The sequence below is a fragment of the Streptomyces marinisediminis genome, from assembly GCF_026262575.1.
GTDB lineage: Bacteria > Actinomycetota > Actinomycetes > Streptomycetales > Streptomycetaceae > Streptomyces > Streptomyces marinisediminis.
In genome coordinates this window covers 1-113,259 of sequence record NZ_JAPKFL010000013.1, presented here as the reverse complement: position 1 = coordinate 113,259, position 113,259 = coordinate 1, and the positions used below count along the sequence as shown (strand labels likewise).

The 113,259-nt window shown below is 73.1% G+C and carries 101 protein-coding genes, 5 tRNA genes and 3 pseudogenes (1 of these 109 only partly in view); 74 read left to right on the top strand and 35 right to left on the bottom strand.

Features of this window, described 5'->3' with window-relative positions; genetic code table 11:
* The 3 genes from cysS to OSB71_RS12965 form a co-directional block, all read left to right on the top strand.
* Window positions 1–947: the 3' portion of a cysteine--tRNA ligase gene (cysS, locus tag OSB71_RS12975; protein WP_265947748.1), read on the top strand. The gene continues 454 nt to the left of window position 1, outside the view; 947 of the gene's 1,401 nt are visible here — the last part of the coding sequence; the start codon falls outside the window, past its left edge; its stop codon occupies window positions 945–947.
* A gap of 55 nt (window positions 948–1,002) precedes the next feature.
* On the top strand, window positions 1,003–1,968 hold the full coding sequence (rlmB, locus tag OSB71_RS12970) for a 23S rRNA (guanosine(2251)-2'-O)-methyltransferase RlmB (RefSeq protein WP_265947747.1): 966 nt from the start codon (window positions 1,003–1,005) through the stop codon (window positions 1,966–1,968).
* A 295-nt stretch (window positions 1,969–2,263) separates the two neighbouring features.
* Window positions 2,264–3,946, top strand: a complete 1,683-nt coding sequence (locus OSB71_RS12965) for a PT domain-containing protein (RefSeq protein ID WP_265947746.1) — start codon at window positions 2,264–2,266, stop codon at window positions 3,944–3,946.
* A gap of 294 nt (window positions 3,947–4,240) precedes the next feature.
* Here OSB71_RS12965 and OSB71_RS12960 read toward each other — a convergent pair whose 3' ends face one another.
* The 3 genes from OSB71_RS12960 to OSB71_RS12950 form a co-directional block, all read right to left on the bottom strand.
* Window positions 4,241–4,999, bottom strand: coding sequence for a nucleotidyltransferase family protein (locus OSB71_RS12960; RefSeq protein ID WP_265947745.1), 759 nt, complete (start codon window positions 4,997–4,999; stop codon window positions 4,241–4,243).
* A gap of 53 nt (window positions 5,000–5,052) precedes the next feature.
* Window positions 5,053–5,478, bottom strand: coding sequence for a hypothetical protein (locus tag OSB71_RS12955; protein WP_265947744.1), 426 nt, complete (start codon window positions 5,476–5,478; stop codon window positions 5,053–5,055).
* A 274-nt stretch (window positions 5,479–5,752) separates the two neighbouring features.
* Complete coding sequence (locus OSB71_RS12950; protein ID WP_265947742.1) at window positions 5,753–6,871, bottom strand: ABC transporter ATP-binding protein; 1,119 nt, start codon at window positions 6,869–6,871, stop codon at window positions 5,753–5,755.
* Between the two features lie 196 nt (window positions 6,872–7,067).
* Between OSB71_RS12950 and OSB71_RS12945 the strand changes: the two genes are divergently transcribed.
* Window positions 7,068–7,142, top strand: a tRNA-Thr gene (locus OSB71_RS12945).
* 497 nt (window positions 7,143–7,639) lie between these two features.
* Here OSB71_RS12945 and OSB71_RS12940 read toward each other — a convergent pair.
* The 3 genes and pseudogenes from OSB71_RS12940 to OSB71_RS12935 form a co-directional block, all read right to left on the bottom strand.
* Window positions 7,640–8,053, bottom strand: coding sequence for an NUDIX hydrolase (locus OSB71_RS12940; RefSeq protein ID WP_265947740.1), 414 nt, complete (start codon window positions 8,051–8,053; stop codon window positions 7,640–7,642).
* Window positions 8,050–8,130 (bottom strand): annotated as a pseudogene (locus OSB71_RS24645) (NUDIX hydrolase); the annotation flags it as partial. The gene OSB71_RS12940 and the pseudogene OSB71_RS24645, both read right to left, overlap by 4 nt.
* Window positions 8,131–8,132: 2 nt before the next feature.
* Window positions 8,133–8,649 (bottom strand): annotated as a pseudogene (locus tag OSB71_RS12935) (transposase); the annotation flags it as partial.
* 112 nt (window positions 8,650–8,761) lie between these two features.
* Here OSB71_RS12935 and tyrS point away from each other — a divergent pair.
* Window positions 8,762–10,030, top strand: coding sequence for a tyrosine--tRNA ligase (gene tyrS, locus OSB71_RS12930; RefSeq protein WP_265947738.1), 1,269 nt, complete (start codon window positions 8,762–8,764; stop codon window positions 10,028–10,030).
* Between the two features lie 168 nt (window positions 10,031–10,198).
* On the opposite strand, the gene OSB71_RS12925 is transcribed toward tyrS, so the two are convergent.
* From OSB71_RS12925 to OSB71_RS12905, 5 genes are read right to left on the bottom strand one after another with little or no spacing between them, the layout of a single operon-like run.
* Window positions 10,199–11,368, bottom strand: coding sequence for a glycosyltransferase (locus OSB71_RS12925; RefSeq protein ID WP_265947736.1), 1,170 nt, complete (start codon window positions 11,366–11,368; stop codon window positions 10,199–10,201).
* 4 nt (window positions 11,369–11,372) lie between these two features.
* Window positions 11,373–12,326, bottom strand: a complete 954-nt coding sequence (locus OSB71_RS12920; RefSeq protein ID WP_265947734.1) for a phosphotransferase family protein — start codon at window positions 12,324–12,326, stop codon at window positions 11,373–11,375.
* On the bottom strand, window positions 12,323–13,384 hold the full coding sequence (locus OSB71_RS12915; protein ID WP_265947732.1) for a glycosyltransferase family 9 protein: 1,062 nt from the start codon (window positions 13,382–13,384) through the stop codon (window positions 12,323–12,325). Before OSB71_RS12915 ends, OSB71_RS12920 begins: the two co-directional genes overlap by 4 nt.
* Window positions 13,381–15,093: a pyridoxal phosphate-dependent decarboxylase family protein gene (locus tag OSB71_RS12910; protein WP_265947730.1), complete on the bottom strand. Its 1,713-nt coding sequence runs from the start codon at window positions 15,091–15,093 to the stop codon at window positions 13,381–13,383. The genes OSB71_RS12915 and OSB71_RS12910 overlap by 4 nt, the downstream gene beginning before the upstream one ends.
* The gene (locus OSB71_RS12905; RefSeq protein WP_265947728.1) at window positions 15,090–15,689 is read right to left on the bottom strand and encodes a DUF4254 domain-containing protein; all 600 of its coding nucleotides are present in this window, start codon (window positions 15,687–15,689) and stop codon (window positions 15,090–15,092) included. Before OSB71_RS12905 ends, OSB71_RS12910 begins: the two co-directional genes overlap by 4 nt.
* 1,823 nt (window positions 15,690–17,512) lie before the next feature.
* Here OSB71_RS12905 and OSB71_RS12895 point away from each other — a divergent pair.
* Window positions 17,513–18,460, top strand: coding sequence for a sialidase family protein (locus tag OSB71_RS12895; RefSeq protein ID WP_265947726.1), 948 nt, complete (start codon window positions 17,513–17,515; stop codon window positions 18,458–18,460).
* 143 nt (window positions 18,461–18,603) lie between these two features.
* Complete coding sequence (locus OSB71_RS12890; RefSeq protein WP_265947725.1) at window positions 18,604–19,104, top strand: YflT domain-containing protein; 501 nt, start codon at window positions 18,604–18,606, stop codon at window positions 19,102–19,104.
* A 148-nt stretch (window positions 19,105–19,252) separates the two neighbouring features.
* Here OSB71_RS12890 and OSB71_RS12885 read toward each other — a convergent pair whose 3' ends face one another.
* A complete protein-coding gene (locus OSB71_RS12885) occupies window positions 19,253–19,456 on the bottom strand; it encodes a cold-shock protein (RefSeq protein ID WP_265947723.1) in 204 nt (67 codons plus the stop codon).
* 237 nt (window positions 19,457–19,693) lie between these two features.
* On the opposite strand from OSB71_RS12885, the gene OSB71_RS12880 reads away from it, so the two are divergent.
* The 5 genes from OSB71_RS12880 to OSB71_RS12860 all read left to right on the top strand — a co-directional run bounded on the left by OSB71_RS12880 (window position 19,694) and on the right by OSB71_RS12860 (window position 24,737).
* Window positions 19,694–20,557 carry a menaquinone biosynthetic enzyme MqnA/MqnD family protein gene (locus OSB71_RS12880; protein ID WP_265947721.1) on the top strand — a complete coding sequence of 288 codons (864 nt, stop codon included), beginning with the start codon at window positions 19,694–19,696 and terminating at the stop codon, window positions 20,555–20,557.
* 304 nt (window positions 20,558–20,861) lie between these two features.
* Complete coding sequence (gene mqnC / locus OSB71_RS12875) at window positions 20,862–22,058, top strand: cyclic dehypoxanthinyl futalosine synthase (RefSeq protein ID WP_265947719.1); 1,197 nt, start codon at window positions 20,862–20,864, stop codon at window positions 22,056–22,058.
* A 13-nt stretch (window positions 22,059–22,071) separates the two neighbouring features.
* A complete protein-coding gene (locus OSB71_RS12870; RefSeq protein ID WP_265947717.1) occupies window positions 22,072–22,581 on the top strand; it encodes an imidazolonepropionase-like domain-containing protein in 510 nt (169 codons plus the stop codon).
* A 116-nt stretch (window positions 22,582–22,697) separates the two neighbouring features.
* Window positions 22,698–23,405, top strand: coding sequence for a demethylmenaquinone methyltransferase (locus tag OSB71_RS12865; protein ID WP_265947715.1), 708 nt, complete (start codon window positions 22,698–22,700; stop codon window positions 23,403–23,405).
* A gap of 36 nt (window positions 23,406–23,441) precedes the next feature.
* Window positions 23,442–24,737: a geranylgeranyl reductase family protein gene (locus OSB71_RS12860; RefSeq protein ID WP_265947713.1), complete on the top strand. Its 1,296-nt coding sequence runs from the start codon at window positions 23,442–23,444 to the stop codon at window positions 24,735–24,737.
* A 110-nt stretch (window positions 24,738–24,847) separates the two neighbouring features.
* On the opposite strand, the gene OSB71_RS12855 is transcribed toward OSB71_RS12860, so the two are convergent.
* Window positions 24,848–25,708 carry a C40 family peptidase gene (locus OSB71_RS12855; protein WP_265947711.1) on the bottom strand — a complete coding sequence of 287 codons (861 nt, stop codon included), beginning with the start codon at window positions 25,706–25,708 and terminating at the stop codon, window positions 24,848–24,850.
* A gap of 414 nt (window positions 25,709–26,122) precedes the next feature.
* On the opposite strand from OSB71_RS12855, the gene OSB71_RS12850 reads away from it, so the two are divergent.
* Complete coding sequence (locus OSB71_RS12850) at window positions 26,123–27,208, top strand: helix-turn-helix domain-containing protein (RefSeq protein ID WP_265947709.1); 1,086 nt, start codon at window positions 26,123–26,125, stop codon at window positions 27,206–27,208.
* Window positions 27,209–27,221: 13 nt separating this feature from the next.
* Here the strand turns inward: OSB71_RS12850 and OSB71_RS12845 are convergent, their stop codons facing one another.
* The gene (locus OSB71_RS12845; RefSeq protein WP_265947706.1) at window positions 27,222–27,806 is read right to left on the bottom strand and encodes a peptidoglycan-binding domain-containing protein; all 585 of its coding nucleotides are present in this window, start codon (window positions 27,804–27,806) and stop codon (window positions 27,222–27,224) included.
* A 132-nt stretch (window positions 27,807–27,938) separates the two neighbouring features.
* Between OSB71_RS12845 and OSB71_RS12840 the strand changes: the two genes are divergently transcribed.
* A complete protein-coding gene (locus OSB71_RS12840) occupies window positions 27,939–28,940 on the top strand; it encodes a DUF2690 domain-containing protein (protein ID WP_265947704.1) in 1,002 nt (333 codons plus the stop codon).
* Between the two features lie 7 nt (window positions 28,941–28,947).
* On the top strand, window positions 28,948–29,640 hold the full coding sequence (locus tag OSB71_RS12835; protein ID WP_265947702.1) for a class I SAM-dependent methyltransferase: 693 nt from the start codon (window positions 28,948–28,950) through the stop codon (window positions 29,638–29,640).
* An 86-nt stretch (window positions 29,641–29,726) separates the two neighbouring features.
* Here OSB71_RS12835 and OSB71_RS12830 read toward each other — a convergent pair whose 3' ends face one another.
* The 4 genes from OSB71_RS12830 to OSB71_RS12815 all read right to left on the bottom strand — a co-directional run bounded on the left by OSB71_RS12830 (window position 29,727) and on the right by OSB71_RS12815 (window position 31,921).
* Window positions 29,727–30,188: a hypothetical protein gene (locus OSB71_RS12830; protein WP_265947700.1), complete on the bottom strand. Its 462-nt coding sequence runs from the start codon at window positions 30,186–30,188 to the stop codon at window positions 29,727–29,729.
* A gap of 20 nt (window positions 30,189–30,208) precedes the next feature.
* Window positions 30,209–30,646, bottom strand: coding sequence for a peptidoglycan-binding domain-containing protein (locus OSB71_RS12825; protein WP_265947697.1), 438 nt, complete (start codon window positions 30,644–30,646; stop codon window positions 30,209–30,211).
* A gap of 119 nt (window positions 30,647–30,765) precedes the next feature.
* The gene (locus OSB71_RS12820) at window positions 30,766–31,128 is read right to left on the bottom strand and encodes a hypothetical protein (RefSeq protein WP_265947695.1); all 363 of its coding nucleotides are present in this window, start codon (window positions 31,126–31,128) and stop codon (window positions 30,766–30,768) included.
* Between the two features lie 319 nt (window positions 31,129–31,447).
* Entirely contained in the window at window positions 31,448–31,921 is a 474-nt protein-coding gene (locus OSB71_RS12815) for a VOC family protein (RefSeq protein WP_265947693.1), read from the bottom strand.
* Between the two features lie 936 nt (window positions 31,922–32,857).
* On the opposite strand from OSB71_RS12815, the gene OSB71_RS12810 reads away from it, so the two are divergent.
* The 14 genes and pseudogenes from OSB71_RS12810 to nuoN all read left to right on the top strand — a co-directional run bounded on the left by OSB71_RS12810 (window position 32,858) and on the right by nuoN (window position 49,208).
* On the top strand, window positions 32,858–33,217 hold the full coding sequence (locus OSB71_RS12810) for an NADH-quinone oxidoreductase subunit A (protein WP_265947691.1): 360 nt from the start codon (window positions 32,858–32,860) through the stop codon (window positions 33,215–33,217).
* 59 nt (window positions 33,218–33,276) lie between these two features.
* On the top strand, window positions 33,277–33,831 hold the full coding sequence (locus tag OSB71_RS12805) for a NuoB/complex I 20 kDa subunit family protein (RefSeq protein ID WP_265947689.1): 555 nt from the start codon (window positions 33,277–33,279) through the stop codon (window positions 33,829–33,831).
* Complete coding sequence (locus OSB71_RS12800; RefSeq protein WP_265947687.1) at window positions 33,828–34,559, top strand: NADH-quinone oxidoreductase subunit C; 732 nt, start codon at window positions 33,828–33,830, stop codon at window positions 34,557–34,559. Before OSB71_RS12805 ends, OSB71_RS12800 begins: the two co-directional genes overlap by 4 nt.
* Window positions 34,559–35,905, top strand: a complete 1,347-nt coding sequence (locus tag OSB71_RS12795; protein WP_265947685.1) for an NADH-quinone oxidoreductase subunit D — start codon at window positions 34,559–34,561, stop codon at window positions 35,903–35,905. The genes OSB71_RS12800 and OSB71_RS12795 overlap by 1 nt, the downstream gene beginning before the upstream one ends.
* Window positions 35,906–35,922: 17 nt before the next feature.
* Window positions 35,923–36,735: pseudogene (gene nuoE / locus OSB71_RS12790) on the top strand (NADH-quinone oxidoreductase subunit NuoE); the annotation flags it as partial.
* A 107-nt stretch (window positions 36,736–36,842) separates the two neighbouring features.
* Entirely contained in the window at window positions 36,843–38,201 is a 1,359-nt protein-coding gene (gene nuoF / locus OSB71_RS12785; RefSeq protein WP_265947683.1) for an NADH-quinone oxidoreductase subunit NuoF, read from the top strand.
* Window positions 38,198–40,750 carry an NADH-quinone oxidoreductase subunit G gene (locus OSB71_RS12780; RefSeq protein ID WP_265947681.1) on the top strand — a complete coding sequence of 851 codons (2,553 nt, stop codon included), beginning with the start codon at window positions 38,198–38,200 and terminating at the stop codon, window positions 40,748–40,750. The genes nuoF and OSB71_RS12780 overlap by 4 nt, the downstream gene beginning before the upstream one ends.
* Window positions 40,747–42,162, top strand: coding sequence for an NADH-quinone oxidoreductase subunit NuoH (gene nuoH / locus OSB71_RS12775; RefSeq protein WP_265947679.1), 1,416 nt, complete (start codon window positions 40,747–40,749; stop codon window positions 42,160–42,162). Before OSB71_RS12780 ends, nuoH begins: the two co-directional genes overlap by 4 nt.
* Window positions 42,155–42,814 (top strand): NADH-quinone oxidoreductase subunit NuoI, encoded by a 660-nt coding sequence (gene nuoI, locus OSB71_RS12770; protein WP_265947677.1) that lies wholly within the window; start codon window positions 42,155–42,157, stop codon window positions 42,812–42,814. The genes nuoH and nuoI overlap by 8 nt, the downstream gene beginning before the upstream one ends.
* The gene (locus OSB71_RS12765) at window positions 42,811–43,656 is read left to right on the top strand and encodes an NADH-quinone oxidoreductase subunit J (protein ID WP_265947675.1); all 846 of its coding nucleotides are present in this window, start codon (window positions 42,811–42,813) and stop codon (window positions 43,654–43,656) included. Before nuoI ends, OSB71_RS12765 begins: the two co-directional genes overlap by 4 nt.
* Entirely contained in the window at window positions 43,653–43,952 is a 300-nt protein-coding gene (gene nuoK / locus OSB71_RS12760) for an NADH-quinone oxidoreductase subunit NuoK (RefSeq protein WP_265947673.1), read from the top strand. The genes OSB71_RS12765 and nuoK (OSB71_RS12760) overlap by 4 nt, the downstream gene beginning before the upstream one ends.
* A 13-nt stretch (window positions 43,953–43,965) precedes the next feature.
* Window positions 43,966–45,960 (top strand): NADH-quinone oxidoreductase subunit L, encoded by a 1,995-nt coding sequence (nuoL, locus tag OSB71_RS12755; RefSeq protein ID WP_265947671.1) that lies wholly within the window; start codon window positions 43,966–43,968, stop codon window positions 45,958–45,960.
* A 3-nt stretch (window positions 45,961–45,963) separates the two neighbouring features.
* Window positions 45,964–47,574, top strand: a complete 1,611-nt coding sequence (locus OSB71_RS12750; RefSeq protein WP_265947669.1) for an NADH-quinone oxidoreductase subunit M — start codon at window positions 45,964–45,966, stop codon at window positions 47,572–47,574.
* Entirely contained in the window at window positions 47,571–49,208 is a 1,638-nt protein-coding gene (gene nuoN, locus OSB71_RS12745; protein WP_265947667.1) for an NADH-quinone oxidoreductase subunit NuoN, read from the top strand. Before OSB71_RS12750 ends, nuoN begins: the two co-directional genes overlap by 4 nt.
* 121 nt (window positions 49,209–49,329) lie before the next feature.
* On the opposite strand, the gene OSB71_RS12740 is transcribed toward nuoN, so the two are convergent.
* The 3 genes from OSB71_RS12740 to fahA form a co-directional block, all read right to left on the bottom strand.
* Window positions 49,330–49,809, bottom strand: coding sequence for a hypothetical protein (locus OSB71_RS12740; protein ID WP_265947666.1), 480 nt, complete (start codon window positions 49,807–49,809; stop codon window positions 49,330–49,332).
* Between the two features lie 62 nt (window positions 49,810–49,871).
* Window positions 49,872–50,558: a hypothetical protein gene (locus tag OSB71_RS12735; RefSeq protein ID WP_265947664.1), complete on the bottom strand. Its 687-nt coding sequence runs from the start codon at window positions 50,556–50,558 to the stop codon at window positions 49,872–49,874.
* A gap of 59 nt (window positions 50,559–50,617) precedes the next feature.
* Window positions 50,618–51,805, bottom strand: a complete 1,188-nt coding sequence (gene fahA / locus OSB71_RS12730; RefSeq protein ID WP_265947662.1) for a fumarylacetoacetase — start codon at window positions 51,803–51,805, stop codon at window positions 50,618–50,620.
* 213 nt (window positions 51,806–52,018) lie between these two features.
* Between fahA and OSB71_RS12725 the strand changes: the two genes are divergently transcribed.
* On the top strand, window positions 52,019–53,029 hold the full coding sequence (locus tag OSB71_RS12725) for a polyprenyl synthetase family protein (protein WP_265947660.1): 1,011 nt from the start codon (window positions 52,019–52,021) through the stop codon (window positions 53,027–53,029).
* A gap of 97 nt (window positions 53,030–53,126) precedes the next feature.
* Here OSB71_RS12725 and OSB71_RS12720 read toward each other — a convergent pair whose 3' ends face one another.
* Complete coding sequence (locus tag OSB71_RS12720) at window positions 53,127–54,173, bottom strand: questin oxidase family protein (protein WP_265947658.1); 1,047 nt, start codon at window positions 54,171–54,173, stop codon at window positions 53,127–53,129.
* 266 nt (window positions 54,174–54,439) lie between these two features.
* Here OSB71_RS12720 and OSB71_RS12715 point away from each other — a divergent pair, with 266 nt between their 5' ends.
* Genes OSB71_RS12715 through OSB71_RS12705 form a run of 3 tightly spaced genes read left to right on the top strand, consistent with a single transcriptional unit; the run spans window position 54,440 to window position 57,652 of the window.
* Window positions 54,440–55,729: a LolA family protein gene (locus tag OSB71_RS12715; protein WP_265947656.1), complete on the top strand. Its 1,290-nt coding sequence runs from the start codon at window positions 54,440–54,442 to the stop codon at window positions 55,727–55,729.
* 38 nt (window positions 55,730–55,767) lie between these two features.
* A complete protein-coding gene (locus OSB71_RS12710; RefSeq protein WP_265947654.1) occupies window positions 55,768–56,754 on the top strand; it encodes an ABC transporter ATP-binding protein in 987 nt (328 codons plus the stop codon).
* Complete coding sequence (locus tag OSB71_RS12705) at window positions 56,741–57,652, top strand: ABC transporter permease (RefSeq protein WP_265947652.1); 912 nt, start codon at window positions 56,741–56,743, stop codon at window positions 57,650–57,652. Before OSB71_RS12710 ends, OSB71_RS12705 begins: the two co-directional genes overlap by 14 nt.
* A gap of 50 nt (window positions 57,653–57,702) precedes the next feature.
* Here OSB71_RS12705 and rarD read toward each other — a convergent pair whose 3' ends face one another.
* The 5 genes from rarD to OSB71_RS12680 form a co-directional block, all read right to left on the bottom strand.
* Window positions 57,703–58,689 (bottom strand): EamA family transporter RarD, encoded by a 987-nt coding sequence (rarD, locus tag OSB71_RS12700; protein WP_265947650.1) that lies wholly within the window; start codon window positions 58,687–58,689, stop codon window positions 57,703–57,705.
* A 254-nt stretch (window positions 58,690–58,943) separates the two neighbouring features.
* Window positions 58,944–60,041: a 2-oxoacid:ferredoxin oxidoreductase subunit beta gene (locus tag OSB71_RS12695; protein ID WP_265947648.1), complete on the bottom strand. Its 1,098-nt coding sequence runs from the start codon at window positions 60,039–60,041 to the stop codon at window positions 58,944–58,946.
* Complete coding sequence (locus OSB71_RS12690) at window positions 60,034–61,959, bottom strand: 2-oxoacid:acceptor oxidoreductase subunit alpha (protein ID WP_265947646.1); 1,926 nt, start codon at window positions 61,957–61,959, stop codon at window positions 60,034–60,036. The genes OSB71_RS12695 and OSB71_RS12690 overlap by 8 nt, the downstream gene beginning before the upstream one ends.
* A 196-nt stretch (window positions 61,960–62,155) precedes the next feature.
* Window positions 62,156–62,827 carry a response regulator transcription factor gene (locus OSB71_RS12685; RefSeq protein WP_265947644.1) on the bottom strand — a complete coding sequence of 224 codons (672 nt, stop codon included), beginning with the start codon at window positions 62,825–62,827 and terminating at the stop codon, window positions 62,156–62,158.
* A 256-nt stretch (window positions 62,828–63,083) separates the two neighbouring features.
* A complete protein-coding gene (locus OSB71_RS12680) occupies window positions 63,084–64,244 on the bottom strand; it encodes a sensor histidine kinase (protein WP_265947642.1) in 1,161 nt (386 codons plus the stop codon).
* A gap of 196 nt (window positions 64,245–64,440) precedes the next feature.
* Here OSB71_RS12680 and OSB71_RS12675 point away from each other — a divergent pair, with 196 nt between their 5' ends.
* The 14 genes from OSB71_RS12675 to OSB71_RS12610 all read left to right on the top strand — a co-directional run bounded on the left by OSB71_RS12675 (window position 64,441) and on the right by OSB71_RS12610 (window position 77,130).
* Complete coding sequence (locus OSB71_RS12675) at window positions 64,441–64,974, top strand: hypothetical protein (RefSeq protein ID WP_265947640.1); 534 nt, start codon at window positions 64,441–64,443, stop codon at window positions 64,972–64,974.
* Between the two features lie 284 nt (window positions 64,975–65,258).
* Window positions 65,259–65,624, top strand: coding sequence for an NADH-quinone oxidoreductase subunit A (locus OSB71_RS12670; protein WP_265947638.1), 366 nt, complete (start codon window positions 65,259–65,261; stop codon window positions 65,622–65,624).
* The gene (locus tag OSB71_RS12665) at window positions 65,615–66,190 is read left to right on the top strand and encodes an NADH-quinone oxidoreductase subunit B (protein WP_265947636.1); all 576 of its coding nucleotides are present in this window, start codon (window positions 65,615–65,617) and stop codon (window positions 66,188–66,190) included. The genes OSB71_RS12670 and OSB71_RS12665 overlap by 10 nt, the downstream gene beginning before the upstream one ends.
* Entirely contained in the window at window positions 66,187–67,449 is a 1,263-nt protein-coding gene (locus tag OSB71_RS12660; RefSeq protein WP_265947634.1) for an NADH-quinone oxidoreductase subunit C, read from the top strand. Before OSB71_RS12665 ends, OSB71_RS12660 begins: the two co-directional genes overlap by 4 nt.
* Window positions 67,449–68,408 (top strand): complex I subunit 1/NuoH family protein, encoded by a 960-nt coding sequence (locus OSB71_RS12655; RefSeq protein WP_265947632.1) that lies wholly within the window; start codon window positions 67,449–67,451, stop codon window positions 68,406–68,408. Before OSB71_RS12660 ends, OSB71_RS12655 begins: the two co-directional genes overlap by 1 nt.
* Entirely contained in the window at window positions 68,408–69,037 is a 630-nt protein-coding gene (locus OSB71_RS12650; protein WP_265947630.1) for a NuoI/complex I 23 kDa subunit family protein, read from the top strand. Before OSB71_RS12655 ends, OSB71_RS12650 begins: the two co-directional genes overlap by 1 nt.
* Window positions 69,034–69,705, top strand: coding sequence for an NADH-quinone oxidoreductase subunit J family protein (locus OSB71_RS12645; protein WP_265947628.1), 672 nt, complete (start codon window positions 69,034–69,036; stop codon window positions 69,703–69,705). The genes OSB71_RS12650 and OSB71_RS12645 overlap by 4 nt, the downstream gene beginning before the upstream one ends.
* Window positions 69,705–70,115, top strand: a complete 411-nt coding sequence (gene nuoK, locus OSB71_RS12640) for an NADH-quinone oxidoreductase subunit NuoK (protein ID WP_265947626.1) — start codon at window positions 69,705–69,707, stop codon at window positions 70,113–70,115. The genes OSB71_RS12645 and nuoK (OSB71_RS12640) overlap by 1 nt, the downstream gene beginning before the upstream one ends.
* Window positions 70,112–72,274 carry an NADH-quinone oxidoreductase subunit 5 family protein gene (locus tag OSB71_RS12635; RefSeq protein ID WP_265947624.1) on the top strand — a complete coding sequence of 721 codons (2,163 nt, stop codon included), beginning with the start codon at window positions 70,112–70,114 and terminating at the stop codon, window positions 72,272–72,274. Before nuoK (OSB71_RS12640) ends, OSB71_RS12635 begins: the two co-directional genes overlap by 4 nt.
* 3 nt (window positions 72,275–72,277) lie before the next feature.
* A complete protein-coding gene (locus OSB71_RS12630; RefSeq protein ID WP_265947622.1) occupies window positions 72,278–73,852 on the top strand; it encodes a complex I subunit 4 family protein in 1,575 nt (524 codons plus the stop codon).
* On the top strand, window positions 73,849–75,357 hold the full coding sequence (locus OSB71_RS12625) for an NADH-quinone oxidoreductase subunit N (RefSeq protein WP_265947620.1): 1,509 nt from the start codon (window positions 73,849–73,851) through the stop codon (window positions 75,355–75,357). Before OSB71_RS12630 ends, OSB71_RS12625 begins: the two co-directional genes overlap by 4 nt.
* 123 nt (window positions 75,358–75,480) lie before the next feature.
* Complete coding sequence (htpX, locus tag OSB71_RS12620; RefSeq protein WP_265947618.1) at window positions 75,481–76,344, top strand: zinc metalloprotease HtpX; 864 nt, start codon at window positions 75,481–75,483, stop codon at window positions 76,342–76,344.
* Window positions 76,341–76,733 carry a YccF domain-containing protein gene (locus OSB71_RS12615; RefSeq protein ID WP_265947616.1) on the top strand — a complete coding sequence of 131 codons (393 nt, stop codon included), beginning with the start codon at window positions 76,341–76,343 and terminating at the stop codon, window positions 76,731–76,733. The genes htpX and OSB71_RS12615 overlap by 4 nt, the downstream gene beginning before the upstream one ends.
* 4 nt (window positions 76,734–76,737) lie before the next feature.
* Entirely contained in the window at window positions 76,738–77,130 is a 393-nt protein-coding gene (locus tag OSB71_RS12610; RefSeq protein WP_265947614.1) for a VOC family protein, read from the top strand.
* A gap of 546 nt (window positions 77,131–77,676) precedes the next feature.
* Here the strand turns inward: OSB71_RS12610 and OSB71_RS12605 are convergent.
* The gene (locus OSB71_RS12605) at window positions 77,677–78,165 is read right to left on the bottom strand and encodes a YajQ family cyclic di-GMP-binding protein (RefSeq protein WP_265947612.1); all 489 of its coding nucleotides are present in this window, start codon (window positions 78,163–78,165) and stop codon (window positions 77,677–77,679) included.
* Between the two features lie 186 nt (window positions 78,166–78,351).
* Between OSB71_RS12605 and OSB71_RS12600 the strand changes: the two genes are divergently transcribed.
* Window positions 78,352–78,433: transfer RNA gene (locus OSB71_RS12600), tRNA-Tyr, on the top strand.
* 115 nt (window positions 78,434–78,548) lie between these two features.
* Here OSB71_RS12600 and OSB71_RS12595 read toward each other — a convergent pair.
* Window positions 78,549–79,208 (bottom strand): NAD(P)H-binding protein, encoded by a 660-nt coding sequence (locus tag OSB71_RS12595; RefSeq protein WP_265947610.1) that lies wholly within the window; start codon window positions 79,206–79,208, stop codon window positions 78,549–78,551.
* Between the two features lie 28 nt (window positions 79,209–79,236).
* On the bottom strand, window positions 79,237–80,475 hold the full coding sequence (locus OSB71_RS12590; protein WP_265947608.1) for an amidohydrolase family protein: 1,239 nt from the start codon (window positions 80,473–80,475) through the stop codon (window positions 79,237–79,239).
* Window positions 80,476–80,690: 215 nt separating this feature from the next.
* Between OSB71_RS12590 and OSB71_RS12585 the strand changes: the two genes are divergently transcribed.
* From OSB71_RS12585 to OSB71_RS12560, 6 genes are all read left to right on the top strand, one after another.
* Window positions 80,691–80,763 (top strand) — tRNA-Thr (locus OSB71_RS12585).
* 48 nt (window positions 80,764–80,811) lie between these two features.
* Window positions 80,812–80,887 (top strand) — tRNA-Met (locus OSB71_RS12580).
* Window positions 80,888–80,975: 88 nt separating this feature from the next.
* Window positions 80,976–81,140 (top strand): 50S ribosomal protein L33, encoded by a 165-nt coding sequence (gene rpmG, locus OSB71_RS12575; RefSeq protein WP_018834916.1) that lies wholly within the window; start codon window positions 80,976–80,978, stop codon window positions 81,138–81,140.
* Window positions 81,141–81,256: 116 nt separating this feature from the next.
* Window positions 81,257–81,712: a MaoC family dehydratase N-terminal domain-containing protein gene (locus OSB71_RS12570; RefSeq protein WP_265947604.1), complete on the top strand. Its 456-nt coding sequence runs from the start codon at window positions 81,257–81,259 to the stop codon at window positions 81,710–81,712.
* A gap of 1 nt (window position 81,713) precedes the next feature.
* On the top strand, window positions 81,714–82,148 hold the full coding sequence (locus OSB71_RS12565; protein ID WP_265947602.1) for a MaoC family dehydratase: 435 nt from the start codon (window positions 81,714–81,716) through the stop codon (window positions 82,146–82,148).
* 32 nt (window positions 82,149–82,180) lie between these two features.
* Entirely contained in the window at window positions 82,181–83,236 is a 1,056-nt protein-coding gene (locus OSB71_RS12560; RefSeq protein WP_265947600.1) for a UDP-N-acetylmuramate dehydrogenase, read from the top strand.
* Between the two features lie 77 nt (window positions 83,237–83,313).
* On the opposite strand, the gene OSB71_RS12555 is transcribed toward OSB71_RS12560, so the two are convergent.
* Entirely contained in the window at window positions 83,314–84,333 is a 1,020-nt protein-coding gene (locus OSB71_RS12555; RefSeq protein WP_265947597.1) for an adenosine deaminase, read from the bottom strand.
* 133 nt (window positions 84,334–84,466) lie between these two features.
* On the bottom strand, window positions 84,467–85,714 hold the full coding sequence (locus tag OSB71_RS12550) for a pyridoxal phosphate-dependent aminotransferase (protein ID WP_265947595.1): 1,248 nt from the start codon (window positions 85,712–85,714) through the stop codon (window positions 84,467–84,469).
* A gap of 225 nt (window positions 85,715–85,939) precedes the next feature.
* Here OSB71_RS12550 and OSB71_RS12545 point away from each other — a divergent pair.
* The 14 genes from OSB71_RS12545 to tuf all read left to right on the top strand — a co-directional run bounded on the left by OSB71_RS12545 (window position 85,940) and on the right by tuf (window position 104,459).
* A tRNA-Trp gene (locus OSB71_RS12545) sits at window positions 85,940–86,012 on the top strand.
* A gap of 113 nt (window positions 86,013–86,125) precedes the next feature.
* A complete protein-coding gene (gene secE, locus OSB71_RS12540; protein ID WP_265947593.1) occupies window positions 86,126–86,407 on the top strand; it encodes a preprotein translocase subunit SecE in 282 nt (93 codons plus the stop codon).
* Window positions 86,408–86,473: 66 nt separating this feature from the next.
* Window positions 86,474–87,385: a transcription termination/antitermination protein NusG gene (nusG, locus tag OSB71_RS12535; RefSeq protein WP_265947591.1), complete on the top strand. Its 912-nt coding sequence runs from the start codon at window positions 86,474–86,476 to the stop codon at window positions 87,383–87,385.
* A 203-nt stretch (window positions 87,386–87,588) separates the two neighbouring features.
* Window positions 87,589–88,023, top strand: a complete 435-nt coding sequence (rplK, locus tag OSB71_RS12530; protein ID WP_219091031.1) for a 50S ribosomal protein L11 — start codon at window positions 87,589–87,591, stop codon at window positions 88,021–88,023.
* A gap of 85 nt (window positions 88,024–88,108) precedes the next feature.
* Window positions 88,109–88,831, top strand: a complete 723-nt coding sequence (rplA, locus tag OSB71_RS12525) for a 50S ribosomal protein L1 (protein WP_265947589.1) — start codon at window positions 88,109–88,111, stop codon at window positions 88,829–88,831.
* 977 nt (window positions 88,832–89,808) lie between these two features.
* A complete protein-coding gene (gene rplJ / locus OSB71_RS12520; RefSeq protein ID WP_265947586.1) occupies window positions 89,809–90,363 on the top strand; it encodes a 50S ribosomal protein L10 in 555 nt (184 codons plus the stop codon).
* Window positions 90,364–90,446: 83 nt separating this feature from the next.
* On the top strand, window positions 90,447–90,836 hold the full coding sequence (gene rplL, locus OSB71_RS12515; RefSeq protein ID WP_265947585.1) for a 50S ribosomal protein L7/L12: 390 nt from the start codon (window positions 90,447–90,449) through the stop codon (window positions 90,834–90,836).
* A gap of 621 nt (window positions 90,837–91,457) precedes the next feature.
* Window positions 91,458–94,940, top strand: coding sequence for a DNA-directed RNA polymerase subunit beta (gene rpoB, locus OSB71_RS12510; protein WP_265947583.1), 3,483 nt, complete (start codon window positions 91,458–91,460; stop codon window positions 94,938–94,940).
* A 97-nt stretch (window positions 94,941–95,037) separates the two neighbouring features.
* On the top strand, window positions 95,038–98,937 hold the full coding sequence (locus tag OSB71_RS12505) for a DNA-directed RNA polymerase subunit beta' (protein WP_265947841.1): 3,900 nt from the start codon (window positions 95,038–95,040) through the stop codon (window positions 98,935–98,937).
* Window positions 98,938–99,126: 189 nt separating this feature from the next.
* Complete coding sequence (locus OSB71_RS12500) at window positions 99,127–99,675, top strand: DUF1707 and DUF4190 domain-containing protein (RefSeq protein ID WP_265947581.1); 549 nt, start codon at window positions 99,127–99,129, stop codon at window positions 99,673–99,675.
* Between the two features lie 354 nt (window positions 99,676–100,029).
* Window positions 100,030–100,401, top strand: a complete 372-nt coding sequence (gene rpsL / locus OSB71_RS12495) for a 30S ribosomal protein S12 (protein ID WP_003948652.1) — start codon at window positions 100,030–100,032, stop codon at window positions 100,399–100,401.
* 2 nt (window positions 100,402–100,403) lie between these two features.
* On the top strand, window positions 100,404–100,874 hold the full coding sequence (rpsG, locus tag OSB71_RS12490; RefSeq protein WP_265947579.1) for a 30S ribosomal protein S7: 471 nt from the start codon (window positions 100,404–100,406) through the stop codon (window positions 100,872–100,874).
* A gap of 39 nt (window positions 100,875–100,913) precedes the next feature.
* Window positions 100,914–103,037, top strand: coding sequence for an elongation factor G (fusA, locus tag OSB71_RS12485; RefSeq protein WP_265947577.1), 2,124 nt, complete (start codon window positions 100,914–100,916; stop codon window positions 103,035–103,037).
* Between the two features lie 228 nt (window positions 103,038–103,265).
* Window positions 103,266–104,459, top strand: coding sequence for an elongation factor Tu (gene tuf, locus OSB71_RS12480; RefSeq protein WP_265947575.1), 1,194 nt, complete (start codon window positions 103,266–103,268; stop codon window positions 104,457–104,459).
* A 123-nt stretch (window positions 104,460–104,582) separates the two neighbouring features.
* Here the strand turns inward: tuf and OSB71_RS12475 are convergent, their stop codons facing one another.
* The 3 genes from OSB71_RS12475 to OSB71_RS12465 all read right to left on the bottom strand — a co-directional run bounded on the left by OSB71_RS12475 (window position 104,583) and on the right by OSB71_RS12465 (window position 107,204).
* Complete coding sequence (locus OSB71_RS12475; RefSeq protein WP_265947573.1) at window positions 104,583–104,969, bottom strand: DUF2267 domain-containing protein; 387 nt, start codon at window positions 104,967–104,969, stop codon at window positions 104,583–104,585.
* Between the two features lie 16 nt (window positions 104,970–104,985).
* On the bottom strand, window positions 104,986–105,480 hold the full coding sequence (locus OSB71_RS12470; protein WP_265947571.1) for a hypothetical protein: 495 nt from the start codon (window positions 105,478–105,480) through the stop codon (window positions 104,986–104,988).
* Window positions 105,481–105,677: 197 nt separating this feature from the next.
* The gene (locus tag OSB71_RS12465; protein WP_416237251.1) at window positions 105,678–107,204 is read right to left on the bottom strand and encodes an alpha/beta hydrolase family protein; all 1,527 of its coding nucleotides are present in this window, start codon (window positions 107,202–107,204) and stop codon (window positions 105,678–105,680) included.
* Between the two features lie 590 nt (window positions 107,205–107,794).
* On the opposite strand from OSB71_RS12465, the gene OSB71_RS12460 reads away from it, so the two are divergent.
* From OSB71_RS12460 to OSB71_RS12435, 6 genes are all read left to right on the top strand, one after another.
* Window positions 107,795–108,916 carry a hypothetical protein gene (locus OSB71_RS12460; RefSeq protein WP_265947567.1) on the top strand — a complete coding sequence of 374 codons (1,122 nt, stop codon included), beginning with the start codon at window positions 107,795–107,797 and terminating at the stop codon, window positions 108,914–108,916.
* A gap of 33 nt (window positions 108,917–108,949) precedes the next feature.
* The gene (locus OSB71_RS12455; protein WP_265947565.1) at window positions 108,950–109,579 is read left to right on the top strand and encodes a LysR substrate-binding domain-containing protein; all 630 of its coding nucleotides are present in this window, start codon (window positions 108,950–108,952) and stop codon (window positions 109,577–109,579) included.
* Window positions 109,580–109,654: 75 nt separating this feature from the next.
* A complete protein-coding gene (locus OSB71_RS12450; protein WP_265947563.1) occupies window positions 109,655–110,029 on the top strand; it encodes a VOC family protein in 375 nt (124 codons plus the stop codon).
* A gap of 151 nt (window positions 110,030–110,180) precedes the next feature.
* Window positions 110,181–110,627, top strand: coding sequence for a hypothetical protein (locus OSB71_RS12445; protein ID WP_265947561.1), 447 nt, complete (start codon window positions 110,181–110,183; stop codon window positions 110,625–110,627).
* Window positions 110,628–110,639: 12 nt separating this feature from the next.
* Window positions 110,640–112,808 carry a hypothetical protein gene (locus OSB71_RS12440; RefSeq protein WP_265947559.1) on the top strand — a complete coding sequence of 723 codons (2,169 nt, stop codon included), beginning with the start codon at window positions 110,640–110,642 and terminating at the stop codon, window positions 112,806–112,808.
* Between the two features lie 206 nt (window positions 112,809–113,014).
* The coding region (locus OSB71_RS12435; RefSeq protein ID WP_265947557.1) for a hypothetical protein at window positions 113,015–113,259 on the top strand (245 nt) is incomplete at its 3' end.

Below are 113,259 nucleotides of genomic sequence, written 5' to 3'. Positions count from 1 at the left end.
ACCTGGCGCTCTCCGGCCAGGACCTGGACCACCTGCGGCAGCCCTCCGGCGAGGGCGAGACCGGCAAGCGCGACCCGCGCGACTTCGCGCTGTGGAAGTCCGCCAAGCCCGGCGAGCCGAGTTGGCCCAGCCCCTGGGGCCCGGGCCGCCCCGGCTGGCACCTGGAGTGCTCGGCCATGGCGCACAAGTACCTCGGCCGGGCGTTCGACATCCACGGCGGCGGCGTCGACCTCGTCTTCCCGCACCACGAGAACGAGATCGCCCAGTCCGCCGCCTACGGCGACGACTTCGCGACCTACTGGCTGCACAACGCCTGGGTGACGATGAGCGGCGAGAAGATGTCCAAGTCGCTGGGCAACTCGGTGCTGGTCTCGGAGATGGTCAAGCGCTGGCGGCCCGTCGTCCTGCGCTACTACCTCGGCACCCCGCACTACCGCTCCACGATCGAGTACAGCGAGGAGGCGCTGCGCGAGGCGGAGACCGCCTTCGCGCGCATCGAGGGCTTCGTGCACCGCGCCGCCGAGCGCACCGGCGCGGTGGAGCCGTCGGCCGAGGTGCCGGCCGAGTTCGCCGCCGCGATGGACGAGGACTTCGGCGTGCCGCAGGCCATGGCGGTGGTGCACACCACCGTACGGCGCGGCAACGCGGCGCTGACGGCCGACGACCGGGAGGCGACGGCCACCGCCCTCGCCGACCTGCGCGCCATGCTCGGCGTCCTCGGGCTCGACCCGCTCGACCCCCGGTGGGCCGGCGCGGGCCACGACAGCGGTACGGAGCTGCACGGCGCCGTCGACGCCCTCGTGCGGCTCGTCCTGGAGCAGCGGCAGGCGGCCCGTGCCCGCAAGGACTACGCCACCGCCGACGCCATCCGCGACGACCTCAAGCGCGCGGGCCTGGTGATCGAGGACACCCCGCAGGGCCCGCGCTGGGAACTCGGTTCCCCCTGACGCGCCCCCGCGTCCCCACCGACCTCACGCATCACTCGAAAGAAGGACCCTCCCCATGGCCGGGAACAGCCAGCGGCGCAACCGCCGCACGTCCAACAAGAAGGGCGCGCAGGTCGGCAGCGGCGGCCAGCGGCGCCGGAGCCTGGAGGGCAGGGGCCCCACCCCGCCCGCCGAGATGCGCAAGGGCCACGCCAAGCAGCGCGCCGCGCAGGCGCGCGCCCGCCGCGCCACCGGACGGCCCGCGCCGCGCCGGGGCGGGCCGAAGGGCACCGCGGAGCTGGTCGTGGGCCGCAACCCGGTCTTCGAGGCGCTGCGCGACGGCGTGCCCGCGACGACGCTGTACGTCCAGCAGTTCATCGACAGCGACGACCGGGTGCGCGACGCCCTCCGGCTCGCCGCCGACCGCGGCGGCATCCATCTGCTGGAGGCGCCCAGGCCGGAGCTGGACCGCATCACCGGCGGCCTCAACCACCAGGGCCTGGTCCTCCAGGTGCCGCCGTACGACTACGCCCACCCCGACGACCTGACCGCGGCCGCGTTCGACGCCGCCGAGGACCCGCTGATCGTCGCCCTCGACGGGGTGACCGACCCGCGCAACCTCGGCGCGGTCGTCCGCTCCGTGAGCGCCTTCGGCGGGCACGGCGTCGTCGTCCCCGAACGCCGGGCCGCCGGGATGACCGCCGGGGCGTGGAAGACCTCCGCCGGCACCGCCGCGCGCACCCCCGTCGCCCGCGCGACCAACCTGACGCGGGCGCTGCAGGGCTACCAGAAGGCCGGGCTCATGGTCGTCGGCCTCACCGCCGACGGCGAGGCCGAGGTGAACGACCTGGAGCTGCTGGAGGGGCCGGTCGTCGTCGTCATCGGCAGCGAGGGCAAGGGCCTGTCGCGGCTGGTGAGCGAGGCGTGCGACCTGCGCGTGCGCATCCCGATGCCGGGCGGCGCCGAGTCGCTCAACGCCGGTGTCGCGGCGGGGATCACGCTCTACGAGGCCGCCCGCCGCCGCGCGGGCACCGGGCGCTAGCCGCACCGCCCGCGAGCGCGGCCGCCGTGCTCGCGGGCTCCCGGGCGGGGTGGGGGGCAGGCTCCCACCGCGCACGGAGGTCCGCGTGCGACGGCCCGCGCCGCGGTCCCGCCGCCCGTGGGGCCCGTCGCCGTGGGGTCCGGTCGCCTTGGGGTCCGGTCGCCTTGGGGTCCGGTCGCCGTGGGGTCCGGTCGCCGTCCGGCCGGTCGAGCGCGCGCTCGGGCGGTCCCGTTGACGTGGCGCGGACAGATCGCCGGGGTCAAGGCAGTGTCTTAAGCGTCCGTCACTCGGTTAGATGAGTGTGGACACCAGAACTCCCCGCACGCCCACCGGGGGAAGCCCGGGCGGCTTCTTCGACGACGAGCCGATCCTCAGCTCCGTCAAGGTGCCGAGCGACCCGGCCCAGGTCATCGTCAACAACGTGAGCTTCCGGGTAAAGCTCGCCACGTCGACGCCGCAGGGCGCCGCCCCGGGCGGCGCCGCGTCGGCCGACACCGCTCCCGTCCCGGCCGTCCCCACCGCCCGGCCCGTCCCGGCCGCGGCCTCCCCCGCCTCCGTCGCCGCCCTGCCCGCCCCCGCGGCCCCCGCCGGGGCCGCCACCGCCGTCAGGCGGCGCGCGCCGGTGGTGTGGAGCGGGCGCAGCGTCCCCGGCGACGCCGCCGCCGACCTGCTCCGGGCCGTCCGCCCCGGCGGCCTCGGCACCGTCCCGGCGCAGGGAGAACGCTCCGCGGACGGGGGCGTCCTGGCCACCCGGGTCATGCCGCGCGTCGCGGCCGAGCTGACCGCGCCGCTGCCCGTCGTCGGCCCGCGCTCCTCCCGGCACGACGACGGCCCGGCCGGCGGTGGCGGACGGGGCGACGACCGGCACGGGGACGGCCACGACGGCCGGTACGGGGACGAGCGGTACGACGACGAGCGGCGCGCCGCCCGCGAGGAGCGGGACGCCGGGGACCGGGCACGGCACGCCTACTACCCCGGCCGCCGCATGAACCTGGGCGTCGTGCTGCTGCCGCTGCGCGTCTTCCTCGGCTTCATCTCCGTCTACGCCGGCATGGGGAAGCTGACGGACCCGGTCTACTTCGACGGCGGCGAGCGCGGCTCCATGGTGAGCTGGCTCAGCTCGCTCCAACCGTGGACGATCGCCTCCCCGCTGCACGACCTGGCCCTCGCCCACCCCGTGGGCGCCGGGCTCACGGTGGCCTTCCTCCAGGTCCTCGTCGGCGTGCTCACCGTCTTCGGGCTGTGGCAGCGGCTCGCCGCGTCCCTGGGCGCGCTGCTGTCGGCCGCCCTGCTGGTCACGGTGAGCTGGCGCACGGTCGCGGTGTACGACGCGCCGGACATCATCTACCTCGCCGCCTGGTCACCGCTGATCATCGCGGGCGCGCCCGTCTACTCGCTGGACGCCCGGCTGGCCGGGGAGGCCTGGCGCCGCCTCGGTCCGCGCGCCGCGCTGGCCGACCTGCGCCGCCGCGTGCTGCGCCGGGGCGCCGTCCTGGCCGCCGTCATCGCCGGGCTCACCCTGCTCGTCGGCTCCCTGCTGGGCAGCGCCGTCCGCTCCGCGCAGGTCACCACCGTCCCGGAACCGGGCAGCCCGCTGCGCAACCACCTGCCCGGCTCCCCGCTGCCGCAGGACCCGTCCCGGCCCAGCGCGCGGGCGACGACCGGGCCCACGGCCGGGCCCACCGCGGGGCCCACCGCCCAGCCCAGCGCCAGCGCCAGCGAGCAGGCCGCCGAACCGACGGCGGGCACCGGCCGGGAGCCGGAGACGGGGCAGAACCAGACCGTTCCGGCCCCGCAGCAGCCCCCGGTACCGGAGGCCCCGCCCGTGGCCCCCGAGCCGCCCCCCGCCCCGGAGCCGCCCCCCGCCCCCGAACCCACCGTGGGCGGTGCGACGGGCGGCACGACCGGCGGCGAGCCCGAGTCCGAGGAACCCGAAACCGCCCCCGACACCGGCGCCCTGGGCGGCCTGTTGGGCTAGGCGACGCCCCTCCCCTCCCGCGAGGCCCGGCGGCCCCCGCCGGGCCTCCGCCGTGCGCGACCGCCGTACGACCCCGGCGGGCCGTGGGCCGGTGGGCGAGCGGCCGGTGGCGCGTCCGGCCGGCCCGGCGACCGGCGGCCGGAGCCGCTGGGCGGTGGTCGGCAGGGCGGTGGCTCCCAGGCGGGCCCGGTGGCGGCCCGGTAGGTGCCGGGCGGCCGGTGGTCGGTCCGCTCGGCCGTGCTCCGCGAACGGGCGAGCCGCCGCGGCCCGCCGGGGCGGCTCGCCCGTCGGGGTTCACTCCGTGGCGGTGGCGAGTTCCTTCGCGGCTTCGGAGAGGTCCTTGGCGGTGTCGATGGCACGCCAGTAGGCGCCCTGGGGGAGCGGGTAGCCCGCGAGGCGGCCGTCCCGGGCGAGCGAGGGGAACGTCGTGCGCTCGTGGTCGCCGCGCTCCGGGAGCAGCGCGGTGAACTCCGGCGCGCAGACGTAGACGCCCGCGTTGATCTCGTACGTCGTCGGCGGGGCCTCGATGAAGTCCACGACGTGGCCGAAGCCGTCCGTGCGCACCGCGCCCCAGGGCAGCCGCGGGCGGGCCAGCGCGAGGGTGGCGACCGCGGCGCGCTCGGTGTGGAAGGCGGCCATCTCGCGCAGCGGGAAGCGCGTCCAGATGTCGCCGTTGGTGGCGTACCAGGGCTCGTCGGCGCGGGGGAGGGCGCGGGCGGCGAAGCGCAGGCCGCCGCCCCGGCCCAGCGGTTCCTCCTCCACCACCGTCGTCACCCGCAGCGGCCCGGCGCCGGGGCCCTCCCCGACCACCGGCAGGTCCGCCGACTCCAGCCACGCCTCCAGCACCGACGCCAGGTGGCCGCAGGAGACGACGACGTCGGTGACGCCCTCGTGCGCCAGCCAGGAGAGCTGGAAGCCGATGATCGGCGTCCCCGTGCCGGGGATCTCGATCATCGGCTTCGGCTTGTCGTCGGTGTACGGGCGCAGGCGGGTCCCCTGGCCACCGGCCAGGATCACCGCCTGCGTCGGGTGGGTGCGCGGGTCGTCTGCCATGCCCCGCACGGTAACGGGCGCCGGAGGGTGTCCGGCGCACCGTCGGTGGCGGGTCAGCGGAAGTCGGCCACGCCCGCGGCGAAGGAGGTGTCGCACACCGGGCGGGAGAACTCCTGCGCGCGCTCGGCGGAGCCGTACCTCACCACGGCCGCGTGGCCGAGCGCCCGCGCGAGGTCCGCGCAGTGCGGGGCCAGCGACGGGTCCTGGCGCACCGCGCGCTGGAGGCTGGTGAGCGCCGCGCCCGGGTCCTCGTTCCGCAGTTCGGCCTCCAGTTCCTCGCGCAGCACCTCGTGGGCGGCGCGCTCCCCGCCGGGCTCGGCGGCGGACGCCGGGCGCTCCGCGGACGCCGTGAGGACCTGGGACTTCGGCGGCGCCCCCGACCACGGGACGCTGGCCACCGCGAGCGTCCCGGAAAGGACCAGGACGACCGGAAGGACGAGGGCGAGAGATCGGCCGATACGGCGCACTGCCTGATTCACTGGTGTCTTCCTCGCAACGGAACGTCCCCGGCGACGCCAGGGCGGAACAGGCCCCACAGGGGGCAACCGCCATGATGGTAGCGGGCCGTAGTGTTTCAGTGGCGCTGTGTCACTCCGATGAGTGAAGACTTTTCGGGTTTAGCAGGTGCTGGGTTGACGATGTCGACAATCGGGCCGACGCGAGGCGGTGGGGGCGGGCGCCCCGAGTGCGCCCGCCCCCACCGCCTGCTCCGTTCGGCCGCCCGACCGCTCAGCCGCTCAGCCGCTCAACCGGTCAGCCGCTCAGCCGCTCGCCCGAGGACGTCGCGAACACGTGCGACTCGCCCGGACGCGGCACGACGTGAATCTCCGAGCCCTTCTCCGGCACGCCGCGCCCGTTCACGCGGACGACCAGCTCCTTGTCCTCGCCGCCCAGGTGCGCGGTGCCGTAGACGAAGGCGTCCGCGCCCAGCTCCTCGACGACGTTCACCGTCACCGCGAGGCCCGCCGGACCGTCCCCGGCCGGAGCGGCGTCGCCGTCGCCCACCAGGTCGAAGTGCTCCGGGCGCACGCCCACGGTCACCGTCTTGTCGCCCTTGTCCGCGGCGCTCGCCACGGCCTCGCGCGCCACCGGCACCACGCTGTTGCCGAACTTCACGCCGCCGTCGGTGATCGGCACGTCGACCAGGTTCATCGCGGGCGAGCCGATGAAGCCGGCCACGAAGAGGTTGGCGGGCCGGTCGTACATGTTCCGCGGCGTGTCGACCTGCTGGAGCAGGCCGTCCTTCAGCACGGCCACCCGGTCGCCCATCGTCAGGGCCTCGACCTGGTCGTGGGTCACGTACACCGTGGTGATGCCCAGGCGCCGCTGGAGGCTGGCGATCTGGGTGCGGGTCTGCACGCGCAGCTTCGCGTCCAGGTTCGACAGCGGCTCGTCCATGAGGAACACCTGCGGCTCGCGCACGATCGCGCGGCCCATCGCCACCCGCTGGCGCTGGCCGCCCGAGAGGGCCTTCGGCTTGCGCTCCAGGTACTCGGTGAGGTCCAGGATCCTGGCCGCGTCCTCCACCTTCTGGCGGATCTCGGCCTTCGGCACACCCGCGATCTTCAGCGCGAAACCCATGTTCTGCGCGACCGTCATGTGCGGGTAGAGCGCGTAGTTCTGGAACACCATGGCGATGTCCCGGTCCTTGGGGGGCAGGTGGGTGACGTCGCGGTCACCGATGCGGATGGCGCCGCCGTTGACGTCCTCCAGCCCCGCGAGCATGCGCAGGGAGGTGGACTTCCCGCACCCGGAGGGGCCGACGAGCACGAGGAACTCGCCGTCCTCGATGTCGATGTCGAGCCCGTCGACGGCGGGCTTGTCGGTCCCCGGGTACACCCGGGTCGCCTTGTCGTACGTGACCGTAGCCATGCTGTTGTGTCTCCTTCACCGGCAGGAACGTGCCGGACGATCCGAGTAAAGGGAGTGGTGGCCCACGCGACCGTGGGCGTTCCGGCGACGTTAACCCGGTCACCTGCGGTTTGTCAGTACTCGGCGGGTAACGGACCGGGCTCGGCTTCCGGGCGCCGCCCGCTCCGGACGCGGATGTAGAGTGGACGCGCCTCGCGCCGCCTTAGCTCAGTCCGGCCAGAGCACCGCACTTGTAATGCGTAGGTCGTCGGTTCGAATCCGACAGGCGGCTTTGGGGAACCCCAGGCCACGTAGCCAGTGACCTGGGGTTTTCTGCTGCCTGGGGCATGCGGCCGCACACGACCGGGATGTCGTGGAAGTGCTTGCGTGACCGATGCGTGAGCGGAGGGGCTCCGGCCCTACTTCTAGGGCTTCTTCCGTCGCCCCTTCTTCGCGCCCCCCGCCTGTGGCCCGCTTGGCCTCCTTCCGAGCCTTCTCCGTCTTGCTTGCGGCCTCCTCGGCCGCCGTCTTGCGCTGGAGCGGGACGAGCCTGGCCATGGCCTCGGCGGAGCTCTTGCCGAGGTGCGGGGGGACGCTCTGGTAGATGTCTCGCGTGATCCGGGTGTCGCTGTGCCCGAGCGTGTCGGACACGACCCTGATGTCGATGTGAACGCCTTCGTTCGCAGGCACTGGTCGACAGGGGCCTCGCCTCAAGATCGACAGGCTCGTAAGAGCCTCGATCTCCTTCTGAGTACCCGGGGGCGGCCCACGGCCGCGATCTGGGACGGCTCAGGAAGCCAGAGCGCCGTCGAGGTACTCCTGCACTGGCTCGAACAGGCCGTAGGGCACGTACTCCGGGATGTCGCCATGGGCAACCCAGGCGAGCTCGCCCAGCTCTTCGGTGTCCACGACCTGAGCCGTACCGCCCAGTACCCGGCAGGCGGTGTACGCCATGAGGCGTCCCGTCTTCGGGTGGACGCGCTGGCCGAGCAGCTGCACAGCGGCCACGGTCAGTCCGGTCTCCTCCTGGGTCTCCCGCACAGCGGCGTGCGCGAGCTCCTCGCCCGGCTCGATCTCTCCAGCCGGGAACTGCCAGGAGAGCTGTCCCTCCCTGACCCGGCGGCGGACCATGAGCACACGACCCTCGTGAATGACGATGGCGGCGGCGATACCCGGTCGCTCGTCCGTCTTCCGCTGCGTCACGTCCGCTCCTCCAGGACGGCCAGGATGGGTGGGAAGACCGTATCGACGGGGACGAAGCGGGGCACTGCGTTCCTGGGACCTGCAGGGGCTTGCGTTTGATGCCCGTGGTCAGCCACGGGCCGGCGCCCTGGTACGCGAGATCGGCCACGATGGGGACGCCCTGGCGCTCGCAGATCCGGATGCTTCGGTGGGTGCGGGCGGCGGACAGGTCGTGGGGGCGGCCCGGCAGGGCGGGCGTGAGCCACAGCAGCCGACCGTCCGGATCGGTGACGACCTACACGTTCACGCCGTGGCGGCGGTGCAGGTGGGCGTAGTCGGCCCGGCCGTGGCCGACCCGGTCGCCTTCGGTGAGAGCGCCGTCGAGCAGGACGAAGTCGGGTTCGTGCTCGCGCAGCGTCTTGAGCAGGCCCGGTGCACGTGCGGCGAGCAGGTTGACGACCGCGCTGGTGTAGGCATGGGCGGGGGACTCGCTGACCCGAATCCAGCAGCGATCTTCGCCAGAGTGGTGTGTCCCGCAGGTACACCAGTGCGACCATCGCGCGCTCGGACGGGCGGAGCTTGCAGCGCCGGTCGCACTCACGGGTGACGATCACCATCGTGACCCACTCCACGCGTGCATGCGGCAGGTCGAGCGCGGCGACCTCACGCGGGATGGGGTAGCTAGACTGACCGATGCCCTTATCAGCGACTCGTAGGAGACACAGGACCGTGACGGGCATCGTGGACGAGCTCATGTGGCGCGGGCTGATTGCCCAGTCCACTGACGAGCAGGCCTTGCGCAAGGCTCTCGCAGACGGCCCCGTCACGTTTTACTGCGGCTTCGACCCAACTGCGGCCAGTCTGCACGTCGGCCATCTCGTGCAGGCACTCACCCTCAGCCGGCTCCAGCAGGCCGGGCATCGGCCACTGGCGCTCGTGGGCGGTGCGACCGGCTACATCGGGGACCCCAGGCCGACCGCTGAGCGGACTTTGAACGATCCGGAGTCCATCGCTCAGTGGACGACCCGGCTGCGTGCTCAGGTCGAGCGGTACCTCTCTTTCGAGGGCGACAACGCGGCGGTCATGGTCAACAATCTGGACTGGACCGCGGGCTTGTCAGCGATCGAGTTCCTACGGGACATCGGCAAGCACTTTCGGGTGAACAAGATGCTCACCAAGGACTCTGTCGCCCAGCGCCTGGAGTCTGCGCAGGGCATCAGCTACACGGAGTTCAGCTACCAACTGCTGCAGGCCATGGACTTCCTCCAGCTTTACCGGCGCTACGGCTGCACTCTGCAGACGGGTGGCAGTGACCAGTGGGGCAACCTCACGGCCGGACTGGACCTGCTCCACCGCCTGGAACCGCAGGCCGAGGTGCACGCACTCGCGACGCCGCTGATGACCAAGGCGGACGGCACCAAGTTCGGCAAGTCGGAGGCCGGCGCCATCTGGCTCGACCCGGAGATGACCACGCCGTACGCGTTCTACCAGTTCTGGCTGAACTCGGACGACCGGGACGTCTCCCGGTACATGCGCATCCTTTCTTTCAAGTCCCGTGAGGAATTGGAGGAGCTGGAGGAGGTCACCCGAGAGCGGCCGCATGCCCGTACCGCGCAGCGTGCGCTCGCTGAGGAGCTGACGACGCTGGTGCACGGTGCGGATCAGTGCGCCGCAGTCATCGCCGCTTCGAAGGCACTCTTCGGGCAGGGTGAGCTCAACGCTCTGGACGAGGCGACGCTGGCCGCCGCGGCAGCGGAGCTGCCGCGCGCGAAGCTGAGTGAGCTCGGCCTGATCACCGACCTGTTCGCCGAGGTCGGTCTGGTGGCAAGCAGGTCAGCCGCCCGCCGGACCGTGAAGGAGGGCGGTGCCTACGTGAACAACGTGAAGGTGACCGCGGAGGACGCGGTGGCCACAGCCGATCAGTTGCTGCACGGACGCTGGCTGGTTCTGCGCCGGGGCAAGAAGAACCTGGCGGCCATCGAGGTCACGGGAGACTGAGCTCCGGATCGCAGACGTGATGGTGGGCCTCCTCTCCTCGCTGAGAGGGGGCTCGTCATTCTTGGAGGCTTCGTGTCGGTGCCGGCACGGACACCGGCCACTGGCCTGCGTGCGGGCCTCTTGCGGAGGGGCTCCAGCCAATGCCCTGGCCGGCCAGGGCGGGCAGCGTCAGTCGGATGGCGAAGCGTGGTTGTTGCTGAACCAGGTGTCGAGCAATCGCCGGGTCACCGCCTCGCTGTGTTTGCGATAGTCACGCGCGAAGGCCCTGCCGACGGCCACGCAATGGGACCTGAGCGCTCGATTGTGATCGATCGCGTCGATTGCGTGGGTGAAATCCCGCGCGGAACGTTCGAGATCGTCTGCGGAGACTACGGGGTACAGCACGTCGTTCTCATCGAGCTCGTAGCCGTCGATCGGTGGCGGGGCGACAAACGTCACGGCATCGCCGAGTTCGGGCAGACTGCCGATCCGATGGGCGACGACGGGCACTCCCGATTCCATGGCTTCCAGCGCCACTCGCGGGATGCCTTCAGGGCCCAGGGACGGTATCAGCAGCACTCTGGTGCTGTCGTAGACCGTGGTGGGGTCCGGCGCGAACGGTGCCACCTGGACGTTCGGTGAGGGCGGGGTGTAGGGCGGGGCATCGGGCCAGGTCTCGATGACAAGGTAGGTGTCGTTGGGGCGCTGACGCACCAGCGCGTCCCACACACGTCGGCCCTTGATGGGGTGGTGGTTGATCAACGTGAGGAACCCGTGTTCCACGCTGTGCGCGACGCCATGATGGATTCGTCGCTCGGGCAGCAGGTTGGGGAGCACTCGTGCTGACACACCGGTCTGATGGCGAAGGGCATCGGCGATGGTGTGGCTGACTGCGTGCACGCTGCTGGCCTGCCGCATCAGGTCGTAGTAGCGCCGCACCTCGTCTGCGGCGTGATCACCGGCGGTGGGGTAGAGCTGGTCGGTCACGAGCACGACCACCCGCCGACCGCTTGCAAGACTTACTTCCAGCGCTCCGTGGTGCGCCTCGCTGAGGCGGACTGCGCACGAGTTGAGCAGGATCACCTCGGGGTCCAGGTCCTCCAGCAGATCCTGAAGAGCCCGCCGGTATGCGTTGGCTTCCCCCGGGTCGCTGACGAAGGCCTCGTGGACGGTGCATCCCTGGACGGTGCGGGTTTTGCGTTCCCTTCCGGAACCGCTGCGTGGGGCGATGCAAGCGAGGCCGGCCGGGAGCCCTCGTTCCGTGACGCGTTGCAGGAGTTCGCGGACCTGGAGGAACAGACCGTTGGTGAAGCCTTCGTGGGTGAAGTCGTCGATGCTCACGTAGAGGGCACCGGGCACGGCGTTACTCCTTGTGGGTTGCGGCCGTTGCGAAGGAGTCGAGCAGGGCCCACAGCCGGGAGCCGAGCTTGCTGTCAGCCGAGGGCGGGCCGGTCACGCTGAGGGGACTGTGCGCGAGCATCTTGAGGGCTGCGATCGCTGAGTACAGATCGAACATCCGCCGCCGAACGGGGTCGGCGCACAGCGGTGCGGCGACCCGCTCGATGCAGTCGGCTTCGGGACCACGAGCCAGTAGGCCAGTGCGAGCAGCGCCGAGCGGATACAGGGCGTCGCCGAATCCGAGCTCGTCCAGGTCGACGATCGCCGACACTCTTCCACCGTCCACCAGAACATTCTGGTGAGTGGCGTCGATCAGATACGGCAGCGGCTCGACGCGGTCCAACTCGGGGCCCAGCCCGCGGAGAGCGGTGCGGATGCGGGCCACAGCCTGCGTCTGCCGCTGCGCGGACGTGAGGTGTTCGAGTGCCCCGGTGAAGTACTCCTCCATCACGTCCGACCAGCGCGCGTGGCAGCGCAGGTCGTGGTAGTGCGCGACACCGCCAAACCCGGAACCGCTCGGCAGGCCCCGCACGCGGTGGTGCATGTCCAGCAGGTCGTCGGCGACGCTTCGCTTCTCTGCGGCAGTCAGGTCGGCATAGACGTTGCAGAGATCATCGCCGGGTGCTTGTTCGAGGAACATGACGGGCCAGGGCAGGACCAGGCCCGTCAGGTCCATGGAGAGCACGCGAGGAACGGGCACTCCGACGCCGGCGAGCTGGCGCCGCCAGTACGCGAAGCCTGTGAAGCACTCGGCACGGTCGGCCCGTGTGATCCGCGCGACGACGCGTTCCCCGGAGGCCAACTCCACCCTGAACACGAAGTGACTGCGGCCCAACGGAACCCGGCGTGCGCGCAGGGCCTGTTGCTGCAGACAGCGACTGGTCGCCTGGACGACTGCCTGTTCCGTCGGGGGCTTCACGGCAGGAGCAGTTCGGCCGCTGCGAGCGGGATGACGCTCAAACTTGGGTAATCGCGGAAGAACGACCACGTCGTCTCGAAGTCGTCGGTGCTCACGATCAGCCCCGGGACGCCGAGGCACCCCGCGAGATGTCCCAGGCCGCTGTCGCATCCGACGAAGAGACGGCACGACAGCAGACGGGCGACCATCTCGGGAAGTTCGGCCCGCACATAGGTCAGATCGTGGCCGAGGTAGTACTGGGTGTCGGGGCCGCCGAGAACGCGTACGTCGCCGTGGGCGGCGACCTGGCTGAGAAGGCGGTGGGCGGACCGCAGAGGTAGCGGTGTTCCGGAACGCGCATCGAACTGGCAGTACACCACGTCCTCACATTCCTGACGCGCTGGTTCCTGACGGAGGGGGAGGGGCGCTACGCGGTGGCGGACCCGACCGGCATACGTATCGCTGACGGCGTGGTGGAACCGATCCAGCCAGGGGAGGCTCCACGAGGACCGGGCGAAGATCGCATCCCCACTGACCGCCCTGTCCGATGGCGGGGCATAGCGCACCCGCTCGCACGCGAACACCTCTACCACCTCGGCGAGGATGGGCGGACCGGTCACGGCAACGGAGGTCACGGCGTTGTCGCGGCAGTAGTGCTCCAGGCCGGTCACGATGCTCAGCGCATCTCCGAGACGATTGTGCCGCGCGAATCGCAGCACTGTGCCCTCGGCGAGTGTCGAGGCAGGCGCGACCCTGCCTGGTGGGGCGTGTGCGGCGTCGACGAGCTGGTCGCTGAGACACCGCAGCCCGCGTTGACCGCAGCGCCATGTCCGCGGCGTCGCCTCAATGTCCACTGCTGGTCGCTGGTGGGCATCGACGAAGCGCACCTCATCGAGACCGAACTCCTCGATCAGATCCCCGAGTACCGGAGGTCCGCTCACCTCGACGTGGGCCAGTCCCTGTCTCCGGGCGTAGTAAGCCAGGCCGGCCGCCAGCTCGACACAGTCACGCACAGGGGGATCCGCGGCGGCAAAGCGCGCGGGCGGCTCCTGAACGCTGTTCCGTGGCTGGTGGGTCATCGGGCTCCCTCGTACGCATCGGCATCCGGAAGCGTCGCGTCGAACCGTCTCTTGCCCTCAAGCAGCCGCACGACCAGCTCCCTGGCGTGGGAAGCGGAGAAGTACGGATTCAGGGAGTACACCCGCAGGGCCACGACCGGCTCACCGGAGGGTGTGTAGAACGCCGCGGAGGTCTTGCTGACCGCGATCTGTTCGGCGTCCGGCAGGTCCTGATGCGACAGCCACGCGAACAGGTCCGATGTGTACTGGTTTATCCGGCGCACCGAGTCGGTGTCGTCGAAGCTCTCTTCGTGGGCTGCGGGATCGTTGTGCGGGTAGCAGCGCACGAACACGTCCGGACCGTAGGAGAGTTCGTTGATGGTTTTCGCGTCCGGGCCGGCCAAGGCGTCGATGTGGCGCCGGAGGGCCTCGGCTGTCTCCAGCGCATGACCGAGCAGCCGCCGCATACCGTGCTTGCCCAGGGCCTGCAGGCTCACCCAGGTGGCCACCATGGTTGCAGCCGACCTGGACGTCTCCAGCGTGAAGGTCCCGGGATTGTAGGCGTCCTTGTCATGGAACAACGGGGTCATCACTCCACCGTCGCGGCGCAGCCGTGAAAAGTCCCGCCCGTCGCGCATGACGATCATGCTGGACGTGTACGGCGCGAAACCGGTCTTGTGGAAGTCCGTCCCGAACGAGTCCGCGTGGCGCACCGTCCTCAACCGCTCCACTAGCCGTGTGAGCTTGGCCACCACAGGCGGGGTGAACCCGAGCGGATTGCGCTGCAGGTCGTAGTCGAGGAAGCAGAGGTAGGCCCAGCCGATGACCGTATCGGCATGCACATGGGGTGTGTAGTCCAACTCGTACTCGGCGGCCAGCCGATCCCGCATCGCGGCGATCCGGCCGAAGTCGTCGACAGCCATGTTGGAGGTCGTCCCGCCTGCGCCCATGATGCACGCGAGCCGGTGCCCGCGGGCCAGCACCTCACGACAGGCAGCTTCCATCGACGCCAGGTCCGTGGTCTGGTCGGGCAGCGACGCAGCGGCGATGTAGTTCCGGGTGCCGATCCCGAGCCAGGCGCACGCGGACTTCTGCGAGTAGTGCGCAGGCCAGGAGCCGACGACCGCCACCCCCGGCTCGATGCCCACCTCGGAGTGGCCGGACTGAGCCTTGGAGAGGCCGACGTTGATCGCGTACAGATTGGTCGCAGTGCCACCGAACGTGAAGAGGCCGCCTGCCCGGTCGGGGTCGTATCCCGCCAGCCGCGCCAGCGCCCGAGCGCTCGCCAGTTCGGCGGAAAGAGTCTGTGCCGCGTCTTCTCCGGTAACGCCGTTCGGCATGAACAGCGAGACCGCGCACCATGCCGCAAGGTGGACGAACGATGGCGGCGGAACGATGTTCTTGGCGAACATGTGGTGATGCACCTTGACCGACCCAGCCAGCCATCCGCGTAACTGGCCGAGAGCCGCCTCCGCTTCGACGGAGCTCTCCGGTAGGCGCCCCTCACCCAGCAGCGAGCGTTCTCCCTCCTGACCGGCCTGTGGGTACACAGGCCCTGCGCCCTGGTAGCTCAGCGCTTCGTCGAGGGCGCTCCGCACGAGCTCCACAAGTACCTCGGCGTTGCCCCCGTCCGGGCGGAGGAACATGCGTCCGCACCATTCCGCGAACTCGTCGCTGCGGGAGAAGGAACCGTCGTCAGCGTGAGCCCCGGTGCCTTGGGAGGCGCTCACCGTTCGGACTCTCCATAGAGCTTCATGCGCTCGGGCCGAGGCGTGCGCCGTCTGCCGGAGGCGAGATCCCCGCACGCAACCGCGATCGACCACACCAGGTCGTGACGCTGACGACGCAGGATCTCGATACGCTCCGCAGCCTCGGCGCCGTGGCCGGCCCGCCGCCGGGTCTGGGCGATCCGAAGGCTGAGAACCGAGAGTCGGTCAAGCGCCGAGCCCATCGACTCCGTGAGGGGAGGCACGCTGTCGTCCACTTGCCATGAGGCGCTCAGTACGCGATCGATGTGCTCGATGAGTTCATGGCGAAGACTGTTAAGTTCGTCGATCTCCCGCTTCACGGTGGGAATCTCGTCGTCCCCAACCTGCCGTACCCGGTCCTCAGCGTCCCACTGCCAACTGTTGACCACGTGCAGCCGCCCGAGGGACCGCAGCAGCTCCGGCGAGCGAGGGGACGGCATCCCGTCGAGCGCGTCCTGACACCACTCAAGGAGCCCGTCGACACGGTCGAGGCGTGATGCGACCGTGGGCGCCGCAGCGGGCGAAGACCCCCCACGCTGACCCGTGCCCAGACGTATCTCTGCGGACCCGTTGGTCATCGGCTGTGCTCTCCTTCGGTGTCTCGCCAGGATTCCTGTGCCGACCGTCACGGGAGACAGCCTTGAGTGCACCTGAGGGCGGCCCCGTCAGCCTCTGTACCGCGGTTCGTTCATCGGGGCGTTCAGCTCCGTGACCAGCACTGCCAACTACTCCCGGTTCTCCCCGAGTTGATCTCTTGGCACACTAACAACGCGCAGACGGCGGAGGTAGTGGGCGTCGGGCAGGGGCTCGCCCCGTCACATTCGAGTAACGAGTTCTGGAGTTGCTGTTCGTGACTGCCGGGTCCGGACCTGCTGGAAATCCGGCCCGAGGCTGGCTCCATCACAGCAGTTTCCGCTTTCACTCCCGACCGCATGCTCGGTGAGCTCGACATCCACCCGAGCATGCACGAACAGCTCGGCCACTACTTGGCCGGCGACTACTCGCACCGCTCACGAAGTAAGAGGCCGACGTGCTGCTGGCATCGGCGATCCTCCACGACGTCGGTTACGCGTTGCCGCTCGTCGATACTGGCCTCCACTCTCTGGACGGTGCGGCCACGTGCGGGATGCGCACGAGACGGACGAACGTCTCGTGCGTCTTGTGTCCAACCACTCCTTCGCACCCTTGGAGGCGGAGGAGCGTGGGCTCCGCACAGAGCTGACTGAAGAGTTCCTGTCGCTCGATGATCCGTTCCTCGTGGACGCGCTGGTGCGACATGACCACTACGCCGGACGGCGAGCGGACGAGCTCGGAGTAGCGGGTGGATGAGGTCCTCAGCCGCTATGCCCGAGCGGATGGCGTGGCACACGTTGGACCAAGCGTCACGTCGATCAAGACCGCGAGCCTCTGATCAGAGGAAACGAGATCCGGTGGCACCGTCCAGCACCCTCCGGGACGACCATGCAGGCGCTTGTAATGCGTAGGTCGTCGGTTCGAATCCGACAGGCGGCTTGGGGAAAGGCCAGGCCACACCCCCGTGGCCTGGCCTTTCCGGCTGTTCGAGCCGGGTGCCGTGGATCTCCGCCGTCCGTCGACGGTGCGCACCGCCGTGCGGTGGTGCGCGGGGGAGCGGTGGCCACGGCGTCCGTGTCGCGGCTGTCCGGAACGGTAGGGACCGGCTGTCTGACCGTTCAATCAGTGCGGGCCGTTGCGCGGATACGCAAGAAAGTCGCCCGGCGGGCAGAGCACTTACGGTGGTCGTTCCGTCTCGGGCGGGGCGGCGCCTCCGGCAGCGCCGTCGCCGGGTGGGCCGAGTGCGGGGCCGCGCGGCCTGTCCGGTGTCCGGCTCTCGCCCCCGGGACGCGGGCAGGTGGTCGGCAACGGCCCGCCTGGCCCCGTGTGGTCCGTGGGCCCGGCCGCGCCGGTCGGTGGGGTGTGGGGGCGTCGGGTGCGGGGCGGGTGGTGCGGCCGGGGTCGTGCGGTCGGGTGGCTTGCGTGGCGGACGTGTGAGGGGTCGGCGTGGGGCGCGGGGCGGTGTCGGGAGCGTGGGGAGACTGGGCCGGTGCTCCTCGCCTCCGCCACGGTCGCCGCCGTCCTGACCCTGTTCGCACCGCCGCCCGCTCCGGCCGCGCACTCCGCTTCTTCTCCCGCTCCGGCCGGGCGCCTCGCCGCGTCGGCTGCGGCTCACCCGGGCCGTCTGCCCGCTCCGGCCGCGTCTGGTTCGGCGTCCGGTTCGGCCCTCGCGGCCGTGTCCACGGTGCCGGTCGGCCCGTCGTCCGCCTCGGCTGCGGGTGGGGGCGGTGGGGCGGCGGGGTGTGCCGAGTCGGTGCCGTTCCGGGCGCGGACCGGTGGGTACCGGGGCTTTCGGGTGCCGGCGGTGGTGCGGGCGGGGAGTGCGGTGGTGGCCTTCGCCGAGGGCCGCAGGGAGAGTTTGGCCGACGACGGTGACATCGACGTCGTCGCCCGCCGCTCGCTGGACGGCGGCTGCACGTGGGGCCCGCTGCGCGTGGTGGCCGACGCCGGCCCGGACACCGTCGGCAACCCCGCGCCCGTGGTGCACCCGGCCGACGGGCGCCTGGTGCTGCTGACGAGCCGCAACCGGCACGGCGTCATGGCCCACCGCCGGGTGTACGTGCAGCACAGCGACGACGCGGGGCGCACCTTCACCGCGCCGCGCGAGATCACCGCGCAGGTCAAGCCGGAGCACTGGAACTGGTACGGCACCGGGCCGGGGCACGCCGTCGCCCTGCGCCACGGTCCGCACGCCGGGCGCCTGCTCGTGCCGGGCAACCACAGCTACCTGCCGCCGGGCTCCTCGGCGTACCGCTCCGGCGCGCACGCGCTCTACAGCGACGACGCGGGGGAGACGTGGCACCTGGGCTACGTCGCCCAGCCGGCGGGCGAGGAGCTGCGGCTCAGCGAGAACACCCTCACCGAGCTGCCCGACGGCCGGATCTACACCAACGTCCGCGACGACGGCGGTACCGCGCCCGCCACCCGCGCGGACGCCTACCTCGCCCCCGGCGGCGCGACCCGGCTCGGCCCCTACCGCCCCGAGCCGGGCCTGGTCGGGCCCGTCGTGCAGGGCAGCACGCTGTGGGCGGCCGGCCGGCTCGTCTACTCCGGGCCCGCCGATCCGACCGCCCGGCGCGACCTCACGCTGCGCGTCAGCGACAACCTGGGTCGCACCTGGCGCACCGGGCCGCGCCTCACCTCGGCCCCGTCCGCCTACTCCGACCTCGTGCTCCTGGCCCCCGGCACCCTCGGCGTCCTGTACGAGACCGGCGCGTCCTCCCCGTACGAGACGCTCACCTTCACCCGCGTCCCGACGGCGGCGCTCGCGCCCTGAGCCCGGGGGTGAGGCGGGGGCAGGTGGCGGGGCGGTGGGGTACGGGCGGCGCCGCGCATGTCGGGGGCCGGATCGACGCGTCAGTCTCCGCCAGCCGGGCACTCGGGAGGGAACGAAGACCCGGCCAGGAGGAGAGCGTCCGCATGTCCGAGACCGACCGTCCGGCGAGCGCGCCGAGCGAGATCAGCATGGCGTGGAACACCGTCGCGAGCTTCGAGACCTATCCCCAGGCGCAGGCCGCCGTCGACCAGCTCTCCGACGACAAGTTCCCCGTGGAGCACCTGGACATCATCGGCTCCGACCTGCGCTTGGTCGAGCACGTCACCGGGCGCTTCACCAAGGGCAGCGCGGCGGCGGCCGGTGCGGCCAGCGGCGCGTGGTTCGGCCTGTTCATCGGGCTGCTGGTGGGGCTGTTCACCACCGGTCCGGCCTGGCTGGGGCTGATCCTGGGCGGCATCCTCATCGGTGCGGTGTGGGGCGCGGTCTTCGGCTACGTCTCGCACGCCGCGACCGGGGGCCGCCGGGACTTCTCCTCCGAGCGCAACCTGGTCGCCGCCCGCTACGACGTCGTCGCCCGGGGCGGCCACGCGCAGGAGGCCCGCACCGCCCTGGCCCGCGCCGGCGGCGGCGCCGCAGCGGACTGACGCCCGGGCGCCGGGGCGCCGGGACGCCCGTGGCGCGGGGCTGTCGGCGCGGAGCGCGGGCCGCACCGGGCCGGGCGCCCGCGCGAGCGCGGCGGAAAATGGGCAGGAGCCCCCGCCGAACGGTGGGGGCTCCTTGGTGGTGCTGGAGTCAGGACGTGGTGACGTTCTCCGCCTGCGGGCCCTTGGGGCCCTGCGTGACGTCGAAGGTCACCGTCTGGTTCTCCTCAAGCGAACGGAAGCCGTTCGCGTTGATGGCGGTGTAGTGGACGAAGACATCGGGACCGCCGCCGTCCTGGGCGATGAAGCCGAAGCCCTTCTCGGCGTTGAACCACTTGACGGTTCCGGTAGCCATAAGCCCTCCTTGGGCCTATAAGGGTCGCCCTGCTCCAGTACCTGCAAGGAAAATCTTGGAAGCCTGAATACGACGAAAGCCTGCGGTCACATGCTCCGCAGGCTTTGTACTGCAAGGAAACCTAACTGCAACTCACTGCGAGCGTAGCACGGGGCGCACGGGTTCGGTAGTGCTCGCGGCGCGGGCGCGTCGTCCCTGGTGAGTGGGGCCGCCGGGGGCAGGCGTACGCTCGCCGGTGTGAGTGCGTCCCCGAGCTTTCCCCGATCTCGCCCGCGCGTGGGCCACATCCAGTTCCTGAACTGCCTGCCGCTCTACTGGGGGCTGGCCAGGACGGGCGGCCTCCTCGATCTGGAGCTCACCAAGGACACCCCGGAAAGACTCAGCGAACAGCTCGTGAACGGCGACCTGGATATCGGCCCCGTCACACTCGTCGAATTCCTCCGGCACAGCGAGCGGCTCGTGGCGCTGCCCGATATCGCGGTGGGGTGCGACGGGCCCGTCATGTCGTGCGTCGTGGTGTCCGAGGGTGAGCTGGGCGAGCTGGACGGGGAGCGCGTCGCGCTCGGCTCGACGTCCCGCACCTCGGTGCGCCTGGCGCAGCTCCTGCTCGCCGAGCGGTACGGCGTCCGGCCCGACTACTACACCTGCCCGCCCGACCTCGGGCTGATGATGCGGGAGGCGCGGGCCGCCGTGCTCATCGGCGACGCGGCGCTGCGCGCCTCCCTGCACGACGCGCCCCGGCTGGGACTGCGCGTGCACGACCTGGGCCTGATGTGGAAGGAGTGGACGGGCCTGCCGTTCGTCTTCGCGGTGTGGGCGGCGCGCCGCGACTACCTGGCCCGCGAGCCGGAGACCGTGCACGAGGTGCACCGCTCGTTCCTGGCCTCCCGCGACCTGTCGCTGGAGGAGGTCGACAAGGTGGCCGAGCAGGCGGCGCGCTGGGAGGCGTTCGACGCGGAGCTGCTGGCCCGCTACTTCACCACGCTCGACTTCCGCCTCGGTCCCGCGCAGCTCGCCGGCGTCGCCGAGTTCGCCCGCCGCACCGGGCCCGACACCGGGTACCCCGCCGACGTCCGGGTGGAGCTGCTGCCGCCGCGCTGACGGGCGGGGCGCGGGCCGTGCGAGCCGGGACGGCGGGGCGGCACGGGCGGCCCCTCCCGGCTGGTGCACGGGGCCCGTGCCCGGACGGTGTGGGGCCGCTCCGGCCGGTCCGCGCGCCGGGTGCGCCGCGCCGCCCCGACCGGTGCCCGCACGCGCCGGGTCCGGTGTGCCGGTCCGGGCACCGGGTGCCGGGTCCCGTGCGCCCGCCCCGCCGCCGGGGGCGCGCGGGACCGGCTCCTCGGGGGTACCGGCCGCTCGCGTAGGCTGGAGCGCGTCGTACCACCCGTCGGAAGGGGCCGCCCCGGTGACCGAGAACGCCGACCTCACGTCCGTCCTCGACCGCGCCGCCCAGGGCGGGCGCATCACCGCCGAGGAGGCCCTGGAGCTCTACCGCCGGGCCCCGCTGCACGCGCTCGGGCAGGCCGCCGACGCCGCGCGCCGCCGCCGCTACGCCGGTACCGAGCACATCGCGACGTACATCATCGAGCGCAACATCAACTACACCAACGCCTGCGTCACGGCGTGCAAGTTCTGCGCCTTCTACGCCGCCCCGAAGAGCGACAGGGTGTGGACGCGCGACCTGGACGACATCCTGCGCCGGTGTGCCGAGACCGTCGAGCTGGGCGGTACCCAGATCATGTTCCAGGGCGGCCACCACCCCGACTACGGCGTGGAGTACTACGAGCGGCACTTCTCCGCGATCAAGAAGGCGTACCCGGAGCTGGTGATCCACTCGCTGGGCGCCTCCGAGGTCGAGCACATGGCGCGCATCTCCGGCGTCAGCGCGGAGGAGGCCATCCGCCGCATCCACGCCGCCGGGCTCGACTCCTTCGCGGGCGCGGGCGCCGAGCTGCTGCCGCGCCGGGCGCGCACGGCCATCGCGCCGCTCAAGGAGTCCGGCGAGCGCTGGCTGGAGATCATGGAGCTGGCGCACGGCCTCGGCGTGGAGTCGACGTCCACGATGCTCATGGGCACCGGCGAGACGAACGCCGAGCGCATCGAGCACCTGCGCATGATCCGCGACGTGCAGGACCGCACCGGCGGCTTCCGCGCGTTCATCCCGTACACCTACCAGCCGGAGAACAACACGCTGAAGGGCCGCACGCAGGCCACGGTGTTCGAGTACCTGCGCCTCATCGCGGTCGCCCGGCTGTTCCTGGACAACGTCGCCCACATCCAGGGCTCCTGGCTGACCGTCGGCAAGGACGCCGGGCAGCTCACGCTGCACTACGGGGCGGACGACCTGGGCTCGGTGATGCTGGAGGAGAACGTCGTCTCCTCGGCGGGGGCCCGGCACCGCTCCAACCTCACCGAGCTGCTGCACCTGATCCGCGCGGCCGGGCGCGTGCCGGCCCAACGCTCGACGACCTACGAGCACCTGGTGGTCAACGAGGACCCGGCCGACGACCCGGAGGAGGGGCGCGTCGTCTCCCACCTGTCGTCCACCGCGCTCGACGGCGGCTCCGCGCACCCCGGGCTGAAGCTCGTCGACGCGGGCTGAGCCGGGCCCGGCCGTGCTGACGCTGCACGTCCCGGCGTCGGGGGACGCGGTGGTGGTGGCCGGTGCGCGTATCGCCGCGCTCGGCCCGGCCGACGAGCTGGCCCGCGCCCACCCGGGGGCCCGGGAGCGCCGGTGGGCGGGCGTCGTCCACGCGGGCCGCTGCCACGCCGACGCCGCGCGGTACCTGGAGGAGACGTACCACCCCGACCCGCGCGAGTCCGGCGAGCTGGGCACCGCACCGCTCACCGGCGCCGCGCTGCCGGTGCTGGACGACACCCGCTGGGGCCACAGCGCCCGCCGGGGCCTCCAGCGCCTGCTGGGCCAGGGGGTGACGGCGCTGGTGGGGCCCTTCTCCCGACCGGCCGTGCGGGTCGCGGTGCGGCGCTCGGGGCTGCCGGTGTACGACGCCCCCCGCACGCCCGTCCTCGCGGTCGGCGGGCCCGCCCACTTCACCGTGTCCGCGCCCGACGGGGCGTGCCTGGCCACGGCGGTCTCCGGGCGGCTGGTCTACCGGCGCGGCTGAGACGGCGCCGCGTGCGCCGCGTGCGCCGAGCGCGCCGGGAGCCGGCGGGGGAGCCGCAGCGCGCGGGCGGCCACCCGGTTTCGGGGAGCGGCCGGGCGGGGGAGACAATGAGCCCCGTGACGCGCGCAAGCCTGGACAAGCAGCCCCGTGAAGTCGCCGCGATGTTCGACAAGGTGGCGGCCAAGTACGACCTGACCAACGACGTGCTCTCGCTCGGTCAGGCCCGGCTGTGGCGCCGCGCCGTGGCGCGGGCCGTCGCCGCCCGGCCGGGCGAGCGGGTGCTGGACCTGGCCGCGGGCACCGGCACCTCCTCGGTGCCGTTCGCGGACGCCGGCGCCTACACCGTGCCCTGCGACTTCAGCCTCGGCATGCTGCGCGAGGGCAAGCGGCGGCAGCCGTGGATGCCGTTCACGGCCGGGGACGGCACCGCGCTGCCGTTCCGCGACGCGGCCTTCGACGCCGTCACCATCTCCTTCGGGCTGCGCAACATCCAGGACACCCAGGCCGCGCTGCGCGAACTGCTGCGCGTGACGCGGCCGGGCGGGCGCGTGGTCATCTGCGAGTTCAGCCACCCCGTCGTCGCGCCCGTGCGCACCGTCTACACCGAGTACCTGATGCGCGCGCTGCCGTCGGTGGCCCGCGCGGTCTCCTCCAACCCGGAGGCCTACGTCTACCTCGCGGAGTCGATCCGGGCCTGGCCGGACCAGCCGGCGCTGGCCCGGCGCCTGCTGCGCGCGGGGTGGGAGCGGGTGGCGTGGCGCGACCTGACCGGCGGCATCGTCGCCCTGCACCGCGGCGTCCGGCCCGATAAGGCCCCCGCATAGACTTCGGGGACCAGCGCCTAACCTCCGGGAGTCCTCGTGGCGGAACCGCAGTCGAAGCCTGCCCCCTCCGAGCACCAGGCCGACGTGATCGTCGTCGGAGCCGGTCCGGCCGGGTCCACCGCGGCCTATCACCTCGCCCGCTCCGGCCTGGACGTGCTGCTGCTGGAGAAGACGGCGTTCCCGCGCGAGAAGGTCTGCGGTGACGGGCTGACCCCGCGCGCCGTCAAGCAGCTCGTCGGCATGGGGATCGACGTCTCGCCGGAGGCCGGCTGGCTGCGCAACAAGGGCCTGCGCATCATCGGCGGCGGCCACCGCCTCCAGCTCGACTGGCCGGACCTGGCCAGCTACCCCGACTACGGACTGGTGCGCAAGCGCGACGACTTCGACGAGCAGCTCGCGCGGCAGGCCGAGAAGGCCGGTGCGCGGCTGTACGAGCGCTGCGCCGTGCAGGACCCGGTGCTCGACGCCGCCGGGCGCGTCGTCGGCGTCGAGGCGAAGCTGGGCGAGGAGCGCCGGCCCGCCGTCTTCCGCGCGCCGGTCGTCGTCGCCGCGGACGGCAACTCCACGCGGCTGTCGCTGAAGATGGGCCTGCACCGGCGCGAGGACCGGCCGATGGGCGTCGCGGTGCGCACCTACTTCACCTCGCCCCGGCACGAGGACGACTACCTGGAGTCGTGGCTGGAGCTGTGGGACCGGCGCGGCGAGCAGGACCGGCTGCTGCCCGGCTACGGGTGGGTCTTCGGGATGGGCGACGGCACGTCCAACGTCGGGCTCGGCATCCTCAACAGCTCCAGCGCCTTCCGGGAGCTGGACTGGCGCGAGGTGCTGAAGGCGTGGTGCGCGTCCATGCCCGAGGAGTGGGGCTACACGCCGGAGAACATGACGGGTCCGATCCGCGGCGCCGCGCTGCCCATGGCGTTCAACCGCAAGCCGCACTACACGCGCGGGCTGCTCCTCGTCGGGGACGCGGGCGGCCTGGTGAACCCGTTCAACGGCGAGGGCATCGCCTACGCCATGGAGTCCGGCGCGCTGGCCGCCGACGTCATCGTGCAGGCGCACGCGCGCGCGAGCGCCGGGCAGCGCGAGCGGGCGCTCCAGGGCTACCCGAAGGTGCTCGCCGACACCTACGGCGGCTACTACACGCTCGGCCGGGCGTTCGTGAAGCTCATCGGCAACCCGAAGGTGATGAAGCTCGCCACGCAGCGCGGCCTCACCCACCCGGTGCTCATGCGCTTCACGCTCAAGCTCCTGGCCAACCTCACCGACCCCGCCGGCGGCGACGCGGGCGACCGGCTGATCAACGCCCTCACCCGGGTCACGCCGCGCGCGTGAGCCCGGCGCCGGCGCGCGGAAGCCGCGGCGGCGTGCGGAAGGGGCCGCCACCCCGCACGGGGTGGCGGCCCCTTCCGCACGCCTGTCCGGGACCGGCCCGGGGAAGCGCGTCAGAGCACGCGCACCGCGCCGGACGGCGGGTCCCAGCTCATGTCCCGCTCGACGACGCCCGTGCCGCTGTTCTGCGCGCCCACGAACTTGCCGCCGCCCACGTAGATCGCCACGTGGTAGGCGCTGCCCTTGCCGCCCCAGTAGAGGATGTCGCCCGGCTGCACCTGGCTCAGCGGCACGTCGGTGCCCGTCGTCGACTGGGCCTGCGAGGTGCGGGGGAGGCTGACGCCGACCTGCTTGTACGCGGCGCTGGTCAGGCCGGAGCAGTCGTAGGCGCTGGGGCCGGTGGAGCCCATGACGTAGGCCTTGCCCACCTGCGCGCGCACGAAGTCGACGATGGCCGACGCGCTGCCCCCGGCGGGCGCGGGTGCCGGGGTCGCGGCCTCGGAGGCGGTGGCCACCTCCGGGCGCTCGGCGCTGCGCGAGGCGGTGCGCCGCTGCTCGGCGCGCTCCTGCTCGGCCCGCTCCTCGGCGCGGGCACGGGCGGCGGCCTCCTCGGCCTTCCGCTCGGCCTCCTCCGCGGCCTCCCGCTCGGCCCGCTCCCTGGCCTTCTTCTTCGCCTGGGCGGCGGCCTCCTGGGCCGCTTCGGCCGCCTGGTCCTGCGCGGCCGCCACGTCGTAGCGGATGGCGATGGTCTGCGTGGCCTGGGCGGCGCGCGCGGTACCGGAGCTGATGAGTCCGTCCAGCGTCGGCAGTTCCACGGTGTCGCCCGGGGAGGCCTGGTCGTCGGCGGAGGACGGAGAGGCCGCGCCGGTCACCGCGAGAGTCGTGAGGACGCCACCGGCAACACCCGAGCGGATGAGCGTGTTCCGCGAGGAACGCCGGGGTTTCCGGTGGCTGCGTATGTGAGCGTTGGACATGGGGGCCAGAGAACCAGAGCCCGAACGTTCCGCTCAACCCTCGTGTTCTCCACCACAAGTCCACGAGGTGCGCCCGATTCGCGGTGTTTGATCCCTCGTCAGGGTGCACCGGTGCCCATGATCAATGTCCGACTACGAGCCCACGACCACGCAGTTGTCCGGTTTGCGACGCGGGTCGCCGCGCCTAGCATGTCTCGACCCGGTAACGCCAATGTGACAGTTGTTGCCAAGAGGGCGGGGTGGTGCACGTCACACGCGCCCCGGCCGTCCCCGGGGTGCACACCCGCATCAACCGGACAGCCGGGTGGAGCGTCCACGCGGCCCGCTCCGGCCGCCTGCTGACGCGGCGCCACCGGGCGGCCGTGGCAGACTGCCGGAGAACCGTACGGCCCCCGGGGAAGGTGGCGGGAGACGATGGCACGCTGGCGCCCGCTGCCGGCAACGCTGTCGCCGGAGACGCGGCGACTGGTCCAGCGGTTGCGGTTGCTGAAGGACCGCACCGGCCTCAGCTACTCCGCGCTGGCGGGGCGGACCCCCTACAGCGCCTCCTCCTGGCACCGCTACCTCGGCGGGGCGGCCTTCCCGCCCCGCGACGCGGTCGACGCGCTCGGCGAACTCGCCGGGGTGGACGCGCGCGGCCTGGTGCGGCTGGGCGTGCTGTGGGAGACCGCCGACGCCGCCCGGCGCACCGCTTCCCCCGCCGCTTCCGCGACCCCCTCCACCGCCGCCTCCGCGGCCCCCGTCCCCGCTCCGGCTCCGGGCTCCGTTCCGGGAGCCGCCCCCGCCCCGGAGCCCGGAAGCGCTCCCGCCCCCGTCTCCCGCGAGCCCGTCCCCGGCCCCCGCCAACCCGAACCCGCCCGCGCGGCGCCGACTCGGGCCGCCGCTCCGGCCTCGCGCGTGCCGCCCGTGCCGCAGGCCCCCGCGCCCCCCGGCGCGCACCGGCCCGCTTCGGATGCCGCGTACCCGCACGCGCCGTCCGGCACGCGGGCGGAGGGGCTCCGGACCCGCGTGCCGCGCGCCCTGCTCGGGGTGCTCGCGGTGGCGCTGCTGGCCGGAGTGCCCGCTTCCACCGCGGGCGGGGCGGTCCGGCCGGAGTGGCCCTGGCCCGTGCCCGCCCCGGCCCCCGGGGCGGGCGCCGACAGCGCGGCCGGGTGCCGGGGGCGGGGCTGCGCGGGGCTGGACGCCGAGCGCGCGGGGTGCGCGCGCGACCGGCGCAGCCTGGGCCGCTACGTGCGCGACGGGCACCGCGTGGAGCTGTTCCACAGCCCCGCCTGCGGCACGGTGTGGGGCGAGGTGGTGCCGTCGGACGACGTGCGCGGGCTCAGCCTGAGCGTGCGCGGGGCGGGGCAGCGCTGGGAGCCGGCCGGTGCCGCGCGCACCCGCATGCTGCCCGCGCCCGCCACCCTGGGCAGCAACGTGCAGTTCTGCGCGGTGCTGCCGGACGTCCAGGCGTGCCTGGACGCCGGGCACCAGGTGTGGTCCGGCAGCGGGGCGCGGTGACGCCCGGCCCGCGTCAGCGGTCGGCGGCGTCCGCGCAGACGTCGAGCGTCGCCCGGTCCCGGCGCAGCGGCCGGTGGGAGCCGGCGTCCGCCACCAGGTACCGGCCGTCCTCGGCGCGCCGGAACGGCACGGTGTGCTCGGTGCCGGTGTAGTGGATCTCCCCGTCCCGCTCGACGAGTTGCTCCCGGGCGCGGCCGAACGTCAGGGGCCCCACGATGCCGTCGGCGCCCAGCCCGCGGTTGCTCTGCCAGGTGCGGGTCGCCTGCACGGTGGCCCCGGCGTACCGGCAGTCGATGGCGTCGCGTTCGAGGTAGCCGTCGGCCCAGAGCACCGTCTGCCACAGCGCGGCCAGGTCGCTGCGGATCGGCAGGTTCTCGCCGAGGAGCCCCTCGTCGTCCCAGTCGTCGGCCGGCGCGCCCTCCCCGGTGACGTAGGGGCGGTCGAGCGGGGCGGCGGGGGCGTCGGTGTCCACGGTTTTGGTGTCCACGGCCTCGGAGGCGGCCGGGCGGGAGGAGGACGGCTCCGCGCAGCCGGCCGCGCCCAGCATCGCCACGGTCAGGGTCACGGTGGTCACGGCGACATATCGGGGGAGTGGCATGGGGAAGTTTTTACCGTGCCCCCAACGCCCGGCGCACGTCCCGGGTTCCGGCCCGTGGTAGGGCCGTTGCCCACCGGCGTGTGAGGGTTGGGGGAAAAGCCCAGCACGACGAGATCGACAGGGGTCTTGCGGATGACCGAGTGGAAGCCACTTCCCGACGGGCTGGAGCCCGATGTCGAGCGGTTCTTCCAGGAGTTGCGCGCGCAGAAGGACGCCACCGGACTCAGCCTCGCCGGGCTGGCCGAGGTCACCGCCTACAGCAAGTCCTCGTGGGACCGGTGCCTCAACGGCTGCCAGCTACCCCCCGAGGCGGCCGTGCGCGCGCTCGCCCGGCGGGCGGGCGGTGACGTGGAACGCGTCGCGGTGCTGTGGGAGTTGGCGGACCACGCGGTCAGCGGACGCGGCCGCACCACCGCACCGGCCGACCCACCGGCCGGCCCGGCGGCCGCACCGGCACCGGCCGCACCGGACGTGAACCCGCCGTCGGCGCTCGCCCCGGACGGGGCCGCGCCGGACGCGGACACGCCGGAACCGGCCACACCGGCACCCGCCGCCCCAGCGGCGTCGCCCGCCCCCGCCGCGCGGCCGCAGGCGCCCCCGCCCCGCCGCGCCACGCGTACCGGTGTGCTGGCCGGGCTGGCCGCCGTCGCGCTGACCGGCGCCGTCGTGCTCGGCGTGTTCGCCGGGCGGGACGAGCCCGCCGCCCCCGGCGGGTCCGGGGGGCACCCGGCCGCCGGCGACCCCGTCCAGGGCCAGGTCGTCCAGTGCCACGGGGGCACCTGCGAGGGGCTGGACTCGGTGGCGCAGGGCTGCGGCGGGGACGCCTGGACGGCGGCGACCAGCCGCGTGGGCTCCTCCTACGTCGAGGTGCGCTACTCCAGCGCCTGCCGGGCGGCCTGGGCGCGGATCAGATGGGCGCAGCCCGGCGACCGGGTGGAGGTCGTCACCGAGGACGGCCGCCGCCACGTCGAGACGGTGCCCGACGACGCCAACCTCGCCGCCTACACCGTCATGGTGGGCGCCCCCACGCCGGGTGAGGTGCGCGCCTGCTGGCTGGCCGCCGACGGGGGGGAGGGGTGCACGGAACCCGGCGGCGGCGCACCTCTCCCCGAGGCACCGCCCGTGCCGTCATGATGGGGCGATGACTCCACACCAGCGCGAAGGGCACCGCGGGTCCGGGCCGGGCGCCATCACCCCGGACGGCTGCGCGGTCGAGCTGTACGCCAGGATGCCGGCGGGCGACGAGCCGGAGATCGTCGCCGGCGCCGTCCCGGCCGGGGCCACGCTGCTCGAACTGGGCAGCGGCGCGGGCCGCGTGACGCACCCGCTGCTGGAGCGCGGGTTCCGGGTGACGGCGGTGGACGAGTCACCGCAGATGCTGGCGCGCGTGCGCGGCGCCCGCACGGTCTGCGGCGCCATCGAGGACCTGGAGCTTGACGAGCGCTTCGACGCGGTGCTGCTCGCCTCCTTCCTCGTCCACACGGCGGACGCCGCCGGGCGCGCGGCGCTGCTGGCCGCCTGCCGCCGCCACGTCGCCGACGACGGGCGGGTCCTCGTCCAGCGCGAGGGGTACGACTGGCACAGCGACCTGCCGCGGGAGCGCCCCGTCGCGGGCGGGGGCACGGTGCGCATCGTGTCCTGCGAACCCGCCGGTGGCGCCGGCGCGCACAGCGTGCACGCCGAGTACGTCTTCCCGGACGCGCGGTGGACGCACACCTTCCGCACGCACCCGCTGACGCGCGAGGCGTTCGAGTCCGCGCTCGCCGGGGCGGACCTCAGGCTGGAGCGCTACCTGACCGACGACCACGTCTGGGCCCTGGCCCGCCCCGCCTGACGCGCCGCTGCCCGGGGACGCGCGGGGCGCGGGGCCGCCCGGTGCGGACGGCCCCGCGCCCCCGGGTCACCGGTGGTGCGGCGCGCTCAGCGGCACGTCGCCTCCCAACTGATCCGGATGCCGTTCACGCTGGGCAGCGAGGTGCGGGCGCGGGGCGCGATGCACACGTAGGTGTCGAAGTGCCGGAAGTACGCGACGTCGTCGTAGCGCGTGTTGACCACGTCGTACCGGTTGCTGGCGACCGGCTGGTAGCCGCTGGTCACGTCGCGGAACTGGCTCACCTTGCGGCCGGAGGAGACGTCGTAGAGGCACACGTAGGGGTAGGGGCAGTCGCCGATGCTGTCGGCCTGGGCGCCCACCGACGCCGTGGACGCCGCCGGCGCGGCCGGCGCCGCCGGTGCGGCCGACGCCGGGGCGGTGCCCGCCGCGAGGGCCAGGGCGGCGGCCAGGACGCCGCCCCGCAGCACGCGGGACGTGCCGGACGTACCCGACGCGCGGGACGTGCCGGATGTGCCGGATGTGCCGGACGGGCGGCGCTTGCCGAACATGGGGAATCCTCCGTTCCTCGTCATCGCGTGGCCGAGAGGTAGGTCATGCAGCGGTCGCCGACCTGCCAGCGCATGTTCCAGGCGGTCTGCGGGCCGTAGACGCCGTCGCGGGCGATGCCCGCGCGGGCCTGCACGTTGTAGACGGCCTGCCGGGTGTTGGGCCCGTATATGCCGTCGACGCCGATGTTCTGGCCGTTGCACGCCCGCAGCGCCCGCTGGAGCGCGCGCACGGCCGCGCCCTGGTTGCCCGTGCCCAGGACGCACTGGTGGTCGTCCCAGCCGACGGCGGGGATGAAGGGGAGCCTCGGGTCGGTCATGGTGCACGACGGCAGCGCGGCCGCCGACGCCGATGCCGACGCGCCGCCCGCGACGGGCGCGGCGAGCAGGGCCGCCGCCGCGGTCAGGGTGACGGCGAGGGTCCGCGCGAGCGGCCGTCGCCGGGTCGTCCCGTGGGTCATCGCTTCCTGGTCCTTCCGGTCACCGGAGACAGTCGGTTCCGTGCGGCGCGGCCCGCGCGGGGGGCGGGGGCGGACACCGGCCCGCCCCTCGCTGCCCGCCCGGGCCCGGTCGGCCGCGTTCAGCACGTCGAGGACCAGGAGATCTTGATGCCCGTGACGCGGGTGCTGTACGGGTTCAGCGCCAGCCGCGTCTTCGGCTTGACGCACACCACGCTGCCGGTGTTCAGGCGGACGTAGGCGACGTCGTCGTTGCGCGAGTTGTAGACGCTCGTCGCGTCCGAGCTGGTGGAGACGGTCTGGAAGTACGACGTCACGTCCTGGTACTGGCCGCTGACGCTGCCGCCCTTGTAGAAGCACACGTACGGGTAGGGGCAGGGCTCCGACGCCGCCTGGGCGGGGGCCGTGGCCGCTCCCGTGAGCCCCGCCGCCATCACCACGGCCCCCGCCGCGCTCGCCAACGTACGCATGATTTTCGTCTTCATACCTGCTGCTCCTCTCACCGAAGCCGTCGTCTGCGGACGGCAGGAGCCTGGCAGGTGCCCGCGCCCACCGGGGAGCGCTTGCGCCGCGGGTGGGACGCACCGGGACGCCACCCGCGCTGACCTGCGCCGTCCCACCGGCGCCCGGGACGCCCGGGGCGCCCGGGACGCCCACCGCGCCTTGGGGCGCGGGGCGGCCGGGCCGCGTGCCGCGCGACCCGGCCCGCCCGGTGGGCGACGGCGCGCCCACCGGGCCGGGAACGCGCCTCCCGGGGGCGCCGGGGGCGTCGACGGTGCGCGGGGTGGCGGGGTGCGGCCCGGGCTACGCGCCGTCGGCGGCGGCTTCGAGGGCCGCGACGTCGATCTTGCCCATGCGGAGCATGGCCTCCATCGCGCGCTCGCGCCGCGCGGTGTCCGGGTCGTTGATCAGCTCGTCCAGGCGCCGGGGCACGACCTGCCAGGACAGGCCGTACCGGTCCTTCAGCCAGCCGCACGGCCCCTCCTGGCCGCCCTCGGACAGTGCGGCCCAGTAGCGGTCGACCTCCGCCTGGTCCGCGCACTCGACCAACAGCGACATCGCCTCGTTGAAGGTGATCTCGGGGCCGCCGTTGATCGCGGTGTAGTCCTGGCCGTCGAGGACGAAGTCGACGGTCATGACCATCCCGGCCTCCCGGGGGCCGGCCTCGCCGTAGTGGGTGACGTTCCCGACCCGGGAGTTCGGGAACACCGAGACGTAGAACTCGGCGGCCTCCAGGCCCTGGTCGTCGAACCACAGGTTGGGCGTGATCTTGGGCATCGCTCTCTCCTCTCGGACCGCGGCGCCCCCGCACGGGGCCCGCATCGGTACGGACCCCGGCGGCCCCCCGAACTCATCGGCCCACCGGGACGGGTGCCCGGCGCCGACGCGACGCGGCGCCACGGCCGGGCGGGTCCGGCGGCACGCGAGGGCGGGCGGGGGAGCGGGGCGGCCGCGGCGCCGAGCCGGTGCGGACGGTCCGCGCGCGCCGGGGCGAGCCGGTGCGGACGGTCCACGGGACGGGGCCGAGGGGCCCGGCCGCACGGCGGGGTGAGCCGGGCGCCGGGGAAGCGGCGGACGGGGCCTGCGTGCGGACGGTGCGCTGGTGCGGCGGTGCGCGCGTGGGCCGGGTCGCGGGCGGGGTGGCGACGCGGGGCGGACGCGCTGGAGCGGCGGCGCGGGGCGGGCCGCGGCCGGGCGGCGGTGCGGCGGCAGCGGTCGCCGCGGCGGGCGGGGCGGCGGTACGCGGGGCGGACGGGCTTGTGCGGGGGTGCACAAGGGGGCCCGTGCCTCCCGCGGGGTGGGGGCGGGGCGTGCGGGGGCGAGGGGTGGCGGCGTGCGGCAGTGCCGCGTCTAGCACCTTCGCGTGTCCCTTGCGAATTTGCATGGCCTGGCCATCTTTTGCTAGCCGCACCCCTTCCGGCCTGCGGTCGAGCGGTGGGAGGTCACTCTCGGTGACTGTTCGCGGGCTTCGCGTATGAAGATCAGCGGAGCGCCTGCCGGGTGATCGATCGTCAGGTGTCAAAGATCACAAAACCCGTCCGGTACCCCGTGTCGCATGTCACAGAGGCCACGGCATAGGATGCCTTCGACTCGGGCTTGTGAACTGCCTCACATAAGCACGATCTTCGCAACCACTCGGGGGCCGGGTGGGGCGGGGCGCGGGCTCGCAGCGGACCCCAGCTAGTCATCGGCGACTGGAAGGAGCGAGGTGCGGTGAACGCGTACGTGCCCATCCTCGTGCTCGGAGCCCTCGGGGCGGCCTTCGCGGTGTTCTCCGTGGTGATGGCCTCGGTCATCGGGCCCAAGCGCTACAACCGCGCCAAGCTGGAGGCCTACGAGTGCGGCATCGAGCCGACTCCGGTGCCGGCCAGCGGCGGACGCTTTCCGGTGAAGTACTACATCACCGCGATGCTCTTCATCGTCTTCGACGTCGAGATCGTCTTCCTCTACCCCTGGGCCGTCCACTTCGACGCGCTCGGGATGTTCGGCCTCGTCCAGATGCTGGTCTTCGTGGGCCTCATCGGCGTCGCCTACGCCTACGACTGGCGCCGAGGGGGCCTGGAGTGGGACTGACCGGCGCGCCCGCGGCACGCGGAGCCGTACCTGCGGAACTCGGATAGGGGCGAAACGAGATGGGAATCGAGGAGAAGCTGCCCAGCGGCTTCCTGCTCACGACGGTGGAGAAGGCCGCCGGGTGGGTGCGCAAGTCGTCGGTCTTCCCGGCCACGTTCGGTCTCGCCTGCTGCGCGATCGAGATGATGACCACCGGCGCCGGCCGCTACGACCTGGCCCGCTTCGGCATGGAGGTCTTCCGCGGCTCGCCGCGCCAGGCCGACCTGATGATCGTCGCCGGGCGGGTGAGCCAGAAGATGGCCCCGGTGCTCCGGCAGGTCTACGACCAGATGCCCAACCCCAAGTGGGTCATCTCCATGGGCGTGTGCGCCTCGTCGGGCGGGATGTTCAACAACTACGCGATCGTGCAGGGCGTCGACCACGTCGTTCCGGTCGACATCTACCTGCCGGGCTGCCCGCCGCGCCCGGAGATGCTCCTGGACGCCATCCTCAAGCTGCACCAGAAGATCAGCGAGGAGAAGCTCGGCGTCAACCGCGAGCAGGCGGCCCGCGAGGCGGAGGAAGCGGCACTCAAGGCGCTCCCGACGATCGAGATGAAGGGGCTGCTGCGGTGAGCGAGGAACAGCGGAAGAACGGCGCGGAGGGGCCGGCCGGCTCGGTGCCCCCCGCCCGGACGGACGCCGGGGACGTGATCGGCGTCCGGCGCGGCATGTTCGGCCCGAGCGCCGGCGGCGACACCTCCGGGTACGGCGGCCTGGTGCGCACGGTGCGGCTGCCCGGCGCGGCCACCCGGCCCTACGGCTCCTACTTCGACGAGGTCGCCGACGAGCTGGAGGGCGCCCTGGAGGAGCAGGGGCTGGTGCCCGAGGAGGCCATCGCCAAGACGGTCGTGGACCGCGGCGAGGTGACCTTCCACATCGAGCGGGAGCACCTGCTGCGGGTCTGCCGCACGCTGCGCGACGACCCGGCGCTGCGCTTCGAGCTGTGCACCGGCGTCTCCGGCGTGCACTACCCGGGCGACACCGGGCGCGAGCTGCACGCCGTCTACCACCTGCGCTCGCTCACCCACAACCGGGTGATCCGCCTGGAGGTCAGCGCGCCGGACGCCGATCCGCGCATCCCCTCCGTCGTCGAGGTCTACCCGACCAACGACTGGCACGAGCGCGAGGCGTACGACTTCTTCGGCATCGTCTTCGACGGCCACCCCGCGCTCACCCGGATCATGATGCCCGACGACTGGCAGGGCTTCCCGCAGCGCAAGGACTACCCACTCGGCGGCATCCCCGTCGAGTACAAGGGCGCCCAGATCCCGGCTCCCGACCAGCGGAGGTCGTACAGCTGATGAGCACCAACACCCCGCACGCACCCCAGGCCGAGGCCACGCCTCGGGAGACCACCGAGGGCACCGTCTACACCGTCAGCGGCGGCGACTGGGACGAGGTGGCCGCGGCCGCCGCGGCCAGTGACGACGAGAAGATCATCGTCAACATGGGGCCCCAGCACCCGTCCACGCACGGCGTGCTGCGGCTGATCCTGGAGATCGACGGCGAGACGGTCACCGAGGCCCGCTGCGGCATCGGCTACCTGCACACCGGCATCGAGAAGAACCTCGAGTACCGCACGTGGACGCAGGGCACCACGTTCGTGACGCGCATGGACTACCTGACGCCGTTCTTCAACGAGACGGCGTACTGCCTGGGCGTGGAGCGGCTGCTCGGCATCGAGGACGACATCCCCGACCGCGCCACCGTCGTCCGCGTGCTCCTCATGGAGCTCAACCGGCTCTCCTCGCACCTGGTGGCCATCGCCACCGGCGGCATGGAGCTGGGCGCCACGACGGTGATGATCTACGGCTTCCGCGACCGCGAACTCGTCCTGGACGTCTTCGAGCTCATCACCGGCCTGCGCATGAACCACGCGTTCGTGCGCCCCGGCGGGCTCGCGCAGGACCTCCCGGCCGGGGCGATCGACGCGCTGCGCGAGTTCGTGAAGAAGATGCGCAAGAACCTGCCGGAGTACGACAAGCTCTGCTCCGGCAACCCCGTCTTCAAGGCCCGTCTCCAGGACGTGGGCTACCTCGACCTGTCCGGGTGCATGGCCCTGGGCGCCACCGGCCCGATCCTGCGCTCGGCCGGGCTGCCGCACGATCTGCGCAAGGCCCAGCCCTACTGCGGCTACGAGACCTACGAGTTCGACGTGCCCACCACCGAGACGTGCGACTCCTACGGCCGGTTCCTGATCCGCCTGGAGGAGATGCGCCAGTCGCTGCGGATCGTCGAGCAGTGCATCGACCGGCTCGCCGAGCCCGGCCCCGTGATGGTCGGGGACAAGAAGATCGCCTGGCCCGCGCAGCTCGCGGTCGGCCCGGACGGTCTGGGTAACTCCCTGGACCACATCCGCACCATCATGGGCACCTCCATGGAGGCCCTGATCCACCACTTCAAGCTGGTCACCGAGGGCTTCCGGGTGCCGCCCGGGCAGGTGTACGCGGCCGTCGAGTCGCCCAAGGGCGAGCTGGGCGTGCACGTCGTCAGCGACGGCGGCACCCGCCCGTTCCGGGTGCACTTCCGCGACCCCTCCTTCACCAACCTCGAATCCATGGCGGCGATGTGCGAGGGCGGCCAGGTGGCCGACGTCATCGTCGCCGTCGCATCCATCGACCCCGTGATGGGAGGTGTCGACCGGTGACGAACGTCCCCCTGGGCATGCCGCAGCTCCCCGCCCCCGACTACCCGGCCGACGTGCGCGAACGGCTCGCCGCCGACGCCCGCCAGGTCATCGCCCGCTACCCGGACAGCCGCAGCGCGCTGCTGCCGCTGCTGCACCTGGTGCAGTCCGAGGAAGGGCACGTGACGGCCACGGGCATGCGGTTCTGCGCCGACATGCTGGACCTGACCACCGCCGAGGTCACCGCGGTGGCCACCTTCTACTCCATGTACCGCCGCAAGCCGAGCGGCGACTACCAGGTGGGGGTGTGCACCAACACCCTGTGCGCGGTGCTCGGCGGCGACGCCATCTTCAGCGCGCTCCAGGACCACCTGGGGGTGGGCAACGGCGAGACCACCGAGGACGGCGCCGTCACGCTGGAGCACATCGAGTGCAACGCGGCCTGCGACTACGCGCCCGTGGTGATGGTCAACTGGGAGTTCTTCGACAACCAGACGGTCGAGTCCGCCAAGCGGCTGGTGGACGACCTGGTGGCCGGGCGCGAGGTGCGCCCCACCCGCGGCGCGCCGCTGTGCACGTTCAAGGAGACCGCCCGCATCCTCGCCGGGTTCCCCGACGAGCGCCCCGGCGCCACCGAGGCGAGCGGCGGCGCGGGCCCGGCCTCGCTGGTCGGGCTGCGGCTGGCCCGGGGCGAGGCCCCGGCGGGCCGCGTCGTCGGGCCGCGCGCGGAGACCCCGCCGCCGCGCAGCACGTCGGGCACCCCGGAGGGCCACCCCAGCTCCCACGACGCCCCCGAGAGCACGGCGGCCTCCGACCCGGCCCACCCCACCGGCCCGGTACCCGGCCGCGGCCCGGGCGACGCCGACGACAAGCGCGACGACAAGCGCGACGACAAGCGCGGCGACCGGCGCGGCGACAAGCGGGACGACCAGGGCGGCGCGAAGGGCGGCGAGGGACGATGACGACGACCGAGTCGGCCGAGAAGCTGCTCGCCCCCGTGCTGTCGGCGTTCTGGGACGAGCCGGAGTCCTGGACGCTGGAGACCTACCGGCGCCACGACGGCTACCAGGGGCTGCGCAAGGCCCTGGCGATGGACCCGGACGACCTCATCGCCTTCGTCAAGGACAGCGGCCTGCGCGGGCGCGGCGGCGCCGGCTTCCCCACCGGCATGAAGTGGCAGTTCATCCCGCAGGGCGACGACAAGCCGCACTACCTGGTGGTCAACGCGGACGAGTCCGAGCCGGGCACCTGCAAGGACATCCCGCTGCTGTTCGCCAACCCCCACTCGCTCATCGAGGGCATCGCCATCGCCTGCCACGCGATCCGCTCCCAACACGCGTTCATCTACCTGCGCGGCGAGGTCGTCCCGGTGCTGCGCCGCCTGCACGCCGCCGTCGCCGAGGCGTACGCCGCCGGCTACCTCGGACCCGACGCGCTGGGCCCCGGCAAGCCGCTGGAGCTGACCGTGCACGCCGGCGCGGGCGCCTACATCTGCGGCGAGGAGACGGCGCTGCTGGACTCCCTGGAGGGGCGCCGCGGCCAGCCCCGGCTCCGGCCGCCCTTCCCGGCCGTCGCCGGTCTGTACGCGTGCCCCACGGTCGTCAACAACGTGGAGTCCATCGCCTCCGTCCCGGCGATCCTCGCCCGGGGCCAGGACTGGTTCCGCTCGATGGGCAGCGAGAAGTCCCCCGGCTTCACGCTGTACTCGCTCTCCGGGCACGTCGCGGCCCCGGGCCAGTACGAGGCGCCGCTGGGCATCACGCTGCGCCAGCTCCTGGACCTCAGCGGCGGCATGCGCCCCGGCCACCGGCTGAAGTTCTGGACGCCGGGCGGTTCCTCGACGCCGCTGCTGACCGACGAGCACCTGGACGTCCCGCTGGACTACGAGGGCGTCGGCGCGGCCGGGTCCATGCTCGGCACCAAGGCGCTCCAGTGCTTCGACGAGACGACGTGCGTGGTGCGCGCCGTCACCCGCTGGACGGAGTTCTACGCGCACGAGTCGTGCGGCAAGTGCACCCCGTGCCGGGAGGGCACCTACTGGCTCGTGCAGCTCATGCGCGACATCGAGGCGGGCAAGGCCACCATGGCCGACCTCGACAAGATCGCGGACATCGCCGACAACATCAACGGCAAGTCCTTCTGCGCGCTCGGGGACGGCGCGGCCAGTCCGATCTTCTCCTCGCTGAAGTTCTTCCGCGAGGAGTACGAGCAGCACATCACCGGGCGCGGCTGCCCGTTCGACCCGGCCCGGTCCACCGTCTGGGCCGACGACGCGGGCCGCAGCGACGACAACGCTCACCTGGAGGTGAACGCGTGACCGTGACCACCGACGCCACGACCTCCGGGGGCGGCGACGCCGAGCGGCCACCGGAGGACCTGGTCGGCCTGACGATCGACGGGGCCGAGATCAGCGTCCCGAAGGGCACCCTGGTCATCCGGGCCGCCGAGCTGCTCGGCATCGAGATCCCGCGGTTCTGCGACCACCCGCTGCTGGACCCGGCCGGGGCCTGCCGCCAGTGCATCGTCGAGGTGGAGGGCCAGCGCAAGCCGATGGCCTCGTGCACCATCACCTGCACCGACGGCATGGTCGTCAGGACCCAGCTCACCTCCCCGGTGGCCGAGAAGGCCCAGCGCGGCGTGATGGAGCTGCTGCTCATCAACCACCCGCTGGACTGCCCGGTCTGCGACAAGGGCGGCGAGTGCCCGCTGCAGAACCAGGCGATGTCCACCGGCTCGGCCGAGAGCCGCTTCGAGGGCCGCAAGCGCACCTTCGACAAGCCGGTCGCGATCTCCACCCAGGTCCTCCTGGACCGCGAGCGGTGCGTGCTGTGCGCGCGCTGCACGCGCTTCTCGAACCAGATCGCCGGCGACCCGATGATCGAGCTGCTGGAGCGCGGCGCGCTCCAGCAGGTCGGCACCGGGCAGGACACCCCGTTCCAGTCCTACTTCTCCGGCAACACCATCCAGATCTGCCCCGTGGGCGCGCTGACCTCGGCGGCCTACCGGTTCCGCTCCCGCCCGTTCGACCTGGTGTCCTCGCCGAGCGTGTGCGAGCACTGCGCGGGCGGCTGCGCGACGCGCACCGACCACCGGCGCGGCAAGGTCATGCGCCGCATCGCGCAGGAGGACCCGGAGGTCAACGAGGAGTGGCTGTGCGACAAGGGCCGCTTCGGCTTCCGCTACGCCCAGCGCCCGGACCGCCTCACCCACCCCCTGGTGCGCGACGCCGCCACCGGTGAGCTGACGCCGACGAGCTGGCCCGAGGCGCTGGAGGCCGCGGCCGCCGGGCTGGCCGGGGCCCGGGGCCGCGCGGGCGTGCTCACCGGCGGCCGCCTCACGGTCGAGGACGCCTACGCCTACGCCAAGTTCGCCCGCGTCGCCCTCGGCACCAACGACGTCGACTTCCGCGCCCGGGTGCACAGCGCCGAGGAGGCCGAGTTCCTCGCCGCCCGGGTCGCCGGACGCGGGCTGAGCCTCCAGGACACCGGGCCGCGGGCCCGGGGCGCGGCGGACGTCAGCTACCGGGCGCTGGAGGCCGCGCCCGCCGTGCTGCTCGTGGGCTTCGAGGCCGAGGAGGAGGCGCCCGGCGTCTTCCTGCGGCTGCGCAAGGCCCACCGCAAGAACCGGCAGCGCACCTACGCCGTCGCGCCCTACGCCACCCGCGGACTGGCGAAGGCGGGCGGCACGCTGCTGCCCGCGGCGCCCGGCACCGAGACCGAGTGGCTGGACGCGCTGGCCGGCGGCGTGGGCCTGGAGACCGACACCGCGCGGGAGGCCGCCGAGGCCCTGCGCGCGGACGGCGCCGTCATCATCGTCGGCGAGCGGCTCGCGGGCGTGCCCGGCGCGCTGACCGCCGCCGTGCGCACCGCCACCGCGACCGGCGCCCGCCTGGTGTGGATCCCGCGCCGGGCCGGGGAGCGCGGCGCGATCGAGGCGGGCGCGCTGCCCGGGCTGCTGCCCGGCGGGCGCCCCGCCACCGACCCGCGCGCCCGCGAGGAGACGGCCGCCGTGTGGGGCGTGGCCGAACTGCCGCGCGCCGCCGGACGGGACACCGGGCAGATCGTCGAGGCCGCCGCCACCGGCGAGCTGGCCGCGCTCGTCGTCGGCGGCGTGGAGGTCGCGGACCTGCCGGACCCGGCCCGGGCCCGGCAGGCGCTGGACGCGGTGCCGTTCCTGGTCAGCCTGGAGCAGCGGCCCACCGAGGTCACCGCGCGCGCCGACGTGGTGCTGCCCGTCTCCGCCGTCGCCGAGAAGGGCGGCGCGTTCCTGAACTGGGAGGGCCGCCACCGCCCGTTCGACCCGGCGATCAAGCCCGACCAGATGACGCGCCGGTTCGTCTTCCCCGACGCCCGCGCGCTCACCCTGCTCGCGGACGCCCTCGACACCCACCTGGGCCTGCCCGACCTGCGCACCACCCGCGCCGAGATGGACCGGCTGGGCCCCTGGGACGGCCCGCGTGCCGCCGAACCGGCCGCCTCCGGGCGTCCGCTGCCCACCGCCGGGGCCGGGGAGGCCGTCCTGGCCGGGCACCGGCTGCTGCTGGACCAGGGCCGTCTCCAGGAGGGCGACGAGGCGCTGGCCGGCACCCGGCACCCCGCCCGCGCCCGGCTCTCGCCGGCCACCGCCGCCGAGGCCGGCGTCGCGGACGGCGCGCCGCTGACCGTCAGCGGGCCCACCGGGTCGGTGACGCTCCCGCTGGAGGTCACCGCGATGCCCGACCGGGTGGTGTGGCTGCCGCTGAACTCCACCGGCGGCGGCGTCACCGCCGACACCGGCGCCCGGCCCGGCGAGGTGGTCCGCCTCGCGGCGGCCGCGGCGCCCGCCGACGCCGCCCCGGACACGACGACGCAGGAGGTCCGGTCGTGATCGCCACCCCGACCGCGGCGCTGGCCGCCGAGGACCTGTCCGTCTTCGGGCAGGACCCGTTCTGGCTGATCGCGCTCAAGGCGGTCTTCTGCTTCGCCTTCCTGATGGTGACCGTCCTGATCTCCATCGTCATGGAGCGCAAGGTCGTCGCCTGGATGCAACTGCGCATCGGCCCCAACCGGCACGGCCCCTGGGGCATGCTCCAGTCCCTCGCGGACGGCATCAAGCTGATGCTCAAGGAGGACGTCGTCGTCAAGGGCGCCGACAAGGCCGTCTACGTCCTGGCGCCGGTGCTCGGCGCGATCCCGGCGTTCATGGCCATCGCGGTCATCCCCTTCGGGCCGCCCGGCAACGAGGTGTCCATCTTCGGCACCCGCACCGCGATGCAGCTCACCGACCTGCCGGTGTCCATCCTCTACATCCTGGCCACCGCCTCCATCGCCGCCTACGGCACGGTGCTGGCCGGGTGGTCCTCGGGCTCGACGTACCCGCTGCTGGGCGGCGTCCGGGCGACGGCGCAGATCATCAGCTACGAGGTCGCCATGGGCCTCAGCTTCGCGGCCGTCTTCCTCTACTCGGGCTCGATGTCCACCTCCGCGATCGTCGACGCGCAGGGGGACACCTGGTTCGCGGTGCTGCTGCCGGTCTCCTTCCTGATCTACATGGTCGCCATGGTGGGCGAGGCGCACCGGGCGCCGTTCGACATGCCCGAGTCCGAGGGCGACCTGGTCGGCGGCTTCAACACCGAGTACTCCTCCATCAAGTTCGCGATGTTCATGCTGGCCGAGTACATCCACATGGTCACCGTCTCGGCCCTGGCCGTCACGCTCTTCCTGGGCGGCTGGCGGGCCCCGGCGCCGATCTCCACGGTCTGGGAGGGCGCCAACCACGGCTGGTGGCCGCTGCTGTGGTTCGTGCTGAAGGTGAACGTGCTGCTGTTCGTCTTCGTCTGGCTGCGCGGCACCCTGCCGCGCGTCCGCTACGACCAGTTCATGAAGCTCGGCTGGAAGGTCCTCATCCCGATCTCGCTGGTGTGGCTGATGCTGGTGGCCACCGTGCGGGCGATGCGCAACGAGGGCTGGGACTTCCAGGAGATCGTGCTGTGGGTCGCCGGCGGCATCCTCGTGCTGCTGCTGGCCTCCTTCGTCGTCGACGTCTTCCGCGACCGCGGCCGGCGGGAGCGGGAGGAGGCGGCCGCGGTGGCCGCGCGGAAGGAACCGTCCGAGTTCGACCCGATGGCCGGCGGCTACCCGGTGCCGCCGCTGCCCGGCCAGACCCTGCCGCCCGCGCCGCGGCGCGGGCCGCGGCGCGAGCGGGAGACCGCCGCCGTGGGAGCCGACGCCCCCGGTGGCGCGGCGACGGGCGCGGGGAACGCCGAGAACGCTCAGAACAAGGAGTCCGACGATGCCTGATCCCCTGGGGCCCGTGGCCGGCTTCGGCGTGACCTTCAAGGCCATGTTCAAGAAGCGGCTCACCGAGCAGTACCCCGAGTACAAGAAGCCCACCGCGCCGCGCTTCCACGGCCGCCACCAGCTCAACCGGCACCCCGACGGGCTGGAGAAGTGCGTCGGGTGCGAGCTGTGCGCGTGGGCCTGCCCGGCGGACGCCATCTACGTCGAGGGCGCGGACAACACCGACGAGGAGCGCTACTCGCCCGGTGAGCGGTACGGCCGCGTCTACCAGATCAACTACCTGCGCTGCATCCTGTGCGGGCTGTGCGTGGAGGCCTGCCCCACCCGGGCGCTGACCATGACCAACGACTACGAGCTGGCCGACCGCTCGCGCGAGTCGCTCATCTTCACCAAGGAGGAGCTGCTCGCCGGGCTGAGCGAGGGCATGGTCGACTCCCCGCACGCCATCCACCCGGGCATGACGGAGAAGGACTACTACCGGGGCCTGGTCACCGAGGCCGCCCCCGGCACCGTGCAGCAGCAGGTCACCGACACCGGGGTGCCGCAGGCGTCGGCCGACACCTTCGGCGCCGACGAGCCCGCCGCCGCGGACGCCACCCCCGAGCCCACCGCGGCGCCCGGGGAGTCCGTCGAAGAGGTGAGGCACCCGTGAGCGGCGCGCTGACCACCACCGACGCCGCGGCTGGCCTGCTGGCGGCGGCCACCTCCACCGGCGAGGCCGTGCAGTTCTACGCGCTCGGCGCCGTCGCCGTCGCCGGGGCGCTCGGCACCGTCGCGCTGCGCCGCGCCGTGCACTCCGCGCTCTGCCTGGCCGCGACGATGGTCGTCCTGGCCGTCTTCTACCTGGCCAACGGCGCCTACTTCCTCGGCGTCGTGCAGATCGTCGTCTACACCGGCGCGGTCATGATGCTGTTCCTGTTCGTGCTGATGCTGGTCGGCGTCTCCACGGCCGACTCGCTGAAGGAGACGCTCAAGGGCCAGCGCTGGCTGGCCGCGGCCTGCGCGCTGGGCCTGGGCATCCTGCTCGTCGGCGGCATCGGGCAGGCGGCGCTGGGCACCTTCACCGGGATGGGCGCGGCCAACGCCCAGTACGGCGGCAACGTCCCCGGCATCGCCGAGCGGCTGTTCACCGAGTACGTCGTGGCCTTCGAGGTCACCGGCGCGCTGCTGACCATCGCCGCCGTCGGCGCGACGCTCCTCACCCACCGCGAGCGCATCGAGAAGGCCACCTCGCAGCGGGAGCAGGCCGAGGAGCGGGTGCGCGCGGGCCGGCACCTGCCGCCGCTGCCCGCCCCCGGCGTCTACGCCCGGCACAACGCCGTGGACCGGCCGGGCCTGCTGCCCGACGGCACCCCGTCCGAGCTCACCGTCAGCGACACGCTGCAGCGGCGCGGGCAGGTCCGCGAGGTGGCGTCCAAGGAGCTGGCCGAGGTCGCCGCGACCGAGAAGCGCACCGCCGACTACCACGGGCGCGGCCAGGAGGAACGTCCATGAACCCCGCCAACTACCTCTACCTCGCCGCGCTGCTGTTCACCATCGGCGCCTTCGGCGTGCTGATCCGGCGCAACGCCATCGTCGTGTTCATGTGCATCGAGCTGATGCTGAACGCCGCCAACCTCACGCTCGTCGCCTTCTCCCGCATGCACGGCAACCTCGACGGACAGATCATGGCGTTCTTCGTCATGGTCGTCGCCGCCGCCGAGGTCGTGGTGGGTCTGGCGATCATCGTGATGCTCTACCGCTCCCGTCACTCGGCCTCGGTCGACGACGCCAGCCTGATGAAGCTGTAAGGGGTATCTACCAGTGGAGTCATTGATCGGACTGCTCGTCGCGGCACCGCTGCTGGGCGCGGCCGTCCTGCTGTGCGGCGGTCGGCGACTGGACCGCGCCGGGCACTGGCTGGGCACCGCGCTGGCCGCGGTCTCCTTCGCCCTGGGCGCGGTGCTCTTCTTCGACATGCTGGGCCGCTCCGGCGGGGAACGCACCCTGCACCAGCACCTGTTCAGCTGGATTCCGGTGGAGGGCTTCCAGGCCGACGTCGCCTTCCGGCTCGACCAGCTCTCCATGACGTTCGTGCTGCTGATCACCGGTGTGGGCACGCTGATCCACCTGTACTCGGTGGGCTACATGGAGCACGACGCCCGGCGGCGGCGGTTCTTCGGCTATCTGAACCTGTTCCTCGCCGCGATGCTGCTGCTCGTCCTGGCGGACAACTACCTGCTGCTGTACGTCGGCTGGGAGGGCGTGGGCCTGGCCTCGTTCCTGCTCATCGGGTTCTGGCAGCACAAGCCGAGCGCCGCCGCGGCGGCGAAGAAGGCGTTCCTGGTCAACCGCGTCGGGGACGCCGGGCTGGCCATCGCGATCTTCCTGATGTTCACCACCTTCGGCACCTTCGCGTTCGGCGAGGTGCTGGCGGCCGCCGACGGCGCGGGCGAGGGCACGCTGACCGCGATCGGGCTGATGCTGCTGCTCGCCGCGTGCGGCAAGTCGGCGCAGGTGCCGCTCCAGTCCTGGCTCGGGGACGCGATGGAGGGCCCGACGCCCGTCTCGGCGCTCATCCACGCCGCGACGATGGTGACCGCCGGCGTCTACCTCATCACCCGCTCCGGCGCGATCTACGACGCGGCGCCGAACGCGCAGACCGTCGTCGTCATCGTCGGCGCCGTGACGCTGCTGTTCGGGGCGATCGTCGGCTGCGCCAAGGACGACATCAAGAAGGCGCTGGCCGCCTCCACCATGTCGCAGATCGGCTACATGGTGCTGGCCGCCGGGCTCGGTCCGATCGGCTACGCCTTCGCGATCATGCACCTGGTCACCCACGGCTTCTTCAAGGCGGGGCTGTTCCTGGGCGCCGGGTCGGTCATGCACGGCATGAACGACGAGGTGAACATGCGCAAGTACGGCGGGCTGCGCCGCCACATGCCGATCACCTTCGTCACCTTCGGCCTCGGCTACCTGGCGATCATCGGCTTCCCCGGGCTGTCCGGGTTCTTCTCCAAGGACCTCATCATCGAGGCCGCGTTCTCCGCGGGCGGCGTGCGCGGCTGGGTCCTGGGCGGTGCGACGCTGCTGGGCGCCGCGCTCACCGCGTACTACATGACGCGGGTGATGCTGCTGACCTTCTTCGGCGAGGAGCGCTGGCGGCACCGCCCGACGGCGACCCCGGCCGAGCCGGACGTGGAGCCGGCCGCCGGGCGCGGCGCGGCTGCGCCCGGCCGGGCGTCCGGGCAGACGGCCGGGCAGGCGGCGGGCGCGGCGGCCGAGCCGCACCCGCACGAGTCGCCGCGCGTGATGACGCTGCCGATGATCGTGCTCGCCTTCGGGTCGGTCTTCGCGGGCGGCCTGTTCAACTGGGGCGAGGCGTTCGTGCACTGGCTGGAGCCGGTGACGCGGTTCGAGCACCCGCACCCGCCGCTGCCCATCCCGGTCATCACCGGGGCGACGGTCGCGGTGATGCTGCTGGGCGTCGGGCTGGCGTGGCTGCAGTACGGGCGCCGTCCGGTGCCGGTCACCGCGCCGCGCGGCTCGCTGCTGACCCGGGCCGCCCGGCGCGACCTGTTCCAGGACGACTTCAACCACGCCGCGTTCGTCAGCGGCGGGCAGCACCTGACGCGCAGCCTCGTCTACCTGGACCACACGGTCGTCGACGGGGCGGTCAACGGGACGGCGGCGGCCTTCGGCGGCCTGTCCGGGCGGCTGCGCAAGGTGCAGAACGGGTTCGCCCGCTCCTACGCGGTGTCGATGTTCGGCGGTGCGGCCGTGCTGGTCGCAGCCACCCTGCTGATGAGGGCGGTCTGATACATGTCTGGTTTCCCCCTGCTGACGGCCACCGCCGTGCTGCCCGCGCTGGGCGCGGTGGCCACGGCCGCGGTACCGGCCGCCCGGCGCGCGGCGGCCAAGTGGCTCGCGCTGGCGGTGTCGCTGGGCACGCTGGTGCTGGCCGGCCTCGTCGTCGCCCGCTTCGACCCGGGCGGCGCGCGCTACCAACTCACCGAGTCCTACGCCTGGATCGCCGACTTCGGCGTCCGCTTCGAACTCGGCGTCGACGGCATCGGCACGGCGCTCATCGCGCTGACCGCCCTGCTCGTCCCGTTCGTCATCGCCGCGGGCTGGCACGACGCCGACCCCGTGCCCGGCGAGCGGCCCGCCGGCCGGTGGCGGCCCACCCAGGGCTTCTTCGCGCTGATCCTCATGGTCGAGGCCATGGTGGTCGTCTCCTTCGCGGCCACCGACGTGTTCGTCTTCTACCTCTTCTTCGAGGCCATGCTCATCCCGATGTACTTCCTCATCGGGGGCTTCGGGGACCGGGCGCACGCGGCGGGCGAGGCAGAGGGCGCCAAGCAGCGCTCCTACGCGGCGGTGAAGTTCCTGCTCTACAACCTCGCCGGCGGTTTGATCATGCTGGCCGCGGTGATCGGCCTGTACGTCGTCACCGCCGACCAGCTCGGCACCGGCACGTTCTCGCTCCAGCGGATCACCGAGGCGCGGGCCGCCGGGGAGCTGACCATGGCGGCGGGCACCGAACGCCTGCTGTTCCTCGGCTTCTTCCTCGCCTTCGCCGTCAAGGCGCCGCTGTGGCCGCTGCACACCTGGCTGCCCAACGCGATGGGGGAGTCCACCGCGCCGGTCGCCGTGCTCATCACCGCGGTGGTCGACAAGGTGGGCACGTTCGCGATGCTGCGGTTCTGCCTGGGCCTGTTCCCGGAGGCGAGCGCCTGGGCGACGCCCGTGGTCGTCGTGCTGGCGCTGGTCTCCATCATCTACGGCGCGCTGCTGGCCGTCGGCCAGCGCGACATCAAGCGGCTGGTGGCCTACGCGTCCATCTCCCACTTCGGCTTCATCGTCCTCGGCATCTTCGCCATGACGAGCCAGGGCCAGAGCGGCGCGACGCTCTACATGGTCTTCCACGGCATCTCGACGGCCGTGCTGATGCTGGTCGCCGGGTTCCTCATCTCCCGGCGCGGATCGCGGCTCATCGCCGACTACGGCGGGGTGCAGAAGGTCGCCCCGGTGCTGGCCGGCACCTTCCTGGTGGGCGGGCTCGCCACCCTCTCGCTGCCCGGGCTCGCGCCCTTCGTCAGCGAGTTCCTCGTCCTGGTGGGCACGTTCAGCCGCTACCCGGCCGCCGGCGTCGTCGCCACCGCGGGCATCGTGCTCGCCGCCCTGTACGTGCTGCTGCTGTACCAGCGCACCATGACCGGGCCGGTGGACAAGCCGGAGATCGAGCGGATGCCGGACCTGCGGCGGCGTGAGCTGGCCGTCGTCGCCCCGCTGATCGCCCTGCTGATCGCGCTGGGCGTCTTCCCGAAGCCGCTGACCGACATCGTCAACCCGGCGGTCGAGCACACCCTCTCGGATGTGCGGCAGACCGACCCGCAACCGGAACTGCCCGCAGTGGAGGCCGCGGAATGAGCGCGACACACGGAAGCGTCCACAGCCTGTGGACGGTCGCCGCCGAGGCGCCGTCCATCGAGTACGCCCAGCTCTCCCCGACGCTGCTGGTGCTCGGCGCGGCCGTCATCGGCATTCTGGTCGAGGCCTTCGCCCCGCGCCGCCTGCGCTACGGCGCGCAGGTCCTGCTGGCCTTCCTGGGGCTGGCGGGTGCCTTCGCCGCCGTGGTGGGGCTGGCGGTGGGCGGCTACGCGACCGAGAAGGCGGCCGTGGCCGGGGTCGGCGCCATCGCCGTCGACGGCCCGGCGCTCTTCCTCCAGGGGATCATCCTCCTGGTCGCCGTGGTGGCCGTCTTCACCTTCGCCGAACGCCGCCTGGAGCCCACCGCGCACGGCACCCGGGTGGACTCCTTCGCCGCCCAGCCCGCCGCCGTCCCCGGGGGCGAGGGCGAGCGGGCCGCGGTGCGGGCCGGGTGGACGACGACGGAGATCTTCCCGCTGCTGCTCTTCGCGGTCGGCGGCATGCTGCTCTTCCCCGCGGCCAACGACCTGCTGACGCTGTTCATCGCGCTGGAGGTCTTCTCGCTGCCGCTGTACCTGCTGTGCGCGCTGGCCCGCCGCCGGCGGCTGCTCTCCCAGGAGGCGGCCGTCAAGTACTTCCTGCTCGGCGCGTTCTCCTCGGCCTTCCTCATCTTCGGCATCGCCCTGCTCTACGGGTACGCCGGGACCGTCTCCTACGCCGGGATCGCGCAGGTCGTCGAGGGCTCGGTGCCCAGCCCGTCCCCGGCGCTGGCGTCCGCCATGGCGAGCGACGCGCTGCTGCTCATCGGCGGCGCGCTGGTGGTCATGGGGCTGCTGTTCAAGGTGGGCGCGGTGCCGTTCCACATGTGGACGCCCGACGTCTACCAGGGCGCGCCGACCCCGGTCACCGGGTTCATGGCCGCCGCCACCAAGGTCGCCGCGTTCGGCGCCCTGCTGCGCCTGCTCTACGTGGTCCTGCCCGGGCTGCGCTGGGACTGGGAGCCGGTGCTGTGGGGCGTGGCCATCGCCTCGATGCTGGCCGGCGCGGTCATCGCCATCACCCAGACCGACGTCAAGCGGCTGCTGGCCTACTCCTCGATCGCGCACGCCGGGTTCATCCTGGCGGGCGTCGTCGCCGTCACGCCGTCGGGCGTCTCCTCGGTGCTGTTCTACCTGCTCGCCTACTCCTTCGTGACGCTCGGCGCGTTCGCCGTGGTGACGCTGGTGCGCGACGCGGGCGGCGAGGCGACGCACCTGTCGAAGTGGGCGGGGCTCGGCCGTCGCTCCCCGCTGGTGGCCGCCGTCTTCGCGGTCTTCCTGCTGGCGTTCGCGGGCATCCCGCTGACCTCGGGGTTCGCGGGCAAGTTCGCGGTGTTCAAGGCCGCGGCGGAGGGCGGCGCGGGCGCGCTGGTCGTCGTCGGCGTCATCGCCTCGGCCATCGCGGCGTTCTTCTACATCCGCGTCATCGTGCTGATGTTCTTCTCCGAGCCCAGCCCGGAGGGCCCGACGGTGGCCATCCCCAGCGCCTTCACCACCGCCGCCATCAGCATCGGCGTCGCGGTGACGCTGGTGCTGGGCGTGGCGCCGCAGTACTTCCTGGAGCTGGCCGGGCAGGCGGGGGTGTTCGTGCGGTAGCCGGGACGGCCCCGGACGGGTCGAAACGGCGGAGGGCCGGACACGCACCGCGCGTCCGGCCCTCCGCCGTTCCCGGTCCCGTCGGGGGCCGTCCGCCGCCGCCCCCGGCCCGCCGGGCGGGTCAGCCGGCCGGGATCAGGTCCTCCAGGTCGCCGAGGTCGGTGGGCGCGTCCTTCGGCGGGTCCGCGACCTTCTCGAAGGTGTCGGTGGCGCCGCCGTTCCAGGAGACGGTCAGCTCCCGGCTGTCCACCTGCTCCACGGTGCCGGCTGTGCGCTCCTGGCCCTCACCGCCGTCGCAGGTCAGCGTGAGGGTGGGAGCGTCGCCGGACATGACCCGGCCGTCGCACCGCGTCGACTCGCGCACCAGCGCCACACCGTCGGCGAAGACGCTCAGCACGAGTTCCTCGCCGTCCACGCTGGTGCGCCAGATGCCCTGCACCGAGCCGGGCTGGCGCTCCGTCGCCGGGTCGACGCCCGCCTGGTGCGACTCGCCGGCGGCCGGCTTCTCGTCGTTGCCTCCGCCGCCTCCGCCGCACCCGCCCAGCAGCAGCGCGGCCGCGATCGCCGCCGCCGTCCCCGTCATCCGCGCTGACGTGCGCATGTTCACTCCTCGGTCACGAACAGATGGCGGTCAAGCTAGCACCGATCGCGACCGCGGGGCCGTCAGCGCTCCAGCTCAGGCACGTCGCCCTCCGGGGGCTCCGCGGGGCCGGCCGTGGGCTTCTCCACCGGCACGTCACCCTCCAGGTCCGCCGTGGAGATGTACTCCTCGGCCTTGCCCGAACCCCAGGCGATGGACAGCTTGCCGTTCTTGACGCCGTTGACGGTGCCCTTGGTGTACTTCTCGCCGCCCTCGCCCTCGCAGGTGAGCGTGGCCTTCATCGGCTTGCTGCCGTCGTCCACGCTGCCGGAGCAGATCGTCGTACCGGCGACGCCGATCATGTTGTCGGTGATGTTGACGATGACCACGTCCTGCGCGTCCGCGCCGGGCGCCTGGCTGAACCAGGTGCCCTGGAGGGGCTCCAGCGCGGCGCTGGGCTCGCCGACGCCGTCGTCGCCCGGACCGTCGCCGCCGCCCGGGGCGCCGCCGTCGCCGCCGCCGTCCTGGCCGTCGTCGCCGCCCCCTCCGGAGCCGCCGTCCGCGCCGTCGTCGTCGCCGTCCTCGCCCGGGCCGCCGTCGGCCCCGTCCTCACCGGCGCCCTCGTCGCCGTCCTCGGGGCCGGGGGACTGCTCCGAGGTGTCCTGCCTGTCCTCGGGCTCCTCACCGTCGCCGCCGCTGCCACACCCGCCGAGCAGGAGCGCCGCCGCCACCGCGACGGCCGCTCCCGCACACCGCGCCCGTGTCCGCACTGAGCCTCTCCTTACCTGTGGATGAGCAGAGAAATCGGCCCACAGTAACCCCGGGGAGGTCAGGCTTTACAGACCTTGCCCGCAACCTCTCCCAGACCGATACGCGAACCGTCCGGGCCCGGGGCCCACGCCGTGAGCACGACCTCGTCGCCGTCCTCCAGGAACGTGCGCCGCCCGTCCGGCAGCTCCACCGGGTTCTCCCCGGACCAGGTCAGCTCCAGCAGGCAGCCGCGCTGGTGCGGCTCGGGTCCGCTGACCGTGCCGGAGGCGAACAGGTCGCCGGCGCGCAGCGAGGCGCCGTTGACCGTCATGTGCGCGAGCTGCTGCGGGGCCGTCCAGTACATGGCCGAGAACGGCGGCTCGGCGATGGTGGTGCCGTTGAGCGTGACGGTGATGCGCAGGTCGAGGCCGCCGGGGTCGGCGGTGTCGTCCGCCAGGTAGTCCAGCAGCGGGTGCGTGCGCTCCGGCGGGGCGCAGCGGGCGGCGTCCAGCGCCTCCAGCGGCGTGATCCACGCCGAGACCGAGGTGGCGAAGGACTTGCCCAGGAACGGGCCGAGCGGCACGTACTCCCACGCCTGGATGTCGCGCGCCGACCAGTCGTTGAGCAGGCACACCCCGAAGACGTGGTCGCGGAAGGCGGACTGCGGCACCGGCTCGCCCAGCGTGGACGGGGCGCCGACGACGAAGCCGACCTCCGCCTCGATGTCCAGCCGCTGGGAGGGGCCGAACACCGGCCCGTCCGGGGTGCGCCGCTGGCCCCGCGGGCGCACCACCGGCGTCCCGGAGACCACGACCGTGCCCGCGCGGCCGTGGTAACCGATCGGCAGGTGCTTCCAGTTGGGGGTGAGCGGCGCGCCGTCGGGCCGGAAGATCCGGCCGACGTTGGTCGCGTGGTGCTCGCTGGCGTAGAAGTCGACGTAGTCCGCCACCTCGAAGGGCAGGTGCAGCGTGACGTCGGACAGCGGCAGGAGGGTGAGCTCGTCCGGGCGCTCGGTCAGCCAGCCGCGCAGGTCGGCGCGGACGGCCGACCACACCGTGCGCCCCGCCGCCAGCAGCGGGTTGAGGGTGGGCGCGGTGAGCAGGGCGGCGTGCGGCGAGCCCAGCGCCGTCGCGGCGGCACCGAGGTCCACCACGGCGTCCCCGTAGCGCACGCCGATCCGGCGGTGGTCGGGGGCGTCGGCGGTGGTGAAGACGCCGTAGGGGAGATTGCTGAGGCCGTACAGCCCGGTGGGGTCGTTGTCTGGCATGTCGGTGGTGCCCTCGCCTTCGAGGTCGTCGCCGGTCAGGACCGGGCACAGGCTATCGAGGGACGTGCCTGCCGTGATCCTTATGTGACCGGATACGCTTCCCGGTAAGAACGCGAAGGGTGCGTGTACCCCACAGTAACCGCCGGTGACCAGCGCGTACCGGCCGGCAACAGCAGATCTGGCAGGCGGATCTTCCGCAGACAGGAGAACCTCGTGACCGTCGTCGAGCCCTTCGGGCTGCACGTGCGGGACCAGGCTCTGGAAGCCGACGTCCAGGCCGGGTTGGCCGCTGTCGAGCGCGGGCTGATGGAGGCCACCAAGAGCGACGTCCCCTTCATCACCGAGGCCGCCCAGCACCTGGTGCGCGCCGGTGGCAAGCGTTTCCGTCCGCTTCTCGCCCTGCTGTCCGCGCAGTTCGCCGACCCGCACGCCCCCGGCGTCGTGCCCTCCGCCGTCGTGGTCGAGTTGACGCACCTGGCCACGCTGTACCACGACGACGTCATGGACGAGGCTGACGTGCGCCGCGGCGTGGCCAGCGCCAACGCCAACTGGGACAACTCCATCGCCGTGCTGACCGGGGACTTCCTCTTCGCCCGCGCCTCCCGGGTGCTGGCCGACCTCGGGCCCGAGGCCGTGCGCATCCAGGCCGAGGCGTTCGAACGGCTGGTCACCGGGCAGATCCTGGAGACGGCCGGGCCGGGCCCGGGGGAGGACGCCATCGAGCACCACCTGGACGTCCTGGCCGGCAAGACCAGTTCGCTGATCGCCGTCTCCTGCCGCTTCGGCGCCCTGATGTCGGGCGCCGACGAGCGCACCGTCTCCGTCCTCACCCAGTACGGCGAGCGCATCGGCACGGCGTTCCAGCTCGCCGACGACGTGCTGGACATCGCCTCCGACAGCCACGAGTCGGGCAAGACCCCGGGCACCGACCTGCGCGAAGGCGTGGCGACGCTGCCGGTGCTGCACCTGCGGGCCATGGCCGCGGCGGGCGGCTCGGCGGCGGACCGGGCCCTGGTCGAGCTGCTCGAGGGCGACCTCAGCGACGGCGGGCGGCACGCCGAGGCCCTGGCCGGGCTGCGCGCCCACCCCGCGCTGGGCCTGGCCCGCCGGGACGCCGTCGCGCGCGCCGAGCAGGCCCGCGAGGCGCTGACGCCGCTGCCACCGCACCCGGCCAAGGACGCGCTGGCCGCGCTGTGCGACGCCGTGGTCCACCGCGCGGGCTGACCCGGCCGCGAGCCGCCCGCCGCGTCGCGAGCCGCACCGCGCACGGGCGCGGGGCGGCCGCTCCGCGCGGGGCGGCTCCGTCGCGCCGGGCCGCGCGTCACAGCGGTGTGATCAGCTCCGTCGCGCGGAGCGCCGCGCTGCGCGGCAGGACGTCGCCGGGGTGGCGGGCCGCGACGTCGAGCGCCGTGTCGGCCAGCTTGATCGCGTGCTCGTCACCGTGCGCCGCCGCGCGGGCGAACAGCTCCTCGGCCGCCGCCCCGCCGGGGTCGGCCGCACCGGCGGGGCCGGACGGGCGGTAGGCGGCCGTCACCGCGGCCGAGGCGGCCCACGCGGCGGCCAGGCTCGCCGGCCACAGCTCCGAGGGCAGCTCCGGCAGCACCCGCAGCACCGCGTTCGGCGCCGTGGCCGCGTGCACGAGCATGACGGCGTTGCCGTGCGAGTGGGTGGCGTAGTAGCGCGTCGCGGAGTCCACCAGGTCGGCCAGGCGCGCGGGGACGGCCTCGACGCCGCCGCCCGTCCCGGCGCCGTCGCCGGCCCAGTCGGGCAGCTCGGTGAGCTGGGCGAGCCGGTGGCCCACGCCCCCGCTCTGGTCGGCCACCGGGGGCACCGCGCGCAGCGCCTCGGCGGGCGGGTGCGGGGAGGAGACGAGCGCGAGGTCCCCGGGGAGCGGCTGGTACCGGGCGGCCCAGTAGCCGAGGCCGTGCGCCAGCTCCCGCAGGCGCGGCGCCCCGGTGTCGCCGTCCCGCAGCACGCGCACCGCGTGTCCCACGCGGATCACCGGGTGCGTCGCGCCGCCCGCGATGCCGGGCAGCAGGCGCGGCCACCACTCGGCCAGCACCGCGCGCCACGGCCGCTCGGGCGCGCTCACCAGGAGCCGGTCGAAGTGGGCGAGCCAGTCGCCCAGCCGCCGCGCGTCGCCCAGGGCCTCCCGCCAGGAGTCGTCCGCGATGCGTTCGCCGGGCCTGGGGGCGTCCTCCAGCCGCTTGCCGTACCGGTCCAGCCAGCGGTGCACGTCGCGTCCCGCACCGTGCCGGACCAGCGCCTCGGCGGCCATCGGCCCGTGGTTGCTCAGCCAGTCGTCGAACTCCGGGCCCGTCGCGTGCAGCCGCTCCAGCGCCTCGTCCAGCACTCCCGTGGTGTCCATGGGAGGGACGCTACGCGCGTACCGTCGGCGGGCGGAACGGGTCCCGGGTCGGAACTCCGGCGGCCCTTCGGACGTAGGACCCCTTAGGGGATCGGATGACGCCCGGACGCCTGCGGTCATCCCGTGGGGGTACGCGGGTTGGCCCCGGCGGCTGACGCCGGACGCCGCCGGGTTTGGTGGGATGGTCCTACCACCCCGCAGGACGGGTGACCACGGCGGCGGCTGAAGGGGTGGGCGCCGCCCACGGACGGAAGGTTGATGGACTGATGGGGAACACGGGGAACACGGGGGACACGGGGGACACGGGGAAGAGCCGGCCCGGCAAGAAGGCGATGCGGTACGCCGTGCCCGTGGCGGTGGCCGCCGTCACGGTGGCGAGCGTCGGCCTCGTCCCGGCCCTCGCCGAGAGCGGTGACCCGGAGCTGCCCGAGATCACCGCCGAGGAGCTGGTCGCCAAGATCGCGGCGTCCGATGTCCAGCGGCTCTCCGGCACCGTCGAGATCAGCTCCGACCTGGGCATCCCGGGGCTGCCGGGCGGCGGTGGCGGCGGCCTGTTCGGCGGCGGCCCGCACGGGGAGCGCGGGGAGCGCGGGGAGGGTGCAGCCCCCTACGACGGCGCGGCGCCGGAGGGCGAGCAGTCGCCGGCCGACCCGGCCGACAAGCTGCTGGAGCTGGCCGGCGGCGAGCACACCCTGCGCGTGGCAATCGACGGGCCAGAGCGGCAGCGGCTCTCGGTGGTCGAGGAGACCGCGGAGTACAGCCTGATCCACAACGCCGGCGAGGTGTGGGCCTACGACAGCGCCAGCGACACCGCCTACCACGCCGAGGCCCCCGAGGGCGGCGCGGAGCGGGAGCGGCCCGCCCCCGGCCCGCAGGACCTCACCCCGGGGGAGGCCGCCGAGCAGCTCCTGGGCGCGGTGGACGACACGACGGCCGTCCGGGTCGAGGGCACCACCACCGTCGCCGGGCGCGACGCCTACGAGCTGGCCGTCGCGCCGAAGGACGCCGCCCACTCCACGGTCGAGGCGGTGCGCATCGCGGTGGACGCCGAGAACGGCACCCCGCTGCGCTTCGCGCTGGACGCCGGGGACGGCGGCGCGCCGCTGGTGGAGGCCGCCTACACGGAGGTCGACTTCGGCAAGCCCGCGGCCGAGCTGTTCACGTTCACCCCGCCGAAGGGCACGGAGGTCACCGAGGCCGACGAGTGGGACGCGGCCGAGGGGCCCGCCGGGGGCCACGGCGCGGGCGGCGTGAACGGCCTGCCCGGGCTGGGCTCCCTCGCGGAGCTCGGCGGGGACGTCGAGGTCGTCGGCGAGGGCTGGAGCAGCGTCGTCAAGATCGCCGCGCCCCCCGGCGTGGTGGGCGAGGGCGCCGGGCTGGGCTCCCCCGAGGCCGACGGGTTCCTGGACAAGCTCACCGAACGGGTCGAGGGCGACTTCGGCACCGGCCGGGTGTTCGGCACCCGCCTGGTGAACGCCATGCTCACCGACGACGGCACGGTCTACCTCGGCGCCGTCACCAAGGACGGGCTGGTCGAGGCCGCCAACGCGGGCTGACGCACCGCACCGCACCGGGACGAGGAGAGACGTTGGACGTGCCGCCCACCGCTGAGCCGGCCGTGGAGGCCCGCGGGCTCAGCAAGCGCTACCGCGGTGGTCAGCTCGCGGTGGACGGCCTGGACCTGCGCGTGCCGCGCGGGAGCGTCTTCGGCTTCCTCGGCCCCAACGGGTCGGGCAAGACCACCACGATCCGGATGCTGCTCGGCCTGATCGAGCCCACCGCCGGAACCGCCGCGCTGCTGGGCCGCCCGATGCCCCGGGACGCCCGGCGCGTGCTGCCCGCGGTGGGCGCGCTGATCGAGGGCCCCGCGCTCTACGGGTTCCTGACCGGGCGGGACAACCTCGCCCGGTTCGACGCCGCCGACCCCACCGCCGATCCGGCCACCCGCCGCGCCCGCATCGACGCCGCCCTGGGCCGGGTGGGGCTGGGCGCGGCCGCCGGCAAGCGGGCCAAGGCGTACTCGCTGGGCATGAAGCAGCGCCTCGGTCTGGCCGCGGCCCTGCTCCAGCCGCGCGAGCTGCTGGTGCTGGACGAGCCCACCAACGGCCTCGACCCGCAGGGCATGCGGGAGATGCGCGCGCTCGTCCGGGAGCTGGCCGGGGAGGGCATCACCGTCTTCCTCTCCTCCCACCTGCTGGACGAGGTCGAACAGGTGTGCACGCACACCGCCGTGATGGCGCGCGGCCGGCTGCTCACCCAGGGCCCGGTCGCGCAGTTGGCGGCGGGCGTGCGCGGCCGGCTCGCGGTCACCACGCCGGACGCGGCGGACGCGGCCCGGGTGCTGCGGGAGCACGGCGTGACGGGGCTGAGCGTCGCCGGGGACCAGGTCACCGGCGACCCGCCGGACGCCGCCGGGACGGGCGGCGCGGGCGCCGGGGGCGCGCGCCCCGTGGACCTCGCCGACCTCAACGCCGCGCTCGTCGGGGCGGGCGTCCGCGTCCGGGCCTTCGGGGTGGAGCGCGGCACCCTGGAGGACGCCTTCGTCGCGCTGACCGGGGAGGGTTTCGATGTCGCCGGCTGAACCGGCCACCGCCGCGTCCGAGGGGGCCGCCACCGGGCCGCGGTCGGCGCCCCCGTCCGCGGCCCGGTGGTGGTGGACGTTCGGCCTGCTCCGCAGCGAGCTGGGCGTCACGCTGCGGCGCTGGCGCACCCTGGCCCTGCTGGGCATCCTCGCCGCGCTGCCCGTCCTGATCGGCATCGCCGTGAAGGTGGAGACCGGGGACGGCGGCGGCTCCGGCGGCGGCGAGGGCCCGGCCTTCATCCACCAGGTGACGAACAACGGCCTCTTCCTCGTCTTCACCGCGCTCGCCGCGACGCTGCCGTTCTTCCTGCCGATGACGGTCGGGGTGGTCGCCGGGGACTCCGTGGCCGGGGAGGCCGCCGCGGGGACGCTGCGCTACCTGCTCGTCGCCCCCGCGGGCCGCAGCAGGCTGCTGCTGGCCAAGTTCGCCTCCGTCGTCGTGTTCTGCCTGCTGGCCACGCTCGTCGTCGCGGCCTCGGCGCTCCTGGTGGGCGTCGCGCTGTTCCCGGTCGGGGACGTCACGCTGCTGTCCGGCGTCACCGTCTCCTTCGGCGAGGGCCTGCTGCGCGCGCTGGCGATCGCGCTCGCGGTGACCGTCTCGCTGCTGGGCCTGGCCGCGCTCGGGCTGTTCGTCTCCACGCTCACCGGCAGCGGCATCGCGGCGATGTCCGCGACGGTGGGCCTGCTGATCACGGTGCAGATCCTCGCCGTCATCCCGCAGCTCGACGCCCTGCACCCCTACCTGTTCCCCTACCACTGGCTGTCCTTCGCCGACCTGCTGCGCGCCCCGGTGCTGTGGGACGACGTGCTGGCCAACGCGGGGCTCCAGGCGCTCTACGTCGCCGTCTTCGGCAGCGCCGCCTGGGCCCGGTTCACCAGCCGCGACATCGCCGCGTGAGCCCGGGTGCGCCCGGCACGTCCGGCACGGGCGTCGGGCGCGGGGCCGGGTCAGGCCCCGCGGCGCGGCAGGGCCGGGCCGGCCGGGGCCTGGGGGACGTCCTGCGGGGTGACGTCGGCGGCCTTGCGCCGGGCCGCGCGCAGCACCGCGCGGTTGCGGCCCGCGGTGCGCAGGGCGTCGTACGTCAGCAGGCACAGCGCGCCCCACACCAGCAGGAACCCGGCCCAGCGCTCGGGCGGCATCCGCTCGTCGAAGACGAACAGGCCGAGCAGGAACATCGAGGTCGGCGCCAGGTACTGGAGCAGCCCGATCGTGGACAGCGGCACGCGCATCGCCGCGGCGCCGAAGAAGATCAGCGGCAGCGCCGTGACGAGACCGGCGCCCCCCAGCAGCAGCGCGTGCGGCCAGCCCTCGGTGGTGAACGTCGACTCGCCGCGGACCCCGAGCAGGACGACGAAGCCGGCGGCGGGCAGGAACTGGAGCACCGAGTCGGCGCTGAAGCCCTCCAGCCCGTCCAGCTTCGTCTGCTTCTTGGTGAAGCCGTAGAAGGCGAACGTGACGGCCAGTGTCAGCGAGATCCAGGGCACCTGGCCGTAGGCGACGGTCATCACCGTCACCGCCAGGGCGCCGATCCCCACCGCCGTCCACTGCAGCGGGCGCAGCCGCTCCCGCAGCAGCAGCACGCCCAGCGCGATCGTGACCAGGGGGTTGATGAAGTAGCCGAGCGAGGCCTCCAGCACCCGCCCGGCGTTGACGGCCCAGATGAACAGGTACCAGTTGACCGATATGAGCGTCGCGGACAGGACGACCAGCCCCAGGCGGCGGGGCTGGCGCAGCAGGGGGCGGACCCAGTCCCAGCGGCGCACGCACACCAGGATCAGCACGGCGGTCGGCAGCGACCACACCATGCGGTGCGCCAGGACCTCGGCGGCCGGGGTCGAGGCCAGCAGGTGCCAGTAGAGCGGCAGCAGACCCCACATCCCGTACGCGGCGACCCCGTACAGCAGCCCGGTGCGGCTGTCGCTCGACCCCGACACGGTCCCTCCTCACGTGGCGCTCTGCTCTGCTCCATCCGAAGGTAACCGCGAACCAGGCCGTTGTCATTCCCGTTCCGCGTGACACTCCTGTCCCACCCGGAACATCCCGTGCCCGCCTCCCGCCGCGCCGCCGCGCCCCGTCCCCGCGCGCCGCCGTCTCCCGGCCGGCCTCGCGCGGGGACGGGCCGGGCCGGAGACGCGGCAGGGCCCGCACCCCGGGGGGTGCGGGCCCTGCCGGTGGCCGGGTCGGGGGGTCAGCCGACGACCGTCCAGGTGTCCTTGCCGTGCAGGAGCGCGGAGAGGTCGCCCTTGCCGTTCTGCTCGACGGCCGCTTCGAGCTGGTCGGCCAGGAGGGTGTCGTAGACGGGCCGCCGGACGCTGCGGAAGACGCCGATGGGCGTGTGGTGCAGCGTGTCGGGGTCGGCCAGCCGGGACAGGGCGAACGCCGTCGTGGGCGAGGCGGCGCCCGCGTCGTGGACGAGGATGCCGTCGGTGCCGTGCTCGGCGACGTCCACCACCCGCAGGTCGCCGGTGGCCGGGTCGCGCACGACGCCCTTGCCGCCCAGGCCGTCCTCGGCGGGGGCGCCGAACCGGACGGGTTCGCCGTCCTGGAGGCGGATGACCGCTTCCAGGGCCTGCTGCTTGTCCTTGAGCACCTCGAACGCGCCGTCGTTGAAGATGTTGCAGTTCTGGTAGATCTCCACCAGGGCGGTGCCGGGGTGCTCGGCGGCCTGCCGCAGCACGTCGGTCAGGTGCTTGCGGTCGGAGTCCACCGTGCGCGCGACGAACGACGCCTCGGCGCCGATGGCGAGCGAGACGGGGTTGAAGGGGGCGTCCAGCGAGCCCATCGGGGTGGACTTGGTGATCTTGCCCGCCTCGGAGGTCGGGCTGTACTGGCCCTTGGTCAGCCCGTAGATCCGGTTGTTGAACAGCAGGATCTTCAGGTTGACGTTGCGGCGCAGGGCGTGGATGAGGTGGTTGCCGCCGATGGACAGCGCGTCGCCGTCACCGGTGACCACCCACACCGACAGGTCCCGCCGGGAGGCGGCGAGCCCCGTGGCGATGGCCGGGGCGCGGCCGTGGATGGAGTGCATCCCGTAGGTGTTCATGTAGTACGGGAAGCGGGAGGAGCACCCGATGCCGGAGACGAAGACGATGTTCTCCTTCGCCAGTCCCAGCTCCGGCAGGAAGCCCTGCACGGCGGCCAGCACGGCGTAGTCGCCGCACCCGGGGCACCAGCGCACCTCCTGGTCGGACTTGAAGTCCTTGGCCGACTGGGCGGCGTCGGCCTTCGGCACCAGGGACAGCGCGTGGGAGGGCTGGACGGGGCCATGGGTGAGGGTGTCAGCCATGGTCGATGGCCTCCTTGATGACGTCGTGGAGCTGCTCGGCCTTGAAGGGCAGGCCGCGCACCTGGGTGTAGGGCTGGGCGTCCACCAGGTAGGTGGCCCGCAGCAGCAGCGCGAGCTGGCCGAGGTTCATCTCCGGCACGATCACCTTGTCGTACTGGCGCAGCACCGTGCCGAGGTTGGCCGGGAACGGGTTGAGGTGGCGCAGGTGGGCCTGGGCGACGACGTCGCCGCCCCGCCGGACGCGGCGCACCGCGGCGGTGATCGGGCCGTAGGTCGAGCCCCAGCCGAGCACGAGCACCTTCGCCCCGCCGGAGGGGTCGTCCACGGTGATGTCCGGCACCTGGACACCGTCGACCTTGGCCTGCCGGGTGCGGACCATCAGCTCGTGGTTGGCCGGGTCGTACGAGATGTTGCCCGACCCGTCCTGCTTCTCGATGCCGCCCACCCGGTGCTCCAGCCCCGGTGTGCCCGGGACGGCCCAGGGGCGGGCCAGCGTCTGCGGGTCGCGCTTGTAGGGCCAGAAGACGTCGGTGCCGTCGTCCAGGGTGTGGTTGGTGGTCGTGGCGAACTGGGTGCGCAGGTCCGGCAGTTCGTCGGGCTCCGGGATGCGCCACGGCTCGGAGCCGTTGGCCAGGTAGCCGTCGGAGAGCAGGAACACCGGGGTGCGGTAGGTGAGCGCGATGCGCGCGGCGTCCAGGGCGGCGGTGAAGCACTCCGCCGGCGTGGCCGGGGCCACGATCGGCACCGGTGCCTCGCCGTTGCGGCCGTACATCGCCTGGAGCAGATCGGCCTGCTCCGTCTTCGTGGGCAGGCCGGTCGAGGGGCCGCCGCGCTGGACGTCGACCACGATCATCGGCAGCTCCAGGGAGACCGCCAGGCCGATCGTCTCGGACTTCAGCGCCACCCCGGGGCCCGAGGTCGTGGTCACCGCGAGGGCGCCGCCGAAGGCCGCGCCCAGTGCCGCCCCGATCCCGGCGATCTCGTCCTCCGCCTGGAAGGTGCGCACGCCGAAGTTCTTGTGCTTGCTCAGCTCGTGCAGGATGTCGGACGCCGGGGTGATGGGGTAGGACCCCAGGAACAGCGGCAGGTCCGCCTGTTGAGACGCGGCGACCAGTCCGTAAGACAGGGCCAGGTTGCCGGAGATGTTGCGGTACGTCCCCGCCGGGAAGGCCTGGGACGCGGGCGCCACCTCGTAGGAGACGGCGAAGTCCTCCGTCGTCTCACCGAAGTTCCACCCCGCGCGGAAGGCCGCCACGTTGGCGTCGGCGATCTGCGGCTTCTTGGCGAACTTGCGGCGCAGGAACCGCTCGGTCCCCTCGGTCGGCCGGTGGTACATCCACGACAGCAGGCCCAGCGCGAACATGTTCTTCGACCGGCCCGCCTCCTTGCGGCCGAGGTCGAACTCCTTGAGCGCCTCGACGGTCAGCGTGGTCAGCGGCACCGGGTGGACCGAGTAGCCGTCGAGCGAACCGTCCTCCAGGGGCGAGGCGGCGTAGCCGACCTTCGCCATCGCGCGCTTGGTGAACTCGTCGGTGTTGACGATGATCTCGGCCCCGCGCGGCAGGTCCGCGATGTTGGCCTTCAGGGCCGCGGGGTTCATCGCCACGAGCACGTTCGGCGCGTCCCCGGGCGTGAGGATGTCGTGGTCGGCGAAGTGGAGCTGGAACGAGGACACTCCGGGCAGCGTTCCGGCGGGTGCGCGGATCTCCGCGGGGAAGTTCGGCAGCGTCGACAAGTCGTTGCCGAACGACGCGGTCTCCGACGTGAAGCGATCCCCCGTGAGCTGCATACCGTCACCGGAATCCCCCGCGAACCGGATCACCACCCGATCCAGGCGCCGGACTTCCTTGGCGCTGTCTTGACTGACCTGACTGGTCACGTGCGTGGACCTCCCTCGGGCCGGCGGGCTCGGGTCCATCGTACGTGGATGTAAGGTTCGCCTACCCTGGTTCGCTCACATACCGGACCAGTAAATGAGACGCGGTGTCCGAGTGCCGGAAAGGTGCCGGGGGTGACCCCCGCGGTCGGCCCCCGGGCCCCTGAGCTGCCCGGACGGCCCAAAGGGGCGGTCGCGCCCGGCAGATCCGCGCCCGTCGGCGGCGTCCTGCGGCATGTCACGACTTGAGGTAGGTGAGCACGGCGAGCACCCTGCGGTGATCTGCGTCACTCTGCGCCAGGCCCAGCTTCATGAAGATGTTGCTGATGTGCTTCTCCACCGCGCCGTCGCTGACCACCATCCGCCGCGCGATCGCACCGTTCGTCCGGCCCTCCGCCATCAGAGTGAGCACCTCGCGCTCGCGCGGGGTGAGGACGCCCAGCACATCGCGCTTGCGGCTGCGGCCCAGGAGCTGCGCCACCACCTCCGGGTCGAGGGCGGTGCCGCCCCGCGCGACGCGGACCACCGCGTCCACGAAGTCGCGCACCTCGGCCACCCGGTCCTTCAGCAGATAGCCCACGCCGCTGGTGGACCCGGCCAGCAGCTCGGTGGCGTACTGCTCCTCGACGTACTGCGACAGCACCAGCACGCCCAGGTCCGGGAACGCGCCGCGCAGCTCCACGGCGGCGCGCAGCCCCTCGTCGGTGTGGGACGGCGGCATGCGCACGTCCGCCACCACGACGTCGGGCAGGGCGCCGCCGGCTGCCAGCTCCCGCACCGTCTTCAGCAGCGCCTCGCCGTCCCCGACCCCGGCGACCACCTCGTGGCCCCGGTCGGTCAGCAGCCGCGTCAGCCCCTCGCGCAGCAGCACCGAGTCCTCGGCGATGATCACGCGCACGCTGTGCTCCATGGTCTTCTCGGCCCCCAGCCCCGCTCCCGTCCCGACCGCACCAGCATCCCAGACCGGCGCCCGGAGGCGGCGGGCGCGGACGGGGAGGCGGGCCCGGCCCGCCGCACGCCTCCGGGCCCGTGCCCGGTCGTCGGGCGTTCGCGGCCGGCGCCCGGTTGCCCCGCTTCCCCGCCCGGCGCCCGGCCGCCCTGCGTCGCCGCCCGGCGCTCGGTTGTCCCGCGTCCCCGTGGTGCCCCGCGCCGTGCGTCGGCACGGCTCAGTCGGGGTCGCGCCAGGGGAGTTCGGCGGTGATGGTGGTGGGGCCGCCGGTGGGGGAGTGGATGAGGAGGAGTCCGTCGACGGATTGGAGGCGGTGGGTGAGGCCGGTGAGTCCGGTGCCGTGGTGGGGGTTGGCGCCGCCGTGTCCGTTGTCGGTGACGTGGATGAGGAGGCGGTTGTCGGTTTTCCACAGTTCGATGTGGGCGTGGGTGGCGTGGCTGTGTTTGCTGATGTTCTGGAGGAGTTCGCTGATGGTGAAGTAGGCGATGGATTCGGTGGCGGGGGCGGGTCGGTGGGGGAGGTCGGTGTGGAGGGTGGTGGGGGTGGTGCAGCGGGTGGTGAGGGTTTGGAGTGCGGGGCCCAGGCCGCGGTGGGTGAGGATGGCGGGGTGGATGCCGCGGGCGAGGTCGCGGAGTTCTTGGAGGGCGAGTTTGATCTCGTGGTGGGCGGTGTCGACCATGCGGGCGGCGGTGTGGGGGTCGTGGGTGAGGTTCTCTTTGGCGATGCCGAGGTTCATGGCGAGGTGGACCAGGCGGGCCTGGGCGCCGTCGTGGAGGTCGCGTTCGATGCGGCGCAGGTCGGCGCTGGCGGTGTCCGTCACCGCCGCCCGACCCGCCTCCAGGGCCGCGATGCGCCGCTCCAGCTCGTCGGAGGGGGCCAGCAGGTAGCGCACCAGCGCGCGGTCGACGTGCGTGAGCCAGCGCGCCAGCCAGGGCAGCGCCGGCCAGGCGAGGAAGAGCGCCACGAAGGTGACAAAGAAGGTGAACGGCCCCCAGGGCAGCCGGATCGTGGCGTACAGCGCGTACCGCCAGGCGACCGGGTCCTTCAGCGTCGCCCACACCCAGGCCCCCACCCCGCCGTGCGTGCGGTGCCGGAGCGGGGTGGGCTCCTCGACGTGCACGTCCAGCAGCGCCCGCGCCCGGGCCCGCTCCGCCTTCCCCAACTGGCGGCAGCCCATCAGCCCGAGCGTCAGCACCGGCAGCCCGACGACGGTGACGGCCAGCAGCACCCCCGCGTACAGCCAGGCGGCCACGAACGTGAAGGCGACGACGTCCACGGGGAGGTTGGCCAGCAGGTGGACGATCTCCCGCCAGGTGCCGCCGCTCAGCACGGCGCGCGGCGGGGCCGGCTCGGCGACGGGGCCGCGGTCGGTGCTCATGGGCCCCAGCCTGCCCGGCCCGCACCGCGCCCCGCCATGGGGCTCCTCCGCCGCCCCGGGTGGGGATAACCCCACCCCGGGCGGCCGACCGCCGCGGACCACCCTGGAGCGGCGCGGCCCGGTGGCCGTATCGTGTTGCGGCACCGGCGGCGGCGCACCGAGGGGCCCGGGGCCGCGGCAGCGGCCAGCCCCGGTCGTGCCGGGCAGCCAGGGCTCGGTCGGCGCCCGGCTCGACGTCGAGACCTACCGCGTCCTGATGACCTCGCTGCGCCGCTACTTCGGCACCACCGTCGTGGACTGCGAGACGCTCCCCGCCGAGGTGGCCCGCACCGCGCTGACGACGACGCACGCCCGCGTGCTGGTCAGCCCCGCCACGGTCGAGGGCGTGGCCGCGACGCGCACCGTGCTCGACTGGATCGACGGCCTGCACCGCGCCCTGCTGCCCACGACGGCCGTCGTGCTCACCCACGCCACGCCGGACACCACGCTGGACGCCGCCGACGCCGCGCGCTACCTGGAGTCCGGCGGCGCGCGGGTGCTCACCCTGCCCTACGACCGGCACCTGGCGGCGGGCGGCGCGGTGCGCACGGGCCTGCTCGGGCAGGGCGCGCGCGAGGCCTCCGCCCGGCTCGCGGCGACGGTGATGGACCGCGCCGCCGCCCGCGCCACCCGCCCCGGACGCGCTCCGGGCACCCCGCCCCCCGGGGCGGCGCCGGACCCGGGCCGCTGAGCGCCGCGCCGGTGAGACGGGGCCGGTGAGACGCGGCCGGGGACGGCGAACCGCACGGGCGGGGCGGGCGCCGTGGCGCCGTGGGGCGCGGGGGCGCGGGGACCGGAAGGCGAACGCGCCGGACCGCGGGCGGCGGCGCCGGGTGTGGGACGGCCGGGCGGGTGGGACGGCCGGGCGGCGCCGCCCGGCCGTGAGACGGCACCCCCGCGCCGGGCGGCCAGGGCCTAGACTCCCGTCCGTACAGATCGTCGAACGCCAGCGCACAGACAGGGACGGACAGGACGGTGCCGGACTACTTCCACGGCTATGCGGTCGTCGGCCTGGTCGCGGTCGTCGGCGTGCTCTTCGTCGCCGTGGCCTTCGCGGGCGGCGCGCTGCTGCGCCCGGTCGCGCCGACCCGCGAGAAGCTGCTCCCCTACGAGTGCGGTGTCGACCCGGTGGGCGAGGGCTGGGCGCACACCCAGGTCCGCTACTACGTCTACGCCTTCCTCTACGTGATCTTCGCGATCGACTCGATCTTCCTGTTCCCGTGGGCGACGGTGTTCGCCTCCTTCGGCGCGGTCACCCTGGTGGAGATGTTCGTCTTCCTCGGCCTGCTCGCCGTGGGCCTGCTCTACGCCTGGAAGAAGGGCGTCCTCACATGGACGTGACACGCGCCGACCTCCCGATGCCGCGCCGCCTGGGCACGCTGGCCAAGCTCGCGCCCGAGCCGATGAAGGTCGTGCTCAACTGGGGCCGCCGCTACAGCCTGTGGGTGTTCAACTTCGGGCTCGCCTGCTGCGCCATCGAGTTCATCGCCGCCTCCATGGCCCGGCACGACTTCATCCGGCTGGGCGTCATCCCGTTCGCGCCGGGCCCGCGCCAGGCCGACCTGATGGTCGTCTCCGGCACGCTGACGGACAAGATGGCCCCGGCCGTCAAGCGGCTCTACGAGCAGATGCCCGAGCCCAAGTACGTCATCTCCTTCGGCGCCTGCGCCAACTGCGGCGGCCCCTACTGGGACTCCTACGCGGTGACCAAGGGCGTCGACCAGATCATCCCCGTGGACGTCTACGTGCCCGGCTGCCCACCGCGCCCCGAGGCACTGCTCCAGGGCATCCTCAAGCTCCAGGAGAAGATCGCCGCCGAGTCCCTCGGCGAGCGCTACGGCTCCGCCCGGCCGTCCACGGCCGCGCTGACCAGCGATCTGGTGCGCAGGCCGGAGGACGGTCGATGAGCCCCGCCGTCGGCTGGCTGCCCCGCGCGGCCGAGGAGCTGTTCGGCGCCGGGGCCCGCGCGGAGGAGGCGTACGAGCTGCTCACGGTCGACGTCCCGGCCGAGGCGTGGACGGACGCGCTGCGCACCGCTCGCGACGAGCTGGGCTGCACCTTCTTCGACTGGCTCAGCGCGGTGGACGAGCCCGGCACCGGCTTCCTGGTGTGCGCGCACGTGGCCGCGCTGCCCGGCGCGGGGGGCGCGGGGCATGCGGACGGTTCGGGCGGTGCGGACGGTGGCGGTGCGACGGTACGGCGGCTGGTGCTGCGCACCACCGTGCCGCACGACGCGCCCGCCCTGCCCACCGCCACCGGCGTCTACGCCGGGGCGGGCTGGCACGAGCGGGAGACGCACGAGATGTTCGGCGTCGACTTCACCGGCCACCCGGGGCTGACGCCGCTGCTGCTGCCGGACGGTTTCGAGGGCCACCCGCTGCGCAAGGACTTCGTGCTCGCGGCGCGGGTGGCGAAGGCGTGGCCCGGGGCGAAGGAACCGGGGGAGTCGGAGCACGGCGGGCCCAAGCGGCGCCAGATGCTGCCGCCCGGCGTGCCCGACCCGAACGAGTGGGGGCCGCTGAAGGGGCAGCTCCCGCCCGCGCCCGCCCGGGCGGCCCGCCCCGCCCGCGGCCGCGCGGCCCCCGGCGACCGCCCGCCCCGCCGCACCCGCTCGGCCTCCGCCGGCTCCGCCAGCCAGCGCACCGAGTCCGCCGAGCCCGCCGAGCCCCCCGCGTCCACCGATCCCGCCGCCTCCACCCCGCCGGGCGGGGCTACGGGCCACCGCCCGGCCCGCCCCACGCGGCGCACGCGCTCGGCGTCGGACGGCTCCGCGAGCCAGCGCGCCGAGACCGCCGCGCCGGGTGAGACCGCCGCGCCGGGCGAGGCGGCCGCGCCCGGCGCGGGTGCGGAGGCCCAGGGGGCGTCGGGGGCGTCGGGGGCGTCGGCCGGGGAGCGGGCGGGGAACCGGCCGCGTCGGCGGACCGCCGCCGACGCCCCGTGGGGCGAGGCGCCGCCGTCGGCGCAGGAGGCGCGAGCCGCCGCGCCGGCCGGGGCCGAGGAGCGGCCCGAGGCGCCGGACACGGCCGGGGCGACGCCCGCCGGGCAGGCGCAGGAGCGGGCCGCCGAGGCGGCCGACGACGCGGCCGAGGAGGCCGCCGACGACGCGGCCGCCGACGCCGCGGCACGGGGCGAGGGGCGCGAGGGCCCCGAGGAGGGCCGGCGGTGATGGACTTCCTCGACGTCGCGTGGCGGCTGGCCGCCGTGTTGCTGGCGTTCCTCACGCTGCCGCTGCTCGTCGGCCAGGCCGAGCACAAGGTCATGGCGCACATGCAGGGCCGCGTCGGCCCGATGTACGCGGGCGGCTTCCACGGCTGGGCCCAGCTCGTCGCCGACGGGGTGAAGTTCGCGCAGAAGGAGGACGTCGTCCCGGCCGCCGCCGACCGGCGGATCTTCCGGCTGGCGCCCGCCGTCGCGCTCGTCCCCTACCTGCTCGTGCTCGTCGCCATCCCGGTCGCTCCCGACGGCGGCGTCGGGCAGGTCGTGGACGCGGGCATCTTCTTCGTGCTCGCGGTGCTCGGCGTCGGCGTGCTGGGCCAGCTCATGGGCGGCTGGGCGAGCGCCAACAAGTACAGCCTGCTGGGCGGTCTGCGCACGGCGGCGCAGCTCATGGCCTACGAGCTGCCGCTGCTGCTGTCGGCCGCCTCCGTCGCGATGGCCGCGGGCACGCTGTCGCTGCCGGGCATCCTGGACGCCTGGCAGTGGTGGTGGCTGCCCTGGCAGCTCGTCGGCGCGTTCGTCTTCTTCACCGCCGGCATCGCCGAGCTGCACCGCCCGCCCTTCGACGCGCCGCTCGCCCCCGAGGAGATCGTGTTCGGTCCGCTCACCGAGTACGGCGGGCTGCGCTTCGCGCTGTTCCTGCTCGCCGAGTACGCGGGCATCGTCGTCGTCTCGGCGCTCACGGCCGTGCTCTTCCTCGGCGGCTGGCACGGGCCGTTCGCCGACGGGCTCGGCTGGCTGTGGACGCTGCTGAAGACGGCGGCGCTCAGCTTCCTGGTGATCTGGACGCGGGTGGCCTGGCCGCGCCTGCGGGCGGACCAGATCCAGCGGTTCGCCTGGACCGTGCTCGTTCCGCTCGCCCTCCTCCAGATCGCCCTCACCGGCGTCGTGAAGGTGGTGTTCGCCTGATGGGCCTCCCCGGCTCCGGCTTGGCCAAGGGCCTGGCCGTCACCCTGAAGACCATGACCCGGCGCGCGCACACCGCGCACTACCCGGACGTGCAGCCCGAGCTGCCCGCCCGCAGCCGGGGCGTGATCGGGCTGTTCGAGGAGAACTGCACGGTCTGCATGCTGTGCGCGCGCGAGTGCCCGGACTGGTGCATCTACATCGACTCGCACAAGGAGACGCTGCCGCCCGCCGCGCCCGGTGGCCGAGAGCGCAGCCGCAACGTGCTCGACCGGTTCGCCATCGACTTCTCGCTGTGCATGTACTGCGGCATCTGCATCGAGGTGTGCCCCTTCGACGCGCTGTTCTGGTCCCCGGAGTTCGAGTACGCCGAGACCGACATCCGCGACCTGACGCACGAGCGCGACACGCTGCGCGCCTGGATGTGGACGGTGCCGGAACCGCCGCCGCCGGACCCGGCCGCCGAGGAGCCGAAGGAGGTCTCCGCGGCGCGGAAGGCCGCCGACAGGGCGGCGGCCGCCCAGGCGGCCGAGGCGCGGGAGCACGCCCCCGGCCCGGACGCCGGCGCCGTGCCCGGCTCCGGCGCCGCGCCCGGTGCGCCCGACGCGGACGGGGGAGGCACCAGCGCGTGAACGCTCCCGGCTTCCTCTCGCCCACCGGCGTGGAGATCGTCTTCCTGCTGACCGGACTGGTCACCGTGGGCGCCGCGCTGGTCGCCGTCACCACGCGCCAGCTCGTGCACGCCGCGCTGTGGCTGGTCGTCGCGCTCGGCGGCATCGCGGTGGAGTACCTGCTGCTGACCGCCGAGTTCGTCGCCTGGGTGCAGGTGCTGATCTACGTCGGCTCCGTCGTCGTGCTGCTGCTGTTCGGGCTGATGCTCACCCGCGCGCCCATCGGACGCTCGCCGGACGCCGACTCCGGCAACCGCCCGGTGGCGCTCGCCGTGGCACTCGCCTCCGCCGCGACGCTGGTCACCCTCGTCGTGGACGCCTTCCGCACCGCGTGGATCGAGCTGGACCGGCCGCAGGGCGACACCCAGACCGTCGGCGAGGCGCTGTTCCGGCACTGGGTGCTGCCGTTCGAGGCGCTGTCGCTGCTGCTGCTGGCCGCGCTGGTCGGCGCGATCGTCGTCTCCCGCCGCACCACGCCGGACGGGCCGGCCGGAACGCCCGCCCCGGAGGCGGTGGCGGCGCCGGAGGCCCGGAAGGCCCAGGACGCCCAGGCTCAGGACGCCCAGGACGCCCAGGAGGCGCCGGGCGCCTCGGACGTGCCGGGAGCTCCGGAAGCGGAGGAGCGCTGATGCACCTCGTCTACCCCGCCGTCCTCGCCGCGCTGCTGTTCAGCATCGGCCTGTACGGCGTGCTGGCCCGGCGCAACGCGGTGCTGGTGCTCATCTCCGTCGAGCTGATGCTCAACGCCGTCAACCTCAACCTCGTCGCCTTCGACGTGTGGCTGCGCGACACCCTGCGGGCCGGGCAGTCCCTCACCCTGTTCACCATCGCCGTCGCGGCGGCCGAGATCGGCATCGGCCTGGCCATCGTGCTGCTCGTGTACCGCAACCGCGCCGGCTCCCACATCGACGCCCTGCGCGACCTGGCCGAGCGCCCGGCCGGCGCCCCGGGGCCCGCGGCGGACCAGCCCGGTGCCGGCGCGGCCGCGTCCGGCACCGGCGCGGCGCGGCCCGGGCAGCAGGCGGAGGCCACCGCGTGAGCACCGTCACCCTCGCCGTCCTCGTCCCCGTCCTGCCCTTCCTCGGCGCGCTCGCCGGGCTCGCGGCCGGACGCCGCGCCCCGGGGTTCGTCCGGCCGCTGGCCGTGCTGCCGACGCTGGCCGCCGCCGTCCTCGCGCTCGTCGTCGCCGTCCGGCAGGGCGGCCGCGCGCCGCTGACGGCCGCCGCCGAGCTGACGCCCACCGGCAACGCCGCGCTCCCCGTCGAGCTGGCGTTCCACCTCGACGGGGCCGCGGTGCTCGTCGCGGTGCTCGTCGGCGTCGTCGCCTCCTGCGTACAGCTCTACTCCACCGGCTACCTGCGCGACGACCCGCGCTACGCCTCCTACGCCGCGCTCGTCTCCCTCTTCACCGCCGCGATGCTGCTCGTCGTCTACAGCGACGACCTGATCGTGCTGCTCGTGGGCTGGGAGGTCATGGGCATCTGCTCCTACTTCCTGGTCGGCCACTACTGGGAGACGTCCGCCGCCCGGTCGGCGTCGCTGAAGGCCTTCCTGGTCACCAAGCTGGGCGACGTGCCGTTCCTCATCGGCATCCTGGCGCTGGCCTCGCAGGCCGGGACGTTCCGCATCTCCACGATCGTCACCCGCCTGACCTCGACCCTGTCCGACTTCGAGCTGAGCCATTCCACGCTGATCGCGCTGCTGCTGCTCGCCGGGGTGGCCGGCAAGTCGGCGCAGTTCCCGCTCCACACGTGGCTGCCGGACGCCATGGCCGGTCCGACGCCGGTCTCCGCGCTGATCCACGCGGCCACCATGGTCGCGGCGGGCGTGTACGTCGTCGGACGGCTGCTCCCGGTGTTCACCGCGTCGGCCGCCGCGCTGGTGGTCCTCGCGGTGCTGGCGGCGGTCACCATGGCCGGGTCCGCGCTGGCCGCGCTCGCGCAGGACGACGTCAAGCGGGTCCTGGCGTACTCCACCATCGGCCAGCTCGGCTACCTCGCGGGCGCGCTCGCCGTGGCCGACCGGGGCGCGGCCGTCTTCCACCTGCTCTCCCACGGCGCGTTCAAGGCGCTGCTGTTCCTGGCCGCCGGAGTGCTCATCCACGCCGCGGGCACCGGCTCGCTGACGGCCATGGCCCGGGCGGGCGGCACCGCGCGCCGCGTCCCGGACGCCTACTGGACGCTGACCATCGGGCTGCTCGCGCTCGCCGCGATCCCGCCGTTCTCCGGCTTCTTCTCCAAGGAGGCCGTCCTCGGCGCCGCCGAGCACACCGCCGTCGATCCGGACGCGGGCATTCCGGCCCTGGCCGGGTGGATCGTGCTCGTCGCCGGCCTGGTCACCGCCGTGCTCACGGCCGCCTACGCCACCCGGCTGTGGCTGCTGGCCTGCCGCGGCGAGGCCGCCACCCCGGCGCTCGCCCCGGACGCGTCGGGCGCCCCCGCGGCGCCCGCGCCGCCCGCGCCGGACGCCGGACCCGCCGCCGTCGCCCCCGCCGCCGCAGCCCCCACCGCAGCCCCCGCCGCCGTCGCCTCCGCCCCGCCGGAGCGCCTGGCCCGCGAGGCGGCGCCGGACGCCGACGCCCCCGAGCCAGGCGCCACCGAGGCGCACGCGCGGGCCGCCGACGACCCCACCGCCGTCCCCTCCGCCGAGACCGCGCTGGCCACCGGCCACGTGCCCGGGCCCGAGCGCGGCCACGCCCGGCAGCCCGCCCTCATGACCGTCGTCCTGTGGGTGCTGGCCGTGCCCTCCCTCGCCTTCGGCCTGCTCTACGACTGGCTGCCGCACTGGCTCGGCGGCGGAAGCCTGGGCCCCACCCTGGTCACCTCGGTCCTGGCCACGGCGGCCGCGGGCGTCGGCGCCCTGGTCACCTGGGGCGCGTGGCGCCAGGCCGTCGCGCGCGGCACCGCCGACCCGGCGCCCCTCCTGCTGGGGCCGCTGTGCGGGCCGGCCGCCGCCGGGTTCCGCCTGGACGCCGTCTACCGCCGCCTGTCCGTCACCCCGGTGCGCGCCGCCGCGCGCCTGGTGCGCTTCCTGGACCGCGAGGTCGTCGACGCCTACGTACGCGGCGCCGGGACGGGCGCGGGCTGGCTGGGCACCGCCGTCCGCCGCGCCCAGACCGGCAACGTCCAGACCTACCTGAGCGTCCTGTTCGCCGGCTCCCTCGTGCTGGTCCTCACCGTCGTCCTCGCGGGAGCGTGAGCCGTGATCGCCCTCAACGACACCGTGTTGCGGCTCCTCCTCGCCGCCGTCGTCGTGCTGCCGCTGCTGGGCGCGGTCGCCGCCCTGCTGCCCGCCCCGCCCGGACTGCGCGGCCGCGGCCCCGAGCAGGCCGTGCTGCGGCACGGCGTCACCGTCACCGGCCTCGTCCTCCTCGCCGCGCTCGCGCTCACCGCCGGGTTCGCCCACGACCGCGCCGGCGAGGTGCAGGCGGAGACCGACGTCTCCTGGATCCCGGCCCTGGGCGTCCGCCTCCACCTCGGCGTCGACGGCATCTCGCTGCCCCTGGTCGTCCTCACCGCCCTGCTGACGTTCCTGTGCGCGCTCTACAGCTACCGCAACCCTCCCAAGGGCCCGGCGCCCAGGGCGTTCGTCGCGCTGCTCCTCGTCCTGGAGGCGGGCACGCTCGCCACCTTCACGGCGCTCGACCTGATCCTGTTCTTCCTCGCCTTCGAGACCGTCCTCGTCCCGATGTACTTCCTCATCGCCCGCTGGGGCGGAGCGGGCCGGACCCGGGCGGCGGGGAAGTTCATCGTCTACACCCTGCTCGGCTCCGTGGTGATGCTGCTCGGCCTGCTCCTGCTCGGGCTGCGGGCGGGCACCTTCGACATGGTGGCCCTCGCCGCCGGCCAGGGCGCGGGACTTGGCCGGGCCACGCAGATCACCGCCGTCCTCGCGCTCGGCGTCGGCTTCGCCGTCAAGACGCCGATGTGGCCGCTGCACACCTGGCTGCCCGACGCGCACACCGCCGCCCCCACCGTCGGCTCGGTGCTGCTCGCCGGCGTCCTGCTGAAGATGGGCACCTACGGCCTCGTGCGCATCGTGCTGCCCGCCGCCCCCGAGGGCGCCCGGTTCTTCGCCCCCTACCTCGCCGCCTTCGCCGTCGTCGGCATCCTCTACGGCTCGCTGGCCTGCCTCTTCCTCGTGCGCGACGGCACCGGCGGCGACCTGAAGCGGCTCATCGCCTACTCCTCCGTCGGCCACATGGGCTTCGTGCTGCTGGGCATCGCCACGCTCACCCGCACCGGCGTCAACGGCGCGCTGTTCGCCAACGTCGCCCACGGCCTCGTCACCGGCCTGCTGTTCTTCCTCGTCGGCGCCGTCAAGGAACGCACCGGCTCCACCGAGCTCGACCAGTTCGCCCGGGGCTCGGGCGCCGCGCTCTACGGGCGCGCCCCCCGGCTCGGCGGCCTGCTCGCCTTCGGCGCCGTCGCCTCGCTCGGACTGCCCGGGCTCGCCGGGTTCTGGGGCGAGATGCTGGCCCTGCTGGGCGCCTACCACCCCGCCGACGGGCTCAGCCGCCCCGCGTACCTGGTCTTCCTGGCACTCGGCGCCTTCGGCACCCTCCTCACCGCCGCCTACCTGCTGCTCGTCGTGCGCCGCGTCTGCACGGGCGGACGCGAGACGGCCGCCGCCAAGCTGCCCGACGTGCGCGGGTACGAGTTCGCCGCCTGGACGCCGCTCGTCGTCCTCACCGTCCTGGCCGGACTGTGGCCCGCGCTCCTGCTCGGGCTGACCGACCCGGCCGTGCAGCACCTCCTGCCGGGAGTCAGCCGATGAGACACCCCGTCCTGGCGGCCGCGGGCCCCGTCCAGTCCGTCGACTGGGTGGCCATCGCCCCCGTCGCCGTGCCCGCCGTCGTCGCGCTCGGGCTGCTGGTGGCCGACCTGTTCCTGACCGAGCGCCGCAAGCCGCTGCTGGGCTGGGGCGCCGTCGCCGGACTCGCCCTCGCCCTGCTCGCCCTGCTGCCGCTGACCGGCCGGGAACGCGCCACCTTCTGCCTCACCACCGACGCCACCGCCTGCGGCTACACCGCCGACGGCTTCGCCCTGGCCATCCAGCTCCTGGTGCTGGGCGCCGCGCTGCTCGCCGCGCTGCTGTCGCTGACCACCGTCGCCGACAGCAAGCTGCCGCCCGGCGAGTTCTGGTTCCTGCTGCTCTCCTCCGTCGCGGGCGCCGCGCTGCTGCCCGCCGCGCGGGACCTGGCCACCCTCGTCATCGCGCTGGAGGTGGCCTCGCTACCCCTCTTCGCCCTCATCGCGCTGCGCCGCGGCGACCGGCTGGCCTCCGAGGCCGCGCTGAAGTTCTTCCTCTCCTCGGTGGCCGCCACCGCCGTGACCCTGCTGGGCGTGAGCTTCGTCTACGCCGCCACCGGCAGCCTGCACCTGCGCGGCGTCGCCGAGGGCCTGCGCGACGTCGACCCCGCCCTGTCCGCGCTCGCCCCCGCGGGCGTCGTCCTGACCCTGGCCGGCTTCGCCTTCAAGACGGCCGCGGTGCCGTACCACTTCTGGGTGCCCGAGACCTACGTCGGCGCCCCGGTGCCCGTGGCCGCCTACCTCTCCGTCGTCGGCAAGACCGCCGGGTTCTCCGGGCTCGTCCTGGTCACCGTCTACGCCTTCCCGGCCTACGCGGGCACCTGGGGGCCGGTCCTGGCGGTGCTGGCCGCGCTCACCATGACCGCCGGCAACCTCGCCGCACTGCGCCAGCGCGCCGACGCCGCCCACGGCGCGGTACGGCTGCTGGCCTGGTCCTCCGTCGCCCAGGCGGGCTACCTCCTGGTGCCCATCGCGGCCGCCGCCTACGCCGACGACCCCGGTCGCGCGGTGGGGGCCACCGTCGCCTACGCGCTCATGTACGCCGTGGTCAACCTCGGCGCCTTCGCCGTCGTCCTCCACGTGGGCCGCCCCGGCGCCCGCGTCGCCGACTTCCGCGGCCTGCACGCCGCCCACCCGCTGCTCGCCCTGGCGCTGGGCTTCTTCCTGCTCTGCCTGGCCGGGCTGCCCCCGGGCGTGGTCGGACTCTTCGCCAAGGTGGCCGTCTTCGGCGCGGCCGTGGACGCCGGACTCGGCTGGCTCGCCGTCGTCATGGCCGTCAACGTCGCCATCGGCCTGGTGTACTACCTGCGCTGGACGGCGCTGCTGTTCCGCGCCCCGGACGCCGCCCCGGCACGGCTGCGGCGCGCCGCCCCCCTCACCGCGGCCCTGGCCCTGGCGGCCGTGGCCGGACTCGTCCTGTCCGGCGCCCCCCAGCTCATCCTGCGCTTCGCCTCCGGCTCACTGCTGTAGGCCGCCCCGGGCCGGGGAACCCCAGGCCGTCGCCTCGCGTTGTCCCCGCGGGGAGCGTCCACTGGGAGGTGGAGACACCACCAGAGCAAGGGTTCCCCTGTGGCACCACCGGGAGGGCGCACCGTGCACCGCCGACACAACGGGCTGAGGACGGCCGTGCTCCTGGGCGCCCTGTCCGCGCTGATCGTGGTCGTCGGCTCCCTGTTCGGCCGCACCGGCCTGCTCGTCGCCGTCCTCGTCGCCCTGGGCACCAACGGCTACGCCTACTGGAACAGCGACAAGCTCGCGCTGCGCGCCATGCGGGCCCGGCCGGTCAGCGAGTTCGAGGCCCCCGCGCTCTACCGCATCGTGCGCGAGCTCTCCACCGCCGCCCGGCAGCCCATGCCCCGGCTCTACCTCTCCCCCACGCAGGCCCCCAACGCCTTCGCCACCGGCCGCAACGCGCGGGGCGCCGCCGTCTGCTGCACCGACGGCCTCCTGGGCCTGCTCGACGAGCGCGAGCTGCGCGGCGTCCTCGCGCACGAGCTGAGCCACGTCCACCACCGCGACATCCTCGTCGCCTCCGTCGCCGGGGCGCTGGCCACCGTCGTCGTCCTCCTGGCGAACCTCGCCTGGCTCATCCCGTTCGGCCGCTCCGAGGACGACGAGGGGCCTGGGCTGCTCGGCATGCTCCTGCTCCTGCTGCTCGCCCCCCTCGCGGCGTCCCTGATCCGGCTCGCCGTCAGCCGCTCCCGCGAGTACGAGGCCGACGCCGCCGGCGCCCGGCTCACCGGGGACCCGCTGGCCCTCGCCTCCGCCCTGCGCAAGCTCGACGCGGGCACCCAGCGCCTGCCGCTGCCGACCGAACCGCGCCTGGAGACGGCCAGCCACATGATGATCGCCCACCCCTTCCGGCGCGGCGAGGGCATGGCCGCGCTGTTCTCCACCCACCCCCCGATGGCCGAACGCGTCGCGCGCCTGGAACGGATGGCAGGCTGGCACCCATGAAGACCATTCTGAACATCATCTGGCTGATCTTCAGCGGGTTCTGGCTGTTCCTCGGCTACCTCGCCGCCGGGGTCGTCCTCTGCGTCACGATCATCGGCATCCCGTTCGGCATCGCGTCCTTCCGCATCGGCCGCTACGCCCTGTGGCCCTTCGGCTGGAGCGCCGCCGAACGCCGGAGCGCGGGCGCCGCCAGCCTCGTCGGCAACGTCCTGTGGCTCGTCCTCGCCGGCTGGTGGCTGGCGCTCGCCCACGTCCTCACCGGCCTCGCCCTGTGCGTCACCGTGATCGGCATCCCGCTGGGCATCGCCAACTTCAAGCTGATCCCCGTCTCCCTGACGCCGCTCGGCCGCGAGATCGTCCCCACCGACCGCCCCTTCGCGGCCCGGTGACGCGGTGACCGTCCGCCGCGTCGTCCCCGACGCCCGCACCGACGCCGCCGCCTTCGCCGAGCACCGCGCCTTCTACGGCCTGCTGGGCCTGCGCGAAGTGATGAACATGGGCTGGGTCATGGCGCTCGCCTCGCCCGCCAACCCCACCGCGCAGCTCCTCTTCGCCACCCACGACGCCACGGCCCCCGTCGTCCCCGACCTCAGCATCGAGGTGGACACCGTCGAGACCCTCGCCGCCGTCCACGCCGCCGTCACCGCGTCCGGCGCCGAGATCGTCCACCCGCTGACCGACGAGCCCTGGGGCGTGCGCCGCTTCTTCGCCCGCGACCCCGGCGGCCGCGTCGTCAACGTCCTCGCCCACCTCCCGGCCCCGGACAGCACCGCGCCCACGGCCTGACCTCGACCAACGTCCCACCCCACCCTGCCGACGGCGACCGCGGCGACGGCGACGGTGGCGACGGCGACGGTGACCAGGGAGGCGGTGACCACGCCCGCGTACCGCGCCCCACGCGGAGCGTGGCGCCGCCCGCGGGGCCGCGGAGACCGACCGCGCGCTCCCCGCACGGCGAGCCGGAAACGACGCGCCCGGGACAGCGGAGAGGCGGCACCGCACCCCGTCGCCGCAACGCCGCTCCCACCCATCCCGGACGCTCGTCAGGCAGCCGGGCAGCCGGGCAGCCGGGCAGCCGGGCAGCCGGGCAGCCGGGCAGCCGGGCGGCGTCCGCGCGCTGACCGCGCCGCCCGCCCAGCGGCCTGTCGCGTCCCCCGTACACAGCGGCGCCCCGGCGGCGGACCGTACCGGGGCGCGTCGAGGGTGCCCGGGCGGCAGGGCGGTGCGTCCCCGGGCGGACTCCGCCGGGCGGCGCCGTACACGACGGCGCACCGCGCGCGTCGCACCGCACCCGCCCGGACCGGGACGCGCCCTCAGACGCCCCGCCGGGACTCAGCGGTAGTTGACGAACTGGAGGGCGAAGTCGAAGTCCTTGCCCTTCAGCAGGGCGATGACCTCCTGGAGCGCGTCGCGGCTCTTGGAGCTCACCCGCAGCTCGTCACCCTGCACCTGGGCCTTGACGCCCTTGGGCCCCTCGTCGCGGATCACCTTGGCGACCTTCTTCGCGTTGTCCTGCGAGATCCCCTCCTGCAGCGAGCAGAAGACCTTGTGCTCCTTGCCGGAGGCCTGCGGCTCCCCGGCGTCCAGGGCCTTCAGCGAGATGCCGCGCTTGACCAGCTTGGTCTCGAAGATGTCCAGGACCGCCTTCGCCCGCTCCTCGGAGTTCGCGCGGATCTCGATCTTCTCGCCGGACCAGGCGATGCTGGCGCCCACGCCCTTGAAGTCGTACCGCTGCGAGATCTCCTTGGCGGCCTGGTTGAGCGCGTTGTCGACCTCCTGCCGCTCGACCTTCGAGACGATGTCGAAACTGGAGTCGGCCATCGTGAGTAGGCTCCTCATGCGTAGATCCGGTATGGGACGACGGCCCGCCCGACGGCGTCCGTGCCCCGCCAGCCTAGCCCCGCCCCCCACGCCCCACCGCTGATCAACGGAGTGGCGAACCACCCCCCGCCATCAGGTATGGTTTACCCCGTCGTCGCGGAGCACGCCTCCGGACGGCCCATCCCAGGCGGTGTGCCCGAGCGGCCAAAGGGAGCAGACTGTAAATCTGCCGGCTCAGCCTTCCCAGGTTCGAATCCTGGCGCCGCCACAGGAGTGGAACGGCCCGTACGCAGCGGAGACGCTGGGTACGGGCCGTTCGTCGTTGTGGGGGCTGGGCTGTTCCGGTCGGCCCCGGCCGGGTGGGGTGACGGGGCGTCAGGGTGTCAGGGCGTGGTGGCGGCGACGGCGGTGGGGACGGGGGTGGTGCCGCTGACCAGGTCCAGGGTGAGGCCCGCGGTGCGGGGCTCGTCGAGGAGGGCGACGAGGACGGCGGCGACGTCGTCGCGGGGCACCTCGGCGCGCTCGACGCCGGTGCCGAGCTGGACGCGTCCGGTGCCGGGGTCGTCGGTGAGGCGGCCGGGGCGCAGGATGGTCCAGTCCAGGTCGGTGCGCGCGCGGATGGCGGCGTCGGCGGCGCCCTTCGCGCGCAGGTAGGCGGCGAAGACCTCGCCGGTGCCCGGGGGCGGCTCCTGGTCCACGCGCATCGCCGAGACGACGACGAGCCGCCGCACCCCGGCGCGGGCGGCGGCCTCGGCGAAGAGCTCGGCGGCCGCGCGGTCGACCGTCTCCTTGCGGGCGACGCCGCTGCCGGGGCCCGCGCCGGCCGCGAAGACGGCGGCGTCCGCCCCGGCGAGGTGGGCGGCGACCTCCTGGGCGTCCACCGCCTCCAGGTCGCAGACCACCGGCTCCGCGCCCGCGGCCCGCACCTCGGGCGCGGCCTCCGGGCGGCGGATCAGGCCCACCGCCTCGTCTCCGCGCGCCGTGAGCAGCCGCTCCAGGCGCAGCGCGATCTGACCGTTTCCACCAGCGATGACTGTGCGCATGCCCCGACCGTACGACACCGCGCGGCCCTCACCCCTGCGCCTGGCGGGGCAGGCCGGGCCCGGCGGCGTCCGCGGCGTCGCAGAACTCGCGCACGGCGCTGGTGCGGGCGACGACGCGGCCCCGGTGCAGCACCACCCGGCTGTACCCGAGGGACAGCACGCCCGGCAGCGTCCGCCCGCGCACCGCGAGCAGCTCGGCGGGGAAGCCCGCCTCGACGCGGACGGGCGGCAGCCCCAGCGCGGCGCGGGCGTGGGCGCTGACCGCGGCGTACGCCTCCTGCGGGGCGGTCTCGCCCCGGGAGGCCAGCAGGTAGGCGGCCTCCAGCGGGTCGCCGCGCCCGACGGGGTTCCCGGCGTCGCGCAGGGCGCCGCTGCCCGCCGCGACCTGGACGCCCGCGCCGCGCAGCAGTCGCACCGGCGCGGTCGGCGCCTCCGCCAGCGCGCACCCGCCCTGGGGCAGCGCCACCACGTGCACCCCCGCGTCGGCGAGCTGGTCGGCCAGCCGGGTGGCGACCTCGCGCGGCATGCGGGCCAGGCCGCCGCAGGGGCCGAGGGTGACGCCGGGCCGCAGGCCGCCCGCCATCGCCGCCAGCCGGGACAGCCGTCCGGCGTCGGTGGCGTCGGTGTGCAGGTCGACGGCGCAGCCGTGGTCGGCGGCCAGTCCGAGCACGGTCTCGGTGTAGCCGGAGGGGTCGGGGTCGAGGTCCGGGCAGCCGCCGACGACGCCGGCGCCCATGCCCACGGCGTCGCGCAGCATGGCCCGCGTCTCGGCCCCCGCGACGCCGGTGAGCAGGCGCGGGACGGCGACGACGCCCAGGTCGGTCAGGCCGCGCAGCGCGCGGCGGGCGGCGAGCACGGCCTCCAGGGCGTCCAGCGCGGTGACGTCGCCGATGCGCACGTGGGTGCGGATCGCCGTCGCGCCGTGCCCGAGCTGGAGCAGCGCGGCCTCCGTGGTGCGCCGCTGCACCTCCCGGGGCGCGTAGGAGGGCGGTCCGGCGGTGTCGGCGGTGAGCGCGCTGTCGTGGTGGGCGTGGGGCTCGGCGGGGGCGGGCAGCAGCAGGTAGCCGCGCAGGTCGACGCGGGCGGCGCCGGTGCGGGCGGCGTCGCCGCCCAGGCTGCCCGCGGTGCCGACGGCCTCGATGTGCCCGTCGGCGACCCGCACGTCCACGGTTCTGCCGTCGGCCAGGCACGCGTCGGTGAGCACGAGGGCGCCGCCGCGCGCGGGCGAGGAGGTGCGCGGGCTTTCGGGCGGCTGGCGGTCCGGCATCGGGCTCCCGATCTGGGCACGGGCGGGATCGAGCCGAGCCTAGGACGCCGTCGCGCCACCGCGCCGCGCAGACGACGGGCGCGGGGAAAAGTCGTACCGGTCCGGTGTCGCCGGGGCCCGTGGTGCGGGCGGTGAGCGGGGGGCCGCCGGTGGCGTGGGCGGGCCGGATACGGATTTCACCTTCGGCGGCGGAGCGTGTAATGTCTTCACCGCTCGCCCCAATAGCTCAGTCGGCAGAGCGTCTCCATGGTAAGGAGAAGGTCAACGGTTCGATTCCGTTTTGGGGCTCTGGTGTGCGAGGCCGTCCGCGTTCAGGCGGGGGGCCGTGTACATCGTGGCGGCGTAGCTCAGTCGGTAGAGCAAACGGCTCATAATCGTTGTGTCACCGGTTCAAGTCCGGTCGCCGCTACCACAACCAGTAGCCGATTGTGGGGTCGGTCCTGCGATCGGCTACTCTTTCTGCGTTACATCCCATTCGTTCGCGTCAAGGAGCACTCAACGTGGCTGCCACCGACGTCCGCCCGAAGATCACGCTGGCCTGCGTGGAGTGCAAGGAGCGGAACTACATCACCAAGAAGAACCGGCGGAACAACCCGGACCGCATGGAGATGAAGAAGCACTGCCCGCGCTGCAACGCGCACACGGCGCACCGCGAGACGCGCTGAACCCACAGCTTCGTCGTGGAGGCCGCCCCCGTGTCACGGGGGCGGCCTCCCGTGTTGCCGCCCCCGTGGCGGCTCCCCGCAGGTAGCAGCTAGCAGGCAGCAGGAGGTAGCGGGCCATGGCCCTCGACCAGTCGTTCGTCGGGCGGACCTACCCGCCCACCGCGCCCTACGAGGTCGGCCGGGAGAAGATCCGCGAGTTCGCCGACGCGGTCGGTGACGACCACCCCGCCTACCGCGATCCGCGGGCGGCCCGGGCGCTGGGCCACCCGGACGTCATCGCCCCGCCCACGTTCGTCTTCAGCGTCACCTTCCGGGCGGCCGGCGATGTCATCCACGACCCGCAGCTCGGGCTGGACTACGGCCGCGTCGTCCACGGTGACCAGCGCTTCCGCTACACCCGCCCGGTCACCGCCGGCGACCGGCTCACCGTCACCTCCACGATCGAGTCCATCAAGTCGATGGCCGGCAACGACGTGCTCGACATCCGGGGCGAGGTGCACGACGCCGAGGGCGCGCACGTCGTCACCGCCTGGACGAAGATGGTCGCCCGCGCGGCGGGGAAGGACGCCTGAGATGGCCGCCACGATCGCCTACGCCGACGTCGAGCCCGGCACCGAGCTGCCCGCCCGCACGTTCCCGGTGCGCCGCGAGACGCTCGTGCGCTACGCGGGAGCCTCCGGGGACTTCAACCCGATTCACTGGAACGAGCGGTTCGCCCGCGAGGTGGGCCTGCCGGACGTCATCGCCCACGGCATGTTCACCATGGCCTCCGCCGTCCGCGTCGTCACCGACTGGGTCGGTGACCCCGCCGCCGTCGTCGAGTACGGCGTGCGCTTCACCAAGCCCGTCGTGGTCCCGGACGACGCCGAGGGCGCGCGGATCGAGGTGAGCGCCAAGGTCGCCGCCAAGCTGGACGACGCCGCCCGCACCGTCCGCGTGGACCTCACCGCCACCAGCGCGGGCCGGAAGGTGCTGGGCATGGCCCGCGCCGTGGTCCGGCTCGCCTGAGGCCCGCCGGGCACCCCCGTACCCTTGTGGCCGTGCAGGAACTCCTCGACGCCCCGCTCGCCCCGCTGACCACCTTCCGGCTCGGCGGCCCGGCCGACCGGCTGCTCACCGCGACCACCGACGCCGAGGTCGTCGCCGCCGTGCGCGCGGCCGACACGGCCGGGACGCCGCTGCTGCTCGTCGGCGGCGGCAGCAACCTCGTCGTCGCGGACGACGGCTTCCGCGGCACCGTGCTGCGCGTGGCCACCACCGGCTTCGCGCTGGACGGCACCCACCTGGAGCTGGCCGCGGGCGAGAACTGGTCGGACGCCGTGGCCCGCACCGTGGAGGCCGGGCTCGCGGGCGTCGAGTGCCTGGCGGGCATCCCCGGCTCGGCGGGCGCGACGCCCATCCAGAACGTCGGCGCGTACGGCCAGGAGGTGTCCTCGGTGATCACCGAGGTCGTCGCCTACGACCGCGTCGCGGACGAGACGGTGGCGCTCCCGGCCGCCGCCTGCGGTTTCGGCTACCGGCACAGCCGCTTCAAGGCCGACCCGGGGCGCTTCGTGGTGCTGCGGGTGCGCTGCGCGCTGGAGGACGCCGGGGGGCTCTCGGCGCCGGTGCGCTACGCCGAGACCGCCCGAGCGCTCGGCGTCGCCGTCGGCGAGCGGGTGCCCGCGGCCCGCGCCCGCGAGACCGTGCTCAAGCTGCGCGCGGGCAAGGGCATGGTGCTCGACCCGGAGGACCACGACACCTGGTCGGCCGGCTCCTTCTTCACCAACCCCCAGCTCGACGAGGCCGAGCACGCCGCGTTCCTCGCCCGCGTCGCCGAGCGGCTCGGCCCGGACGCCGTGGCGCCGGCCTGGCCGGCCGGGGCGGGCCGCGTGAAGACCTCCGCCGCCTGGCTCATCGAGCACGCCGGATTCGCCAAGGGGCACGGCAGCGGCCCGGCCCGCATCTCCACCAAGCACACCCTCGCCCTGACCAACCGCGGCACGGCGACGACGGCGGAGCTGCTGGAGCTGGCCCGCGAGGTGCGCGACGGGGTGCGCGCGGCGTTCGGCGTCACCCTGGTCAACGAACCGGTCACGGTCGGCTGCGCGCTGTAGTCCGCCCGGGGGACCCGCCCGGTCCGCCGCGGTTCCGGCGCCCGGTGCGCGCTCCGCGACCGGCGCCGCGCGCACCGCTACGCCGCGAGCCAGGCGTCGACGTCGGCCAGCAGCTCCGCCCGCACCGGCGCGGGCGCGCTCGTCGCGCGGATCGACTGGCGGGCCAGCTCGGCCAGCTCCGCGTCGGTGAAGCCGTGGTGCTCGCGGACCAGCTCGTACTGGGCGGCGAGCCGGGAGCCGAACAGCAGCGGGTCGTCGGCGCCCAGCGCCATCGGCACCCCGGCGTCCCACAGCGTCCGCACCGGCACGTCGGCCGGCTTGTCGTAGACGCCCAGGGCCACGTTGGAGGCCGGGCACACCTCGCACGTCACACCCGCTTCGGCCAGCCGGGCCAGCAGCCGCGGGTCCTCCGCCGCCCGCACCCCGTGCCCGACACGCCCGGCGGACAGGTCGTCCAGGCAGTCCCGCACGCTGGCCGGGCCCGACAGCTCGCCGCCGTGCGGCGCCGCCAGCAGTCCGCCCTGCCGGGCGATGTCGAACGCGCGGTCGAAGTCGCGCGCGAAGCCGCGGCGCTCGTCGTTGGACAGGCCGAACCCCACCACACCCCGGTCGCGGTAGCGCACCGCGAGCCGGGCGAGCGTGCGCGCGTCCAGCGGGTGCTTCATCCGGTTGGCCGCGACGAGCACGCGGATCGGCAGGCCGGTGTCGCGCTGGGCGCGGTCCACGGCGTCCAGGATGACCTCCAGCGCCGGGATCAGGCCGCCCAGCCGGGGCGCGTAGGAGGTCGGGTCGACCTGGATCTCCAGCCACCGCGAGCCGTCGCGCACGTCCTCCTCGGCCGCCTCGCGCACCAGGCGCTGGATGTCCTCCGGCGAGCGCAGGCAGGAGCGGGCCATGTCGTACAGCCGCTGGAAGCGGAACCAGCCGCGCTCATCGGTCGCCCGCAGCTTCGGCGGCCGGCCGCCGCGCAGGGCGTCCGGCAGGTGCACGCCGTACTTGTCGGCCAGCTCCAGCAGGGTGCTGGAGCGCATCGAACCGGTGAAGTGCAGGTGCAGATGGGCCTTGGGCAGCAGACGGACATCACGCGCGCGTTCCATCCCAAGATCCTGCCGCACCCGCGCCCCGCCGGGAAGCGGCTTTCGGCGAATCCCCCACCGAACGGGCGCGAGGCGGGCCCCGGACCGGCCGGGACCCGCCTCGCGGGGACGCCTGGGCGTGGCTACGGGAGCGTCAGTCCCGCGCCTCGGCCAGCAGCTTCTGGATGCGCGAGACGCCCTCGGCCAAGTCCTCGTCGCCCAGGGCGTAGGACAGCCGCAGGTACCCCGGCGTGCCGAACGCCTCCCCGGGGACGACGGCGACCTCGGCTTCCTCCAGGATCAGCGCCGCCAGCTCCACCGTGTCGGCCGGACGCCTGCCCCGGATCTCCTTGCCCAGCAGCGCCTTCACCGAGGGGTAGGCGTAGAACGCGCCCTCCGGCTCCGGGCAGACCACGCCGTCGATCTCGTTCAGCATGCGCACGATCGTGCGACGGCGCCGGTCGAAGGCCTCCTTCATCCGCTCCACCGCCGTCAGGTCCCCGGAGACGGCGGCCAGCGCGGCGGCCTGCGCGACGTTGCTCACGTTGGACGTGGCGTGCGACTGGAGGTTCGTGGCCGCCTTCACCACGTCCTTCGGGCCGATGACCCAGCCCACGCGCCAGCCCGTCATGGCGTACGTCTTCGCCACGCCGTTGACGATCACGCAGCGGTCGGCGAGCTCGGGGACGACGACGGGCAGCGAGGCGAACTCGGCGTCGCCGTAGACCAGGTGCTCGTAGATCTCGTCCGTCATCACCCACAGGCCGTGCTCGGCGGCCCAGCGGCCCACCGCCTCGACCTGCTCGCGGCTGTAGACGGCGCCGGTCGGGTTGGAGGGCGAGACGAACAGCAGCACCTTCGTGCGCTCGGTGCGCGCGGCCTCGAGCTGTTCGACGGTGACCCGGTACCCCGTGGTCTCGTCCGCGACGACCGGCACCGGCACCCCGCCGGCGAGCTTGATCGACTCCGGGTACGTCGTCCAGTACGGCGCCGGGACGATGACCTCGTCCCCCGGGTCCAGCATGGCGGCGAACGCCTCGTAGATCGCCTGCTTGCCGCCGTTGGTGACCAGCACGTTCGCCGCCTCGACCCGGTAGCCGGAGTCGCGCAGCGTCTTCTCCGCGATCGCCGCCTTCAGCTCCGGCAGCCCACCGGCCGGGGTGTACCGGTGGAACTTCGGGTTCCGGCACGCCTCGACCGCCGCCTCGACGATGTAGTCCGGCGTCGGGAAGTCGGGCTCGCCCGCGCCGAAGCCGATCACCGGCCGACCGGCCGCCTTGAGCGCCTTCGCCTTGGCGTCGACGGCGAGCGTCGCGGACTCGGAGATCGCGCCGACGCGGGCGGACACGCGGTTGCCGGTGGGTGCGGTGGGGGACTGGTCGGAGGGGTGTGCAGCAGTCATAGGTGGCATCGTCGCAGACTCGTCGGGGCCCGCACACAGCGGTTTCGCCGTGCGGGAGGGCGTTTTCGCGGGGCGCGACGACGCCTACCCACACCGATGTGGAAGTGAACCTGTTCGACGTTATGGCGACGAGCACGTACACTCGTCCCTCGTTGGCCCTCATCCACGGCAACCCGGCCGCCACTTAGCGCAGCGGCGGGGATGCGGTAGGTTGAGGAACGGCAAAGGGTCGTAGCTCAATTGGTAGAGCACTGGTCTCCAAAACCAGCGGTTGGGGGTTCAAGTCCCTCCGGCCCTGCTCACGCATCTTCACCCCATAGGATGGTGCGTGCAGGCGTACGTACTGAAATGCACCGCCGTGCGGCCGGGCCGGACGTCGCACGGCCTCGACCCCGGATCAGGTGAGGACAAGTGGCGGAGATCACGGATACTGCCGAGGTCCCCGAGCCCGGGGGTTCCTCGGATGACCGCAAGCCGCGGCGCGGGGGGAAGCGCGGCAAGAAGGGTCCGCTGGGCCGACTGGGGCTCTTCTACCGTCAGATCGTCGCGGAGCTGCGCAAGGTCGTCTGGCCTACGCGGCAGCAGCTCATCACGTACACGATCGTGGTGATCATCTTCGTGCTCGTCATGATCGGTTTCATCTTCGTGATTGACTTCGGGTTCAGCGAGGCCGTGAAGTTCGTCTTCGGCTGATCAGGCTGACGCCGATCACTGAGCCCGTGTGTTCGACCCCCATAAAGCCAGGAAGAAGCAGCTACCGTGTCTGACCCGAACCTGAACGACGCCGTCGACCCCGCCCAGGGCGGTGAGACCGCGCTCGGCCCCGCCGAGTCGGCGGCAGACGACAGCGTCGAGCAGGCCACCGAAGCTGCCGGTGCCGCACCGGCCGCCGAGGCCGACGCGGACGCTTCCGCCACCCCCGCCGAAGACGCCGCCGAGGGCTCGGCAGAGCCTGCGGAACCGGTGACGGCCGGGACGGAGCCCGAGGCCGCCGACGCGGCGGCGGGCGAGGCCGGTGAGGACGCCGAGGCCGAGCAGGCCGAGGAGGAGCCGGTCGACCCGGTCGCCGCGCTCCGCGACGAGCTGCGCCACCAGCCCGGCGAGTGGTACGTCATCCACACCTACGCGGGCTACGAGAACCGGGTGAAGACCAACCTGGAGCAGCGCGCCGTCTCGCTGAACGTCGAGGACTACATCTTCCAGGCCGAGGTGCCGCAGGAAGAGGTCGCGCAGATCAAGAACGGCGAGCGCCGCACCGTCCGGCAGAACAAGCTGCCCAGCTACGTGCTCGTCCGCATGGAGCTGACCAACGAGTCCTGGGGCGTCGTCCGCAACACCCCCGGCGTCACCGGCTTCGTCGGCAACGCCTACGACCCCTACCCGCTGACGCTGGACGAGGTCGTCAAGATGCTGGCCCCCGAGGCCGAGGCGAAGGCCGCCAAGGAGGCCGCCGACGCCGAGGGCCGCCCGGCGCCCAGCCGCAAGGTGGAGGTCCAGGTCCTGGACTTCGAGGTCGGCGACTCGGTCACCGTCACCGACGGCCCCTTCGCCACGCTCCAGGCCACGATCAACGAGATCAACGCCGACTCCAAGAAGGTCAAGGGCCTGGTGGAGATCTTCGGCCGCGAGACCCCGGTCGAGCTCAGCTTCGACCAGATCCAGAAGAACTGACCCACGAGCCGGACGCCGTCGCCGTGACGCCGTGAGCCCCCCGCCCCCGCGGGGGGCTTCGCGCTGTCCTGCGGCCCCGTCGGGAGCCGCGCGACCGATTCCGTTTAGGACCTGGGCGCGGTATTCGCTATCGTGGTGCGGTATGCCTCCATCCGGATGACGGATGGCGGGCGAAACACTCTCACTCAAGACCCGGAGAGAGCATGCCTCCCAAGAAGAAGAAGGTCACGGGGCTGATCAAGCTCCAGATCCAGGCCGGTGCCGCGAACCCGGCCCCGCCGGTCGGCCCCGCGCTGGGCCAGCACGGCGTCAACATCATGGAGTTCTGCAAGGCCTACAACGCCGCGACCGAGTCGCAGCGCGGCTGGGTCATCCCGGTGGAGATCACGGTCTACGAGGACCGCTCCTTCACCTTCATCACCAAGACGCCGCCGGCCGCCAAGATGATCCTCAAGGCCGCGGGCGTGGAGAAGGGCTCCGGCGAGCCGCACACCAAGAAGGTCGCCAAGATCACGCGCGACCAGGTGCGGGAGATCGCCACCACCAAGATGCCCGACCTCAACGCCAACGACCTGGACGCCGCCGAGAAGATCATCGCCGGCACCGCCCGCTCCATGGGCGTCACGGTCGAGGGCTGAACCCCAGCCGCACCAGCTACTCCGTGGGAGGGCCAGGCGCTGGCCCAGCAACCACGGCTCCACACCTGAACAACAGGAGCTCGAAGTGAAGCGCAGCAAGTCTCTCCGCAGCGCGGACGCCAAGGTCGACCGGGCGCGGCTCTACGCCCCCCTGGAGGCCGTGCGTCTGGCGAAGGAGACCTCCGCCACCAAGTTCGACGCGACCGTCGAGGTGGCCTTCCGCCTGGGTGTCGACCCGCGCAAGGCCGACCAGATGGTCCGCGGCACCGTGAACCTCCCGCACGGCACCGGTAAGACCGCCCGGGTCCTGGTCTTCGCGACCGGTGACCGTGCTGCGGCGGCGGAGGCCGCGGGCGCCGACATCGTCGGCGCCGACGAACTGATCGACGAGATCTCCAAGGGCAACCGCCTGAACGAGTTCGACGCCGTCGTCGCGACCCCGGACCTCATGGGCAAGGTCGGCCGCCTGGGCCGCGTGCTCGGTCCGCGCGGTCTGATGCCGAACCCGAAGACCGGCACCGTCACCCCCGACGTGGCCAAGGCCGTCTCCGAGATCAAGGGCGGCAAGATCGAGTTCCGCGTCGACAAGCACGCCAACCTGCACTTCATCATCGGCAAGGTGTCCTTCGGTGAGCAGGAGCTGGTGGAGAACTACGGCGCCGCCCTCGAAGAGGTCATGCGGCTGAAGCCGTCCGCGGCGAAGGGCCGGTACATCAAGAAGGCCACCATCACCACCACGATGGGCCCCGGCATCCCCGTCGACGGCAACCGCACCCGCAACCTCATGGTGGAGGACGAGGCCGCCTGAGCCGTCCGACGGCCCCGTCCGGGCCGTCGGAGTCCCCGCACACCACCCGCAGGTCCCCGCTCCGGAGAGCGGGGACCTGCGGCGTTCCCGCCGGCACCCGGCCACCGTCCGGGGCGCCTGCGCACGGTGGGCCGCCGACTCCCCGGCGAGGCCCTGGAGGGGGGCTCCGGGTGCGGTGGTCGCGCCTCCGGCCGCCCTGGCCGTTCGGGGCGCGACGCCGACGCCGTGGCCGCGAGCCCGTCCGCCGCGGTGGCGCCTCCGGGCGTCCTGTGTCCGGGCGCGGCGCCGGCGTGCGGGTGGTCGCGACTCCGGTGGTGGGGTGTGACGTCCGGGCGTTCCGGTCGCGACGCCGGGCGTCGTGGCCCCGCGCCCCCGGGCGGCGCTCTGCCGGGCCCGGAGAGGCTGCCGGGACTGGAGGGCGGTGGGGCCGCTGGACGGCTCTGGGCGCCGCTCCTCGTGCTCCCGCCCCCGGGGCCCGGCTCGGGCGTCCGTCGCGGCCCGTGGGCGGTGCCCCCCCCCGCGTCTCAGCCGACGGCCCCGGGGCTCGCCGGCCCCGGGTCCGTGCGGCCGGTGTCCGTCGGCCCGGGGCTGTCGCCCCGCCCGTGCCCCGGGTGGTGCGGGCGTCCCGGGCGGGGCCGGGTGGCCGGGTCCGGGGCGGGGTGATTTGCCTGGCTGGTGCGCGGGGCCGTAAGCTGTCGCGGTAGCCAAAGACCGCTGGTCGTTGCTGTGCGCCGGGAACGGTGCTCAGCGGCCTAAGGATTCGCTTTCGAGCGGACGGCCCGTGCAGGCACGCAAGGTCATTACTCCCCCCGGGCGCGAGCCCGAGCGGTCGAGTCACGTCCCGTGCGCCTGCGCGCCGGGACGTTTTCGTTTGTCCGCGCAGTCCTTCTTTGTGTGCCCGATGGGGCGGTCCGGCGCGACGAGGCCGGTCGGCAGACCGGCCAGGACCACAACACCCGGAAGGAGGCGCGAGGCTCATGGCGACGCCTGACAAGGTCGCAGCCGTTGAGGAGATGACGGGCAAGTTCCGCAACTCCAACGCCGCTGTGGTCACCGCGTACACCGGCCTTTCCGTGGCACAGCTCAAGGAGCTGCGCCGCTCGCTCGGTGACAACGCCCAGTACCGTGTGGTGAAGAACACGCTGACGAAGATCGCGGCCCAGGAGGCCGGGGTCAGCACGCTCGACGAGTTCCTCGTGGGCTCGACGGCCGTCACCTTCGTGACCGGTGACCCGGTCGAGGCGGCGAAAAGCCTGCGTGACTTCGCCAAGGACAACCCCGCGCTCGTCATCAAGGGCGGCGTCCTCGACGGCAGGGCGCTCTCCGCGGACGAGATCAAGAAGCTTGCGGACCTCGAGTCCCGCGAGGTGCTGCTCGCCAAGCTGGCCGGTGGCATGAAGGCGTCCATGGCCAAGGCCGCGGCGACCTTCCAGGCCCCGCTCACGAAGTTCGTCCGCACCGCGGACGCCCTTCGCGACAAGGTCGAGCAGGGCGGTGCCGACACGTCGGCTCCCGCCGAGGCCGCGGAGTAACCACCGCGGTCCAGCGGGCCGGTACGCCCGCCTTTGAAGTACGAAACCCCGGCACCCGCCGAACGATGTGGAAGGACGCCACCATGGCGAAGCTGAGCCAGGACGAGCTGCTCGCGCAGTTCGAGGAGATGACCCTGATCGAGCTCTCCGACTTCGTGAAGAAGTTCGAGGAGAAGTTCGACGTCGAGGCCGCCGCCCCGGCCGCCGTCGCCGTCGCGGCCCCGGGCCAGGGTGGCGGCGCCGCCCCGGCCGAGGAGGAGCAGGACGAGTTCGACGTCATCCTCACCGGCGCGGGCGACAAGAAGATCCAGGTCATCAAGGTCGTGCGCGAGCTGACCTCGCTGGGTCTGAAGGAGGCCAAGGACCTCGTCGACGGCACCCCGAAGCCGGTGCTGGAGAAGGTCAACAAGGAGGCCGCGGACAAGGCCAAGGAGTCCCTCGAGGGCGCCGGCGCCTCCGTCGAGGTCAAGTGACCTGCTGAACCCCGCGGGGGCCTGCCCGACCGTGCCCGTCACGGCCGGACGCGGCCTCCGCCGCCGAGGGCGATCACCCAACCGGGTGGTCGCCTTTCGGCGTTCCGCAGTGCCACGACCGGGTGATCTCATGGGTTACCCGCTGGTCACCTCGTCCGCGCGCGGGGCGGTCTCCTTGCCTTCCCGGCGTGCGCAGGTAGGGTGATCACCGATGTCCGGCCGGGTGCCGCGTGACTGCCGGGGACCCGCGGCCGGGGCGTCCGAGGCGAAGCGCGGTGCCGGTGCGGGGCCTTGACGAACGGCACGCGGCGCGCGATTCTCAGGGGCGCCGTGCCGGTCGGGGGCGAGGCGGCCCCAAGGTTCGGCAGAGCACGCAGGCATGGATTCGCAGCGAAGTGGGAAGCCTTGCCGCAGGCACTGAGAGACACGAAGAGACAACCGAGGAAGAGACGTTCCCGGAGGGAGAGAGAGGCCCTGCGCCGATCTCCGGATTTCCGCTCTGGACATCAGTGGGCCATGTGGCTACACTGACCCTTTGCGCTGCCTATTAGCTGCTCCCTGCCCGTCACCAGGGGCACCGGTATGCGCGTAGTGAGTCCGAGCCCTCGGAAGGACCCCCTCTTGGCCGCCTCGCGCAACGCCTCGACCGTCAATTCGAACAACGGCGCCAGCACCGCACCGCTGCGTATCTCCTTCGCGAAGATCAAGGAGCCCCTCGGGGTTCCCAACCTTCTCGCGCTCCAAACCGAGAGCTTCGACTGGCTGCTCGGCAACGAGGCCTGGAAGGCGCGGGTCGAGGCTGCGCTGGACCGCGGGGAGGACGTCCCCACCAAGTCCGGTCTGGAGGAGATCTTCGAGGAGATCTCCCCGATCGAGGACTTCTCCGGCTCGATGTCGCTGACCTTCCGCGACCACCGCTTCGAGCCCCCGAAGAACTCCATCGACGAGTGCAAGGAGCGTGACTTCACCTACGCCGCTCCGCTCTTCGTCACGGCCGAGTTCACCAACAACGAGACCGGCGAGATCAAGTCCCAGACGGTCTTCATGGGCGACTTCCCGCTCATGACCAACAAGGGCACCTTCGTCATCAACGGCACCGAGCGTGTCGTGGTCTCCCAGCTCGTGCGCTCGCCGGGCGTCTACTTCGACAGCGCGCTGGACAAGACCTCCGACAAGGACATCTTCTCCGCCAAGGTCATCCCCTCCCGCGGTGCCTGGCTGGAGATGGAGATCGACAAGCGCGACATGGTCGGCGTGCGCATCGACCGCAAGCGCAAGCAGTCGGTCACCGTGCTGCTCAAGGCCCTGGGCTGGACGAACGACCAGATCCTGGAGGAGTTCGGCCAGTACGAGTCCATGCGCGCCACCCTGGAGAAGGACCACACCCAGGGCCAGGACGACGCGCTGCTGGACATCTACCGCAAGCTGCGTCCGGGCGAGCCGCCGACCAAGGAGGCCGCCCAGACCCTGCTGGAGAACCTCTACTTCAACCCCAAGCGCTACGACCTGGCCAAGGTCGGCCGGTACAAGATCAACAAGAAGCTCGGCGGTGACGAGCCGCTGAACTCCGGCGTGCTCACCAACGCCGACATCATCGCCACGATCAAGTACCTGGTGAAGCTGCACGCGGGCGAGACGGAGACGGTCAGCGCCGAGGGCGACGAGATCGTCGTCGAGACCGACGACATCGACCACTTCGGCAACCGCCGCCTGCGCAACGTCGGCGAGCTCATCCAGAACCAGGTGCGCACCGGCCTGGCCCGTATGGAGCGGGTCGTGCGCGAGCGCATGACCACGCAGGACGTCGAGGCGATCACGCCGCAGACGCTGATCAACATCCGGCCGGTCGTCGCCTCCATCAAGGAGTTCTTCGGCACCAGCCAGCTCTCGCAGTTCATGGACCAGACGAACCCGCTGTCGGGCCTGACCCACAAGCGCCGCCTGTCGGCGCTGGGCCCGGGCGGTCTGTCCCGTGAGCGGGCCGGCTTCGAGGTCCGTGACGTGCACCCCTCGCACTACGGCCGCATGTGCCCGATCGAGACGCCGGAAGGCCCGAACATCGGTCTGATCGGCTCGCTCGCCTCCTACGGCCGCGTCAACGCGTTCGGCTTCGTGGAGACGCCCTACCGCAAGGTGATCGACGGCGTCGTCACCGACGAGGCGCACTACCTGACGGCCGACGAGGAGGACCGCTTCGTCATCGCCCAGGCCAACGCGCCGCTGACCGAGGACATGCACTTCGCCGAGGGCCGCGTCCTGGTGCGCCGCCGCGGCGGCGAGGTCGACTACGTCACCGGCACCGAGGTCGACTACATGGACGTCTCGCCGCGCCAGATGGTGTCGGTGGCCACGGCCATGATCCCCTTCCTGGAGCACGACGACGCCAACCGCGCGCTCATGGGCTCCAACATGATGCGCCAGGCGGTGCCGCTGCTGAAGGCGGAGGCCCCGCTGGTGGGCACCGGCATGGAGTACCGCTCCGCGGTCGACGCCGGCGACGTCATCAAGGCCGAGAAGGACGGTGTCGTCCAGGAGGTCTCCGCCGACTACGTCACGGTGGCCAACGACGACGGCACGTACACCACCTACCGCGTCGCGAAGTTCTACCGCTCCAACCAGGGCACCTCCTTCAACCAGAAGGTGCTCGTGGACGAGGGCGCCCGCGTCGTGGAGGGCCAGGTGCTGGCCGACGGGCCGTCCACCGAGGCCGGTGAGATGGCGCTCGGCAAGAACCTGCTCGTGGCGTTCATGCCCTGGGAGGGCTACAACTACGAGGACGCGATCATCCTCTCGCAGCGGCTGGTGCAGGACGACGTCCTCTCCTCGATCCACATCGAGGAGCACGAGGTCGACGCCCGGGACACCAAGCTCGGCCCGGAGGAGATCACCCGGGACATCCCGAACGTCTCCGAGGAGGTCCTCGCCGACCTCGACGAGCGCGGCATCATCCGCATCGGTGCCGAGGTCGAGGCCGGGGACATCCTGGTCGGCAAGGTCACCCCGAAGGGCGAGACGGAGCTGACCCCGGAGGAGCGCCTGCTGCGCGCGATCTTCGGCGAGAAGGCCCGCGAGGTCCGCGACACCTCCCTGAAGGTGCCGCACGGCGAGACCGGCAAGGTCATCGGCGTGCGCGTCTTCGACCGCGAGGAGGGCGACGAGCTGCCCCCGGGCGTGAACCAGCTCGTCCGCGTCTACGTGGCCCAGAAGCGCAAGATCACCGACGGTGACAAGCTCGCCGGCCGCCACGGCAACAAGGGCGTCATCTCCAAGATCCTGCCGGTCGAGGACATGCCGTTCACCGAGGACGGCACGCCGGTCGACGTCATCCTCAACCCGCTCGGCGTCCCGTCCCGGATGAACCCGGGCCAGGTCCTGGAGATCCACCTGGGCTGGCTCGCCTCCCAGGGTTGGAAGGTCGAGGGCAGCGAGGAGTGGATGGAGCGCCTCAAGGCCATCGGCGCCGACGAGGTCGCCCCGGGCACCAACGTCGCCACCCCGGTTTTCGACGGCGCCCGCGAGGACGAGCTGACGGGTCTGTTCGAGCACGCCCTGCCCAACCGCGACGGCGACCGCGTGGTGCTGCCGTCCGGCAAGGCCCGGCTGTTCGACGGCCGCTCCGGCGAGCCGTTCCCGGACCCGATCTCCATCGGCTACATGTACATCCTCAAGCTGCACCACCTGGTGGACGACAAGCTGCACGCCCGCTCCACCGGCCCGTACAGCATGATCACCCAGCAGCCGCTGGGTGGTAAGGCCCAGTTCGGTGGCCAGCGCTTCGGCGAGATGGAGGTGTGGGCCCTGGAGGCCTACGGCGCCGCCTACGCCCTCCAGGAGCTGCTGACCATCAAGTCCGACGACGTGACCGGCCGCGTGAAGGTCTACGAGGCCATCGTCAAGGGCGAGAACATCCCGGAGCCCGGCATCCCCGAGTCCTTCAAGGTGCTTATCAAGGAGATGCAGTCGCTCTGCCTCAACGTGGAGGTGCTGTCCTCGGACGGCATGTCGATCGAGATGCGCGACACCGACGAGGACGTCTTCCGCGCGGCGGAGGAGCTCGGTATCGACCTGTCCCGGCGCGAGCCGAGCAGCGTCGAAGAGGTCTGACGGGTGGCCGGGGGCCGTCGCACCACGGCGGCCCCCGGCACTCCCCGGACCCCCGTTCAGACCACAATTGACACGACCCTGAGAGGGATTGACGAGAGTGCTCGACGTCAACTTCTTCGACGAGCTGCGGATCGGCCTTGCCACCGCTGACGACATCCGTCAGTGGTCGCACGGCGAGGTCAAGAAGCCGGAGACCATCAACTACCGCACCCTCAAGCCCGAGAAGGACGGCCTCTTCTGCGAGAAGATCTTCGGCCCCACCCGGGACTGGGAGTGCTACTGCGGCAAGTACAAGCGCGTCCGCTTCAAGGGCATCATCTGTGAGCGCTGCGGCGTCGAGGTGACCCGCGCCAAGGTGCGCCGCGAGCGGATGGGCCACATCGAGCTGGCCGCGCCCGTCACGCACATCTGGTACTTCAAGGGCGTGCCCAGCCGCCTGGGCTACCTGCTCGACCTGGCGCCCAAGGACCTGGAGAAGGTCATCTACTTCGCCGCGTACATGATCACGTACGTGGACGAGGAGCGCCGCACCCGCGACCTGCCCTCGCTGGAGGCCCACGTCTCCGTCGAGCGGCAGCAGATCGAGCAGCGTCGCGACGCCGACCTGGAGGCCCGCGCCAAGAAGCAGGAGGCCGACCTCGCCGAGCTGGAGGCCGAGGGCGCCAAGGCCGACGTCCGCCGCAAGGTGCGCGAGGGCGCCGAGCGCGAGATGAAGCAGCTCCGCGACCGCGCCCAGCGTGAGATCGACCGGCTGGACGAGGTGTGGAACCGCTTCAAGAACCTCAAGGTCCAGGACCTGGAGGGTGACGAGCTGCTCTACCGCGAGCTGCGGGACCGCTTCGGCACCTACTTCGACGGCTCCATGGGCGCCGCCGCGCTGCAGAAGCGCCTGGAGACCTTCGACCTGGAGGAAGAGGCCGAGCGCCTCCGGGAGATCATCCGCACCGGCAAGGGCCAGAAGAAGACCCGCGCGCTCAAGCGGCTGAAGGTCGTCTCGCCGTTCCTGCAGACCGCCAACAGCCCCCGGGGCATGGTGCTCGACTGCGTGCCGGTCATCCCGCCGGACCTGCGTCCGATGGTGCAGCTCGACGGTGGCCGCTTCGCGACCTCCGACCTGAACGACCTGTACCGCCGCGTCATCAACCGCAACAACCGCCTCAAGCGTCTCCTCGACCTCGGCGCGCCCGAGATCATCGTGAACAACGAGAAGCGGATGCTGCAGGAGGCCGTCGACGCGCTGTTCGACAACGGCCGCCGCGGCCGGCCGGTGACGGGCCCGGGCAACCGTCCGCTGAAGTCGCTGTCCGACATGCTCAAGGGCAAGCAGGGCCGCTTCCGGCAGAACCTGCTGGGCAAGCGCGTCGACTACTCGGCCCGCTCGGTCATCGTCGTCGGCCCCCAGCTCAAGCTGCACCAGTGCGGTCTGCCGAAGGCCATGGCGCTGGAGCTGTTCAAGCCGTTCGTGATGAAGCGCCTGGTGGACCTCAACCACGCGCAGAACATCAAGTCGGCCAAGCGCATGGTCGAGCGTCAGCGCACCGTGGTGTACGACGTGCTCGAAGAGGTCATCGCCGAGCACCCCGTGCTGCTCAACCGCGCGCCGACGCTGCACCGTCTGGGCATCCAGGCCTTCGAGCCGCAGCTCGTCGAGGGCAAGGCCATCCAGATCCACCCGCTGGTGTGCACCGCGTTCAACGCGGACTTCGACGGCGACCAGATGGCCGTGCACCTGCCGCTGTCGGCGGAGGCCCAGGCCGAGGCCCGCATCCTGATGCTGTCCTCGAACAACATCCTCAAGCCCGCCGACGGCCGCCCCGTCACCATGCCCACCCAGGACATGGTGCTCGGGCTGTTCTTCCTCACCACCGAGGGCGTGGAGCGCGAGCTCAAGGGCGCTGGCCGCTCGTTCGCCTCCACGGCCGAGGCGATCATGGCCTTCGACGCCGGGGACCTCTCGCTCCAGGCCGAGGTGGAGATCCGCTTCCCCGTCGGCTCCGTCCCGCCGCTGGGCTGGACGCCGCCGGCGCCGGCGGAGGACGAGGCGCCGTGGCAGCCGGGCGACGGCTTCCGGCTCCAGACGACGCTGGGCCGGGCGCTCTTCAACGAGCTGCTGCCGGAGGAGTTCCCGTTCGTCAACTACACCGTCGGCAAGAAGCAGCTCTCCCAGATCGTCAACGACCTGGCCGAGCGCTACCCGAAGGTGGCGGTCGCCGCGACGCTGGACAACCTCAAGTCCGCCGGTTACCACTGGGCCACGCGCTCGGGCGTGACCATCGCGATCTCCGACGTGGTCGTGCCCGAGGCCAAGAAGGGCATCATCGCGGGCTACGAGGAGAAGGACGAGAAGGTCCAGAAGCAGTACGAGCGCGGCCTGATCACCAAGGACGAGCGCTCGCGCGAGCTGGTGACCATCTGGACGCGGGCGACCAACGAGGTCGCCGAGGCGATGAACGCCAACTTCCCGAAGACGAACCCGATCTTCATGATGGTCGACTCGGGCGCGCGCGGAAACATGATGCAGATGCGGCAGATCGCGGGCATGCGCGGTCTGGTGTCGAACGCCAAGAACGAGACCATCCCGCGTCCCATCAAGTCCTCCTTCCGCGAGGGTCTGTCCGTGCTGGAGTACTTCATCTCCACGCACGGCGCGCGCAAGGGTCTGGCGGACACCGCCCTGCGGACCGCCGACTCCGGGTACCTCACCCGGCGTCTGGTGGACGTCTCCCAGGACGTCATCATCCGCGAGGAGGACTGCGGCAGCGAGCGCGGCCTCAAGCTGGCCATCGCCGTCCGCGGCACGGACGGCACGCTGCGCAAGACCGAGGACGTCGAGACCAGCGTGTACGCCCGCTGCCTCGCCGAAGACATCGTCGTCGACGGCAAGGTGCTGGCCCCGGCCGGCACCGACCTGGGCGACGTGCTCATCGACGAGCTGGTGCGCAACGGCATCGAGACCGTCAAGACCCGCTCCGTCCTGACCTGCGAGTCCGCGGTCGGCACCTGCGCCATGTGCTACGGGCGCTCGCTGGCCACCGGCAAGCTGGTGGACATCGGCGAGGCGGTCGGCATCATCGCCGCCCAGTCCATCGGTGAGCCCGGCACCCAGCTCACGATGCGCACCTTCCACACCGGTGGTGTGGCCGGTGACGACATCACGCAGGGTCTGCCGCGTGTCGTCGAGCTGTTCGAGGCGCGCACCCCGAAGGGCGTCGCCCCGATCACCGAGGCGGCCGGCCGGGTGCGGATCGAGGAGACGGAGAAGACGAAGAAGATCATCGTCACTCCGGACGACGGCTCGGAGGAGACGGCCTACCCGGTCTCCAAGCGTTCGCGCCTGGAGGTCGGCGAGGGCGACCACGTGCAGGTGGGCCAGCCGCTCACCGCCGGTGCGGCCAACCCGCACGACGTGCTGCGCATCCTGGGCCAGCGGGCCGTGCAGGTCCACCTGGTCGGCGAGGTGCAGAAGGTCTACAACTCGCAGGGCGTGTCGATCCACGACAAGCACATCGAGATCATCATCCGGCAGATGCTGCGCCGCGTGACGATCATCGAGTCCGGCGACGCCGAGCTGCTGCCCGGCGAGCTGGTCGAGCGCTCGAAGTTCGAGAGCGAGAACCGGCGCGTGGTGCAGGAGGGCGGCCACCCGGCCTCCGGCCGTCCGCAGCTCATGGGCATCACCAAGGCCTCGCTGGCCACCGAGTCGTGGCTGTCGGCGGCGTCCTTCCAGGAGACGACCCGGGTGCTGACCGACGCGGCGATCAACGCCAAGTCGGACTCCCTGATCGGGCTCAAGGAGAACGTCATCATCGGTAAGCTCATCCCGGCCGGTACGGGCCTGTCCCGCTACCGCAACATCCGGGTCGAGCCGACCGAGGAGGCGAAGGCGGCGATGTACTCGGCCGTCGGCTACGACGACATCGACTACTCGCCGTTCGGCACCGGCTCCGGCCAGGCCGTCCCGCTGGAGGACTACGACTACGGTCCGTACAACCAGTAACCGGCGTTCCGTCGAGCAGGGCGGCATCCCCACGCGGGGGTGCCGCCCTGCGGCGTCGTGCGGCCCTCCGGCCGCCCCCGGCGGGCTTTCCGGAAGCGGGGCGGGGAACGGCCGCGGGAACCTGCCGCAGCCGCCCGGCGTCCGGGATGATGGGGGCGGATGCCCGCACGGGCGGGGGAGGAGACGGCGATGTCACACGGCTGGCCGGGTGAGTACGCGCACATGCGGGCCTCGGACGCCGACCGCGAGCGGGCGGCCGACGTGCTGAAGGCCGCCTTCGCCGAGGGGCGGCTGCGCGGGGACGAGTACCAGGCGCGCCTGGCCCGCGTGCACCAGGCCGCCACGTACGGCGACCTCCAGCCGCTGGTCGCCGATCTGCCGCAGGGCCCGGTGCCGGCCCAGCCGCCCGCGCAGCCGGCCCCGTACGCCCAGCCCGCGCCCTACGTCCATCCCGTGCAGTACACCCAGCCGGTCGACCCGGTGTACTGGACACCGGGTCGACCCGAGACCTGCCCGCTGAGCGCACCCGCCGTGGCGGCGGTCGTCCTCGCGGTCCTGACGCCGTTCACCTGGGGGGTGTGCGGGCTCCCCGCCGTCGTCCTCGGGCACGTCGCGCGCCGTGACATCACCCGCACCGGGAAGCGGGGCGACGGCTTCGCGACGGCGGGGATCGTCGTGGGCTACCTGGCACTGGCCTTCTGGGCCCTGATCGCGTTGGTCAGCGTCTCCATGCCCTGACGCCCGCCGCGCCCGCCGTGCCCGCCGTGCCCGCCGTGCCCGCCGCGCCCGCCGCGCTCGGCGGGCGCGTTCGGCCCGGTCAGCGGGGTGGGCCGGGCGGGTCGTTCTCTTTTGACCGGAGCGGATGCGGTAGGTACGCTCTGACCTTGTGCCTGGGGTGTCCCCTGCGCTGTTCCGCTGCTCCCACAGCGGTGCCGGCGCGGTCGGTGACACCAGGATCTGCGCCTTCTCTCCCCAGAGGAGTCCTCCCGCCTGCGCGGGAGCCCGCAGTCTCCGACACACCCGACCGCGTGGGTCGGACAATGTGGCCCAGGTTAGCTTTACCGAGACTGGCACACAGAAACCGGAGAAACTGTGCCTACGATCCAGCAGCTGGTCCGCAAGGGCCGGCAGGACAAGGTCGAGAAGAACAAGACGCCGGCACTCGAGGGTTCTCCCCAGCGTCGCGGCGTCTGCACGCGTGTCTTCACCACCACCCCGAAGAAGCCGAACTCGGCCCTGCGTAAGGTCGCGCGTGTGCGTCTGACCAGTGGGATCGAGGTCACGGCCTACATTCCGGGTGAGGGCCACAACCTCCAGGAGCACTCCATCGTGCTCGTTCGCGGTGGCCGTGTGAAGGACCTGCCGGGTGTTCGCTACAAGATCATCCGTGGTTCGCTCGACACTCAGGGCGTCAAGAACCGCAAGCAGGCTCGCAGCCGCTACGGCGCCAAGAAGGAGAAGTAAGCATGCCTCGTAAGGGCCCTGCCCCGAAGCGCCCGGTCCACGTCGACCCGGTCTACGGCTCTCCTCTGGTGACGTCCCTCATCAACAAGGTGCTGCTGAACGGCAAGCGCTCCACCGCCGAGCGCATCGTCTACGGCGCCATGGAGGGCCTGCGGGAGAAGTCCGGCAACGACCCGGTCATCACCCTCAAGCGCGCGCTGGAGAACGTGAAGCCGACCCTCGAGGTCCGCTCCCGCCGCGTCGGTGGCGCCACCTACCAGGTGCCGGTCGAGGTCCGCCCCGGCCGCTCCTCGACGCTCGCGCTGCGCTGGATCGTCGGGTACTCCCGCGCCCGCCGCGAGAAGACGATGACCGAGCGTCTGATGAACGAGCTGCTCGACGCCTCCAACGGGCTCGGCGCCGCCGTGAAGAAGCGCGAGGACACCCACAAGATGGCCGAGTCCAACAAGGCCTTCGCGCACTACCGCTGGTAGTCGCAGACCCCATCGAGACCGAGAGAAGACTGAAGCCTTATGGCTACCACTTCACTTGACCTGGCCAAGGTCCGCAACATCGGGATCATGGCCCACATCGACGCGGGCAAGACGACCACCACCGAGCGGATCCTGTTCTACACCGGCGTCAGCTACAAGATCGGTGAGGTCCACGACGGCGCCGCCACGATGGACTGGATGGCGCAGGAGCAGGAACGCGGCATCACGATCACCTCCGCGGCGACCACCTGCCACTGGCCGATGGACAACATCGACCACACCATCAACATCATCGACACCCCGGGCCACGTCGACTTCACCGTCGAGGTGGAGCGTTCGCTGCGCGTGCTCGACGGTGCGGTGACGGTGTTCGACGGGGTCGCGGGTGTGGAGCCGCAGTCCGAGACGGTGTGGCGTCAGGCCGACCGCTACGGCGTGCCGCGGATCTGCTTCGTCAACAAGCTGGACCGCACCGGCGCCGAGTTCCACCGCTGCGTCGACATGATCGTCGACCGGCTCGGTGCGAAGCCGCTGGTCATGCAGCTCCCGATCGGTGCCGAGTCCAGCTTCACGGGCGTCGTGGACCTGGTCCGCATGAAGGCGCTCGTGTGGTCCGCCGAGACGGCGCTGGGCGAGGCGTACGACGTCGTCGACATCCCCGACACGCACAAGGAGGCCGCCGAGGAGTACCGCGGCAAGCTCCTGGAGGCCGTGGCGGAGAACGACGACGAGATGATGGAGCTCTTCCTGGAGGGCCAGGAGCCCACCGAGGAGCAGCTCTACGCCGCCGTCCGCCGCGTCACCCTGGCCTCCACGGGCGCCGAGGGCACGACCACCGTCACCCCGGTGTTCTGCGGCACCGCGTTCAAGAACAAGGGCGTGCAGCCCCTGCTCGACGCGGTCGTGCGCTACCTGCCGTCGCCGCTGGACGTCGAGGCGATCGAGGGCCAGTCGGTCAAGGACGCCGAGGAGATCATCAAGCGCCGTCCCTCCGAGGACGAGCCGATGGCCGCCCTGGCGTTCAAGATCGCGAGCGACCCGCACCTGGGCAAGCTCACCTTCATCCGGGTCTACTCGGGCCGCCTGGTGGCCGGCACGCAGGTGCTGAACTCCGTCAAGGGCAAGAAGGAGCGCATCGGCAAGATCTACCGGATGCACGCGAACAAGCGTGAGGAGATCGACTCGGTGGGTGCCGGCGACATCGTCGCCGTCATGGGTCTGAAGCAGACCACCACCGGCGAGACCCTCTGCGACGCGAGCAGCCCGGTGATCCTGGAGTCGATGGAGTTCCCGGCCCCGGTGATCCAGGTCGCCATCGAGCCCAAGTCGAAGGGCGACCAGGAGAAGCTGGGCGTGGCGATCCAGCGGCTGGCCGAGGAGGACCCGTCCTTCCAGGTCAACACCGACGAGGAGACCGGCCAGACGATCATCGCCGGCATGGGCGAGCTGCACCTGGACGTGCTGGTCGACCGCATGAAGCGCGAGTTCAAGGTCGAGGCCAACGTCGGCAAGCCGCAGGTGGCCTACCGCGAGACGCTGCGCAAGCAGGTCGACAAGCACGACTACACGCACAAGAAGCAGACTGGTGGTTCCGGCCAGTTCGCGAAGGTGCAGATCCAGATCGAGCCGCTCGAAGGCGACGGCTACGAGTTCGTCAACAAGATCACCGGTGGCCGCATCCCGAAGGAGTACATCCCCTCCGTGGACGCCGGCTGCCAGGAGGCCATGGAGTTCGGCGTCCTGGCGGGCTACCCGCTCACCGGTGTGCGCGTGACGCTGCTCGACGGCGCCTACCACGACGTCGACTCCTCCGAGATGGCCTTCAAGATCGCCGGTTCCATGGCCTTCAAGGAGGCCGCCCGCAAGGCCAGCCCGGCCCTGCTGGAGCCGATGATGAAGGTCGAGGTCACCACGCCCGAGGACTACATGGGCGACGTGATCGGCGACATCAACTCCCGGCGCGGTCAGATCCAGTCCATGGAGGACCGCGGTGGCGCCAAGCTCGTCACGGGCCTGGTTCCGCTGTCGGAGATGTTCGGCTACGTCGGTGACCTGCGGAGCAAGACCTCCGGTCGCGCGAGCTACTCCATGCAGTTCGACTCCTACGCCGAGGTTCCCAAGAACGTCAGCGAGGAGATCGTCGCGAAGGCCCGGGGCGAGTGACGTCGGTTCGCCGCCGTCATCTCACCCCTTAGGCTGTAGCACAACGGCATTCGGGGCATCCGGCGCAGAACACCGCAAGCGTTCTGCGCCGGGTACCCGGTCGCCAGCCCTTAAGAACGAACGGGTCAAGGGCGTCCCCCTCGGGGTCCTGGCTTGTTCGGTACGACCACCTGAACCCTTCCCGCAGAGCGCGGGGGGCGTACAGCACCAGTCCACAGGAGGACCCCAGTGGCGAAGGCGAAGTTCGAGCGGACTAAGCCGCACGTCAACATCGGCACCATCGGTCACATCGACCACGGTAAGACCACCCTTACGGCGGCCATTACCAAGGTGCTGCACGACCAGTTCCCGGAGCTGAACGAGGCTTCGGCGTTCGAGAACATCGACAAGGCTCCCGAAGAGCGGCAGCGCGGTATCACCATCTCCATCGCGCACGTCGAGTACCAGACGGAGTCCCGTCACTACGCCCACGTCGACTGCCCGGGTCACGCGGACTACATCAAGAACATGATCACCGGTGCCGCCCAGATGGACGGCGCCATCCTCGTGGTCGCCGCCACCGACGGCCCGATGCCGCAGACCAAGGAGCACGTGCTCCTGGCCCGCCAGGTCGGCGTTCCGTACATCGTCGTCGCGCTGAACAAGGCCGACATGGTGGACGACGAGGAGATCCTGGAGCTCGTCGAGCTCGAGGTCCGTGAGCTGCTCTCCGAGTACGAGTTCCCGGGCGACGACGTCCCGGTCGTCAAGGTCTCCGCGCTGAAGGCGCTGGAGGGCGACGCCGAGTGGGGCCAGTCCGTCATGGAGCTCATGAAGGCCGTCGACGAGGCGATCCCGGAGCCGCAGCGCGACACCGAGAAGCCGTTCCTGATGCCGATCGAGGACGTCTTCACCATCACCGGTCGCGGTACGGTCGTCACCGGCCGCATCGAGCGTGGTGTCCTCAAGGTCAACGAGAACGTCGACATCATCGGCATCAAGAACGAGAAGACCTCGACGACCGTCACCGGTATCGAGATGTTCCGCAAGCTGCTCGACGAGGGCCAGGCCGGTGAGAACGTCGGTCTGCTGCTCCGTGGCATCAAGCGCGAGGACGTCGAGCGCGGCCAGGTCATCATCAAGCCGGGCTCGGTCACCCCGCACACGGAGTTCGAGGCGCAGGCGTACATCCTGTCGAAGGACGAGGGCGGTCGCCACACCCCGTTCTTCAACAACTACCGCCCGCAGTTCTACTTCCGCACGACGGACGTGACCGGCGTGGTGACCCTCCCCGAGGGCACCGAGATGGTCATGCCGGGTGACAACACCGAGATGAAGGTGGAGCTCATCCAGCCCGTCGCCATGGAGGAGGGCCTGAAGTTCGCCATCCGCGAGGGTGGCCGGACCGTGGGCGCCGGCCAGGTCACCAAGATCGTCAAGTGACCTGACGGTTCCCGGCGGAACCCGCATTCCGGGAAGGGCCCGCACGACGTTCGCGTCGTGCGGGCCCTTCCCGCGTTCCGGGGCCGCGCCCGGGGACGCGGAGCGGCCGGTGGCCGGCTCAGCTCAGCTCAGCTCGGGGTGGCCGAACAGCGCGGCGTACCCGGTGGGCAGGTCGCTGATCAGCTTGTTCAGCTCGCCGCCGGTGACCTGGGCGGCGACCGCGGTCAGCACGGCGCGGCTGTGCTCCTCCGCCTGCTCCTCGTGGTCACCGGTGATCTCCGCGACCCGGTGGACGAACTCCTGCACGCCCCAGTTCTGCGGAGTGGAGTTCGCGCCTTCGATCAGCTCGTCGACCGGGGCCGGGAGCTGGTCCGCGACATGCTCGGCGATCTCCGGCGGGAGCCGGTCGCCCAGGGTGCTGATCACGGCCTCGGTCACCCGGGCGGCGTCCTCCCGCTCGGAGTAGCCGCCCAGCTCGGTCACGGTCATGAGGAACTCGTCGTACGCCATGGGTGCCTCTCCCTCCTCAGCGGCGTGGCTTCGTCTCGTAGCGGGGCCCCTGGTCCGGGGCGTCCGCGCCCTGCACCTCGGAGACCAGGCCGTGCACGCTGACGAGGTCGTGCAGCAGCGCACGAGCCCGCTCCGGCTCGACGTCCGCGGCCCGGGCCACGTCCTGCAGGTGCGGGCCCCGGCCGCCGTGCGCCCGCTCGGCCTCCGCGACCACCGCGAAGACGCGCTCGTGCTCGGCGTCGTACTCCGGGTGGCCGCGCCCGCGGAACGTCACCGGGGGCTCCCCGGCGTCCGGACGGGTGGGTTCCCAGGTGGGGTCGCCCTGCTTGCCGCGGTGCAGCGGCGCGGTCTTCTCCTCGTGCGTCAGCGCGTTGCGCGAGGGCACGTGCGTGCGCTGCTTGGAAGCGCCGGTCGTCGCGCCGCGCTCGCTGGGGCGCTCCCCGGCGCGCTGCGCGTCCTGCGCCGCCCGGCGCCGCTGGTCCTCGTCACCTTCGACCTTCTTGCGCACCATCGGCCTCGTCCTCCTCCCTCAGCGACGAACACGGTCCCGACTCGCGGGGCCACCCCGCCCGGGTGCCCGACGGCCCCGGGAGGCAAACGGCGCCCCGGGGCCGAGGCCCGGCCGGGGTGCGGCGGGTGCCGACCCGGGCGGGCGCCGTCGGCCGCGGCGGGCCGGGCCGGGCGCGTCCGACCGGGGCGGGGCGGGCGTCAGCGTGCGGTCGGCCGGTGCACGGTGAGCTCGCCGTGGGCGGAGAGCGCGTCGGCGGCGTCCGCCGCGTCGCCGCGCAGGGCGGGGCCGAGGAAGGCGAGCGTGGCGGCAGCGGTGAGGCGGGGCCCCTCGGCGCGCGCCCGCGAGCCGGTCAACGACGGCAGCGGCGGCAGGTACAGGGGCGCGTCGGTGAAGGTCAGGTGGGCGGCACCGGGCACGGTGAGCCGGTAGCCGGTCGCGGTGCCCAGGTCCAGCGCGCGGGTGAGCCGGGGCAGGTAGTCGGGGTCGGTGGCGGGGCCGATCTCCTGGGTGAGCGCGAGGACGGGCTGCGGGTAGGGCCGGGCGCCCGGGTCGTGCGGGGAGCCGTCGAGGTTGACCACGGCGGCGAACCGGTGGTCCTGGCGAGCGGCCTGGAGGGCGGCGGCGCCGCCGAGCGAGTGCCCCGCGACCGCGACCCGGTCCGCGTCCAGCCGCCCGGCCAGCGGGCCGGCGCCCTCGCCCGGGCCGGTCAGCCGGGTGAGGGCGAAGCCGAGGTCGGCGGCGCGGACGGCGGTCCAGCCGACGGCGCGTCGCTCGTCGACCTCGGGGTCGCCGGTGGCCGCCACCCGGGTGCGGACCGTGCGCCCGTCGGCCAGGACGACGGCGGCGGAGTCGTGGGGGTGGTCCAGGGCCGCGACGACGTAGCCGTGCGAGGCGAGCTCCTCGGCCCAGGCGGTGTTCTGGCCGCGGACGCCGCCCAGACCGGGGGAGAACAGCACCAGGGGAAAGCGTCCGCCGTCGGCCACGGGGGCGTCCGGCACCGCGTGCGTGCGGGCGTCGGGCAGCCCGTCGAGCGCGAAGGCGGGCACGCCCGCGTAGTTGGCCAGCGCGCGGGCGACGGTGCGCGCCTCCGCGCGGGTGCGGCCCAGGTAGCGGGCGCGCTCACCGCGCTCGGAGCCTCCCCGGGCCGGGTACCAGAGCTGGGCGACGACGGTGCGCCGGTCCGCCGGGTCGGCGGTGGCGCCCTCCGCGCGCTCGGGGTCGGTCCACTGCACCACGGCCGTACCGACCGGGTGGCGCCCGGTGGGGGCGGGGAACTGCGGGACCGGGAGCGCCCAGGCGGCCGCCGGGCCGGTGGCCACCAGCGCCAGACAGGCGGCCGTCGCGGGCAGCGCCAGCCACCGGGGCGCCCGGCGGTCCGGTGGCGCGTGGTGCCGGCGGGCGGGTGGCGCGTCGTGCCGGTGGGCCGGTGGCTCGCCGCGTCGGCGGTCGCGTGGCGCGCCGTGCCGGACGCCGCGTCGGCGCAGTTCGGCGACGAGCTCCCGGACCAGGCCGAGCACCGCGACCAGTGCGACGGGCGCCAGGTGCCACCGCGGTCCCGTCGCCACCAGTACCGCGCCCGACACCACCGCGCCGGTCGCCGCGCCGAGGCCGGCGGGCCGCCGCGCGGCGGCCGGCAGCCACCGCGCCAGCACCAGGGCCACGGTGGCCGCCACCAGCAACATCTCCACCAGGGACATCTGCGGTCCCGTCAACACCTCGGTCACCGCGCCATGTTCGGCGGGCGCGCCGCAGCGCCACATCGCACCCGGGTCGCGACCCGGTGCGACCTGAGACGTACCCGCACCCCGCCCCGCGTCCCACCGCACGCGTACGCGGGGCGGTGCGCGCCGGCCGTGCGGGCGCCGACGGCGGGGGCGCCGGTTCCGGGGCCCGCACACCCGTGCGGCCGGTGGGGGACGGACTTCCGGGCGCCTCCGTCCCGGGTGCCCCCGCGCCCGGCCTGAGCCGCGGTGTGCGGGCGGGGCGGGCGTCCCGCGCGCCGGTTCCGCGCCGTCCGCGGCTCTCCGGCCCTCGTACCCCGGGCCGCCGGAGCGGGCGGGGAGACGGCCCCCCCACCGCCGGCCACGTATGCGTTTCCGAGGCACGGCTATGGTTTCCCGCGTTGTACCCCACACGGGTGAACCGCATCCGCCGGGGGACGGCAGGCCGCAGTCGACACAGGGGACCCACCGTGACACTTCGCCCGCCCGTCGGCGCCCTGCGCGCGGACGCCCGGGTGCTGAGCAGCGAGGACGGCCGCGAGCCGGTGCGCGCGCGAGGCCCCCGGAGCACACGTCGGCACGGTGCGGCCGCGGTGTCCGCCTTACGGCGCGCCTCCCCCGCGTTGGCCGCGTTCGTGGCCGTGCGCGCGTTCTGCGCGGTCGTCCTCTTCCTGTGGTCCCGCGCTGTCGGCAACGACGCCCACGTGCTCCTGTCCCGGCGCTGGGACTCCCTGTGGTACGTGCGCATAGTCGAGCACGGATACGGCTTCACCGCCCAGGCGCCGGACGGGAGAAGCCTTTCCAGCATGGCGTTCTTCCCGCTCCTGGCGTGGCTGGAAGAAGGACTCTCCTTTCTCACCTCGCTGCACCCGGCGGACGCCGGACTGGTGATCAGCGCGTGCGCCTCCGTCGTCGCGGCATGGGGGATCTTCGCCACAGGAGACGCGCTCCACGGGCCCAGGGTGGGGACGCTGGCGGCCGTACTCTGGGGCGCGCTCCCGGTGGGCATCGTGCAGTCCATGGCCTACAGCGAGTCGCTCTTCGTCGCCCTGGCCTCGTGGAGCCTGTACGCGACGCTGCGGGAGCGCTGGATCACCGCCGGGTCGCTGGCCCTGCTGGCGGGCCTCACCCGCCCGGTGGGCGCGGCCGTCACGCTGGCGGTGATCGGGGCCGCGGTGTCGGCGCTGGTGGCCGCGCGACGCGGGAGGAGACCGGCCGTCAGGACGGGCCGTCTGCTCGCGGGGTGCCTGCTGTCCCCGCTGGGCGCCGCCGCGTACGTCCTGTGGGTCGGAGCGCAGCGGGGCCACTTGTTCGGCTACTTCGAGGTACAGGGCGAGTGGGGCAACGGATTCGACGCCGGCTGGTCGTTCGCGTCCTTCGTCGTCGCGAACACCCTCGCGCCGCCGCACGTGACCGGCCTGGCGCTGGCCGCCGGCGTGCTGGGCGTGCTGTGGCTCTACCGGCTGACCGTGCGCCAGCGGCAGCCGGCCTTCCTGCTGACGTACACCGGGGTCATCGTGGTGCTGGCGCTGGGCGCGGAAGCCTACTTCGGCTCCAAGCCCCGCCTCCTGCTCCCCGCCTTTCCCCTCCTGTACCCGGTGGCGGCGGCCCTGGCCCGGCTGCGCCCCCGCGCCGCCCGCTCGGTCCTGCTCGGCGCGGCGGTGCTCTCGGCCGCCTACGGCGCCGTGTGGCTGGGCGGCTCAGGGCCCCCGTAGCGGCGCCCGCCGGAGCCCCGCGACGGCCGGGCGGTGGGGCCGGGACGGGTCAGGGGCGGGGCGGGAGGAACTCGGGCTGGTCCAGGAGGCGCAGCCAGCTTCCGTCGGCCTGGCGCCGCCCCGGAGGGGCTGGCGGCGCTGCCCGTCGTCCGCGAACGGCTGGTCGCCGCCGTCCCGCCCGGGCATCCGCTGGCCCGCGCGCGCCGGGTGTCCCTGCGCGACGTGTGCGGGCACCCGCTCGTGTGCCTGCCTCCGGGGACGGGTTTGCGCACGGTGTTCGACGACGCGTGCGCCGCCCGGGAGGTGCGGCCCGCCGTCACGCTCCAGGCCAGCGCCGGGGACGCTGTGGCCGACCTCGCGGCCCGCGGCCTGGGCGTCGCGATCCTCGGCGCCTCGATGGCCGAGGGCCACCGCGACCGCCTGGTGGCCCGCTTCATCGCGGACGCCGAAGCCCCCGCGTTCCTCACCCTGGTCTGGCAGGGCACGCCCACCCCGGCCGTCCGCGCGCTGCTCGACCACGCCCGCCGCACGTTCGCCGGGGCGGGCGCACCGGGCGCACCGGGCGCACCGGGCGCACCGGGCGCACCGGGTGGGTCGGGTGCGCCGGGTGGCGGCGCCCGATCGGCCGCCGCGCGCCGCGGCCCCGCCGAGCCGGTGGGCTGAACCCGTGCGTCGCACCGCTCCGGGCCGGGTACGCACCCGGGTGGCCGACACCGATCACCGCCACCAGGAGGAACCATGGCCGTCGCCAGGCTGGACGTCGTCGTTCTCGACTGTCCGGACCCCAAGGCCCTCGCCGGCTTCTACGCCGAGCTGCTGGGCGGGGAGGTCGAGGGCGCGGACGACGCGAGGTGGGTCGACCTCTCCCTGCGCGACGGGACGCGGCTGGCCTTCCAGCGGGCCGAGGGGTTCCAGCCCCCGCGGTGGCCCGCCGCCGACCACGACTCGCAGCAGCTCCACCTCGACCTGCGGGTGGACGACATGGCCGAGGCCGAACGCGCGGCGCTCGCCCTCGGCGCGCAGGCGCTCGACACCGAGGACGACGGCGGCAAGCGCGGCTTCCGCGTCTACGCCGACCCCGCCGGCCACCCCTTCTGCCTGGTCCACCCGTGAGGCCCCGCCCGGCCCGCCCGTGACGGGACCGACGCCCGCGGCGGCGCGGTGAACGCCGGGTGACCGCGCCGCCCCCTCCCGTGACCCCCGGCGGCGCGGCCGGTAGCCTCGTCGTCGGACTCCAGCACGACCGCCGACCGGGGGGAACCGCATGGCGTGGGAGGAATGGGAGCGGGCGCGGGCGTCGGCCGCCGAGAAGGCGACGCGGACGCGGCTGAACACCGCCGACGCGGGCACGGGCGGCGGGGGCGGCCACGACCTCGCCGTCCGCGACGACGAGCTGGGCGCGCTCGGCTCCATGGCGTACGAGCTGCGCGAGCGCCTGTCCCGGGACGGCGACCACGCGCGCCAGACCACCTCCGCGGCCGCCGCCGAGCTGACCACCGACGGCCTGGACTGCGGCGCCGCGCTCACCGAGCTGCGCGACGCCTGGGGCACCAAGCTCGGCACGCTGAAGGAGGCCTGCGCGCACATCTCCAACCACCTGGACTACACCAAGGCCGCGCACGCCAAGGACGAGGACGACATCGTCACCTCCCTGCGGAACGCGGCGGGCGAGGAGATGACCGTCTCGCGCATCTACGACTACATCAGGTGACGGGGGCCGCTGATGGTGACGTTCCAGGAGCTCAACGACCTCCGGCTCGGCAAGCTGAAGTCGGCGGTCACCGACTGGAGCGAGATGGCGGAGAAGCTGACGCGACTCGCCGACGGTGAGGACGGGGGCACCAGCGCGGCGGGTCTGTCGAAACGGGCGAAGGCCGCCGACTGGAAGGGCCACAACGCCACGGTGACGAAGGGGTTCGTCACCACGACCGCCGCCGAGTTCGACGACGTCGTCACCGCCGCGAAGAGCGTCCACACCATCCTCAGCGGTGCCCACGAGGCGTTCACGCGGCACCAGAGGGAACTCGGCGAGGCCGTGGACCGGGCCGCGCGGAAGAACATCCACATCACCCCGGCGGGCGAGGTGATGGCCGCGTTCTGCGCGCCGGGCACGGCCCAGGACGCCACGCCCACACAGGCGGAGCTGGACGGCGCGGCCAAGGAGATCGGGGACATCCTGCGGGCGGCGTCCGAGACCGACCGCACCACGGCCGCGGCGCTGCGCTACCACGCCACGGACGCGTACGACTTCCGCTCCCACGGGTTCGACAGCTTCGAGGACGCCGGTCGGACGGTGCGGGACTCCAACGAGCTGATCGAGCTCGGCAAGCGGGACCCGGACGAGCTGAGCAACAAGGAACTCGCGCGCTTCAACGAGCTGTCCAAGCGCCACGCCGACGACCCGGTCTTCGCCGAGCGCGTCGCCACCGGGCTCGGCGCCGAGCGCGCGCTGACGTTCTCCGCGGACGCCGCCAACCTGAGCGACTGGTCCCCGGGCCCGGACGCCGAACGCGGCGCGCGTGAGGCGCGCACGAAGCTGCTGGCCGCCACCGAACAGCACCTGGGCACCACGCTCGCGACCGCCACGCACTCGGGCAGCGACGCCATGCAGACGTGGAAGGAGCGCGCCGTCGCGCTCGGCGGTGAGGACGTCGGCGGCGGCCCCGGCTCGGGCAGGGCCCGCGTCCTGGGCTTCCAGGCGATGAGCAACCTCATGCGCCACGGCACCTACGAGCGGGACTTCCTCAACGAGTACGGTGACGCGCTGGTCCGCTACGAGAAGAAGCACACCGGGGATGTCAGGGACCCCGGCCCCGGCGGGCGCACGCGCGAGAACGTGCTCCCCTGGGACGCCGCCCCGTCCTACGCCCGCTTCGACCGGCTCCACCACGGCGAGGACGACGACGCCGGCGGCGACCCCATGACCGGCTTCATGATCGCCCTGTCCAACAACCCGGAAGCCTCCACCGAGTTCTTCAGCTCCTCCGAGGACCACTCCGCCTGGGTCCTGAAGGACCGCCCGGAGTTCAAGGACGTCGTCCCCGGCTTCCACGAGTCGGCTGACGACTACGACGGCCCGAGCGCCTACCGCGAGGCGGCCGGCCAGGCCCTGGTCGCCGGGGCGACCGGAATGGACCCCGGCGACGCGATGGCCCAGGCCCCCGAGCACACCGACCAGCACCGCACCGTGCTGGAGAACTCCCTGAAACACCTCGCCGCGCGCGGCGACGACTTCCCGGCCGAACTCCGCGACGACATGGCCAAGGTCCTGGTCAACCACGGCGTCTCGGTGCACGAGACGATGAGCGACAACAGCAACAGCGCCCCGCTCGACGGGGAGCAGCTCATGCAGGTGACCACCCAGATCTCGCTGGACCAGGAGGCGCACGCCTACCTGAACGACGGACTCCACTACAGCATCATCCAGGACTACGCCACGGAGACCGAACACCCCGAAGACAGCCTGAACCGCGCCGGGCGGACGATCGGCTTCCTGGAGGAAGCGCGTCACAACGCGATCGGCGAACGCACCGGCGACGAACTCGCCGAAGTGGGCTGGGACAAGAACTACAGGTACCACGGCTTCGGCTCACTGGCAGTCGTCATCCCCGGCGTGGACGACGTGGTGCAGCGCGGCGTCGACATCCTCGCGACCCGGTGGATGGAATCCGAACAGGACCGCATCAACGGCGAAGCGGTCGAGGATCACAGGAAAACCTATGAACTGAGGACCACGCAATTGGTGTCGCTCGCGGACGCCTGGTACGCGTATAACGAGGACTGGGCGGAGGGGCGGACGGGATTCTCTGCCAAGGACGGAGTGTATGAAGTGATCAACAACGCCGCCAACAATGGGAATGTTCACGGCGACGGTATGGCGGGCGATCAGTGACCAGGGTGGTGCACGGACTTAGGTGGGCACTGGTCTTGCCCTTTATGGTCGGAACTGCGGGATGCGCCCTTGGAGGTGAGCCGTACGCGGTGCCGGAGCGGGTGTGTGGGGTGCCTATGGGCGAGGACGTCGTGCGCGCTGTTCTGCCGGAGGGGGAGAGGCTCTCGGAAACGGGAAAACCGCTACCCGAGACGTACAATCTCTGTGTGCTGCGCGTGGACGGTAATCCTGCGGTGCGGCTCTCCTTCAGTACAGAGACGGAGTACTACCACCCATTGGAGGAGTACGCGCGCGAATTCCAAGACGGAGAGGACATCCCTCTGGGATTCCCGGGCAATGGTGGTCTGGATGACGAGAACGCGACGATCATCGTGAAGTGCGGCCTGCCGGAGCGTCCGAACATCATCTCGCACATGCAGGTACCACCCCCGGGCGGTGCGTCCGCGAACGC

What these genes read in the sequence shown, in the direction of transcription:
- rlmB (WP_265947747.1), top strand. Translation starts at nt 1,003, where the DNA reads ATGGCCGGGAACAGCCAGCGGCGCAACCGCCGCACGTCCAACAAGAAG.
- OSB71_RS12965 (WP_265947746.1), top strand. Translation starts at nt 2,264, where the DNA reads ATGAGTGTGGACACCAGAACTCCCCGCACGCCCACCGGGGGAAGCCCG.
- OSB71_RS12960 (WP_265947745.1), bottom strand. Translation starts at nt 4,999, where the DNA reads ATGGCAGACGACCCGCGCACCCACCCGACGCAGGCGGTGATCCTGGCC.
- OSB71_RS12950 (WP_265947742.1), bottom strand. Translation starts at nt 6,871, where the DNA reads ATGGCTACGGTCACGTACGACAAGGCGACCCGGGTGTACCCGGGGACC.
- OSB71_RS12915 (WP_265947732.1), bottom strand. Translation starts at nt 13,384, where the DNA reads ATGACCCACCAGCCACGGAACAGCGTTCAGGAGCCGCCCGCGCGCTTT.
- OSB71_RS12905 (WP_265947728.1), bottom strand. Translation starts at nt 15,689, where the DNA reads ATGACCAACGGGTCCGCAGAGATACGTCTGGGCACGGGTCAGCGTGGG.
- OSB71_RS12890 (WP_265947725.1), top strand. Translation starts at nt 18,604, where the DNA reads ATGTCCGAGACCGACCGTCCGGCGAGCGCGCCGAGCGAGATCAGCATG.
- OSB71_RS12885 (WP_265947723.1), bottom strand. Translation starts at nt 19,456, where the DNA reads ATGGCTACCGGAACCGTCAAGTGGTTCAACGCCGAGAAGGGCTTCGGC.
- OSB71_RS12855 (WP_265947711.1), bottom strand. Translation starts at nt 25,708, where the DNA reads ATGTCCAACGCTCACATACGCAGCCACCGGAAACCCCGGCGTTCCTCG.
- OSB71_RS12850 (WP_265947709.1), top strand. Translation starts at nt 26,123, where the DNA reads ATGGCACGCTGGCGCCCGCTGCCGGCAACGCTGTCGCCGGAGACGCGG.
- OSB71_RS12845 (WP_265947706.1), bottom strand. Translation starts at nt 27,806, where the DNA reads ATGCCACTCCCCCGATATGTCGCCGTGACCACCGTGACCCTGACCGTG.
- OSB71_RS12840 (WP_265947704.1), top strand. Translation starts at nt 27,939, where the DNA reads ATGACCGAGTGGAAGCCACTTCCCGACGGGCTGGAGCCCGATGTCGAG.
- OSB71_RS12835 (WP_265947702.1), top strand. Translation starts at nt 28,948, where the DNA reads ATGACTCCACACCAGCGCGAAGGGCACCGCGGGTCCGGGCCGGGCGCC.
- OSB71_RS12830 (WP_265947700.1), bottom strand. Translation starts at nt 30,188, where the DNA reads ATGTTCGGCAAGCGCCGCCCGTCCGGCACATCCGGCACATCCGGCACG.
- OSB71_RS12825 (WP_265947697.1), bottom strand. Translation starts at nt 30,646, where the DNA reads ATGACCCACGGGACGACCCGGCGACGGCCGCTCGCGCGGACCCTCGCC.
- OSB71_RS12820 (WP_265947695.1), bottom strand. Translation starts at nt 31,128, where the DNA reads ATGAAGACGAAAATCATGCGTACGTTGGCGAGCGCGGCGGGGGCCGTG.
- OSB71_RS12815 (WP_265947693.1), bottom strand. Translation starts at nt 31,921, where the DNA reads ATGCCCAAGATCACGCCCAACCTGTGGTTCGACGACCAGGGCCTGGAG.
- OSB71_RS12805 (WP_265947689.1), top strand. Translation starts at nt 33,277, where the DNA reads ATGGGAATCGAGGAGAAGCTGCCCAGCGGCTTCCTGCTCACGACGGTG.
- OSB71_RS12795 (WP_265947685.1), top strand. Translation starts at nt 34,559, where the DNA reads ATGAGCACCAACACCCCGCACGCACCCCAGGCCGAGGCCACGCCTCGG.
- nuoF (WP_265947683.1), top strand. Translation starts at nt 36,843, where the DNA reads ATGACGACGACCGAGTCGGCCGAGAAGCTGCTCGCCCCCGTGCTGTCG.
- nuoI (WP_265947677.1), top strand. Translation starts at nt 42,155, where the DNA reads ATGCCTGATCCCCTGGGGCCCGTGGCCGGCTTCGGCGTGACCTTCAAG.
- nuoK (WP_265947673.1), top strand. Translation starts at nt 43,653, where the DNA reads ATGAACCCCGCCAACTACCTCTACCTCGCCGCGCTGCTGTTCACCATC.
- OSB71_RS12750 (WP_265947669.1), top strand. Translation starts at nt 45,964, where the DNA reads ATGTCTGGTTTCCCCCTGCTGACGGCCACCGCCGTGCTGCCCGCGCTG.
- nuoN (WP_265947667.1), top strand. Translation starts at nt 47,571, where the DNA reads ATGAGCGCGACACACGGAAGCGTCCACAGCCTGTGGACGGTCGCCGCC.
- OSB71_RS12740 (WP_265947666.1), bottom strand. Translation starts at nt 49,809, where the DNA reads ATGCGCACGTCAGCGCGGATGACGGGGACGGCGGCGGCGATCGCGGCC.
- fahA (WP_265947662.1), bottom strand. Translation starts at nt 51,805, where the DNA reads ATGCCAGACAACGACCCCACCGGGCTGTACGGCCTCAGCAATCTCCCC.
- OSB71_RS12720 (WP_265947658.1), bottom strand. Translation starts at nt 54,173, where the DNA reads ATGGACACCACGGGAGTGCTGGACGAGGCGCTGGAGCGGCTGCACGCG.
- OSB71_RS12715 (WP_265947656.1), top strand. Translation starts at nt 54,440, where the DNA reads ATGGGGAACACGGGGAACACGGGGGACACGGGGGACACGGGGAAGAGC.
- OSB71_RS12705 (WP_265947652.1), top strand. Translation starts at nt 56,741, where the DNA reads ATGTCGCCGGCTGAACCGGCCACCGCCGCGTCCGAGGGGGCCGCCACC.
- OSB71_RS12695 (WP_265947648.1), bottom strand. Translation starts at nt 60,041, where the DNA reads ATGGCTGACACCCTCACCCATGGCCCCGTCCAGCCCTCCCACGCGCTG.
- OSB71_RS12690 (WP_265947646.1), bottom strand. Translation starts at nt 61,959, where the DNA reads ATGGACCCGAGCCCGCCGGCCCGAGGGAGGTCCACGCACGTGACCAGT.
- OSB71_RS12685 (WP_265947644.1), bottom strand. Translation starts at nt 62,827, where the DNA reads ATGGAGCACAGCGTGCGCGTGATCATCGCCGAGGACTCGGTGCTGCTG.
- OSB71_RS12680 (WP_265947642.1), bottom strand. Translation starts at nt 64,244, where the DNA reads ATGAGCACCGACCGCGGCCCCGTCGCCGAGCCGGCCCCGCCGCGCGCC.
- OSB71_RS12665 (WP_265947636.1), top strand. Translation starts at nt 65,615, where the DNA reads ATGGACGTGACACGCGCCGACCTCCCGATGCCGCGCCGCCTGGGCACG.
- OSB71_RS12660 (WP_265947634.1), top strand. Translation starts at nt 66,187, where the DNA reads ATGAGCCCCGCCGTCGGCTGGCTGCCCCGCGCGGCCGAGGAGCTGTTC.
- OSB71_RS12655 (WP_265947632.1), top strand. Translation starts at nt 67,449, where the DNA reads ATGGACTTCCTCGACGTCGCGTGGCGGCTGGCCGCCGTGTTGCTGGCG.
- OSB71_RS12650 (WP_265947630.1), top strand. Translation starts at nt 68,408, where the DNA reads ATGGGCCTCCCCGGCTCCGGCTTGGCCAAGGGCCTGGCCGTCACCCTG.
- nuoK (WP_265947626.1), top strand. Translation starts at nt 69,705, where the DNA reads ATGCACCTCGTCTACCCCGCCGTCCTCGCCGCGCTGCTGTTCAGCATC.
- OSB71_RS12625 (WP_265947620.1), top strand. Translation starts at nt 73,849, where the DNA reads ATGAGACACCCCGTCCTGGCGGCCGCGGGCCCCGTCCAGTCCGTCGAC.
- OSB71_RS12615 (WP_265947616.1), top strand. Translation starts at nt 76,341, where the DNA reads ATGAAGACCATTCTGAACATCATCTGGCTGATCTTCAGCGGGTTCTGG.
- OSB71_RS12605 (WP_265947612.1), bottom strand. Translation starts at nt 78,165, where the DNA reads ATGGCCGACTCCAGTTTCGACATCGTCTCGAAGGTCGAGCGGCAGGAG.
- OSB71_RS12595 (WP_265947610.1), bottom strand. Translation starts at nt 79,208, where the DNA reads ATGCGCACAGTCATCGCTGGTGGAAACGGTCAGATCGCGCTGCGCCTG.
- OSB71_RS12590 (WP_265947608.1), bottom strand. Translation starts at nt 80,475, where the DNA reads ATGCCGGACCGCCAGCCGCCCGAAAGCCCGCGCACCTCCTCGCCCGCG.
- OSB71_RS12570 (WP_265947604.1), top strand. Translation starts at nt 81,257, where the DNA reads ATGGCCCTCGACCAGTCGTTCGTCGGGCGGACCTACCCGCCCACCGCG.
- OSB71_RS12565 (WP_265947602.1), top strand. Translation starts at nt 81,714, where the DNA reads ATGGCCGCCACGATCGCCTACGCCGACGTCGAGCCCGGCACCGAGCTG.
- OSB71_RS12555 (WP_265947597.1), bottom strand. Translation starts at nt 84,333, where the DNA reads ATGGAACGCGCGCGTGATGTCCGTCTGCTGCCCAAGGCCCATCTGCAC.
- OSB71_RS12550 (WP_265947595.1), bottom strand. Translation starts at nt 85,714, where the DNA reads ATGACTGCTGCACACCCCTCCGACCAGTCCCCCACCGCACCCACCGGC.
- rplK (WP_219091031.1), top strand. Translation starts at nt 87,589, where the DNA reads ATGCCTCCCAAGAAGAAGAAGGTCACGGGGCTGATCAAGCTCCAGATC.
- rplJ (WP_265947586.1), top strand. Translation starts at nt 89,809, where the DNA reads ATGGCGACGCCTGACAAGGTCGCAGCCGTTGAGGAGATGACGGGCAAG.
- rplL (WP_265947585.1), top strand. Translation starts at nt 90,447, where the DNA reads ATGGCGAAGCTGAGCCAGGACGAGCTGCTCGCGCAGTTCGAGGAGATG.
- OSB71_RS12500 (WP_265947581.1), top strand. Translation starts at nt 99,127, where the DNA reads ATGTCACACGGCTGGCCGGGTGAGTACGCGCACATGCGGGCCTCGGAC.
- rpsG (WP_265947579.1), top strand. Translation starts at nt 100,404, where the DNA reads ATGCCTCGTAAGGGCCCTGCCCCGAAGCGCCCGGTCCACGTCGACCCG.
- fusA (WP_265947577.1), top strand. Translation starts at nt 100,914, where the DNA reads ATGGCTACCACTTCACTTGACCTGGCCAAGGTCCGCAACATCGGGATC.
- OSB71_RS12475 (WP_265947573.1), bottom strand. Translation starts at nt 104,969, where the DNA reads ATGGCGTACGACGAGTTCCTCATGACCGTGACCGAGCTGGGCGGCTAC.
- OSB71_RS12470 (WP_265947571.1), bottom strand. Translation starts at nt 105,480, where the DNA reads ATGGTGCGCAAGAAGGTCGAAGGTGACGAGGACCAGCGGCGCCGGGCG.
- OSB71_RS12450 (WP_265947563.1), top strand. Translation starts at nt 109,655, where the DNA reads ATGGCCGTCGCCAGGCTGGACGTCGTCGTTCTCGACTGTCCGGACCCC.
- OSB71_RS12445 (WP_265947561.1), top strand. Translation starts at nt 110,181, where the DNA reads ATGGCGTGGGAGGAATGGGAGCGGGCGCGGGCGTCGGCCGCCGAGAAG.
- OSB71_RS12440 (WP_265947559.1), top strand. Translation starts at nt 110,640, where the DNA reads ATGGTGACGTTCCAGGAGCTCAACGACCTCCGGCTCGGCAAGCTGAAG.